We start from the raw sequence: 114,953 nt of genomic DNA on the forward strand, positions 1-114,953 counted from the left end.
GCCTTCAGGCGCTGGACAAGGTGACGGTCAACGACATCCTGGTGCCGCGCAACGATGTCGACGGGATCAACCTCGACGAGCCGATCGAAAAAATCATCGAGCAACTGATCGTCAGCCGTCACACCCGCCTGCCGGTGTTCCACAGTGATATCAACCAGGTCGAGGCGATCCTCAACACGCGTCAGATCAGCCACCTGCTGCCCAAGGCCGAGCTGACCCTGGCCAACCTGCTGGCGGCGTGCTACGAGCCATACTTCGTGCCCGAAAGCACACCGCTGCAACTGCAGCTGCTGAACTTTCACAAACAGCAGCGGCGCCTGGGCGTGGTGGTGGACGAATATGGCGAAGTGCAGGGCATCGTCACCCTGGAAGACATTCTTGAAGAGATCGTGGGCGAGTTCGAGGAAGAGCACAGCCTGGACAACCCGCACATTCACCCGCAGCCCGATGGGCGCTACGTGATCGAGGGCAACATTTCGATCCGCGAGCTCAACCGCAGCCTGGGCTGGCACCTGCCCAGCGACGGCCCGAAAACCCTGAACGGCCTGGTGACCGAGGCGCTGGAAAGCATCCCTGCCAGCGCGGTGTGCCTGAAAATGGGCCGTTATCGCATGGAAATCCTCGAAACCGAGGACAATTGCGCCAGCCGCATACTGGTCTGGACCGTTTCCCGCTAGCTATACTCGAGCCCGCCGGCGCTTGCCCGCGGCAGGTGCCGGAGCCTTCGCAGCACTCGACAGGGAAACGTTCATGACGACCAGCAGCACCTATAACAACAACGATGAAACCGCAGCGCCCCCAGTCAACTCGCCCGCCCGGGTAGCCACGGCCAGCTTTATCGGCACCGCCATCGAGTTCTACGACTTCTACGTATACGCCACGGCAGCGGCCCTGGTGATCGGCCCGGTGTTCTTCCCGCAGACCTCGGGCACCGCGCAGATGCTCTCGGCCTTCCTCACCTTCGGCATCGCGTTTCTGGCGCGCCCGCTGGGTTCGGCGCTGTTCGGCCATTTTGGCGACCGCATCGGCCGCAAGTCGACGCTGGTGGCCTCGCTGCTGCTGATGGGCATCTGCACCACGCTGATCGGCGTGCTGCCGGGTTACGACAGCATTGGCGCCTGGGCGCCGATCCTGCTGTGCCTGCTGCGCTTCGGCCAGGGCCTGGGGCTGGGCGGCGAATGGGGCGGTGCAGCGCTGCTGGCCACCGAGAACGCGCCCAAGGGCAAGCGGGCGTGGTTCGGCATGTTCCCGCAGCTGGGCCCTTCGATCGGCTTTCTGGCGGCCAACGGCCTGTTCCTGACCCTGGCCATGACCCTTTCCGACGAGCAGTTCCGCAGCTGGGGCTGGCGCATTCCGTTCCTGCTCAGCGCCGCGCTGGTGATCGTGGGGCTGTATGTGCGGCTCAAGCTCGAGGAGTCGCCGGTGTTCGCCAAGGCCGTGGCGCGCCACGAGCGGGTGAAGATGCCGGTGGTCGAGCTGTTCGCACAGTACTGGGCGCCGACCCTGCTGGGCGCGGCGGCGATGGTGGTGTGCTATGCGCTGTTCTACATCTCGACGGTGTTCTCGCTGAGCTACGGGGTATCGACCCTTGGCTACAGCCGCGAGACCTTTCTGGCACTGCTGTGCTTTGCGGTGGTGTTCATGGCCCTGGCCACGCCGCTGTCGGCCTGGCTGAGCGACCGGTACGGACGCAAGCCGGTGCTGATCGTGGGTGGGGTGCTGGCCATCCTGTCGGGGTTCACCATGGAGCCGCTGCTGACGTCGGGGTCGACCGCGGGCGTGGCGTTGTTTCTGGCCATCGAACTGTTTCTGATGGGGGTGACGTTCGCGCCGATGGGGGCGCTGCTGCCTGAGCTGTTCCCCACGCACGTGCGCTATACCGGGGCCTCGGCGGCGTACAACCTGGGCGGGATCGTCGGGGCCTCGGCGGCGCCGTTCTTTGCACAGAAGCTGGTGGCCATGGGCGGCCTGAGCTGGGTGGGCGGGTATGTGTCGGCGGCGGCAGTACTGAGCCTGATTGCAGTGCTGTGCCTGAAAGAGACCCGGCATACGGAGCTCTGAAGACGGGCTGCTGCGCAGCTATCGCGGGTCAGACCGCTCCCACAGGCATCATCACTGTCCCTGTGGGAGCGGGCCTGACCCGCGATGAAGTATCGAAGCCTTACAGCTCTACGTTGACTGCCTGCGAAGCCCGGGTCGCCTTGGCCCGCGCGGCTTCGATCGACTCGTCACGCGCCAGGCACACGCCCATGCGCCGCTGGCCATTCACCTCTGGCTTGCCGAACAGGCGCAGCGCGGTGTCCGGCTCGCTCAGCGCCGCGCCGAGGTTGGCGAAGGCGGTCTGCTGCGAAGTGCCTTCCACCAGAATCACTGCCGAAGCCGACGGCCCGAACTGGCGAATCAGCGGAATCGGCAGGCCCAGGATCGCCCGCGCATGCAGCGCGAACTGCGACAGGTCCTGGGAGATCAGGGTCACCAGGCCAGTGTCGTGCGGGCGCGGCGAGACTTCGCTGAACCACACCTGGTCGCCCTTGACGAACAGCTCCACGCCGAACATGCCGCGACCACCCAGGGCCTCGGTCACCGCACGCGCCACGCGCTCGGACTCGGCCAGCGCCTTGGGGCTCATCGCCTGCGGCTGCCACGACTCCTGATAATCGCCCTTCTCCTGGCGATGCCCGACCGGCGCGCAGAAGGTGGTGCCGCCCACATGGCGCACGGTGAGCAGGGTGATCTCGTACTCGAAGTCGATGAAGCCCTCGATGATGACCCGGCCCTTGCCGGCACGCCCGCCTTCCTGGGCATAGTCCCAGGCAGCCTGCACGTCATCGACGCCCTTGAGCAGGCTCTGGCCCTTGCCCGACGAGCTCATCACCGGCTTGACCACACACGGGAAGCCGAGGTCTTCGACGGCCTTGCGGTAGTCTTCGAAGGTGTCGGCAAAGTGGTAAGGCGAGGTTGGCAGGTCCAGCTCCTCGGCGGCCAGGCGGCGGATGCCCTCGCGGTTCATGGTCAGCTGCGCGGCGCGTGCGGTCGGCACCACGGTAAAGCCTTCGGCTTCCAGCTCCACCAGGGTGGCGGTGGCGATGGCTTCGATTTCCGGCACGATGTAGTGCGGCTGCTCGGCCTCGATCACTGCGCGCAGGGCGGCGCCATCGAGCATGTTGATCACGTGGCTGCGGTGCGCCACCTGCATGGCCGGGGCATCGGCGTAACGGTCCACGGCAATCACTTCAACGCCCAGGCGTTGCAGCTCGATCACCACTTCCTTGCCCAGTTCGCCACAGCCACACAGCAGTACTCGGGTCGCGGTCGGCGACAAGGGGGTTCCGATACGGGTCATCTCAGGTCCTCAGAGGGAAGGAATCCAGGGCCGCCCCAGCACGGTGCAACCCGGTGAAAAGAAGCGCCATTTTACATGGCGCAGGCGTTCTTGCGTGCGCGCCAGGCCATCGCCAGCCACACCACCGTCACCCCGGCGAACTTGGAGCCCAGCGCGGTACCGACCACGGCCGGGGTCAGTGCGCCGATCATGCCGAAGAAGATGAAGGTATCCAGCGGGATGCTCAGCGCCGAGCTGAGCCACAGGCGGTCATGCAACGGGCGCTTGGTGATGCTGAACACCAGCCAGTCGATCAGCTCCGATACCGCGAACGCGGTGGCGCTGGCCAGGGCGATGGCAGGCTCGGAGGTGATATAGGACAGCACCAGGGCGCCAAGCATGGCCAGCAGGGCGCCGTGGCCGAAGCGGGTCTGCACCATGTCGCGCAGGATGAACACCAGCCCGCCCCAGGCGGACCAGATGACGTCCAGGTGCGGGGCACTGGAGAACGCGTAGTTGATCAGCACCACGCTGGCGATATAAGCAATCAGAAAGAACATAGAAACACCGGTTGGCAAGCCGTACAGGGTACTTGAGTGCCCCCGCACGGCCAAGCCCGGGATCAGCCGGCGGCCTTGCCCACCGTCATCACCAGCCCCGCCGCCACGGCGCGCTCATGGCACAGCACCAGCACCTGGCGCCGTTCGTCGTTGGCCATGCGGCCCCAGCGCGTGATCTCGCTGGCGGTGCGCTGGCAGCCGGTGCAGATATCCTGCTCGTCCAGCGCGCAGATGTGCACGCAAGGCGAGGCCACCGGTCGTTCAGGGCTGCTCATCAGTCCTCCTGGGGTACAAGGTCACGGGCATAGCGCTGGGCGTTGTGCACATAGTGGGCAGCGCTGGCCTCGAGCAGTTGCTGCTGCGCCGGGGTCAGTTCGCGCACCACCTTGCCCGGCGAGCCGACCACCAGCGAACCATCGGGAATCTCGCGCCCCTCGGGCACCAGCGCATTGGCGCCGATGATGCAGTGCTTGCCGATGCGCGCACCATTGAGGATCACCGCACCGATGCCCACCAGGCTGTAGTCGCCGACCGTGCAGCCATGCAGCATGGCGTTGTGGCCGACCGTCACGCCCTTGCCCAGGGTCAGTGGCCAGCCCATGTCGGTGTGCATCACCGTACCGTCCTGCACGTTGCTGTTCTCGCCGATGTCGATCAGCTCGTTGTCGCCGCGCAGCACCGCGCCGAACCAGACGTTGGCCCCCGCCTGCAGGCGTACCTTGCCGATCAGCGTGGCGGTGGGCGCTACCCAGCTCTGTGGGTGGGTTTCGACGCGCAGGTCGCCCAGACGGTATTTCATGCGTGGTTCCTCACGGTGGGAAGGCGGCGGGTGGGCCCGCTCATCTTGTAGGGGTGCGCTCAGGCGGATGGTGCAGGCTGATGCGCGCATCGTAAAGCAGGTTGACCAGCTCGACGATCATGATCGCCGACAGGCCCCAGATCTTGTACTCGCCGAAACGGTAGCTGGGCACGTACCAGCTGCGGCCCTGGTAGTCGATGCGGTGGGTATGGTCGCGCGGGTCCTGGCGGAAGAACTCCAGCGGCACGCTGAACACCGCGGCAATCTCGGCATCGTTGGCGCGGTACTCGACATAGTCGGGAATCAGCCCGACAAACGGCGTGACCTTCAGCCCGTGCAACGAAACCAGCGGGCTCAGCGGGCCGATGACTTCGACCAGCCCGGGCGGCAGGCCGATTTCCTCCTCGGCCTCGCGCAGCGCGGTGAACACCAGGTCCGGGTCTTCGGGGTCTCGCCGCCCGCCGGGGAAGGCCACTTCGCCGCCATGGGTCGAGAGCCCCTTGGCGCGCAGGGTCAGCACCAGTTCGGGCGACTCGCTGCGGGTGATGGGCAATAACACGGCAGCCTCAGGGAACCGACGATCGGTCTCCAGGGTGCCCGGCGTGTGATTGCTCATTCGGCGAAGTAACTCGTCCAGCATGGTCTCTCTCGTTCTGTCGGGTCTCTGCATGATGCACCAAAGGCGCAGCCCGCCCAAGCCCCCGCGACAATCGCGCTTGCGGGCCTGCGCGCACTGGCGCGAAGATAGGCGCAGCCACCAGGAAGATAAGCATGAATTACTGCAGTGCGTGCGGCAAACCGGTCACTCATCGCATCCCCGACGGCGACAACCGCCTGCGTCATGTCTGCGATCATTGCCACACCATCCATTACCAGAACCCCAACATCGTCGCCGGCGTGCTGCCCAGCCATGGCAGCCAGGTGCTGCTGTGCCGACGCGCCATCGAGCCGCGACGTGGCTACTGGACCCTGCCGGCCGGCTTCATGGAAAACGGCGAGACCATGGAACACGCCGCACGCCGCGAGGCCGACGAGGAAGCCTGCGCGCGCCTGGGGCCGATGGCCCTGTACCAGCTGTTCGACCTGCCGCACATCAACCAGGTGCACGTGTTCTACCGCGCCGAGCTGGCCGACCTGGCATTTGCGGTGGGCGTCGAGAGCCTGGAAGTGCGCCTGTTCGAGGAAAGCGAGATCCCCTGGGACGAGCTGGCTTTCAGGACCGTGAGTCGTGCCCTAGAATGCTACTATCTCGACCGCCAGGGGCAGCATTACCCGGTACGCACCGAATGCCTGTCCCCGCGGGTCGAACCGCTCACTTGAACCCATACGTCGCCACTTTCAGGGATACCGTTTCATGCGCTGGTTGCTTGCCCTCTTCTGCCTCGGTGTGGCGTCGGTGTCCCAGGCGGCGTTTACCGAAACCATTGTGCGAAAACCGCTTGGCCAGGTGACGCCCTCGACCCCGGCGCCCACCCCCTCCGGCGCCCCGTTGATCGACAAGGTGCTGGTGATCAAGTCCGAACGCCGCCTGCAACTGATGAGCGGCGACACCTCGATGAAGAGCTACCGCATCTCGCTGGGCAAGCAGCCCACCGGTACCAAGCTGCGCGAGGGCGACAAGCGCACGCCCGAGGGGCTGTACTGGCTCGACTGGCGCAAGGTGTCCGACCGATACAACCTGGCCATCCACGTCTCCTACCCCAATGTCAGCGACTCGGCCCGTGCCCGCCGCGAAGGGGTGAAGCCGGGCAGCATGATCATGATCCACGGCACCCCGGACAGTGCGGACTACCCCGAGGCGCTGTTCCACACCCTGGACTGGACCGAAGGCTGCATCGCCATGACCAACCGCGACATGCGCGAAGTATGGAACCTGGTCAGCGACGGCACGCTGATCGAGATTCGGCCCTGACCGAGCGTGCCCCTTCCCCGGCTCCTACCTGCCGCCCCCACAAACCTGCAGTAGCCGGCCTTGCCGGCGAAAAAGCGCCCACTGGCGAATCACCAGTTGAAGGACCACCGCACCGCGTGCTCTCCGGCCTGCAGCCACTGCCCGCCGACCAGCACCGGATACAATGCCGCCCCCTGTTCCACCTGCCCTTGCAGCGTACCGCCTGCCACCCCCGCATCCAGCGCCAGGTGGTGCTGCCCCGCCGCCGCCAGTCGCGCCGATAGCCGCCAGCCTTCGTTGCACACCACGCGCACCTCGCCGCGCCCCAGGGCCAGCGTCCATGGCGCCACCAGGGCCAGCTGATCCGCCACCAGCGCACCCTGCCCGCTCACGCACCGCGCGCCACGCCCACTCAGTGCCAGTTGCCCCGACCACTCCCCCCCCAGGCGATACGCCGAAGCCACACGGCTGGCCGGCCCCTGCGGCATGACGCTCGCTTGCCAGTCCCACGGCCAGCCGCGCAATACCAGCCCCCAGCGCTGGCCCTGATACCCTGCCTGCACCTGCACCGCCCACGGGCGCACCTGCCAGCTCAACGGGCCAACGTCGCCGATCCGCCCGGCCTGCCCCTGCCACACGCTACCGGCCACGCCCTGCGCAGGCCACGGCGCAGCCTTGAACAACCAGCGCGCCGGCAACCCCGCCAGCAACGTCAGGCAGAACACCAACAGCATCCACCCCAACCTCCTGCGGCTCATCGCGCCAGCACCAGATCGAAACTCAGGCCCGACGGCGCCTGCTCCAGCCCCCATTGAAGCGGCTGAACGCCTTCACGCTGCAAGCTCAGCAACCACGCCTGAAGCCGCCGCTCGTCCTTGACCTGGCCGCGCACCTGCCACCCCGCGTCAACCGGCTGCACGTCGCTGAGCACGAGCTGCTGCGCCGCAGCCGACTGCTGCAATCGCTCCAGCGTCACCTCGGCGCCTGAGTGCATGGCCGTCGCCGAGGCGGCCAGTTCGCGCCACTGCGAAAGCTCGCGCCATTGGCCAAGGCCCTCGCGCACCACCAGGCTCAACAGCAAGAGGGCCACTGCGGTCCAGGCCAGCGGCATCAACCAGCGCCGTGCGGTGACGCTGCTCATGCTCCTGCCCCCAGGTCGAACACCAGTTGCACGGCATCTGCCGTGGCCGGCTGCACCGCCACCTGCGCCCCGGCACTGGCGGCCATGGCAGCCCACGGCGTGTCCGACGGTGCCTGCGCACCCTGCAACTGCAAGGTCCAGCATGTGCCATCAAAGCGCGCACGCTGCAGCCGCCAGCCAGGCTGCGCCGAAAGCCACTGCACCATGGCGCCCTGCAATGCCTCCAGCTGGCGCAGTCGCAGGTTGCGCTCATCCCGCGTCTGGCGCTCGCGCTTGAGCCACTGCGTAGCCTGGCGCGGGGTGCTCAGCGGCCCGGTCACGGCCACCACCTGCGCCTTGTACAGCGTGGCCTGGCGCCACTGCAGGCCGAGCCACAGGGCACACCACACCACACCCAGCACGGCGCAAGCCGTCGCCAAGCGCCGTTGCCCCTGTGCCAGGTGCGGTCGCGCGCGGGGCGTGCGGCGCAGCTCGAACAGGCCGGGCAGACGTTCCAGCGCCGCCAGCGACGCCGGCCACGCGCCCTCGAATGCCTGCACCTGCCTGTCGCACCACACCGACGGCGGGGTTGCCCCCAACGCCGTCGGCCAGGCCAGCCACGCCTGGCGCCGGTCGGCGCCGCAGCTCTTGAACAGGCTAAGGTCCGGGCTGCGTCGCCAGCACCAGGCATCGCCGGGGGCAAGCTCCGGCAGCAGCTGGAACTCCGCCCAGCAGCGCTCGACCTGCAGGCCCCAGCCCTGGCAAGCCTGCAACCAGCCCGCCAGTCGTTGCCGGTCAATCACCGCCAGCTCAAGCCATCCCGAACCTCGCGACACACAACCGACATGGATCGCCTCGGCTGGCTGCAACACGCGATCTTCAAGCAGCAATGGCCACTCTTCACGCTTGAGACCCGGCGGCGCCTGCAAATGGAAGTGCGCGCATTCACTGCCCGGCACCACCAGCGCCACGCGACCGGCACCTTCCGGCGGTTGCCCGTGCCCCGCGCGCAGCACCTCACCGGCCCGCACCTGCAGCCAGCTCCAGCCGGCCTCATCGGGGCGCACCAGCAACCACGACCCAGGCTGGCGCCGTCGCCAGTATCGAATGTCAATCATTGGCTCTCCGGCAGGGCAAACGTACACACATAGGGGGCTCCATCACGCTGGAACTCGAGCCGTACACCACGATCGGGCGCAGCGCGTTCGGCAGAGGGCCAGGCCAGCCAACGGCTGCCCTGGCGAAATTCGAAAACGGGGCTGGACACCCCGGCCAGGCTGTCGCGCAGCACCCAGTGCGGGCGCTCGACGGCATACAGGTCGGCAGAGGTCTCCAACAGCAGGCGTGCATCGCGCCGGTCATAGCGCAGGCGTTGGCGCTGCAAGCGCGAGCCGCCTTCGGCCGCCGGCCACGCCGCCAGCGCCACCCATTGCAGCTGCAACTCGGCAGGCTGCCAGTCCAGCCAGTTCAAGGCCAGGGGCAGGCGCTGCTCGTACAACTGGCGCAGCACCGTGGCGTCGAAGCGGCGCTCCAGCCCGAGGCAGAAGCTCAGCACCGGGCTCGCCTGCGGCGCTTGGTCGAGTCGCTCACGTACGCTCAGCCAGCCATTGACCAGCGCCGCCAGCAGCACGCCCAGTACAGCGGTCAGTGCCAGCGCCACCAGCAGTTCGAGCAGGGTCAGGCCCTGCTGCCTGCGCCTCACGGGCGCACCAGAAACAGGCGGTATTGACCCAGCGGCTCACGTTCATCGCGGTCGGCAAACAGGCGCAGTTCGCCACCGCGCAGGTTGCGCACGCCGGTGGAACCCAGTTGCAACCGCCAGTGGCAGGTGCCCGGCCCCTGACGCAGCTCGCCGCTACTCAGTGCCTGCGCCGGCCAGTACTGCTCCACCACAAAGCGCGCCTGCAGTTCCCGGGCACACAGGCTGCCCAGCCAATGCTGCTGCACGCCCTGCTGCACCACCAGGCGCTGGCGCAGTACCTGGCTGCTGATGATCGCCATGGTCGCGGCGATGCCCAGGGCCACGCTCACTTCGAGCAGAGTGAAACCACGCTGGCGGGCCTTCATGGCACGTTCACCACCTGCAGGCCGGCAGCATGACGCCAGTGCCAGCGCTGCCGGCCCTCGGCCCAGCGCCACTCCAGCCTCACCGGCCGGGCCAGCCCGGAGGGGGTGAACATCACCCGTGGCGTGCTGCCCGCAGGCCAGTCCGGGCGCAGCCCGGCCGGCCACTCGCCCAGCGCCACCGGCTCCACCTGCCACTGGTCGCCCTCGACCAGGCGCACGAACTCGGGCCGCTGCCCGTTCCAGCGCAGGCCGCGCACCTGCCCGCCATGCAGGGCCAGGTCGGCCTGCGCCCGCGACGCCGCGGCCAGGCGCTCCAGGGCCTGGTGCAAAGGCGCCTTGGCACCGTCGAGCGAGGCCACCGCCAGGGCGCTCATCAACCCGGCGATGGCGATCACCACCAGCAGTTCCAGCAGGGTGAAGCCACGCTGGGCCGGCATGCCTAGAGGTCCCAGTTACCGATGTCGGCATCGATCCCCTCGCCGCCCTCCACCCCGTCGGCACCCAGCGAATAGATGTCGATGCGCCCATGCTGCCCCGGCGCCCGGTACTGGTACGGTGTGGCCCACGGATCCTGCGGGAGCCTGCGAATATAGCCATCGGCCCGCCAGGCACGCGGCACCGGCTCGGTCTGCGGCTTGCTCACCAGGGCCGACAGCCCCTGCTCGGCGGTGGGGAAGCGCAGGTTGTCGAGGCGATACATGTCCAGCGCCTGCTCCAGGCTCGACAGGTCGGCCATCACCTTCTGCTTCATGGCCTTGTCCTGGCTGCCCAGCACACTGGGCGCCACCAGCGCGATCAACAGGCCGATGATGAAGATCACCACCATGATTTCCATCAGGGTGAAGCCGTGCTGGCGGGAACGTCGTGTCTGCATGGTAGTGCTCCTATTAAAGTGTGAGGCCCTGGTTGAGCTGCATGATCGGCAACAGCACCGCCAGCACGATGAACAGCACCACCGCGCCCATGACCAGGATCATCAGCGGCTCGAACAACGCCATCACGGTGTCGACCTGACGGGCAAAGCCGCGCTCCTGGTTGTCGGCCACGCGCTCGAGCATGTCGGGCAAGGTGCCGCTGGCCTCGCCGCTGGCGACCATGTTCAGCAGCATCGGCGGGAACTGCCCGCTGGCATCCAGCGCGCGGTGCAGGCTGACGCCGCCTTGCACATCGACCTGCACCCGCTCCAGCGCCAGGCGAATGCGTCGGTTTTCCAGGGTGGCGGTGGCCACCTGCAAGGCTTCGAGCAGCGGTACCCCGCTGCCGACCAGAATCGCCAGGCTGCGCGACAGCCGCGCGCTTTCCAGCACCCGCAGCAGCGCACCCACGCGCGGCAGGCGCAACAGCAGGTCGTCACGGCGCAGGCACCAGTGCGGCCGACGCAGCAGCCGCGCCGCGCCTGCCGCCCCCAGCACCGCGGCGCCCAGCAGCCACGGCCCGGCCAGCAACAGGGCTTCGCTGGCGCCGATCAGCAGGCGCGTGATCAACGGCAGGCTCTGCCCGGAATGGGCGAATTGTTCGGTCAGCCTGGGCACCACGAAGCTCATCAGGCCGACCACCACCGCCAGCGACACCCCCATCAGCACGCACGGGTAGATCAGCGCGGTACGCGCCTTGTGCTGCTGGCGCTGCACCTGCTCAAGGTGGTCGGCCAGGCGTTCCAGCACCTGGGCCAGGCGCCCTGAGCGTTCGCCGGCCTCGACCAGCGCGCAGTACAGCGTTGAAAACACCCCGCCCTGGCGTGCCAGGCTGCGGGCCAGGCCCAGCCCCTCTGCCAGCGCGCCGCGCACCCCCACCAGCAGATTGCGCAGGGCCGGCTCCACCAACTGCCGCTCAAGGGTGGCCAGGGCATCCACCAATGCAATGCCGGCCCCTGTCAGCGTGGCCAGTTGCCGGGTCAGTTCACACAGCTGTGCGCGGCTCACGCGCTGGCGCCGTGGCAACACCTGCGCGTTGCCCTGCACCTGCAACTGGCGCGCGAACAGCCCCTGCTCGCGCAGCAACTGGCGGGCATGGCGCTCGCTTTCGGCCTGCAGGCTGGCCTTGAGGGTGCGCCCGGCGAGGTCAACGGCCTGGTATCGGTAGGTCGGCATGGCTCAGCCCTGCACCGCGCGCAGCACTTCGGCCAGGCTCGTCTGGCCCTGGCGCAGGCACTCGCTGGCCATGCCGGCCAGGCTCTGGCGCCGGCCCTGCAGATGCGCCTGCATGGCCACCTCACTGGCCCCGTCATACAGCAGGCCGATCAGCCCGGCGTCCAGCTCGATGAACTCATACAGCCCCAGCCGGCCGCGATAGCCGCTGCCCTGACACTGCGCGCAGCCCACTGCGTGATAACTGTGCTCAAGCTCGACCAGCTCCGGCCACAACGCCCGCTCGGCCGCCTGCAATGGCTGCGCCACGGCGCAACTGCACAGGCGCCGCACCAGGCGCTGGGCCATGACCCCGCGCAGGCACGAGGCAATCAGAAAAGGCTCCACGCCCATGTCGCGCAGACGCGTCACCGCGCCCACCGCACTGTTGGTGTGCAGGGTCGAAAGCACCAGGTGGCCGGTGAGGCTGGCCTGCACCGCAATCTGCGCGGTTTCGCGGTCGCGGATTTCGCCAAGCATGATCACATCCGGGTCCTGGCGCAGAATCGCGCGCAAACCGCTGGCAAAGGTCAGCCCGGCACGCGGGTTGATGGCGGTCTGGCCGATGCCGGTGATGGCGTACTCCACCGGGTCCTCGACGGTGAGGATATTGCGGCTGCCGTCGTTCAGGCTGTTGAGGCTGGCGTACAGCGTGGTGGTCTTGCCCGAACCGGTCGGGCCGGTGCTCAGCACGATGCCGTTGGGTCGCCCCAGGCAGGCGCGCAGGCCCGCCTCGACGGCACCGGGCATGCCCAGGTTGCCCAGCGAGAGCAGGCTGGCCTGCTTGTCGAGCACGCGCATCACCACTCGCTCGCCGTGGATACCCGGCAGCGTCGAGACACGTACATCGACCTCGCGCCCACCCGAGCGCAGGGTGATGCGCCCGTCCTGGGGCTGGCGCTTCTCGGCGATGTCCAGGCGCGCCATGACCTTGATCCGCGACACCAGCATGGCCGACAGCGCACGTGGCGGGCGCAGCACCTCGCGCAGGTGGCCGTCGACCCGCAGGCGCACCACCAGGCTCTGCTCGAAGGTTTCCACATGGATGTCCGAGGCCTGCTGACGCAGCGCCTCGCCGAACAGCCCGTTGATCAGGCGGATCACCGGGGCTTCGTCATCGCTTTCGAGCAAGTCCTCGACCCGCGGCATCTCGCTGATCAGGCCGTCCAGGTCGACCTGTTCGCCAATGCCCTCGATCAGCGCCGCCGTGGCGTTCTCGCCGGCCTGGTACAACTGGCCCAGGCGCGTGTCGAACTCCCCCGCGTCGAAATGGCACACGGTCTGGGGCGCGCCATACACCCGCAGCAGCTCGTGCAACTGGTCGCTGTCGACATCCGGGCGCAGCCACAGGCTCCAGCCGTCGGCGCCAGGCGCCATGGCCAGCCCGCCCTGGCGCGCCAGGCGATAGGGCAGCAACGGCTTCACCAGGTGCCCTCGTCCAGGCGCTGGCGGCTGGCCGGGAACACCCGCAGCAACTCGCTGCCATCGGCCAGGCTGGGCAGGGCAAGCGGCGTGGTCTGTTGCAGGTTGCGGTATTTTTCGCTGCTGAGGCTGGTCAGGCTGGCCCCGTCACGCAGGATCCGCGGGCGGATGAACACCATCAGGTTCTGCTTCACGCCACGGCTGGCATCGGAGCGGAACAACCGGCCCAGACCGGGGATATCCCCCAGAAACGGCACCTTCTGATGGCTGGAGGTGACCTCGTCGCTGATCAGCCCGCCGAGAATGATCAGGCCGTTGTCCTCGACCATGACCTTGGTCTTGATCTCGCGCTTGTTGGTGATCACGTCGCTGGCCGCAGCGGTGTCGGCAATCGACGAGACCTCCTGCACGATGTCCAGGCGCACGGTGTTGTCACTGTTGATCTGCGGCTTGATGCGCAGTTTTACACCGACCTCCTTGCGCTCGATGGTCTGGTAGGGGTTGGTGTTGTCCTGGGTTACCGAGCCGGTCACGAAGGGCACTTCCTGGCCGACCAGGATCGACGCCTCGGCGTTGTCCAGGGTCAGCAGGGTCGGGGTCGACAGCAGGTTGAAGCCACTGTTGCTCTTGAGTGCATTGACCAGCATGGCGAAGTTGAAGCCGCCGCCGAAGTTGCCGATGCCGGCCGTCACGCCGTTCACGCCCGACAACAGTTTGCCCAGCGCCGCGTTGTCGCCGCTGGCCACGGCCCCGGCAATGCCGGTGATGCTGGCACCGCCGGTACCGAAGTTGACTGCGCCGGCACCGAATTTCTCGTCGGCGAACAGCCACTGCACGCCCAGCTCCTGGGCCCGCGAGTCGGACACTTCGGCGATGATCGCCTCGACCACCACCTGCGCACGGCGGATGTCCAGTTGCTCGACGATGGTGCGGTAGGCCGCCAGCTCGCTGTCGGGCCCGACCATGACCACGGCGTTGGTACCCTCCTCGTATTCCAGGCGAATGCCCGAAAGGTTGACCGGCACGGGCGCCTTGGCGTCCTTGTCAGCTTCGCCCGGCGCAGCGCCGGCATCCTGGCTGAGGCTGCGCAGCACCTTGACCACCTCGCCGGCATTGGCGTGACGCAGGTAGATCACCTGAGTGTTGGAGCTGCGCAATGCGTCGCCGGGGCGGTCCAGCTGCGCCAGCAAGGCACGCACGCGCTCGCGGCTGTCGGCACTGCCGCGCACCAGCAGGGCATTGCTGCGCGGGTCGGCGACCACCTGGGCACTGTCGGCGCCCTGCTCGCGGGCCAGCAGGCGGGTGATCAACTGGCTGGTATCGCTGGCGCTGGCATGGTGCAGCGGCATCACCTGCAGCGGCTCCTCGCTGACCTGATCGAGCTGGCGCAGCAGGCTGTCGATGCGCTCCAGGTTGCTGCGCCAGTCGGTCATCACCAGCAGGTTGGCGGCCGGGTACGGCGTGATCACCCCCACACGGGGGTCGATCAGCGGCTTGAGGATCGCCAGCATCTGTTCGCTGGCGGCGTTGCGCACGTTGAACACCCGGGTGGCGATGCCATCGCTGCCGGCCTGGGCCTTGCGCCCGCTCTCGACGGGCACCGGCTCCAGCCGCGCCGCCTGATCGGGCACGATCTTCACGCTGCCGTTGGGCAGGTCCACTGCAGCAAAGCCCTGGGCCCGCAGCTGGGCCAGGAAGATATCGTAGATCGCCTCGCTGTCGTGACGGTCCACCGTACGTACCGTGACCTTGCCTTTTACCCGCGGGTCGACGATGAACGTGGTCCCGGTGATGCGCGACACGCTGTCGATGAACTCGCCCAGGTCGGTGTCGACGAAATTCACCTCGTACAGCGGTGTACCGTCTTCGTCCGCTACCGCTTCGGGCTCGTCGAACGCCCAGGCCAGGTTGAGCCCCAGGGCCAGTACGCCAGCCACGCAGAATCTTGCGATCATCCCTTCATCCTTGGCGCTTGAAGCCGGTCACGGCGGGCCGTGGCGGCCAGGGCAAGCGCTCGCGCCGCCCCTGGTTGTCGAAAATCAGGCCATCGTCATCGATGTCCTGCAGCACGATGCCCGGTGCCAGGCGCTGGCCGCGAACGTAGGTACGCACCGCCTGCTCGTAGCGCAGCACTACCACTGTGGCGCTGGCGGGCACGGCCTTGAGGCCGCCCAGGTAATGCACGGGCAAGCGCGTGAGCGGCAGCGCGTCACTGGCCGGCGGCGCCTGCCAATGCCCGACCAGCAGGCCGGGCAGCTCAGCCGGTTGGGCCTCTGCGGCCGGCGCCGGCAGCGGCTCGCGGGCGGCCAGCAGCACGCACTGCGCAGCCAGCCAGCCGGCCAGGCTCAACAGCACGCCGTCGAGCACGCGGCCCGGGCTGATCAACTGGCCAGCCCGCGCGGGTGCCAGCCAGGGTGGCCCTGGACGTAACGCACCTGCGGCAGGGCCAGCGGCGGCAATTGCCAGCCCGGTGGCTGCTGCACCAGCCATGCTTCCACCCGCTGCCACAGTGGCTCGCCGGCGTCGCTGTCGAATTGCAGGCCGAAGGTGCGGCACTGGCCATCCTGTACGGCTACCCCGGAGACCCGTTTGCCGCCCGGGCTGTAGCTGACCTGCCAGGGCGCGCTAAACCAGCGCGGCAAATCCTGGCTGTTGTCGAGCAGCAGCGGCGTGCCGAACAGTTGCTCGGCAGCGTTTTCCAGCACCTGCTGTACCTGGCGTGCCGGCACCTGCACCACCGGGGCCGGGTAGCTGCCGGTGAGGCTGATCAGGTGTTCGCGGGTGATCGGCTGGCCGGCCGCCAGCGGGCTGTCGTAGCGCAGCCCCGGCAACAGCACCGGTGCCCCGCTGTCATCGGCCAGCGCCTGGTGCAGCAGGTTGTCCCAGCTGCCGCCACGGGTATCGCGTCGCCACAGGTTTTGCGGTGCCTGCGCCAGGGGTTGGTCGAGCCAGGCGGCATGCCCGGCGCGCTGTTGCTGCAACTGCGCGCGCAACGGCTCGACCCGCGCTCGGGCAGCCGGCGTGAGGCGGTGCTCGAAAGCGGGATGAAACTGCGCGGTGAACTGCCAGCGCCCGTCGCGATGCAGGCAGTTCACCGCGAACACGCCGCTGGCACGGTTGCCGGCCAGCAGCACCGGCACCTGCTTGCCGCTGGCCTGCAGTACCGAGACAGGCTGCGGCCACAGGTCCTGGCCACGGGCGCACAGCAGCAGGTCGGCATCGCTCAGACGCTCGGCCAGCCACAGCCCGGGGCCGGTGCCCACGTCCGCCAGGGCGATCACCAGGTCCGCCGCCTGGCGTGCCTGTTCGAAGGCCGGCAGCAGCGCCTGATACCACTGTTTGAGGGATGCGTTCTGGTCGCGGGCGTACGGGTCGGTAATGCCGACCACCGCCACCCGCACGCCGCCGCGGTGCAGCACAGTGAAGGCCGGCGTGCCCAGGGCCTGGGCGCGTTCGGGGGCCAGCCCCGCACCAAGCACGGCCTGACCGTACTGGCGATACAGGCCGGCGCACTGGCGCGGCCACAGCACCCGCTCATCGCTGCTCACGCGTACCTCGCTGCCCAGCATCCGGCTGCCCTGCACGCCACTGGCGCCCTGGGTCAGGTAGGCCAGGCCACTGCCGTTCCAGCCCTGGCCATTTTCCAGGGTCAGGCAGTTGCCCCGCCCCGCCGCCTCGCGCAGCTGTTCGAGCAGGGCACCCAACACCGCATACCCGCCGGTCTGTACGCCTTCGGCAAGGCTGGCGTCGAGCAGCGGGTTGAGCTCGGCACGCCCCTGGCGGGCATTGATACCGCTCATCCACGGTGCCTGGCCAAGGTGGCTCACCGGCCCCAGGCGCGTCGCCGGCACCACGGGCATGCCGGGCTGGCGCGCATCCAGGGTGTCGGCGAAATACAGCAGCTCCACCGTGCCGGCCTCTGCCGTCGACGGTGTGGCCAGGCTGGAACAGGCGGTCAGCAGCGGCGCCATTGCGCCAACGCCCATCCAGCCCAACACATCGCGTCTGTACATGCTCGCCATCTACTCCATCGCCCTCGGGCTGATCAACTGTCGCAGCGGATAGTGCGGCGAGGGGATTACAGTTTGATGGCAGTTATTCGACAGGGCGTACAAAACCCCATCCAAATCAAATGGTAAGGATTCATTTCCTTAAAGGTCTGTTCACAAAACTGCCAATCAATCATCACACTCGCTCTCTACAGTGCCGGTTTCCGTAGAAGCCACTTCACCCAACAAGGATATGAAGAGATGAGTCGAGACACCGGCGACAACCTGGACCGCAACACCAGTGGCAACCTGCCAATGGCGACTGTCCTGGATGCCTACCTGAGCCGCCGCAGCGTGGTGCGCGGCAGCCTCGGTGCCGCGATCGCGATGATTGCAGGGACAGGCCTGAGCGGCTGCTTCGACAGCGGCGGGGGCTCGAGCCACAAGCCGACCCCTCCGGTGGAACCCGAGAAACCGAAACTCAAGCTGGGCTTCAACTCCATCGCCGGTTCGCGCACCGACGCCTGCGTGGTCGCCGACGGCTACAGCGCCTACGTGCTGGCACCCTGGGGTACACCGCTGAACAGCGCGGGCAACCCGTGGAAAAGCGACGGCACCAACACTGCCGCCGACCAGGCCAACGCCATGGGCATGCACCATGACGGCATGCATTTCTTCCCCATCAACGGCAGCTCCGACGACGGCCTGCTGGCGATCAACTTCGAGTACATCGATGCCGACGCCCTGCACCCGGCCGGCCCGACCGTGGACGGCAGCGGCAAGCGCCCGGCCGAGGAAGTGCGCAAGGAAATCAACGCCCACGGTGCCGGCGTGGTGCGCCTGAGCAAGGTCAACGGACGCTGGCAAGTGGTCGACAACGACCCGCTCAACCGCCGCTTCACCACCGCCACGCTGATGGACCTGGCCGGCCCGCTGCGCGGCAGCGACCACGTCAAGACCGTGTTCTCCAACACCGGTACCCAAGCCCGCGGCACCAACAACAACTGTGGCAATGGCTTCACCCCGTGGGGCACCTACCTCACCTGCGAAGAGAACTGGCCAGGAATTTTCGTCAACACCAGCGGCGCCGTGCCGGACGATCAGCGCCGCATCGGGGTGAGCACCAGCAAGGGCAACTACGCCTGGGAAAGTGCTGCCGGCGATGCCAGCGAAGTGGACGGCGAGTTCACCCGGTTCATTCTTGACCCCACCGGCGCGACGGCCACCGACGACTACCGCAACGAAGCCAGCACCTACGGCTACATCGTCGAGATCGACCCCTATGACGCCAGCACCCGTGCGGTCAAGCGCACCGCCCTGGGGCGTTTCCGCCATGAAGGCTGCTGCCCGGCGCTGCCGGTAGCCGGCAAGCCGGTGGTGTTCTACATGGGCGACGACTCCAACAACGAGTACCTCTACAAGTTCGTCTCCACCGCCCTGTGGGACACCGCCGACGCCAACCCGAGCAACCGCCTGGCTACCGGTGCCAAGTACATGGACGACGGCAAACTGTACGTGGCGCGCTTCGACGCCGACGGCAGCGGCCACTGGCTGTTGCTGGACGTCGCCACCACCACCAAGGCCGGCACCACCCTGGGCGCGCTGTACACCGACCTGCCGGGCATCATCCTCAACACCCGTGGCGCCGCCGATGCCCTGGGCGCAACGCCTATGGACCGTCCGGAGTGGACCACGGTCAACCCGCTCAACGGCGACGTGTACCTGACCCTGACCAACAACAGCAAGCGCACCCCGGCCACTGTCGACAACGCCAACCCGCGCGGGCCGAACAAGCATGGCCACATCATCCGCTGGCACGACAGCGACGACCACCTGACCTTTACCTGGGACATCTTCGTGTTCGGCGCCAACGCCGCCGGCAGCGCCGACATCAACCGCTCGGGGCTGACCGAACTCAACCAGTTCGCCAGCCCCGACGGGATGAGCTTCGATAGCCGCGGCATCCTGTGGTTCCAGACCGACAACGGCGAATCGACCCTGACCGACTACACCAACGACCAGATGCTGGCGGTGATCCCCACCGACCTGGTCGATGCCAGCGGCAAGCAGGTGCCGATCAATGCCCAGAACCAGGTCGACCTGCGCCGCTTCTTCGTCGGCCCCAACGGCTGCGAGGTGACTGGCATCGCCTTCACGCCGGACAACAAGTCGATCTTCGTCAACATCCAGCACCCGGAGAACTGGCCGTCGACCGACGTCGCAACCTCCGTCACCCCCGCCGGCACCACCGTGCGCCCACGCGCCTCGACAGTGGTGATCCAGCGCAACGATGGCGGTGAAATCGGCGTCTAGACCCGACCGGCACCGCTGCCCTTACCAGGGCAGCGGTTCGCGCCGGGTTACCCGCACCTGCTGCACCGGCACCAGGGCATGCCACTGCACCACGCCACGGGCATGTACCTGGTACTGGCTGCGCAGCACGTGAGCGTCCTGCTCGATCTCCAGCTGCAACAGAAAGTCCCCGCTGTTGAGCAACAACCCCTCACTCAAGCGTTCGAAGGTCGCATCGTCCAGCGCACCGAGTGCCTGGCGCAAGGCGCCGGCATCCCGGTAGCCGGTGGCCGGGCGTGCAGTGACCACCCGGCTCAGCAGTGAGCGGCTCATCTTTCCCTCATACAGCGCCTCCAGCAACGGCAACTGTTCAAGGCTCAGCGCATTCGCATTGAGCCGCCAGTGCGTGGTTTCGGGCAACGCACACAGCTGCGGGTAACGGGCCTGGCGTTGCGGGTCGGGGCCCAGCAGCAGGTTCAACTCGCTCATGTCCAGCATCAGCTGGTTGGCCGCCAGGCGCGGCGGCGACTGGCGCAGGTAATGATCGTTCTCGGCGCCCTCGCGACGCGCCTGGTGATCGCTGTCGATCCAGTCGGCCAGGGCCTGGGCCAGCTGGGCGGCGGCCATGTCGCCGCCCAGCAGGTACTGCAGTTGGCGTTCGGCACGCTCGGCATCCTCGCCCACCAGGCTGTTGACGTTGAAACAGGTGTGCAGGTCGCGGATGCGCAGGGTCGCCGAACCGCCGTCGAACGCATACGGCAGCGCCTGGCCACGCAGCGCCTGCCAGAACAGCGGGCTGGCACGCCAACTGGGGTCTTGCAGGGCCTGCTCGGCAAAGGCCAGCCCGGCCCGCTCCAGCCCGCGCGCCTGCACGCGCTGCTGCACCAGGCGCACCGCATCGACCTGGGCGCGCCCCTCCTGTACCAGCCATGCCAGGCCACCGGCGATCATCGCCAGCACCACCAGCACCATCAGCAATGCCGCGCCCTGCTGTCGCTTGCCACCCATCGTCACGCTACCTCTGCCAAAGAGCGGCCAGTCAACACGGCGGATGTTTCAGGCGCATGGCAAAGGCGTTGCCCGTCACCTTTGCGTCATAAAGCGCAGGCAGGATAAACCCTTCTTTTTCATGACCTTGGAGTGCTTCACATGGGCGGTATCGGGATCTGGCAACTGGTTATCGTGTTGATGATCGTGTTCATGCTGTTCGGCACCAAGCGCCTCAAGGGCCTGGGCGCGGACGTGGGCGAGGCGATCCAGGGCTTTCGCAAATCCATGGGCAACGGCCCGCAGGCCGACACCCCGGACGCCCCTGCCCCGGTGCAGCAGGTACAGCAGGGGCAACCGGAACAACGCAGCTGATGTTCGAGATCGGCTTTACCGAGCTGCTGCTGGTGGGCGTGGTGGCGCTGCTGGTGCTGGGCCCCGAACGCCTGCCGGTGGCGATGCGCACCGTGGGGCGTGGCGTGGGCCAGGCCAGGCGTGCCATGGGGGCGCTGCGTGCACAGGTGGAGCGTGAGCTCGACACCCAGGCACTGACCCAGGAGCTGGATGCCGAGCCACTGCGGCGTCTGGAACAGGAACTGCGCCAGGGCGTGAACCTGCAGGCGCAGCCGACCCCGACTTCGACCAATGGACCCTGCCCATGACTGATACCCAAGCGGGCATGCCCCTGACTGCCCACCTGACCGAACTGCGGCGGCGCCTGGTGCGCTGCCTGCTGGCCGTCACGCTGGTGTTCCTGGGTTTGTTCCCGTTCGCCCAGACCCTCTATACCGCCGTATCCGAACCCTTGCGCCGTTACCTGCCCGAAGGCGCGAGCATGATCGCGACCAGCGTGACGTCGCCGTTCCTGGCGCCCTTCAAGCTGACCCTGATGGCTGCGCTGTTCGTCGCCATGCCGGTGCTGCTGCACCAGGTGTGGGGGTTCGTGGCACCGGGGATGTACCGCAAGGAACGGCGTATCGCCTTGCCATTGCTGGTATCGAGCATCGTGCTGTTCTATGCCGGCATGGCCTTCGCGTTCTTCGTGGTGTTTCCGATGATGTTCGGTTTTTTCGCCAGCGTGACCCCGGCCGGGGTGTCGATGATGACCGACATCAGCCTGTACCTGGACTTCATCCTGGCGCTGTTTCTGGCGTTCGGGCTGGCGTTCGAGATACCGGTGGCCACCTTCATCGTGGTGTGGGCGGGGGTGACGGATGTGGCGACACTGCGCAAGAGCCGGCCTTACGTGATCGTCGGATGCTTTGTGGTGGGCATGCTGCTGACCCCGCCGGACGTGTTTTCACAGACCTTGCTGGCGGTGCCGATGTGGATACTGTTTGAAGTGGGGTTGCTGGCGTGTGCGGGGGTGCAGCGCAAGCAGGAACAGACGATGGAGGTTGCCTGATCGGACCTCTTCACCGGCAAGGCCGGCGCCTACAGGGTGTTGCGTCGCACATGAACCCTGTAGGAGCCGGCCTTGCCGGCGAAGAGGCAGACCTGCCAATCAGAAATCAGCGAGCTGCCAGACCTCGTAGGCCGGGGTCTCGTAGGGGTGGCTCGCCTTCAGGGCCGCGACTACCGGCCCCACCAGCGCATCGTCCACCACCAGCTCGACCCGCCACTCCTCGACCTGCTCGACCACCCCGCTCTGCCCGATGAACGGCTGGCTGCCGCTCAACGGACGGAACTGGCCCTGGCCAAGCACCTGCCACGCACAGCTGTCGTAGGCGCCGATGCGTCCGCCACCGGCGGCGAACACTGCGGCCTTGACCTGCTCCACATGGCTGGGCGGCACGAAGAAGGCGAGTTTGAACACCCTCAGTTCACCCAGGCCCGCGCGTTGCGGAACATGCGCATCCAGGCGGCGTCTTCGTTCCAGTCATCCGGGCGCCACGAGTTCTGCACCGCACGGAATACCCGCTCAGGGTGCGGCATCATGATGGTGACGCGCCCGTCGCGGCTGGTCAGGCCGGTGATCCCGCGCGGCGAACCGTTCGGGTTGGCCGGGTAGGTCTCGGTGACCTTGCCGTGGTTGTCGACGAAACGCAGGGCCACGCAACCGGACAGGTCGGCTTCCAGCAATGCCTCTTCGCTGGCGAACTCGGCATGCCCTTCACCGTGCGCGATGGCGATCGGCATGCGCGAACCGGCCATGCCCTGCAGGAAGATCGAGTTGGACTCCTGCACCTGGACCATCGCCACGCGCGCCTCGAACTGCTCGGAGCGGTTGCGCACGAAGTGCGGCCAGAACTCGCTGCCCGGGATCAGCTCGTGCAGGTTGGACATCATCTGGCAACCGTTGCACACACCCAGGGTGAAGCTGTCGCTACGCTCGAAGAAGCCCTGGAAGGCGTCGCGGGCGCGGCTGTTGAACAGCGCCGACTTGGCCCAGCCTTCACCGGCACCCAGCACGTCACCGTAGGAGAAGCCGCCGCAGGCAACCATGCCCTTGAACTCGTTCAGGTCGACGCGACCGGCGAGGATATCGCTCATGTGCACGTCGATGGCGTTGAAGCCGGCACGGTCGAACGCCGCAGCCATTTCCACCTGGCCGTTGACGCCCTGCTCGCGCAGTACCGCCACCTGTGGGCGAATACCCTTCTTGATGTAAGGCGCCGCGATGTCGTGGTTGACGTCGAAGCCCAGCTTGACGCTCAGGCCCGGGTTGTCTTCCTCGAGCAGGCCGTCGAACTCCTGGTCGGCGCAGTCGGCGTTGTCGCGCAGGCGCTGGATCTGGTAGCTGGTCTCGGCCCACTGGCGCTGCAGCAGGCGGCGGTCGCCGGTGAACAGCACTTCGCCGTTCAGGCTGATGGCCACGTCGGCACAATTGACCGGCTTGCCGATCACCGCCACGCAGTCTTCGCCAAGGCCGGCGGCGCTGAACTGGGCCAGCACGTCCGGGGTGGCGTCCTGGCGCACCTGGATCACCGCACCCAGCTCTTCGTTGAAGAGGATGGCCGCGACTTTCTCGCGCTTGCCGGTCAGGGTGTCCAGTTCCAGGTTCAGCCCGCAATGGCCGGCGAAGGCCATTTCCAGCGCAGTGGCCAGCAGGCCGCCGTCGGAGCGGTCGTGGTAGGCCAGCAGGTGACCGTCGGCGTTCAGGCCCTGGATCACCGCGAAGAACGCCTTGAGGTCTTCGGCGTCGTCGACGTCCGGTGCCTGGCTGGCGAGTTTGCCGTGGGTCTGGGCCAGGATCGAGGCGCCCATGCGGTTCTGGCCGCGACCCAGGTCGATCAGGATCAGGTCGGTTTCGCCCTTGTCCATGCGCAGTTGCGGGGTCAGGGTCTTGCGGATGTCGGTAACCGGGGCAAAGCCGGTCACGATCAGCGACATCGGCGAGGTCACGGTCTTCTCGCGACCTTCATCTTCCCAGCGGGTCTTCATGGACATCGAGTCCTTGCCCACCGGAATGGTCAGGCCCAGCTCGGGGCACAGTTCCATGCCCACGGCCTTGACCGCGTCGTACAGGCGCGCGTCTTCACCGGGGTGGCCGGCAGCCGACATCCAGTTGGCCGACAGCTTGATGTCGGACAGCTTGCCGATGCGCGAGGCCGCCATGTTGGTCAGGGTCTCGCCGATCGCCATGCGCCCGGACGCCTGGGCGTCGAGCAGGGCCAGCGGGGTGCGCTCGCCCATGGCCATGGCTTCGCCGGTGTACACGTCGAAGCTGGTGGCGGTGACGGCCACGTCGGCCACCGGGACCTGCCATGGACCGACCATCTGGTCGCGGGCGACCAGGCCGGTGATGGTGCGGTCACCGATGGTGATCAGGAAGTTCTTGCTGGCCACGGCCGGGTGGCGCAGCACGCGCTGTACCGAGTCGGCGAGGTCCAGGGTGCTCGGGTCGAAATCGTCGCCCAGCTCGGCTTCGCGGCTGACCGAACGGTGCATGCGCGGGGCCTTGCCCAGCAGCACTTCCAGCGGCATGTCCACCGGGCTGTTGCCGAAGTGGCTGTCGGTGACGGTCAGTTGCGGTTCGGCAGTGGCTTCGCCGACCACTGCGAACGGGCAGCGCTCGCGTTCGCAGATGGCGGTGAAACGCTCCAGGTCCTTGGCGTCGACCGCCAGCACGTAGCGTTCCTGGGACTCGTTGCTCCAGATTTCCAGCGGCGCCATGCCCGGCTCGTCGTTGGGCACGTTGCGCAGCTCGAAACGACCGCCACGGCCGCCGTCGTTGACCAGCTCGGGGAAGGCGTTGGACAGGCCGCCCGCGCCGACGTCATGGATGAACGCGATGGGGTTGGCATCGCCCAGCTGCCAGCAGCGGTCGATGACCTCCTGGCAGCGGCGTTCCATTTCAGGGTTTTCGCGCTGTACCGAGGCGAAATCGAGGTCGGCAGAGCTGGCGCCGGTGGCCATCGACGAGGCAGCACCGCCGCCCAGGCCGATCAGCATGGCCGGGCCGCCGAGCACGATCAGCTTGGCGCCGACGGTGATCTCGCCCTTCTGCACATGGCCTTCGCGGATGTTGCCCATGCCGCCGGCGAGCATGATCGGCTTGTGGTAGCCGCGCACTTCTTCGCCATGGGGGGTGTTGATCGACTGCTCGAAGGTACGGAAGTAACCGGTCAGTGCCGGGCGCCCGAATTCATTGTTGAACGCCGCGCCGCCCAGCGGGCCTTCGATCATGATGTCCAGCGCGGTGACGATGCGCTCCGGCTTGCCGTAGGGCTTTTCCCAAGGCTGTTCGAAGCCCGGGATCTGCAGGTTGGACACGGTGAAGCCGGTCAGGCCGGCCTTGGGCTTGGCGCCGCGACCGGTGGCACCTTCGTCGCGGATCTCGCCGCCGGAACCGGTAGAGGCCCCCGGGAACGGCGCGATGGCGGTCGGGTGGTTGTGGGTCTCGACCTTCATCAGGATGTGCACCGGCTCCTGCACCGCGCCGTACTGGCGGGTTTCAGGGTTCGGGAAGAAGCGCCCGGCGGTGGAACCGACGATCACCGAGGCGTTGTCCTTGTAAGCGGACAGCACGCCTTCGCTGTGCATCTGGTACGTGTTCTTGATCATGCCGAACAGGCTTTTTTCCTGGCTCTGGCCGTCGATATCCCAACTGGCGTTGAAGATCTTGTGGCGGCAGTGCTCGGAGTTGGCCTGGGCGAACATCATCAGTTCGATGTCGTGCGGGTTGCGCTTGAGGCCCTGGAAGCTGGTGACCAGGTAGTCGATCTCGTCTTCGGCCAGGGCCAGGCCCAGCTCGACGTTGGCTTTTTCCAGCGCGGCGCGGCCACCGCCGAGGATGTCGACGGCGGTCAGCGGCTTGGGTTCGGCATGGCTGAACAGGCCGGCGGCCTCTTCGAGCCTGCCCAGCACGATCTGGGTCATGCGGTCGTGCAGCAGCTCGGCGACGGCGGCCACATCGGCCTCGCTCAGTTCACCGCCGACATAGAAGGCAGTACCGCGCTCCAGGCGCTTGACGTTCTCCAGGCCGCAGTTGTGGGCGATGTCGCTGGCCTTGCTCGACCAGGGCGAGATGGTGCCGAAACGCGGCATGACCAGGAACAGGCGACCGCTGGGCTCCTGTACCGGCACGCTCGGGCCGTACTTGAGCAGGCGCGCGAGCACATGCTGTTGGTCGGCACTCAGCTCGCCGTCAACCTCGGCGAAATGGGCGAATTCAGCGTACAAACCACTAACAGCGGGGACTTTCTGGCTCAGTTGCTCGAGTAATTTACCGTGGCGAAAGGCAGAAAGGGCAGGAGCGCCGCGCAGGATCAACATCGTCGGGACAGCCTCAGGAAGGGGGTGTGCTTAGAGGCCGTGCATTCTAGCCTAAACCGCCGCCGACGGCACCCGAAACGCTGCATCGGCGACAGGCCGAATGTCGGCAAGCCGACAAGAGTGCTTCACGAGATGACAAAAACCCGTCCCGACGCGGTTTTATCGGGCTGTGCTAGCAGACAAGCCGGATGTTGTCGAGATATGGCGCGGCAGGTCCTTTGCGTATACTGCACCCTATGTTTGCCCAGACTGCTTTGCGCCAGCGTTGTGCCAAATGGCTCATCGCAACCGGACTCTTCCTGATGCTCGGTGCCTGTGTTGAAAAACCCAGCACCCTGGAGCGTGTCAAGGAGGACGGCGTGCTGCGCGTGATCACCCGCAACAGCCCGGCCACCTACTTCCAGGACCGCAACGGCGAAACCGGCTTCGAGTACGAGCTGGTCCAGCGCTTTGCCGACGACCTGGGCGTGAAGCTGCAGATCGAGACCGCCGACAACCTCGACGACCTGTTCAACCAGCTCGGCCAGCCGAACGGCCCGGTGCTGGCGGCAGCGGGCCTGGTAAGCAGCGAGCAGCGCAAGCAGCAGGTACGTTTTTCCCACCCGTATCTCGAAGTCACCCCGCAGATCATCTACCGCAACGGCAAGCCCCGCCCCACCGACGCCGGCGACCTGGTCGGCAAGCGCATTCTGGTACTCAAGGGCAGCAGCCATGCCGAACAGCTGGCAGAGCTGAAAAAACAGTACCCGGCCCTGCAATATGAAGAGTCCGACCAGGTCGAGGTGGTCGACCTGCTGCGCATGGTCGACGAGGGCCAGATCGACCTGACCCTGGTCGACTCCAACGAAGTGGCGATGAACCAGGTGTACTTCCCCAACGTGCGGGTCGCCTTCGACCTGGGCGACGGGCGCGACCAGCGCTGGGCGGTGGCGGCCGGCGAAGACAACAGCCTGCTCAACGAAATCAACGAATTCATCGACAAGGTGCACAAGAACGGCACCCTGCAACGGCTCAAGGACCGCTACTACGGCCACGTGGACGTGCTCGGCTATGTCGGCGCCTACACCTTCGCCCAGCACCTGCAGCAGCGCCTGCCGCGCTACGAGAACCACTTCAAGACCTCGGCCAAGAAGGAACAGGTGGACTGGCGCCTGCTGGCGGCGATCGGTTACCAGGAGTCGATGTGGCAGGCCGAGGTCACCTCCAAGACCGGCGTGCGCGGGCTGATGATGCTGACTCAGCGCACCGCCCAGGCCATGGGCGTGTCCAACCGGCTCGACCCGCGCCAGAGCATCGAGGGCGGGGCCAAGTATTTCATGCATGTGAAGAAGGAGCTCGATGACGACATCGAGGAGCCGGACCGCACCTGGTTTGCCCTGGCCGCCTACAACGTGGGCAGCGGCCACCTGGACGATGCACGCAAGCTGGCCAAGCGCGAGGGGCTGAACCCGAACAAGTGGCTGGACGTGAAGAAGATGCTGCCGCGCCTGTCGCAGAAGCAGTGGTACAGCAAGACCCGCTACGGCTATGCCCGTGGCGGCGAGCCGGTGCATTTCGTGGCCAACATCCGGCGCTACTACGACATCCTGACCTGGGTGACCCAGCCGCAGCTGGAGGGCAGCCAGGTGGCCGAAGGCAACCTGCATGTGCCGGGGGTCAACAAGACCAAGCCGGCCGACGCTTCGCCGCCGCTCTAGTTTGCAGCGCCTGTATCGCGGGCCAAGCCCGCTCCCGCAACAACGGGGGAGCGGGCTTGACCCGCGATGGTCACACCACGGTTATCAGGCCTTGGCCCGCCGAGCCCTGAAGAACTCGGTCAGAATCGCCCCGCACTCCTCGGCCAGCACCCCGCCCTCGAACAGCACCCGGTGGTTCAGAAACCCCTGGGTAAAGAATTGCCCCTGGCTCTGCACGATCCCTGCCTTGGGCTCCAGGGCCCCGAACACCACGCGGTTGACCCGCGAATGCACGATCAGCCCGGCGCACATGCTGCACGGCTCCAGCGTCACATACAGCGTGCTGCCCGGCAGCCGGTAGTTGCTGGCCGCCTGCGCCGCCGCGCGAATGGCCACCATTTCGGCGTGCGCGCTGGGGTCGCTGCCGCTGATCGGGCAGTTGAAGCCCTGCCCGATCACCTCGCCGTGCTGCACCAGCACCGCGCCCACCGGCACCTCGCCCAATGCAGCCCCCTGCGCCGCCAGCTCCAGCGCCAGGCGCATGAAGTGCTGGTCGCGGCTGCGGTCGATGATCTGCGGCTGACGCATCACGCCACCTCGATGGCGGCCATCAGGCCGGTTTCCATGTGATCGATCACGTGGCAATGGAACATCCAGGTGCCGGGGTTATCCGCCACCAGCGCCACCTGCGCCCGCTCGTTCTTGCCCAGCAGGTAGGTGTCGGTGAAGTACTGCTCCGGGATCTTGTGGCGATTGGAGCTGAGCACCTTGAAACTCATGCCGTGCAGGTGGATCGGGTGCTGGTACTGGGTCATGTTCTTGAGCTCGAAGATGTAGCTCTTGCCCTTCTTCAAGGTGGCGATCGGCCGGTCGGAACAGGTCTTGTCGGTGATGTCCCAGGCCTGCCCGTTGATCTGCCACAGGCTTGGCGGCTTGCCGTTCTCGGTATTGACCGACACCGAGCCTACCCACTCGAAATTGAAGTTGATCTTCTCGGCGTTGGCCAGGTCCGGCTCGGCGATGGGGTTGGCCGGCAGCGCCGGTGGCCAGTCGCCCGGTGCCTCGCTGCTGGCCACCGAACGCAGGGTGCCCAGGCGCACCGAGCCGTCGCGCAGCGACAGCTCCTCACCGGCTGCCGGCATGCGGATGGCCAGGCAGATGCGCATGCCGGGGCCCAGCCAGTAGTCCTTGCCCAATGGGCGCGGGGTGATCGGGTTGCCATCCAGCGCATAGATACGCGCCTCGAAGTCGCCCTTGAGGTTGATGCGGTAGGTCAGGGTGTTGTCCAGGTTCAGCAGGCGCACCCGCACGATCTGCCCGGCGGGCATTTCCACCACCGCGTCGGGCTCCCCGTTGATGGTGATCAGGCGCCCTGCGGTGCCGCCACGGGCCGCTTCGCGCGGCACGCTGAACTCGACGAAGTTGCCCTGCTCGTCCACGTGCCAGTTCTTCAGGCTCAGCGTGCGCTCGTGCTTGAAACCGGTGGGCTCGCGCTCCTCCACGATCAGCGGGCCGACCAGGCCGCGGCCCAGCTCTTCGCTGCTGTTGACGTGGGGGTGGTACCAGAAGCTGCCGGCATCCGGCACGCGGAACTTGTAGTCGAAGTACTCGCCCGGCAGCACCGGCAGCTGCGACACGTAGGGCACGCCGTCCATTTCCAGCGGCAGGCGGATACCGTGCCAGTGGATGGTGGTGGCCACCGGCAGGTGGTTGATGAACCGCACCCGCAGCCACTGCCCCTGGCGCACCCGTAGCTCGGTGCCCGGCGCGGACGGGCCGAACGCCCAGGCCTGGGTGGTGTGCCCGGCCACCAGCTCGACGTCCAGCGGCGCGGCGATCAGTTCATAGTCATGCCCGGCCTGCTCGTCCTCGACCTTGCCCATCCAGTAACGTGCGGCGCCCCCGGCGCCCAGGCCAACCACCACCAGGCCAGTCAGCCCCTTGAGCATTTGTCGACGGGTAAAGGACATCGGAACAGGCACCTCGTATCGCGAAAACAGCCTGCCAGCCATGACCGGGCTGGCGGTAAGGGCGAATACGATACACCTGCATTTGCGAAACTTTAAGTGAAGAGTTGCCCCGGCAGCGGCACACGATGCCGCACCCACCCGCGCAGCACTATCTACCGCACCTGCCCGCTAGAGCCAGCCCATCCTGCCATGGCCCAGACCAAGGAAGGATCGCCATGCCCCAGCCCCCCAACCCACAACGCGCGCAGCTTCAGGACATTGCGCGCCAGCTCGTCGTCAACTGCCCGGACATGCGCCAGATGGCCCGTGAGGTGGCCGTCGACGCCCTGAAGAAGTTCGCCCGCAGCAGCCTCGATCCGGACACCGTGTACCTGCACCGTTTCAAGGCGGCCCAGTCCAACCCCAGAAGCTTCAGCGGCTGGGAGCACCGTGAGCTGCCCTACCAGTCGCTGACGTTGCCGCAACTGGTGATGCAGCGCTTCGACGCCAACGACCAGGACAACGCCGACCTGCTCGGCTACCGCACCGGCTTCTACCGCGAAGGCGCGCATGCCGGGGTGTTCGACGAACGCAACGAAGTCCCCATGGCACCGGCCGATGTGCTGCGCTACTTCTGGCAGATCGACTTCAGCTCGGTCTTCAAACAGAAGATGCAGGCGTTCTGGGCCGACAGTGCAGAGGCGTTTCGCAGCATGGCCAAGGCCAACTTCCTGAGCAAGGTGGTGGAAGCCTGCGAACACGCAGACCTGCCCGAACAGCGCAAACGCTACCGCCTGCTGGCCCGGGCACTGGCCGGCGTCACCGACTGGCCGCCCACCCTCGAACAACTGCAGCAAACGCATGTTCCCGACCAGGGGGTGCGCCTGCATGCCTTCGACATCGGCGGCTACGTCGCCAGCGACATGCTGCGTGCCGTGCTGCCCGATGGCTACCAGGTGCTGTACATGCCCGGCGAGGTCACGGCCCTGCACCTGTTTGCCAACCCTGCGCAGCTTTACTGGTGGGTGCTGCAGAACACCAATGCCGCAGATAACCGCGCGCGCCTGATGGCCCACTTCGCGTTGTCCAGCCATGCCGAAAACCCCGCCGTGGTCGGGCTCGAGCATCTGATCGACCTGCTGTTCTCCAACTGGGCCGGCAGCGCACACGATGCCATCAACCTGCTGAACAAGCCGGTCGACCAGGATGCATTCAGCTACCTGCGCGATGCGGCGCGACAGCGCATGAGCGACGACGCGCACTTCGCCCTGCGCTCCAACGCCGACCTGCGCAAACAGATGTGGGTGGCGGACCTGCACGCCTTTACCCGGTTCGCCGGGGCAATGGCCGCCTTCGACTGGCCGGTTGCACTGGCTGCCGTGGGCGCAGGGCTTGGCGAGACCGGCCTGTCCATCGACGAGGCGATCAACGGCCACACCACTGCCGAACGCCAGGCGGGCGTCATCGGCGCCGTACTGGCCTGCATCGACACGCTGTTCAACGCGACGCTGCTCGGCGAGGAGACCGGTGAAGTGATACGGGTCGACGGCGAGGTGCCCGCCGTCGCCGAGCCCTATGTGGAGGCCGAGGACGAACCCCTTGCCACTGCCGAGGATATTGACGCCCAGGTACCCGCCCCCCTGCGACCGACACCGGCTTCCCAGCGCCTGGCCACCTTCGAGACCAATGCCCTGCTCGACGGCGAGAAACCCGGGGTCGGCAAGATGCAGGGCATCTACTCGCTGGCCGACGGTTTCTATGTAGCGATCGGCGATTTCGCCTACCAGGTGCGGTACGTGGGCGAGCTCAAGAGCTGGGTGGTGATCGACCCGAACGCGCCCTTTTCGTTCTACCGCAACGTGCCCATCCGGCTCAATGCGCAACAGCAGTGGGAGCCCGTCGCACAGGGCCGCCTTCTGGGGGGTACACCGCGCTTTCGCCTGAAACTGTGGGGTCGCAGCGACTACGCGCCACCCCCTGCCGAACGTATCCCCACGCCCTACGAGTTGCTCCCACGCCAGCAGGCACAGCTGCGTTCGGTGGATGACGAACAGCTCAGTGGCATTACCTACCGGGCCAATCAGCCACACCTGGAACAAGCCTGCGACCTGTTTCGCACACTGCGCAGCAAGCTGCTGAACGACGCCAGGGAGTACCTGAGCACGGTGGAGCTGCCGCCACGCCCGCAACTGCCGCTGTTCGAAAGCAACCCGGCGCCCAAGCAGATCCTGCGTGGTTGCTACTCCCGCTGCGACGGCGTGGTGATCGGCGAATGCCACGCACACCTGGGCAGCAAACGCTTTCTGATCGACAACATGGCGCAACTGCGCAAGCAGAAGGTCAAGGTGCTGTACCTGGAGCATCTGCTGACGGACTTTCACCAGGCCGACCTCGATGCGTTCAACCGCACAGGCAACATGAGCCAGCACCTGCGCGACTATGTGGCCGAACTGGACCGAAGCCAGGCCACCGACAGCAGCGGACGCTATACCTTCCAGCAGGTGATGCTCACCGCACAGGCCAACCAGGTCCGCCTCCAGGCCATCGACTGCATGGCCAGCTATCGTCAGGCCTGGCTGGCCACCCCGCCGGGCCCGATCCGCCAACAGATGATGAACTTCTTTGCCCATCGGGTCATTGCAGCAGACCAGGCCCTGCACCCCAGCAGGTGGATCGCCTTCGTGGGCAACACCCACACCAATACGTTTGACGGCGTGCCAGGGCTTGCCGAGCTGCAGGGCGCCATCGGCCTGCGCATCGAAGACATCGAGTGCGGGCTGTCTGTGCGATTCGGCGTGGACCCCGGTATCCAACCCGACCAGCCGGCCAACCTGGCGGCGGTCAAATGCGACCTGCTGCTGCAGGTGCCCATTGCTCCCGCACACGGCGTGGCACGCACCCTGGAAGAAAAGCTGCGCGCTGTCGGCTCCTTCAGTTTCACCCAGGTGGAGGGGACCTTGCAGATGATCCACCGCAGCAAGGACCTGACGCTGCACTACACCCCCATCCAACGAGACGGCACGTTCTACTACATCGATCGGGCGAGCTGGCCACGCGTGGACAAGCGCCGCATGCCAAGCCTGGCGCAACTGTCGACCCTGGTGACATCCAACGGGCTGACCTTCGTGCCACTGTAACGGCGCCGCCCAGCTTTGCTTGCTGCCTGGACGGCCCGGGCTGGCTGGGCGGCCCGCACTACTTACTTACCGCACGCTGCTCGCCGCCCCCGGCCAAGCTGGCCCCTCGCCCCTGACACGGAAGTATCGCCATGCCCCTGACCGCCCAACAGACCCACGACCACGAACAGCTGCAGAACCTGGCCCGACAACTGGTCAAGCATTGCCCCGACATGCGCCAGATGGCCCGCGAAATCGCCAGCCATATCCTGAAGAAACACACCCGCAGCACGCTGGACCCGGACGCGGTGTACCTGCACCGGTTCAACACCGCGCATAGCAGCCCGCGCACCTTCAGCGGCTGGGAACACCTCGGCCCGCCCAGCGAATCGCTGACACTGCCGCAACTGGTGATGCAGCGTTTCGATGTCAACGACCAGGACAACGCCGACCTGCTCGGCTACCGCACCGGCTTCTACAGCCGCGGGCCGGGCACAGGCCTGTTCGATGAGCGCGATGAAGTGCCGATGGCCCCGCGCGAGGTACTCGACGAGCTGTGGAAGGTCGACTTCTGCAGCGCCTTCCACCAGGACCTGACCCGCTTCTGGGCCCGTCATTCGGACAACTTCCGCACCCTGGCCAAGGCCAACTTCCTGAGCAAGGTGCTCGAAACCTGCGCGCACCAGACCGACCCCGCCCGCCTGGCACGCTTGCGGCGGGTGGCCACTGCCCTGGCCGGTGACGCCAGCTGGCCGCCCTCGCTGAGCCAGTTGCAACAACAGGCCAGGCCGGTAGCGGGGGTGCGCCTGTGCACCTTCGACATCGGCGGCCATGTGGCCACCGATATCCTGCGGGTGGAACTCGACGACGGTTACCAGTTGCTCTACATCCCGGGCGAGGTCGACGCCCTGCACCTGTTCGCCAACCACAGCGAGCTGTACTGGTGGGTGCTGCACAACACCAATGCGGCGCAGAACCGCGCACGTTTCATGACCCACTTCGCCCTTGCGGACCGCGGCGAAAAAGCCAGCGCGGTGGGGCTCGAGCACCTGATCGACGTGCTGTTCAACAACTGGGGCGGCAACGGTCACGACGCACTCAACCAGTCGAACACGACCGTGCATGGCGATGGGTTCACCCACCTGCGCGATGCAGCGCGTCAGCGCATGATCGACGATGCGCACTTCTCGCTGCGCTCCAACGCCGACCTGCGCAAGCAACTGTGGATCGGCTACCTCAAGGCCTTCGGCACGTTCGCCAGTGCCATGGCCGCGGTCGACTGGCCGGTAGCGCTGGCTGCCGTGGGCGCCGGGCTGGCCGAAACCGGCCTGAACATCGATCAGGCGGTCAACGGGCACACCACTGCCCAACGCAAGGCCGGCGTGATCGGCGCCGTGCTGGCGGCCATCAACACGCTGTTCAATGCCACCCTGCTCGCAGGCCCGGCCGTCACCGGTGAAATCGCCGAGATCGAACCCAGCCTGGACGCGGGCACGCAGACTGCACCCGTCGAGCCCGAACACACGCCAATGGCCACCCCGGCGGAACTCGCCGAGTGGGCACCTGCGCCGCTGATACCGGCCGAGCGCTCGCAACTGCTGGCCCCGTTCGAAACCAACGTGCTGCTGGACGGGCACGCCACCGGCAGCGGCAAATTCCAGGGTATCTACACCCTGGACGATGGCTTCTATGCCCAGATAGACGGGTTCCCCTATCACGTGCGCTACATCGGCGAGCTGCGTTCATGGGCGGTGGTCGACCCGCAAAACCCCTACTCGTTCTACCGCAACGTGCCCATTGGCCTGAACGACGAAGGCGTATGGCAACCGCTGGAGCAGGGTCTGAAAGGCGGGGCGCCACGCTTTCGCCTCAAGCTCTGGGGCCAGGCCCAGGTACCCGCGCCCGGCCCGGAACGCGTGCCCACCCCCTATGAAGTCGACAAGGCGCTGCAGCCCGAATTGCTCAAGGCCTCCAACGGTGGCGAGGAGTCGAACCTGAGCGGGCGCACGTTCTCCCCCAACAACCCCGCCCGCGAACAGGCCTACGCGCAATTTCGCACCTTGCGCGACCTGCTGGTCGACGACGCCGAAGCGTTTTTCAGCACCGCAAGCCTGCCGCAGCGGCCACCGCTGCCAACATTGGCTGCCGATGCCAGCGCCAGGCAGATCATTCGCAGCGTGTACGAAAACAGCGAGGGCCTGGTGGTCGGCGAAGCCCATTCACAACTGGGCAGCAAGCAGTTTCTGATCGAGAACATGGCCCTGCTCAAGCAGCAGAAGGTGCGGGTGCTGTACATGGAGCACCTGATGACCGACTTCCAGCAGGCCGACCTGGACCTGTTCAACCAGACAGGGCAGATGCCCCAGGCACTCAAGACCTACGTGACCGATCTGGACCGCGGCTGGCACACCGACCCCGCCCAGCGCTACACCTTCATGCAGGTGCTCAGGAGCGCGCAGAAACAGGGCATCCGGATACAGGCCATCGATTGCATGGCCAGTTACCGCCAGGCATGGATGGGCCCCCGACCACCCGCGATTCGCCAGAAGATGATGAACTTCTTCGCCCACCGCGTGATCGCTGCCGACCAGGCTGCCCATGGCGCCGGCAAATGGGTTGCACTGATGGGCAACACCCACGCCAACACCTTCGAGAGCGTGCCCGGGGTCAGCGAACTGCAAGGTGTGATCGGTGTGCGCGTCGAGGACATCGAAATCGGCAGCAGCGCAAGCGTGGGCCGCGACCCGGGGCTTTACGCAGTGGACGACGGTATCCGCGAAACCCGCGTGCAGGGCGACCTGCGCCTGCAGGTACCGATTGCCCAGCCGCCCTCGGCCTCGGGCACGCTGGAAAGCCGGCTGGCCAAACCGGGGGCGTTCGGCTTCAAGGACATCGACGGCAAGATGACCCTGGTGCACCGCAGCAAGGACCTGGCGCTGCACTACACGCCCATCGCAAGGGACGGTGAGTTCATCTATATCGAACGCGCCAGCTGGCCATGGCTGGACAAGCGACGCCTGCCGGACCTGTCGGAAATGGCCTTCCAGCTGTCCCGGTACGGCTTGAAGTACGTGCCGCTGTGACGCCAGGCAGGCGGCGATGAAAAAGGGCAAGGCCACCTGGCCTTGCCCTTGCTTTCGCCTCGCGGCAACCGGGCCGCTAGGCCTGGTGCGTCAACTAGTGCTTGAACATCACATGGCGCACGGTGGTGTAGTCCTCCAGGCCATACATCGACATGTCCTTGCCATAGCCGGAGAGCTTGGCGCCGCCGTGGGGCATTTCGCTGACCAGCATGAAGTGCGTGTTGACCCAGGTGCAGCCGTATTGCAGGCGTGCGGCCAAACGGTGGGCGCGGCCCACGTCGCGGGTCCACACCGAGGAGGCCAGGCCGTAGTCCGAATCGTTGGCCCACGCCAGGGCCTGGGCCTCGTCGTCGAAGGCGGTGACCGTGACTACCGGGCCGAAGATCTCATGGCGCACCACCTCGTCGTCCTGCCGGGCGCCGGCAAGTACGGTCGGCTCAAAGAAGAACCCTGGCCCGGCGACACGCTGGCCACCGGTCACCACCTCGATGTGCGACTGCTCGCGGGCGCGCTGCACAAAGCCTTCCACGCGCTCCAGATGCTGCTGGGTGATCAGCGGCCCGAGCTCGGTGTCAGGGTCGTCCTGCAGGCCGTAGCGGATGCTGGCCACCGCCTCGCCGAGCTTCTTCACGAACGCCGCGTACACGCCCTTCTGCACATACAGGCGGCAGGCGGCGGTGCAGTCCTGGCCGGCATTGTAGAAGCCGAAGCTGCGCACGCCTTCGACCACGGCATCGATATCGGCATCATCGAACACGATCACCGGGGCCTTGCCGCCCAGCTCCATGTGCATGCGTTTCACGCTGTCGGCGGTGCCGGCGATGATGCGGCTGCCCGTGGCCACCGAGCCGGTCAACGACACCATGCGCACCTTGGGGTGCCCGGTCAGGGGCTTGCCGACACTCGGGCCGCGGCCGAAGACCACGTTCACCACGCCTGCCGGGAAAATCTCCGCCATCAGTTGCGCCAGCTTGAGGGTGGTCAGCGGCGTCTGCTCGGACGGCTTGAGCACCACGGTATTGCCTGCGGCCAGGGCCGGCCCGAGCTTCCAGGCGGCCATCATCAGCGGGTAGTTCCACGGTGCGATGGAGGCCACCACGCCCACCGGGTCGCGGCGGATCATCGAGGTGTGCCCTTCCAGGTACTCGCCGGCGGCACTGCCTTGCAGGCAGCGGCTGGCACCGGCAAAGAAGCGGAACACGTCGGCCACGCCCGGCAGCTCGTCGTTGAGCGCCGCCGCGTAGGGCTTGCCGCAGTTGTCCGCTTCCAGGCGCGCCAGCTCCGGGGCGTGGGCGTCGATCGCATCGGCCAGTTTGAGCAGCAGCAGCGAACGGTCCTTGGGGGTGGTCTGCGACCAGCTGTCGAACGCCGCATCCGCAGCGCACACCGCGGCATCGACCTGGGCCAGGCTGGCCTCGGGGATCTCCACCAGCGTGGCCCCCAGGGACGGGTTGAGCACCGCCAGGGTTTCGCCTTCACCGGCGATGAGTTGTCCATTGATCAGCAGGCAGGTTTGCATGGGTTCTCCTGTGCGGCGAGGTTGGCCGCCGCCATAAAAAAGTCGCAAGCGCCCCGTGCCCGCAGCCGGGCTGCGCACAGGGGGAGCATTACAGGGGGGGCAGGCGCCGGGCGCCCGCAGGTTCAGAGTGCGGCTTCAGGCACTGCCGTGCTGAACAGCCGGGTGCGCCAGGCCAGGTACACCAGCCCCAGCAGCACCCAGCAACAGCCGAGAATCAGCGCGTCGGCATCCAGGCTGATCAACATCCAGCCCGAGGTGAAGGCGCCGGCCAGGGGGAAGATCACCCCGCGGACCACGCCGGCCTTGTCGCCGATGCTGCGGTCGAAGGTCAGTTTCAGTGCGCACAGGTTGACCGAGGTGAAGGCCAGGAAGGCGCCGAAGTTGACCAGCGAAGTAGCCGTGGCGATGGTCAGGCCGAACCCGACGAAACCGAAGGCCCCGCACAGGGCGATGTTGAATACCGGGGTCCTGTAGCGCGGGTGCAGCACGCCGAACAGCTTCTGCGGCAGCTGGTTGTCGCGGCCCAGGGCATACAGCAGACGCCCCACGCTGGCCTGGAACGACAGGCCGGCGGCGAAGTGGGCAATGATGATGCCGGTGAGTACCACGCCGAAGAACAGGTCGCCACCGATGGTCTTGGCGATTTCGAAGGCCGCGCCGTCGATGTTCTCGAACAGGCCCGCCGGGTGCGCCAGGTACATGAAGTACGAGGAGCCCACGTACAGGCTGCCGCCGATCAGGGCCACCAGCAGGATGGCACGCGGGATGGTGCGCTCGGGCTCGACGGTTTCTTCGCTCAGGGTCGACAGCGCGTCGAAGCCCAGGAACGAATAGGCGGCGATCGCGGCCCCGGCCATGGTGGCCGAGAACGGCACGTCGGCATTGAAGAACGGCTTGACCGAGAGCAGACCGCCCGGGCCGTTGATGGCCGACACGTAGTGCCAGCACAGCGCGATGAACACCGCGATGATGGTCAGCTGGATCAGCATCAGGATGATGTTGAAGCGGTTGGCGACCTGGATGCCCAGGATGTTGAGCAAGGTGGTGGAAACGATGAAGCCGGTGATCCAGCACCACTGCGGTACATCCGGGAACGCCAGGCTCAGGTAGCTGGCCCCCAGCAGCCAGATCAGCATCGGGATGAAGAAGTAGTCCAGCAGCGCGGCCCAGCCGACCATGAAGCCGATGCCAGGGTTGAACACCTTGCGGGTGTAGGTGTAGGCGGAACCGGCCGCCGGGAAGATCCGCACCAGGCGCCCGTAGCTCAGGGCGGTGAAGATCACGCCGATGGAGGCTACCACATAGGACAGCGCCACGGTGTTCTGGCTGGCCTGGGCGATCACGCCATAGGTGCCGAACACGATCAGCGGGGCGATGAAGGCCAGGCCGAACAACAGCACGGACACCGGCCCGAGGGTCCGGCGCAGGTGCGCGGAGGAAGTCGATGCGCTCATGGTTAGGGCCTCAGGCTGCGTAGGTGTAGGCGGCGCGGATCACGTCGAGGTAGCTCTCGACTGACATCTCCTTGGCGTTGCTCGCATCGGAAATGTTGCTCTTGGACTTCTCTGCGATGGCCAGGAAGTCCTCCTCGCGCACCCCGGCCACATCGGCGAAACGCGGAATACCCAGCTCGCGGTTCATGCGGAACAACTGCTCCACGCCCGCTTCGGCGGCAGCGCTGGCGCCAAGATTGGGGTCGATGCCCAGGGCATAGGCGACATCGGCATGGCGGCGCAGGTCGGCGTCGCGGTTATGGCTGAAAACGAACGGCAGGAAGATCGCGTTGCCCACCCCGTGCGGGGTGTCGTACATGCCGCCGATGGCTTCGGAGATGCAGTGCACGCTGGCGATGTCGGCATTGCCGAAGGCCATGCCGGCAATCAGGCTGGCGATCAGCATCTGTTCGCGGGCCTCGCGGTTGTCCGGCTCCTGCACGGCGGGCTTGAGGTACTGCGCGATCAGGCGAATGGCATGCAGGGCCAGGCCGTCGCTGATCGGGTTGGCCGGCTTGCCGGTGTAGGCCTCGATAGCGTGGGTCAGCGCGTCCATGCCGGTGGCGGCGGCGATGTGCGGCGGCAGCGTGGCGGTGATGTCCGAGTCGAGCAGCGCCAGAACCGGGCCGATGCGGTAGTCCAGGATGCTCATCTTGAACTGGCGGCGGGTGTCGGTGATCACCGAGAAGAACGTGACCTCGCTGCCGGTGCCTGCGGTGGTCGGGATCGCCACGATAGGCAGCACCGGGCCCTTGAGGGTGAAGGCACCTTCGTAGTCCTCGACCTTGCCGTCGTGGGTCAGCAGTACGCTGATCGCCTTGGCCGCGTCCATCGCACTGCCGCCACCCACTGCCAGCACGCCGTCGATGCCCTTGCCGCGATACAGCTCGGCGGCGCGGTTGACGTCTTCGCTGCGCGGGTTGGGCTTGACGTCGACGATCTCGTCATAACGCACGCCGGCCTTGTCCAGGCTGGTATAGATGCTGTCGAGCAGGCCGGCGTTCTTCACGCCCGGGTCGGTGACCAGCAGCACGTGGCGCAGGCCCAGGTCGGTCAGGTGCTCGCCGGTACGCTGGCGCAGGCCAGGTTCCATGACGATCTTGGTGGGTAACAGAAACTGGAATTGCATCGGTAGGTTCCTCTCGCACTGGGGCGCACTTGCAATGTTGTAGTTATGGCAGACGAGTCAGAGGGGCCGCCTGGGCGGTGGGTGTCTGGTTATTGTTGTGGCGGTTGCCGATCGCCGAAGCCGATGGACCGCTTGTCCAGGCGCTGCACGGTGGGCACAGGCCGGTATGGGGCCAGACACTAAGACACGGGTAGCGGATCGACAATTACTAAAAACTCAAGGGAGCATTCGATTAAATCGAATGCTCCCCGTGCACCGGGGGTAGCGGCCTATAGGTGCTGCCCGTGGCGCGCCATGATGTGCCGCACCACGCTGTAGTCCTGCAGCGAGTCGCTGGACAGGTCCTTGCCGTAGCCCGAGCGCTTGAGCCCGCCGTGGGGCATTTCGCTGACCAGCATGAAATGGCTGTTGATCCAGGTGCAGCCGTACTGCAGGCGCGCCGCCACCTGCATGGCCTTGTCCAGGTTCTGGGTCCACACCGACGAGGCCAGGCCGTATTCGGAGTCGTTGGCCCAGTCCACGGCCTGGGCCAGCTCGTCGAAACGGGTCACGGTGACCACCGGGCCGAACACCTCGCGCTGGACGATCTCGTCGGTTTGCCGGCAGCCTGCCAGCAGCGTCGGCTGGTAGTAGAACCCGGGCCCGGCATGCATCGCCGCACCCGTGACGCACTCCACGTGCGGCTGGCTGAGGGCGCGCTCGACGAAGCTGGACACCCGGTCGCGCTGGCGCGTGCTGATCAGCGGGCCGATCTCGTTGTCGGCATCGTGCGTGCCGGCATAGCGAATGCTGCTGACCGCAGCCCCGAGTTCGGCCACCAGCCGGTCGTGGATGCCGGCCTGGGCGTAGACCCGGCACGCCGAGGTACAGTCCTGCCCGGCGTTGTAGTAGCCATAGGCACGCACGCCCTCGACCACCGCCTGCAGGTCGGCATCGTCGCAGACGATCACCGGGGCCTTGCCGCCCAGTTCCAGGTGGGTGCGCTTGAGGGTTTTGGCCGCTGTGGAGAGGATCTTCTGCCCGGTGACGATATCGCCGGTCAGCGAGACCATGCGGACCTTGGGGTGGCCGACCAGGTGAGCGCCGACGTTCTCGCCACCGCCGCAGATGATGTTGATCACCCCGCGCGGCAGGATCCGCGCCAGCGCCGGCGCCAGGGCCAGGATCGACAGCGGGGTGTGCTCGGACGGCTTGAACACCAGGGTGTTGCCTGCGGCCAGGGCCGGCGCGATCTTCCAGGCGGCCATCATGATCGGGTAGTTCCACGGCGCGATCGATGCCACCACCCCGATCGGGTCGCGGCGCACCATGCTGGTGTAGCCGGGTACGTATTCGCCACTGAGCTGACCGGTCTGGCAGCGCACCGCGCCGGCGAAGAAGCGGAACACATCGACGGTGGCGCTCAGATCATCCTTGCGCGCCAGGTGCAGCGGCTTGCCGCAGTTCAGCGCTTCGAGCCGGGCGAAGGCGTCGGCGTGCTGCTCGATGGTACTGGCGATCTCCAGCAGCAGGTTGGAGCGCTGCTGCGGCGTGGTGCGGGCCCAACCGGCGAACGCGCGGTGGGCGGCCAGGATCGCGGCCTCGGTCTGCTCGGCGCTGGCTTCGGCGATAGGGGTCAGCACCTGGCCGGTGGCCGGGTTGAGGATCGGCTCGACGACGCCCTCGCCTGCGACTAGTTCGCCATCGATCAGGAGTGCGGTGGACAACGGGGTCTGCGCGACTGGCATGTGCAGGGTTCCTTCTTGTGGTGTGGCCATGCGGCTAAAGGGATGACTTGCGCCCGCCGTGGGGCTGCTCGCGGGCGACCGTCAGAAACGGGTCGACCAGCGCCGGGCGCGCCGTGCCGCGGCGCCAGGCCAGGCCCACGTCGAGGGTCTGGGTCAGGTCGGCAATCGGGCGGGCCTCGATGATGTCGCCTTCCAGCGACCACGGGCGGTAGGTCATGTCAGGCTGTATCGACACCCCCAGGCCCGCTGCCACCAGGCTGCGCACCGCCTCGGTCGAGGCCGTGCGCAGGGTGATGCGCGGCTGCAGCCCGGCCTGCGCCCACTGGCGCTGGGCGGTGTGGTCCATCTCGTCGACGTTCAGCTGGATCAGCGACTCCCGGGCCACGTCGCCCAGGTTGATGCTGTCGTTTTCGAGCAACGGGTGCTGGGCCGGTAGCCACAGCCGGTAGGGCGAGTGGGTCAGCACCTCCGATTGCAGGGCGTGACGGTCTTCGAGGTTGGAGAGTATCAGCACGCCCACATCGATTTCGCCGCTGACCAGCAGGTGCTCGATGTACGGTCGCTCGTCTTCCATCACGCGGATTTCGACGTTGGGGTAGGCACGCTGGAAGCGCGTGAGCAGGTCGGCCAGGTAGTAACCCGCCACCAGGCTGGTCACACCCACCACCAGCTGGCCGGCGACCTGGTCGGTGCTCTGCTGCAGGCTGCGCTTGGCGTTGTCCACCGTGGCCAGGATCAGGTGCGCCTGGCGCAGGAACTGATGGCCCTGGTGGGTCAGGTGCATGCCCTTGGCGTGGCGATTGAACAGGCTCACGCCGATTTCCTGTTCCAGCTGCTGGATGGCCAGGGTCAGGGTGGACTGGGAGATGTACACCGCCTGGGCCGCAGCCGAGATCGAACCGGTCTCGGCCACGGCAATGAAGTGGCGGATCTGACGCAGAGTCATCATGGGCATTACCCGGTACGTTGTTTTTATAGATGCAGGCGAGTGTATATCTTTTTTATCGATGGCTTGGTGAAAAACGCCGCGCCTGCGGTTCAACGTGAAACCGCGTGGGCGGCCCCGGGTGGTTACAAAAAGGTGCGTACTTGTGGGGATCTGGCGCCCGCCCTAGATTGCCCGCCTCAATCAATGGAGTCCCGAGCCATGCGCACCCTGATCATTCTCGCCCACCCCAACCTGGAAAAATCCGTGGTCAACCAGGCCTGGTTGAAAGCCCTTGAAGCCAGCGACATGAACGTCACCCTGCACCGCCTGTACGAGGTGTATCCCCAGGGCGGCGCGCTGGACGTGGAAGCCGAGCAGGCATTGGTTCGCGCCCATGACAGCATCGTGTGGCAGTTCCCGTTCTACTGGTTCAGCACCCCGCCGCTGCTCAAGCAATGGCAGGACGAAGTGCTCACCCACGACTTTGCCTACGGCCACGGCGAAGGGCAGCGCCAGCTGGCGGGCAAACGTGTTGGCATGGCGATTTCTGCCGGCATCAGGCAAGACGATTACAGGGCCGGCGGGCGTTACAGCTACAGCCTGGACGAACTGCTGCGCCCGCTGGAAGTCACCCTCCGCTACATCGAAGCACTGCCGGTACGCCCGTGGGTGTTCTATGGTGCCGAGTACGCCATCGACCCGGCGGAGCTGGAGGCCAACGCCGAAGGTTACCTGGATTACCTGCGCCAATTTGCCCAGGCAGCCTGAGTTCAGCCTTCGGCGGGCGCCGGCGGTGTCTCGGTGGCCAGCGCATTACCTGAATGCAGGGCACCCCACTGGCACATCGCATCGATGATCGGCTGCAAGGTGCGGCCGTGCTCGGTCACCCGATACAGCACCTTGGGCACCTTGCCAGGGAAGGCTTCGCGCTCGACCAGCAGATCGCCCTGCAACTCCTTGAGTTGCTCGGTGAGCACCTTCGACGACAAGGGGCGCATCAGGCGCAGCAGCTCGCCTGTGCGCTTGGGGCCTTCCATCAGGTGGCACAGGATGGAGCACTTCCAGCGCCCGCCGATGGCCTCGATGGTAGCGTCGATGGGAAAGTTGAACACGCGGTTGACCATGACCGGTTCTCCTGGCTGGGGCGCAAAGGCGTGCAGGATAGCAAGCGCGCCTGCGGCCGGGGCAACTTGAGGCTACTCGACGCCTGGATACACCGCCAACGGATCACAGCGCTGCGACGCCCGCCTTGGCGACCTGCGCATCCTGCTGCGCCTTGACCCCGGACACCCCCACTGCACCGACCACCTGGCCGTCGACGATGATCGGCACACCGCCTTCGAGCGGCGTGATCAACGGGGCACCAACAAACGCCGTGCGCCCACCGTTGACCATGTCTTCGTAGCCTTTGGTCTCGCGCCGCCCCAGCGCCGCGCTCCGGGCCTTTTCCGATGCGATGTAGGCACCGATCGGAGCGCACCCGTCAAGGCGCGCAAGCGCGAGCGGATGGCCACCGTCATCGACGACCGCGATGGCGACCTCCCAATCGTTCTGTTGAGCCTGCACGCAGGCGGCGTCCAGGATCCGGCGAACATCTGTGTGGCTCAGTACGGCTTTGTGCTGCATGTCTGGATTCTCGTCTGGTCATGTTGAGGCCGCCACGCACCTGATGCGCGATGCCCGAAAATGCTTGAGCTACGCCCGCGATCAGGAATGGGATACCCGGCGCAGGAAGTCCTTCATGCGCTCGTTGGTCGGGTTGCTCAGGATCTGCGCCGATGGCCCTTCGGCGACGATCGAGCCGCCTTCAAGGAACAGCGTGCGGGTCGACACGGCGCGTGCGAAGCCCATCTCGTGGGTCACCACCACCATGGTCATGCCTTCCTGGGCCAGGCTCTTCATGACGGCCAGGACCTCACCGACCAGCTCGGGGTCGAGCGCCGAGGTGGGCTCATCGAACAGCATGGCCCTGGGTTCCATGGCAAGTGCCCTGGCAATCGCCACGCGCTGCTGCTGGCCGCCGGAAAGCTGCGGCGGATAGGCGTTGTACTTCGCGGCCAGGCCGACACGGTCGAGCAGTTCCTTGCCACGCTTGCGGGCCTTGTCGACGGGTTCACCCTTTACGTACACCGGGCCCTCGATCACGTTTTCCAGGACGGTGCGATGGGGGAAAAGGTTGAACCGCTGAAACACCATACCCACCGAGCGACAGATCTGGCGGATGTTCCCGGAGCTGGCGTCGACCGTGACGCCGTCAATGCTGATCACGCCGCCGTCGTAGCGCTCCAGGCCATTGATGCAACGCAGCACCGTGGACTTGCCCGAGCCCGAAGGGCCGATCAGGCAAACCACTTCGCCCTGGCGGATCTCTGCACTGATGCCATGGAGCACCTGGTGCGGACCAAACGACTTGGTGATGTTGTCGATGCGGATCATCGGGCACTCCTTTTGTATTTGCGTTCGAGCCAGCCGGCCAACCCCATCAGAGGCAGGCTCAGGCACAGGTACATCAGGGCAACCAGGGTGAAGATGTTGGCGTTGTTGAACGATGCTGCCGCGATCAGCTTGCCCTGCATCGACAGCTCGACCACGGTGATGATCGAGGCCTGGGAGGAGTCCTTGAGCAGCATGATCATGTTGTTGCTGTATGGCGGCAGCGCGATCTTCAACGCCTGGGGCAGGATCACCCGGCGCATGGTCATTGCGCGGCTCATGCCGATGGAGTGCGCCGCCTCGTTCTGACCGGGGTCGATGGCCTGGATACCCGAGCGAAACACCTCGGCCATGTAGGCGGAATAGGCAAGCCCGAGCCCCATGGCACCGGCCTGGAACGCACTCATGTCCACGCCCATTTCCGGCAACACGAAGTACAGGTAGAACAGAATGACGATGATCGGGATGCCGCGAATGGCATTGGTCAGGTAGCGCGAGCCTTCGGCCAGCCAGCGCACGCTGCTGACCCGCAACAGCGCCCAGAACAACCCCAGCAAGGTACTGATGAGCAGCGCGCACAGGGTGATGCCGATCGTTGTCCAGGCACCTTCCATCAGTATCGGAAAGTACTCGACTGCCTGGCTGAAAAAACCTTCGAACATAGGATTGCATCCTCACATGCGGGCACCGTCGGGCGGTGGCCGTGATCACGAATCAGAGTTTCTTGACGTTCCATTTGGTGAGGATCGCGTCGAGCGTACCGTCAGCCTTGAGCTTGGCTACACCGCCATTGATTCGGGCGAGCAGCTCGCTGTTGCCTTTGCGCACCGCCACGCCGATCGCGATACGGATCTGCTTCTGGTAGTCATCGGCAACGCGCAGCTTGCTGGAGCCGGACTGCTGCACGGTGTAGAGCATCACCGGGCCATCGCCTACGGCAACATCGATACGCCCCAGGGCCACCTCGCGAATCATGTCGGACATGCTGTCGTACATCCGCAGCTCCTTGATGCCCTGCTGGGCTTTCATCGGTTCCACCGACACGGTGCCAGTCTGCACGCCGACCTTCTTGCCGGCGAAGTCGGCGCTGCTGTGGTACGCCGTCGTGTCCTGGCTGTTGGCAATCACCTCCTCGCTGTAGGCGAACAGTTCGTCGGAGAAGTCGACCACCTGGGCGCGCTGGGCATTCATGGCGAAAGCAGAGCTGATCATGTCTATCTTGTCCGTCTGCAACGACGGCACCAGGCCACCGAAGGGGATCGGACGCAGCTCGGGCGTGAAACCAAGCTCCTTGCCCAGCGCCTGGGTGATATCGATCATCACGCCCCGAAGCGTGTTGGTCCTGGTGTCCAGGAAGTTGAAGGGCACCGCAGTGGGTGTGGCGCCGACGCGCAGTGTGTCCTGGGCCTGGGCAGTGCCCAGCAGGACGGGAAGAGTCAGTGCCGCACAGGTGGTCAGTTTGATCAATCGGGTGAGCATGGGACGTCTCCTGTTGTTCGCAGAGTGAAGGTCACACAGCTGCGGTAACGATGATTTCCACGAGCATGTCGGGGGCACCCAGCAGGGCCTGGCAAGTGGCGCGGGTGGGCGCGCAGCCATGCGGTACCCACGCATCCCAGGCCTCGTTCATGCCCTGGAAGTCGGTGGCGATGTCCTTGAGCCAGATCTGCGCAGTGAGCAGTCGGGTGCTGTCACTGCCGACAGAAGCGAGCAACGCGTCGATGCGCTTGAGAATCTCGGTCGTCTGGGCCTTGATATCGCCACTTCGCTCGGCGGCGACAACCCCGGCAAAGTAGGCGGTGCCCGCATGCACGACAATGCGGCTCATGCGGGCGTTGGTCTGGTGGCGCGTGATGGCGTTGTTCATGGTCATCTCCTGGGGTGTGAGTAGGTCAGAAACGGCTGATCGAAAAGGGCAACAAGTCGCGTTGGGCATCGACAGACCCTGACATGGCCAGAGCCAGCAAGCGTCCCGTGCCCGCCGATCCGGTCAACCCGAGGTGGCCGTGGCCGAACGCGCACCACAGGCCCGTGTGCCCGGGAAGTTCGCCAATCACCGGAAGCGAATCGGGGAGACACGGACGGTGGCCCATCCACTCGGTGGCAGCACGAATGTCCAGGCCTGGAAGCCCTGCCTTGGCGTGAGCGGCGAGCAACTGCGCGCGAGGGCTGCTTGGCGCTCGCTGCAGGCCGCCGAACTCGACGGTGCCGGCAACCCGCAGCCCTTGCTGCATGGGCGTCATGAACACCTTGCGGTCTGCGAGAACCACGATGCGCTGAAGCTCCACGCCGCCGTGGGGAAAACGCAGGTGGTAGCCGCGTTGTGTTTCCAGCGGAACCTTCACCCCCAGCGGGCGCAGCAGTTGAGCAGACCAGGCGCCTGCAGCGACAACCACCTGCACCGCACAGTAGTCCCCGGACTGGGCGCCAACGCGCCAGCCGCTGGTATCCCGTGCCAGGCGTTGCACTCGATCGCGGATGAACCTCACGCCGCGCGTCTTCAGATGCTCTGCAATGACTGTGGCGTAGCGCTGCGGCTCTCGGACCCACAGCTGATCGGGCAGGTAGTAGCCGGTTTGATAGATCGGCCCGAGCGCAGGCTCCAGCGCTCGGATCTCTTCGCCCGTGACATGCCGGGCGTCGAGCCCATGCTGTTTTTTCAGGGCCCAGCCGGCGTTGTCTTTCTCCAGGCTGGCCTGATCGGGGTAAAGGTGCAGTTGACCCGTTTCCGCGATCAGTTCACGGCAGCCAGCCTTGGCGGCGATGGCCTTGTGCTGGGTTGTCGCATCCCCCAGCAATGCATGCAGGGCCTGGGCAATCTGCGCAACCCTGGCCGGTCGCGAGGCGGCAACAAAGCGCACCATCCACGGCGCCACCGTGAGCAGGTAACTGGCGGGAAGGTACAACGGCCCCGTGGGGTCGAGCAGCATGCGCGGCGCCTGCTTCAACACGCCGGGCATGGCCAGGGGGGCCACGGCACCGGAGGCAATCGAGCCGGCGTTGCCGGACGAGCACTCCGCCCCCGGAGCACCGGGATCGATGACGGTTACCGAAACGCCCGTCGCAAGCAGATGGTAGGCGGTACACAGGCCGACTATTCCGGCGCCGATGACGATCGCTTCGGGTTTGCGAGCTTGAGTAGTGGGCATCTTGTACAGGGCTCTTGATGGATGAGTCCCCGAGAGGATGCAGAGCCTGTACCGAATCTGATATCAATGTATCGCACAGCAATACGAGCAAACTCGAGTGTGATATTTCACAACGGTATGAGCGGTTAGACTTGCTTCGTCAGGCAGCCCCCTCGGCGGGCCATTTTTCACCGTTACGCCCCAATTCAGTGCTCGGCACGCCACTGCTGCACCACGTTGGTCTGGAGAGTTTCATGGAGCCAAACGAGTCCCCCCTGTTTGTCCAGGCCCTGGCCACCGGCCTCGGCGTCCTCGATGCATTCACGGCCGAACGGCCGACGATGAACCTGAAAGAAATTTCAGAAGCTGCGGGTGTTACCAAAAGTGCGGCTCAGCGCTTCACTCATACCCTGGTCACATTGGGCCTGTTACGAAAGGACGCAGCGTCCAAGCGCTACTCGCTGTCGCCTCGCACCCTGGATACCGGCTACCGCTACCTACAGGCGCACGTGCTGCTGGAGCGAGCCAACCCTTACCTGCTGGACCTGAACCGCCAGACCGGCGAGACGGTCAACCTGGCCGAACGCGATGGGCACGAGATGGTGTACATCGGGCGATTCCCCAGCCCGCATCGCGCCGTTGTGCACATGCCCGTCGGTAGGCGACTGCCGATCTTCTGCTCGTCGGCAGGCCGCGCCTTTCTCTCGGCGCTGCCCGATGAGCAGATCAGGCACATTCTCACCGGTGTGGATCGGCCCAGATTCACACCGCACACGATTACCGACGTCGAAACGCTAACGAGCATCATCGCCAAGGTTCGGGAGACTGGCTTCGCCTACAGCATCGAGGAGTTCTACCTCAGCGACCTGGCCTTTGCCGTGCCGGTGTACAACATTCGTGGCGAGGCGGTGGCGGCGGTGAACCTGTCGGTGTCGACGGCCTACTGGAGCTTCGAGCGAGCGGTTGCGGAGCTTGTGCCGAAGCTGATCCACACCGCCAGGATGATCTCCACGACGCCGCCTACCTTCCGTGCGATGGAGCCGTTCCAGATCGGCTATGGCAAGGTGCGGGATGTTCCTTATGACAAGCCGTGAATGAAGCGCATGGTGCAGATGCCGCCAGCCAGAAAGCCAAAAGCCCGCTATTAGGCGGGCTTTTGGCTTTCTGGCTGGCGCGTGCCGGTCAGTTCAGGGCGTGCATCATTCCCACTCGATCGTCGCAGGCGGCTTGCTCGATACGTCGTAGGTGACGCGCGAGATGCCTTCGATCTCGTTGATGATGCGGCCGCTGACGGTTTCCAGCAGTTCGTATGGCAGGTGCGCCCAACGCGCGGTCATGAAGTCGATGGTCTCGACCGCACGCAGCGCCACCACCCAGGCGTAACGACGGCCGTCACCGACCACGCCCACCGATTTCACCGGCTGGAATACCACGAAGGCCTGGCTGACCTTGTGGTACCAGTCGGCCTTGCGCAGCTCTTCGATGAAGATGTGGTCGGCACGACGCAGCAGGTCGGCGTACTCCTTCTTCACTTCACCCAGGATGCGCACACCCAGGCCCGGGCCCGGGAACGGGTGACGGTAGACCATGTCGTACGGCAGGCCCAGCTCCAGGCCCAGACGACGGACTTCGTCCTTGAACAGTTCGCGTAGCGGCTCGACCAGCTTGAGGTTCATTTCCTCCGGCAGGCCACCGACGTTGTGGTGCGACTTGATCACGTGGGCCTTGCCGCTCTTGGCACCGGCCGACTCGATCACGTCGGGGTAGATGGTGCCCTGGGCCAGGTACTTGATGTTGTGCAGCTTGTTCGACTCGGCATCGAACACGTCGATGAAGGTACGACCAATGATCTTGCGCTTCTTCTCGGGGTCCGCTTCGCCGTCCAGGTTGTTCAGGAACTGGTCCTCGGCGTTGGCACGGATCACCTTGACGCCCATGTTCTCGGCGAACATGGCCATCACCTGCTCGCCTTCGTGCAGGCGCAGCAGGCCGTTGTCGACGAACACGCAGGTCAGCTGGTCACCGATGGCCTTGTGCAGCAGCGCCGCAACCACCGAGGAGTCCACGCCGCCGGACAGGCCCAGCAGCACGTTGTCGGTGCCGACCTGGGCGCGCACCTGGGCGATTGCGTCTTCGGCGATCTTCGACGGGGTCCACAGTGCTTCGCAGCCGCAGATGTCGAGGATGAAGCGCGACAGGATGCGGCCGCCCTGCTTGGTGTGGGTCACTTCCGGGTGGAACTGCACGCCGTAGTAGCCGCGATCATCGTTGAACATGCCGGCGATCGGGCAGCTTGGGGTGCTGGCCAGGATGTGGAAATCTTCCGGGATGCGGGTGACCTTGTCACCGTGGCTCATCCACACGTCCAGGCCGAATACGCCGTCAGCGTCGACGTGGTCTTCGATGCCGTCGAGCAGGCGGCTCTTGCCGACCACATCGACACGGGCGTAGCCGAACTCGCGCAGCTCGGAACCTTCAACCTTGCCGCCCAGTTGCTCGGCCATGGTCTGCATGCCGTAGCAGATACCGAATACCGGTACGCCCAGGTCCCATACGGCCTGTGGCGCGCGCGGGCTGTCGGCTTCGTGCACCGACTCGGGGCCGCCGGCGAGGATGATCCCGCGGGGGGCGAATTCGCGAATCGCCTCGTCGTCCATGTCGAACGGGTGCAGTTCGCAGTACACGCCGATTTCGCGCACGCGGCGGGCGATCAGCTGGGTGTACTGGGAACCGAAGTCGAGGATCAGGATACGGTGAGCGTGAATGTCGAGGGCCATGACTCAATCTCGTCAGTGGTAATCGGAAACGACGCGGGGCTGTCGTGAACAGCCCCGCTTACAGGTATTGCCAGGAGCATCAACCTACGCGGTAGTTTGGCGCTTCCTTGGTGATCTGCACGTCATGCACGTGGGATTCGGCCATGCCGGCACCGGTGATGCGCACGAACTCGGGCTTGGTACGCATTTCTTCGATGTTGGCGCTGCCGGTGTAACCCATCGAGGAACGCAGGCCGCCCATCAGCTGGTGGATGATCGCGGTCAGGGTGCCCTTGTATGGCACGCGACCTTCGATACCTTCCGGTACCAGCTTCTCGGCACCGGCCGAGGAGTCCTGGAAGTAGCGGTCCGAGGAACCCTGGGCCTGGGACATCGCACCCAGCGAGCCCATGCCGCGGTAGGCCTTGTAGGAACGACCCTGGAACAGCTCGATCTCGCCCGGGGCCTCTTCGGTACCGGCGAACATCGAACCCATCATCACGGCGCTGGCGCCGGCGACGATGGCCTTGGACAGGTCACCGGAGAAGCGGATGCCACCGTCGGCGATCAGCGGTACGCCGGTGCCTTCCAGCGCGGCAGCCACATTGGCGATGGCGCTGATCTGCGGCACGCCGACGCCAGCGACGATACGGGTGGTGCAGATCGAGCCAGGGCCGATACCGACCTTGACCGCGTCGGCGCCGGCTTCGGCCAGGGCCTTGGCGGCTGCGCCGGTGGCGATGTTGCCGCCGATCACCTGCACGTCGGGGAAGTTCTGCTTGACCCAGCGCACGCGGTCGATAACGCCCTTGGAGTGGCCGTGGGCGGTGTCGACCACCACCACGTCGACGCCGGCAGCAACCAGTGCGGTCACGCGGTCGCCGGTGTCCTTGCCGGTACCCACTGCAGCACCGACGCGCAGGCGACCCTGGTCGTCCTTGCTGGCCAGCGGGTAGGCCTTGGCTTTCTCGATGTCGTTGACGGTCATCATGCCCTTGAGGGCGAACTTGTCGTCGACGATCAGAACGCGCTCGATGCGGTGCTTGTGCAGCAGCTCGCGGGCCTCGTTCTTGTCGGCGCCTTCGCTGACCGTGACCAGACGCTCTTTGGGCGTCATCACTTCACGCACGGTGGCGTCGAGGCGGTTTTCGAAGCGCACGTCACGGGAGGTGACGATGCCGACCAGGTCGCCGTTGTGCAGCACCGGCACGCCGGAGATGTTGTGCAGGCGGGTCAGTTCGAACAGGTCGCGTACGGTGGCGTCGGCCTCGATGGTGATCGGGTCCTTGACCACGCCGGCCTCGAACTTCTTGACCTTGCGCACTTCGGCAGCCTGCTGCTCGATGGTCATGTTCTTGTGGATGATGCCGATGCCGCCTTCCTGGGCCATGGCAATGGCCAGACGGGCTTCGGTCACGGTGTCCATGGCGGCGGAAACCAGTGGAATGTTCAGCTCGATGCCACGGGTCAAACGGGTCTTGAGACTGACTTCGTTAGGTAGCACCTCGGAGTAACCGGGTACTAGGAGAATGTCGTCGAAGGTCAGGGCTTCTTGGCTGATACGCAGCATCGCGGGGGCTCCCGGGCGGGAAAATGGAAGCGCGCCATTATACTCATGCGCGCCGTGTGACTCAATGTAAAGATGGGCCTTCGGTCAGTTGTCTTGCAGCTTTACCTGCACCACTGCCACCGGCTGGTCGAGCCAGTCGGCAAAGGCATCGATGAAAGACGGCTTGAAACCGGCCTCGCCCCAGTTGTTGAAGATGAACCCCAGGTTGGAAAAGGCACAGGGCTGCAGGTAAAGGAAGCCGTTGATGTCGTCTTCATGGCCGCAGCGCGGGCAGGTGAAGTTGTCGCTGATGCCGGGCATCCACTCTTCCAGGCTGGCGAACAGTTCCACCCCCACTTCCCGGCGGCACTCGGCGCAGCCGGCTTCTTCGAGAAAGCCTTCGGTGGGCGTATAGATGCAGCGCTTGTAGATGACTTCCAGGCCATTGACGGGCTGGCCGTACGGCAGCAACTGCGGCCGCTCGACCACCTTGCGCGCACCCTCGGCGATGGCATAGCCCATGCGGTTGCCGGTGCGCCCGCAGGTGCTGAGCTGTTCCTCGATCACCTTTTCGCGTACCAGCCAGCGCAGGATCGCGCGGGCGCGCGGCTCGTGCACCGGCACGGTGGAGATCTTGGGGACGATGATGCACTGGAATGTCATGAAGGCGGCCGAACAGGTTAAAGGTGCCAGTTTACCTCACTCAGGTAGCGCGCGATCAGCGCGATGCCGCTGGCCAGCACCAGCCAGGTGACCAGCCGCACGAAGGTTTCGCGGGACATCTTCAGGGTCAGCCGGCGCCCCACCCACAGGCCGGCGAACATCATCGGCAGCAGGCACAGGGCAAGCAGCAGCAACGGCAGGTCGGCGTATACCCCGGCAATCAGGAACAGGCTCAGGCGCACCACGGTGCTGCAACTGATCAGCGCGCTCTGGGTCGCGCGCACCTGCTCCTTGGCGTCGAGCCGGGCATTGAGGTAGATGGCATAGAGGAAGCCGCCGCTGCCGAACAGCGCACCGAACAGGCCGCCGGTGATACCCATCGGCACCGACCAGCCGGCATTCAGGCGCGCCGGCTTGACCTTCACCGCCAGGCTGTAGAGCGCATAGGCGCTGATGAACAGGCCCATCAGCAACAGCAGCAGGTCGGACTTGAGGTTGAGCAGGAACACCACGCCCAGGGTGCAGCCGATGGCCATGCACGGCAGCAGGCGCAGCAGTTCGCCTCGCACCACGGCCTTGCGCGCCGGCAGCCAGTTGCCGAAGGCAGCGACGAAGTCCAGCAGCACCAGCAACGGGATGATGCGCGACAGCGGCATGAAGTTGATCAGGACCGGCCCGGCGACCAGCGCGGTGCCGAAGCCGGCGATGCCGAACACGATGTAGGCGACGCCGATGCCAAGCAGTATCGGCAGCCATTGGAGCGCAGTGAAAGGGAGCGAGTCGAGCAGTGTGGAGAGCATGGTGTATGCCTGAGTCGTGAGTGAGGCAGCGTTCAGACGAACTTTAGCCATTGGCCAGCCATGCCGACTAATATGCAATTGCGCCATCAGCCATCTCGAAAAGGCATCCCTCATGATCTCCACCCGACAATTACGCTACTTCGTCGAGATTGCCGAGTCCGGCAGTTTCAGTGCTGCCGCCGAGCGCCTGTTCGTCGCGCAGTCGGCGCTGAGCCGGCAGATAAAGGAGCTGGAGAGTCAGCTGGCCACCCCGCTGTTCGAACGCACCGCCCGCCAGCCGCGCCTGACCGCAGCGGGCCTGGCGTTTCTGCCGCGGGCCCGCAACCTGCTGGGCGAGCTGGAGAAGGCCTGCCGCCTGGCCACCGAAATCGGTCAGGGCCTGCGCGGCAGCCTGCGCCTGAGCCATTCGAGCACGGTGCCGCTGACCGGCGCGTTGCTGGATCGGCTCACGGGCTACCTGCAGCACAACCCCGGCGTGTCGATGGACATCGCGCAGCTGTCTTCCGAGGCGCAACTGGAGGAACTGGCCGAAGGTCGCCTGGAGTTCGGCCTGCTGCGCCTGCCGGTGCTGCGCCAGCACGAAGGGCTGTGCGTGCAGCCGCTGTTCGACGAGCCGCTGCTGCTGGCGGTGGCCGCAGACCACCCGCTGGCCGATGAGCCCAGCGTGTACCTGGCGCAGTTACGCGACGAGGCGTTCATTTCCATCCCGCACCGCCAGCGCGGTGGCTTGAGCTACCTGTCGGCCGAGCTGTGCATGCGTGAAGGGTTCTTCCCTCGGGCTGCGCGGGTGGTGTCGCGCAAGACCACGCAGTTGCAGTTGATCCAGGCCGGGTTCGGGGTAGCCTTGCTGCCACGGTGCATGCGCGATATCGCGCCGGCGGCGCTGCGCTTCGTGCCGCTGGCCGACGCGGGGTGCGTGAGTACGGTGGCGCTGGCCTATCGACGCGATGCCGGGCCGTTGGTGCATCAGTTTGTGGAGCACATGCAGGGCTGAGCCGGCAAGCAGCGCCGCCACCTGCCGGGACTGCAAAGACCGCACGATTCCCTTTATGATGCCCCGCATGATCAAAGACCCTTTCGAAAGACTCGGCCTGGACCGCGAGGTCCTTACCGTCAGCCAGCTCAACGGCCGCGCCCGCGTGCTGCTCGAGGACGTGTTCAGCAACATCTGGGTCGAGGGCGAAATCTCCAACCTCGCCCGGCCCGCCTCCGGCCACGTCTACTTCACCCTCAAGGACAGCGGCGCCCAGGTGCGCTGTGCACTGTTTCGCAACAACGCCGCCCGCGTGCGCCAGGCATTGCGCGACGGCCTGGCGGTCAAGGTGCGTGGCAAGGTCTCGCTGTTCGAGGGGCGCGGCGACTATCAGCTGATCCTCGACACCGTCGAACCGGCCGGTGACGGCGCCCTGCGCCTGGCCTTCGACGCGCTCAAGGAAAAGCTCGGCAACGAGGGCCTGTTCAGCAGTGAACGCAAGCGCGCCCTGCCTGCCCACCCGCAGCGTATCGGCATCGTCAGCTCGCCCACCGGCGCGGTGATCCGCGACATCATCAGCGTGTTCCGCCGCCGCGCCCCGCAGGTGGAGCTGACCCTGATACCCACCGCCGTGCAGGGCCGCGAAGCCATCAACCAGATCGTGCGGGCCCTGCAACGCGCCGATGCGCAAGGCTTCGACGCGCTGATCCTGGCCCGTGGCGGCGGCTCGCTGGAAGACCTCTGGTGCTTCAACGAAGAAGCCGTGGCCCGTGCCATCGCCGCCTGCGTCACGCCCATGGTCAGCGCCGTGGGGCATGAAACCGACGTGTCGATCAGCGACTTCGTCGCCGACGTGCGCGCCCCCACCCCTTCGGCCGCCGCCGAACTGCTGGCCCCCGACAGCAGCGACCTGGGCCGACGCCTGGAAAGCCTGCAACGCCGCCTGCTGCTGCGCATCCAGAACCGCCTGGCCCATGACCGGCTGCGCCTGGACAGCCTGGCGCGGCGTCTGCGCCACCCCGGCGAACGCCTGCGCCAGCAGGCCCAGCGCCTCGACGACCTGGACATGCGCCTGCGCCGCGCCTTCGAGCAGCGCCTGAACCAGCGCCGCGAACGCCTGGCACGCCTGGATACCCGCTTGGCCGCGCAGCACCCCGGGCGTGCCCTGGCGCTGCTCAAGCAACGCCTGGACAACCTCGCCGAGCGCCTGCCGCGAGCCATGCGCCAGACCCTCGCCACCCGCCGCCAGCACCTGCAGGTGCAGGTGCAGACACTGCAGGTGGTCAGCCCGCTGGCCACCCTCAGCCGTGGCTACAGCATTCTGCTCGACGAGCGCGGCCAGGCCATCCGCAGCGCCGCGCAGACCCGCAACGGCCAGCGCCTGACCGCCCGCCTGGGCGAAGGCGAGCTGCAGGTGCGGGTCGAAGACAACCACCTGACCCCGGTCACGCTCTCTCTACTGGACTGACTCATGCCCCGACTGTTTGCCCCGCTGCTCGTCCTCTGCCTGGCCTTCGCCGGCACCGCCCAGGCCAGCTACATCACCCGCCAGTTGAACAAGCCGGTGCCCGGCGGCGTCGCGGTGGTCGACCTCGGCCCCGCCGCCCAGGCCCCTCAGGCACGCTTCGACGGCAAGCCGGTGCTGGTGGTACGCGAGCAGGACACCTGGCTGGCCATTGTCGGCCTGCCGCTGACCCAGAAGCCCGGCACCGCCAGCCTGACCCAGGGCGAGCGCACCCTGAGCTTCACGGTCGCCAGCAAGAAGTACCCCGAGCAGCGCATCACCCTGAAGAACCAGCGCCAGGTCAACCCCAACCCGGCCGACCTCAAGCGCATCGACGCCGAGCTGGCAGAGCAGATCAAGGCCTACCGCAGCTTCAGCCCCAACCTGCCGAGCAACCTGCTCCTCGACAAGCCGGTCAACGGCCCGCTGTCGAGCAAGTTCGGCGTGCGCCGCTTCTTCAACGGCGAGGAACGCAACCCGCATGCCGGCCTGGACTTCGCCGTGCCCGCCGGCACCCCGATCAAGACCCCGGCCAACGGCAAGGTGATCCTGATCGGCAACTACTTCTTCAACGGCAACACCGTGTTCGTCGACCACGGCCAGGGCTTCATCAGCATGTTCTGCCATATGTCGAAGATCGACGTGAAACCCGGCCAGCAACTGAGCCGTGGCGCCATCGTCGGACGGGTGGGCTCCACCGGCCGCGCCACCGGGCCGCACATGCACTGGAACGTCAGCCTGAACGACGCACGGGTCGATCCGGCGATCTTCATCGGGGCCTTCCAGCCCTGATCAGCGTCTTGCGCCAATCAAAAAGACCGCGCAACTGGCGCGGTCTTTTTGATTGGTCTGCGCTATAAAATCACGACAATATTCAGTTTTTAAGCATTCCTCTCAATTTTTTTGCAGTGCTTGCCATCGTTCACCCCACTGGTTAGGGTTGAACCCATGAAAACCACGCACACCCTCATCCTGCTTCGCCAACATCGCAGCCTTTGCCTGGTCAGTGCCCGACTACCAAGCTGAATCGCGTCGCCTCGCCCATTCATCACTTGTACGTTCGGCGGGCCCCTTTCAAGGCCGCACAATAAGGATTGCTTTCATGACCATGCTCAAAGACCCTTCGAAAAAATACCGTGCCTTCGCTCAGGTAAACCTGCCTGACCGCACCTGGCCCTCGAAGACCATCACGGCCGCGCCGATCTGGTGCAGCTCGGACCTTCGCGACGGCAACCAGTCGCTGATCGAGCCGATGGATGCGGTCAAGAAGCTGCGCTTCTGGAAGACCCTGGTCAGCGTGGGCGTGAAAGAAATCGAGGCCTCCTTCCCATCGGCCTCGCAAACCGACTTCGACTTCGTGCGCACCCTGATCGAAGACGGCCACATCCCGGACGACACCACCATCCAGGTGCTGACCCAGGCCCGTGAAGACCTGATCGCACGTACCTTCGAATCGCTGCGCGGGGCCAAGAAGGCCATCGTGCACCTGTACAACGCCACCTGCCCGGCATTCCGCCGCATTGTCTTCAACCAGGACAAGCAGGGCGTCAAGGACATCGCGGTGAACGCGGCCAAGCTGTTCGTCAAGTACGCCGCCCAGCAGCCGGAAACCCACTGGACGTTCCAGTACTCGCCAGAGACCTTCAGCGCTACCGAACTGGAGTTCGCCAAGGAAGTCTGCGACGCGGTGATCGAGGTGTGGAACCCGACCCCCGAACACAAGGTGATCCTCAACCTGCCAGCCACCGTGGAAGTTTCCACCCCGAACATCTATGCCGACCAGATCGAGTGGTTCGGGCGCAACGTGTCGCGCCGTGACAGCGTGATCATCAGCCTGCACACCCACAACGACCGTGGCACCGGCGTGGCTGCCACCGAGCTGGGCCTGATGGCCGGCGCCGACCGTGTCGAAGGCTGCCTGTTCGGCAACGGCGAGCGTACCGGCAACGTCGACCTGGTGACCCTGGCCCTGAACCTCTACACCCAGGGCGTGGACCCGGAGCTGGACTTTTCCGACATCGACGGCGTGCGCAAGGTGGTCGAAGAGTGCAACCAGATCCCGGTGCACCCGCGTCACCCGTATGTGGGCGACCTGGTGCACACCGCGTTCTCCGGCTCGCACCAGGATGCGATCCGCAAGGGCTTCACCCAGCAGAAAGAAGACACCCTGTGGGAAGTACCGTACCTGCCGATCGACCCGGCCGACATCGGCCGCAGCTACGAGGCGGTGATCCGCGTCAACAGCCAGTCGGGCAAGGGTGGCATCACCTACCTGCTCGAACAGGAATACGGCATCAGCCTGCCGCGTCGCATGCAGATCGAGTTCAGCCAGGTGGTACAGGGCGAGACCGACCGCCTGGGCCTGGAAATGACCGCCCAGCAGATCTACAAGCTGTTGCAGAGCGAGTACCTGCAAGCCAACGCCCCGTATGCGCTGGTCAGCCATCGCCTGCAGGAAGAGAACGGCCACAGCGCCGTGGAAGTGGAAGTGGCCGGTGAAGGCGAAACCACCCTGCACTGGCGTGGCAAGGGCAACGGCGCCCTCGAGGCCCTGGTGGCCGGCCTGCCGGTAGCCGTGGAAATCATGGACTACAACGAGCACGCCATCGGTGCCGGCACCCACGCCAAGGCGGCGGCCTACATCGAACTGCGCGTGGCTGGCGGTCGTCCGGTGCACGGTGTGGGTATCGATGAAAACATCACCACCGCCAGCTTCAAGGCGCTGTTCAGCGCACTGAACCGCTCGCTGAGCCAGCAGGCTGCTAAGGCGGCGTAAACGCCAACTGACCCGCTGCTGCTTGCAATGCCCGCCTCTGATACGGAGGCGGGCATTTTTTTTGGTTGTGCGAAAGCCTGCGGGGCGCTGGCGTGCTCGGTATACTGCCGGCCTCATTATTTTTGCCACACCTGTAAGGACACTCAATGAGCCACTACCTGGAACGGGCACTCACCAGCCTGCGCACCATCGGCATCAACTTCATCCAGCCCGTTCAGGATGCCCCGGTTCTGGTACTGCTGGACCGCGTGGCCCACTACGACACCACCAAGGTCACCTCCATCGCCACCGTGCTGCAGCAGGCCACCAGCTTCAACAGCATGGTGCGCGAGCAGATCGAAGGCATGGACATCTCCACGCGCTTCATGGACATCACGCAGAGCTTCACCTCCATCCGCGAGGACGCCGCCGCCATGGCCGGCTGGATGGATGACGGGCGCCTGGACGCGATGGAAAAGATCAAGCTGACCTGGATGAACGTGCGTCGCGGCTCCATCCCCAGCCGCTTTGCCGATATCCGCGAAAACTACCTGAAGGTGTGCAAGTCGGCCAACGACCAGATCGCCCGCGAGAGCGTGATCCTGGAGTCGTACATGGACTTTCGCATGGCCATGAAAGCCGCCGAGGTGGAAGCCCAGCAGGTGCTGGCCATCGCTGGCGAGGCCCTGCAGCAGCGCACCCTGGCCCTGAACGAGGCCAACGCCCGGGTCGCCGACGCCGAAAGCGCCGAGCCCGCCGCACGCGCCGCGCTGGAACTGGGCCGCGATGAAGCCGTGCGCGCCCTGCAGGACGAAGACAAGCGCTACCAGATCATCAAGGACATCGCCGATGACCTGAAGGTCGGCTACAACACCGCCGAAATGGTCTTTGCACGCATCAATCAGGTGCACGTGATCAAGGAGCGTCAATACCAGCGCATGGTGTCGTTCTTTTCCACCAACGAAGTGGTGCTCACCGGGCTTGCCGTGTCGTTCACCGCCAACAGCGGCCTGGCCGAAGCCACCCACACCCTCAATGCCACCACCGACGGCATCAGCCAGGGCCTGGAGTCGCTGGGCAGCACCGGCAACCAGCAGCTCGAAGCCGCGGTCAAGGCCAGCTATGGCTCGACCATCAAGGTCGACTCGGTGCGCGCCCTGGCTGACGCCACGCTGTCGTTCCAGACCGACATGAAGCAGATGGCCGACACCTACCGCGCAGAGTCGAGCAACGCCGCCCGGGATATCGCCGAAGCCGTCGAAGAGGCCAAGCGCAAGTTCGCCGCCCTGCTGACCAAGGCCGCCTGATGAGCAATGTTCCTCTGTCCGAACAGCTGGGCGCGATGGCGGTGGTCGACCAGCTGCGCCATCAGCAGATGCAGGTGCAGGAGCACCTGAACCTGCCGCAGCGCCGCGCTGAAGTCGCCGAGCGTATCCGCACCTACTACCAGGCCCAGGGCATCGCCTATGACGATGCGCTGATCGAACAGGGTGTGCGGGCGTTCTTCGCCCGGCGCCTGGCCTTCGAGGCGCCCGAACAGACTGCACTGCAGCGCCTGACCACGCGCCTGCTGCTCAACCGCAGGAAGCTCATGCGCATCCTGCAACTGATCGTCGTCGCGCTGCTGGCCGTACAGTGCACCCGGGTGGTGAACGACACCGCCAAGACCTCCAAGGTGCAGGACAACGTCCGTACGGCCGAGTATCGCAGCAGCGATCTGAGCGCCGACCTTGCGCAGCACCAGTCGCGCCTCGATGCGCTGCAGCAAGCCGTCGCGCAACAGCCCGAGCCCGCGGCCACGCGCATGCTGGGGCCGCTTGCCGAGCGGCTGACGCAGGTTCAGACACTGCTGACGCACCGACCGTGGCCGCAACTGATCGACAGCGACAACCGCGACAGCGTGCAGCAGGACCTCGATACCTACGAACGCAACACCCAGTCGGCGCGCGCGCAACTGAGGCAGGCCGACAAGGGCCTGAACGACGTCCAGGCCATTATCGATGCCCGCAGCCGCCTGCAGGCCGTACTGCACAACCCGGCGTTCACCGCAGGCGCCAAGCGTTTCGGGGTGATGGCGCAGCAGGCCCGGGTGGCCGACCAGGCCATCGGCAACGCCGACACCCAGGGCATCGAGGTGGTCGACCGTGAAGTCGGTGAGCTCGAAAGCCAGCTCGATCGCATTCAGCAAGTCCAGCCGCTGATCCGGCGCCTGGACGAAATCGAGCAGCAGTTGCCCGCCCTGCGCCTGCCGCCGAACGACCTGCGGGTGGTGCGTGCCCAGGCCGCCCAGGTCGACAAGGCCATCGACGCCCTGCAGGCACGTCAGGCCAGCGACCACCTGTCGACGCTTGACAGCCTGCTGGTGTTCGCCCGTCAGGCACTGGAGCTGCGGGTGGTGGACCGCTACGGCGTCAAGTCGGGGGTCGAGCGCTGCTATGACCAGGCGCTGTGCAACCAGGGCGGTGACTCCCTGCAGGGCAAGAGCTGGTACCTGGTGGTCGAGGCCGTGGACGCCGCCGGCAACCCGATCAGCGTGCCGGTCACCAGTTCGGAAACCGGCGAATCGCGCTGGGCGTCCTACTTTGGTGTGCGGGTCAGCCAGGCCGAGTACCTCAAGGTCAAGGAAGACAAACTCAGCGACGGCCACATCGACGACCTCGCCATGGGCAGCAAGCCTGCCAACATGCTGAGCCTGAAATTCAACCAACGTGTCGCCAAACCCGACATGATCCTGGACTGGTGATGACATGAGACCCAGCAAGCTCATCGGTATCGTCGCCGACAATGCACGCAGTTTCGAGCACGTGCTGCGCGACGCAGAACAACAACTGGCCAGTGCCACCGAGCGCCAGATGGCGCTCGAACAGGACATCCTGACCCGCCTGCGCAGCATCGCGACCCTGCAGCTGGAGCACGCCCCGTCGCTGCAGGACGAGGTGGTTCAGGCCCTGCACGAACGCCAGCTGGCCCAGGGGCAGTTGCGCCAGCAACTGCTGGAGGTCGAGCAGCAGATCGCCCAGTCGCTGGAGGCGACCGCGCAGGTACAGGAGCGCCTCGACGACCTCGACCGCCAGGCCCGCGACCAACTGGCCCAGGACCCGAACTACACGGCGCAGATGCACCAGCTGGAACAGGCCATCGCCGCCAACCTCGAAACCGTCACCGGGTATGCCGACATTCGCCAGGAGTGTGCCGACAAGCTGCCGATGTTCGGCCGCAACCCGATCTACCACTTCCTGCGTGATCGCGATTTCGGTACCGAACAGTATCGGTTGGGCCGCATCAGCCGCTGGCTCGATGGCTGGCTGGCCAGGCAGGTCGACTACAGCGGCAACCGCAGCAACGAGCTGAACCTGCTCAACATGCAGCAGCGCAACGAGGCACTGCAGCTCGAACGCGACGCGCACATTGCCGCGCTGGAGCAAAGCACCGGCCAGCAACTGGCCGACGCCCAGCAGCAGGCAGGCATGGAGCCGCTGCGCGAAGCGCACAAGGCGTTGTACAAGCAGACCGTGGCCAGCAAGCAGCAGGCCAACGACATTCACGCGCAACTGACCGCATTCACCCACAACCAGGACCCGCACTACCTGCGTGCCCGCCAGTGGCTCACCGACCAGTTGCAGGCCAAGAGCATCGAGCAACTGCTCGAGCAGGTGAAGAAGACCCCCGATACCGCAGACGACCAGATCGCCTTGCAGCTGCAGCGGCTGTACCCGCAGGTCGACGGCGTGGAACGGGCACTGGCCGAGGCGCGCCAGACCCATGGCCTGGCCCAGCAGTCCTATGACCGGGCCAAGGAGCTGGAGCGCGCGCTGCGCACCGACTTCTTCCGTGACGACGGCTATCAGTACAAGGCAACGCTGGGCATCGAACGTCTGCTGTCGGACTACATGACCCGCGATGTCACCCTGGGCTATCTGGTCGGGACCATCCGCGAACACCGCGAACTGGTGCCGCGCGTCGCCGTCGAGCGCAGCTCGTACAGCAGTAGCAGCTCGGGGTCGAGCTGGAGCAGCTCCAGTTCCAGCAGTTCGAGCAGCAGCTCCAGCAGCAGTGGCGGCTTCTCCAGCTCCGACAGCAGCGGGGGCGGCGGCTTCAGGACCTCGGACAGCTTCTGATGGCATGCCCGCTGGCCTGCCGACGCAGGCCAGCGCGGCGCATCACCCGCGCGGGTAGCGCTCGTTCACGCTGAAATCGAAGCGCCAGCAGCCCGCGTTTTTCCGGGAACTGTAGTGCTCGAACAACACCTTTTTCTGCAGTTCGTCCCAGCCGAGCGGGTCCACCGAGGCCTCCTCCAGCACCGTGACCAGCGTGTCGGTGGCAACCGACGACAGGTAGATCAGGTCTTCGCGCATCACCTGCGCGTCGGCATCGAGAATCGGCAGCACCTTGTTGTGCTCGAAGTAGTAATCGATCTCCGACGCGCCCATCACACAGTGCGCATACAGGATGTGCACCTGATAGGCATAGAACACCCCGGGGCCGACCAGCTTGCGGGTGTGCTTCTGGGTGGTGGAGTCGTTCCAGCTTTGCGCAGCCTGGAACGATACCCGGACCTCTGAACTCACCCCCACGCCCTTGAATTCCAGCTGCACGCCACCAGACACTTCGGTGGTACGGCTGAAGCTTCGGGTAAAGCCATGGGTGACCTCGAAGGTGCGTTCATCCTCGCCGTTGCTCGGTACCTGGACGGTGCCGACATGCTCCACGTAAGCGGCAACCGGCACCGAATACATGTCCCACCAGCGCTTGCCGTCGAACATCTGGCCGAACTCGGTGGCATCCTTTATCCAGCAGGCCTGGCGTACCTTGTCACCGCCAAAGAGGTACTTGTCGATGTGGTAGCTCCCGCGCTGTGCGGGGGAGTCGGCGCCAAACACGTTGTCTTCACTCATGACGGTTCCCTCAGTACTTGTAGTGAATCTTCTGGCTTGCGGAAAAATCGAACGACCAGGCGCCGGCATTGCATTCAACCTCGTAACCTTCGGTCAGCACCTTGCGCTGCAGGGCATCCCAGGCAATCGGAGGGGTGGCCGCAGCATCGGCCACCGCCACATACACGGCCGTGCTGATGGCCGACAGGAAGTACAGGTCGGTACGCCCCTGCGTGGCCAGCGTCTTGCTGGTGCGAAACGCCTTGCTCAGCTGTCCTGCCGAGGTCGCGCAATGGGCATACACCAGGTTCATCTGGTAGATGGCGAACACCCCGCTGCCGGGCAGCAGCAGCGTCAGGCGGTTGTCGTTCGGCGCCCCCCAGGCGATGTCGTCGACAAAGCCGGTGTGCAGGCTGGAGAGGATATTGACCCGCTCGATGGCCGACGACACCGAATAGGGCGCGTCCACTTCACGGATGAACTGCTTGCTGTGGCCCTGGGCAAAGGTGATGGCATGGCGCTGGTTGCTCAGGCCGTTGAGCCGCAGGGTATCCACCGCTGACAGGTAGGCGAACACCGGTCGGGTGTAGGTGGCCCAGGCACTGGAGCCAATGCGGATATCGCCGTAGACGGTCTTGCCGTTGACCCAGCAGCCGGGTGCCAGGCGCTTGCCGCCGATCAGGTGGCGCTCGAGCGAATAGGACCCGGTCTTGACCGCGTAGCCGCTGAGTCGCGGGTTTGTAGCGTGTTCGATTTCGTCGTCCAAGGTATGCACTCCCTGCAGAAAACCCATGAGTTTTCGATACTAGGGAGGCCGCGACAGGCTCGGCAGCGGGACGTGCTTCCTGGATGGGCAGCGGCCTTGCCGGTCAATGGCGCCGGCAAAAAAAAAGGTGCGCCGACCAAGCGCACCTCAAAGCCGTACAGCACACAACGAATTCTCTAGTCCAGCAACGCCAGCGCCTGGGCACTGCACGCCTGCACGCGTGCCCACTCGCCGTTCTTGATCCAGCTGCTGTCGAGCATCCAGGTTCCGCCCACGCACATCACATTGGCCAGGGCCATGTACTGCTTGACGTTGCCCGGGTTGACCCCGCCGGTGGGGCAGAAACGCACCTCGCCGAACGGCCCGCCGAATGCCTTGATCGCCGCCGCCCCGCCGCTGATCTCGGCCGGGAACAGCTTGAAGCGCCGATAGCCCAGCGCGTAGCCCATCATGATCTCCGAGGCGCTGCTGATGCCCGGCAACAGTGGCAACGGGCTCTCGACCCCCGCCTCCAGGATGTCCTGGGTGCACCCCGGCGTGACCACGAACTGCGCACCGGCCTGTTCCACCGCCGCCAGCATGCTGCGGTCGAGCACCGTACCGGCTCCGACGCACAGCTCCGGGCGCTGTTCGCGCAGCAGGCGGATGGCGGTCAGGCCGTGTTCGGAACGCAGCGTCACCTCGAGCGTCTTCAGCCCCCCGGCCGCCAGCGCATCGGCCAGCGGCAGGATGTCCTGCTCGCGGGCGATGGTGATCACCGGCAGAATGCGCGCCTGGCCGCAGATGCGGTCGATCAGGGCAATCTTGTCGGCCATGGAAATGCCCGGCTGTGAAGGTTCAAGGGTTGTCATAACGGCGTGTCCTTGGTTCATGGGCACCAGTAGATTTCCAGGGGGTCTTGAAGAAAGGCGCGAATCGGCATCTGCGCCGGGTCGTCACCGCCCAGCGCGGCGCGCAGGGTAGCGAGTTTGCCCGGCCCTTGCACCGACAACAGTGTCGCACCTGCACCGGCCAGCACACGCCGGGTCAGGGTCAGGCGCTGATGCGGCACGCTCGGCGCCAGCATCGGCAGTACCCGGCGCTGGCTCTGGGCCTGCAGGCCCTCGGCCAGGTTGGGGCTGCCCGGAAACAGCGAGGCGGTGTGACCGTCATCGCCCATGCCCAGCACCAGCACATCGATCGGCGGCAGCTGGGCAAGCGCCTGGTCCGCCTGCTCGGCAGCGGCTTCGAGGCTCGCGGCGGGACGGTACAGGCCGACGAACCGCGCCTTGGCCGCCTCGCCCTGCAACAGGTGCTGCGCCACCAGGCCGGCATTGCTGTCGGCATGTTCCACCGGTACCCAGCGCTCGTCCGCCAGGCTGACCACCACCCTGGACCAGTCCAGCGGCTGCCTGGCCAGGCGCTGGAAGAACGCCACCGGGCTGCGCCCGCCCGACACCACCAGGGTGGCCTGGCCGTTTTCGTCCATCGCCGTGCGCAACCGCTGCGCCACATCCACAGCCAGGCCCTCGGCCAGGCGCGCCGCATCGGCAAACTCATGTGCCGTCACGCTCGCCGGCAGTTGCAGTTCAGATATCGCCATACCATGCCCTCCCATCGCGGGTAATCAGTGCTATCGAGCTCATCGGCCCCCAGGTGCCCGCCGCATACGGCTTGGGCGCATCACCGGCGTGTTTCCAGCCGGCGATCAACTGGTCGCACCATTTCCACGCATATTCGATTTCATCCTTGCGTACAAACAGGTTCTGGTTGCCGCGCATCACTTCCAGCAGCAGGCGCTCGTAGGCATCCGGAATGCGTGCGCTGTGCCAGGTATCGGAAAAATTCAGCTGCAACGGGCCGCTGCGCAGTTGCATGCCCTTGTCCAGGCCCTGCTCCTTGGTCATTACCCGCAACGAAATGCCTTCGTCCGGCTGCAGGCGGATGATCAGCTTGTTGCCGATCTGCAAACGTTGTTCCGCCGCGAAGATGTAGTGCTGCGGCTCCTTGAAATGGATGACGATCTGCGACAGTTTCTGCGGCATGCGCTTGCCGGTGCGCAGGTAGAACGGCACCCCGGCCCAGCGCCAGTTGCGGATATCGGCCCGCAGCGCGACGAAGGTTTCGGTGTCGCTCTGGGTATTGGAGTTGTCTTCCTCGAGGTAGCCGGGCACGGCCCGCCCCTCGCTGTAGCCCGCTATGTACTGGCCACGCACCACCTGGGTGCTCAGGCCCTCGCCGCTGATCGGTGCCAGTGCCTTGAGCACCTTGACCTTCTCGTCGCGAATGCTGTCGGCCGAGAGGTCGCTGGGCGGGTCCATGGCGATCAGGCACAGCAACTGCAGCAGGTGGTTCTGGATCATGTCGCGCAGTTGCCCGGCCTTGTCGAAGTAGCCCCAGCGGCCCTCGATGCCGACCTTCTCGGCCACGGTGATTTCCACGTGGGAGATGGAGTTCTGGTTCCACTGGGTTTCGAACAGGCTGTTGGCAAAGCGCAGGGCAATGAGGTTCTGCACCGTCTCCTTGCCCAGGTAATGGTCGATACGATACACGCGGTTTTCGGGGAAGTACTGCGCCACCGCGTCATTGACCCTGCGCGACGACTCCAGGTCATGGCCGATGGGCTTCTCCAGCACCACGCGGGTGCGCTCGCTCAGGCCGACCTTGTCGAGGTTCTCGCAGATGCCGCCGTACACCGCCGCGGCGGTGGCGAAATAGGCGATCAGGGGCGCGTCGGGTTGTACCTGTTCGAGCAGCGCCGGGTAGTCCTGAGCCTGAAGAAAATCCACATGCAGGTAGCTCAGGCGCGCCATGAAGCGCTGCAGGGCCAGGGCCTCGATATCGCTGCCCACGTGCTTGTGCAGGTGCGCCTCGATCGTCGCCAGGTGCTCCTGCGGGCTGCCGGCTTCGCGGGCCAGTGCCAGCACGCGGGTCTGCTCATTCAGCAGGCCCGCGCGATCGAGCTGGTAAAGCGCCGGGAACAGCTTGCGCAACGCCAGGTCGCCCAGGGCGCCGAACAGGGCAAAGGTGCAGGGTTCAACGGTGATCGAAGCCATGATGTTGGTTCTTTTATCAAGTTGACGTAGAAATACCGGTTTCAATCGCAGTTTTCAAGGACTAATGTAGTAAAACTAACAACATATTGCCGTGTATACAGAATCAAGTGGTGCGCCAACCGTGCCATCAGTACGATAGGCCACCGCGTAAAAAGCCGTCTGCCCGTGGCAGCCGGCGGCCTCCCCGACCCAAGGACATACCCCCATGGACCGCGTGCGAAACCTCCTGGAGCAGATCCAGGGCCGCCTCGACGAGCTGAACAAGGCTGAGCGCAAAGTCGCCGAAGTCATCCTGGCCAACCCGCAGCAAGCCACGCGCTTCAGCATCGCGGCTCTGGCCCAGGCAGCCAAGGTCAGCGAACCCACCGTCAACCGCTTCTGCCGTTCGTTCGGCGTCAGCGGCTACCCCGAGCTCAAGCTGCAACTGGCGCAGAGCCTGGCCAGCGGCGCCGCCTATGTCAGCCGTGCGGTAGAAGCCGACGACGACCCTGCATCCTATACCCAGAAGATCTTCGGCAGCGCCATCGCCTCGCTCGACAGTGCCTGCCAGCAGCTCGACCCGCAACTGGTCAGCCGCGCCGTCGACATGCTGATCCAGGCGCGCCAGATCCACTTCTTCGGCCTGGGCGCCTCGGCCCCGGTGGCACTGGACGCACAGCACAAGTTCTTCCGCTTCAACCTCGCCGTGTCGGCGCATGCCGACGTGCTGATGCAGCGCATGCTGGCCTCGGTGGCCCATACCGGCGAGCTGTTCGTGATCATCTCCTACACCGGGCGCACCCGCGAACTGGTCGAAGTGGCGCGCCTGGCGCGGGAAAACGGCGCCTCGGTGCTCGGCCTCACCGCTGCCGACTCGCCACTGGCCAAGGCCAGCAGCCTGAGCCTGAACATCCCGCTGCCCGAAGACACCGACATCTACATGCCGATGACCTCGCGCATCATCCAGCTGACCGTGCTCGACGTGCTGGCCACCGGCATGACCCTGCGCCGTGGCGTGGACTTCCAGCCGCACCTGCGCAAGATCAAGGAAAGCCTCAACGCCAGCCGCTACCCGATCGACGACGAACTCAATTGAGCGAATGCGCCTGCAACTGCAGGTGCGCCCGCTCCCCCGGCGCCAGGCTGAGGCTGTCGCTGCTGCCACTGGCGGCCTCGACGCAGATGAAGCCCTGGGTCTCGCTGCCGCTCACGCCCATCAGCGGCCGGCTGCCCGGATGCCACACCACGGTGTCGTCGCTGTCGCCGGTATCGATGCACAGCTGACGCTGCCAGGCCGGGTCGTTGACCTGCAGGGTCGCAGCATTCTGGAACACCCGCTGACAGCCGCCCTGCACTTTCAAGGCGCCCTTCTGCTGGCATGCCTGACGCCTCAGATGATCGTACCCCCTCGCATTCTCGAGCCCAGATAGCGCTATCTCGGAAACGTCACTAATACGCCAGTAGGCCAGCAGAGCATGACTCAACTGGCACGGCAGGCTGTCCTGGTGCTCGGTGCTCAGTTGCAACTGCATGCGCTGGCCCAGGTTGGCCACCAGGTCGACCTGCCAGTCGCACAGTTGCAGGCGCCACGTGAGGGTCACACCCTCGTCGCTTTCGCTGCTGTCGATCAGTTTCCAGTCGAGCAGGCGCGCCCAGCCGTGGGCCGGCCACATGTCTTCACTGGGGTGACGGCCGTACCAGGGCCAACACACCGGCACACCGCCACGAATGGCGCCGACCTGCGGCCACTGCGCCGCGCACCACAGCCACGGGCGTTCGCCACGGGGCTGGAAGTGCAGCAGTTGCGCGCCCTGGCGACTGAACACCGCCTGGCACTGGGGGTGATCGATGATCAGCACGTCGCGCTGCTGGTAACGCTCCCACTCGAAGGTCGGTCGCGGCCGCTGCGAGGTGAAGAAGCGTTGAAGCGGGTGCTCGGACATGTTTCGGGACTCTTGTTGTTAGGGGGGCCTGTTCGCCGGCAACGCCGGCTGCTACAGCAGTCGACCTTGCCGGCGAAACGCCGAATTGGCGTAAATTTACAACATATCCCCTCAGAACGACGACTGAATCTTCAGCCCGGCGACGACCGCGTTGTCCACCTCGCTCACCCCGCCCGGGTGACGGATGTACTGAAGGTTGGGGCGCACGGTCAGCCAGTTGGTCACGTGCACGCCGTAGTACAGCTCGGCGTTGTACTCGGTGCGCTGGATCGGCACGAAGCCCATGTCGTTGTAGTCATCGATACCGCTGACCCCATTGAGCTGCTGCGCACGCTTCTTCACGTCATCGTTGACATGAATGCGCGCCACGCCGAAGCCGATGTCGTCCTTGGGCCGCGAATCGAAGGCGCCCTTGTACACCATGCCCACCTGCTGGTAGTTGTCGACCACGTTGGTGGCCTTGTCGTGCACGGTAAAGTTGGCGAACAGGCTCAGGCCGCGATTGGCATCGCCGTTGTGCGCAGTAACCTGCTGCTGCGCCACCACCCACCAGCCATGCTTGCTCGAATGCGACTTGGGGTCTGCGCCAGTCAGGCCCTGAGGTTGGCCATTGACGTCCTCGTAGATGTCATCGGCCTTGGCAGTGCTGTAGTAGTAACCCAGGCGGTACTCGCCGGGCAGGCCGTTGACCCTGGGGGCCCACACCAGCTCCACCGGCAGGATCATGCCCTTGGTGCCGCTGCCGCTGAGCTTGAAGCCATTGCCCGTCTCAAGGTTCGAAGGGTTCTGTTCGAACACCCCGACCTGGGCGAAGAACTCCGGCGTGAGGTTGTACTTGGCGCGCAACGCCCACTGGCTGACCGGCCAGTTGTACCAGATGCTGCCCACCCAGTTGCCCACCTGCGAGCCGCAGAAGGCCAGGTTCTGGAAATCGCAGGGGAAGCTGTTGAACTCCTCGCCCGGGCCGAAGCGCCCCGCCTTGAGGTCGAGCTTGCCGTCGAAGTAGGTCTGCTTGACCCACATCTGGGTCAGGCGCCAGGTCTGCCCGCGGCCCCACACCTCCTGCACCGAGCTGAACTGCCCGGCCCGAGGGTCGCTGATGCGGTCGTTGGACAGGTTGCGCCCGCTGCGCTCGGTGATCGCCAGCTTGAACTCGGCGTCGTGCCAACCCAGGATCTTCTCCAGGTCCATCTTCACGCCCAGGGCGAACTGGTCGCTGTAGCGCGCCGTCTTGTCGTTGTTGTAGCCACCCTTCAGGTTGCCGGCAACCTCGCCCACGTAATCCAGCGAAAAATCGTAGCCCTTGTCCAGCAACTCGGTGCGTGTGCCGCCCCAGTCGCCACTCATCCACTTCGACTCCGGGTCGAAGGCGCCGGCAGCGTGCGCCCCGCAACTGACCCCGAAGGCCGCCAGCAGGGTCATGCAGCCCCGCGGCAAAACACGTTTGAAATGATCCATCCCCTGTGTCCTCGTCTTATTGTTTTCGATGGTGTCCATGCTTTACAACGAATTCAGCGGCCCCTGAATTGGGCAATGTTGTCGGTGCCGACCGTATCGAGCGGTGCACGCCCGCGCCCCAGCCGTTCGCCCGTTTCTGCATCGAACAGCAGCACCCGCGCAGGATCGAACTGCAAGCTCAGGCTTTCGCCGACCTGCGGCGCGAACTCCGGTGCCAGTCGGCAGCACACCTTGGTCTGGTTGAGGGTCACGAACACCAGGGTGTCCGGCCCGGTCGGCTCGGTGACCTGCACCTGGGCGCGAATGCTCGGCAGGCCATTGCCTTCGACCCCCGCCAGGCTGATCTGCTCCGGGCGAATGCCCAGGATCACCTCGCGCGCCTCCAGCCCCGCCTCGCCGGTGCCCAGCGGCAGTTCGCAGCGCCCCTGGCCGCTGTCGAGCAGGGCCAGCAGGCGACCCTCCTGGCGTTGCAGGCGCAAGGGTATGAAGTTCATCGGCGGCGAGCCGATGAAACTCGCCACGAACAGGTTGGCCGGGTCGTTGTAGATCTGCTGCGGGGTGCCGAACTGCTGGATCAGCCCATCCTTCATCACCGCCACCTTGTCGCCCAGGGTCATGGCCTCGATCTGGTCGTGGGTCACGTACACCGTGGTGGTCTTCAGGCGCTGGTGCATCAGCTTGATCTCGGTGCGCATCTCCACCCGCAGCTTGGCGTCGAGGTTGGACAGCGGTTCGTCGAACAGGTAGATCCTGGGCCGGCGTGCCAGCGCCCGGCCCATGGCCACGCGCTGCTGCTGCCCACCGGACAGCTGGCCGGGCTTGCGCCCCAGCAGGTGCTCGATCTGCAGTAGCTTGGCCACCCGCGCCACCTCCTCGTCGATGGCCGCCGGGGTCATCTTGCGAATCTTCAGGCCGAAGGCGATGTTGTCGCGCACGTTCATGGTCGGGTACAGCGCATACGACTGGAACACCATGGCGATGTCGCGATCCTTGGGGCTCATGCCACTGATGTCGGCGTCGTCCACCAGAATCGCCCCGCCGCTGATCTGCTCCAGCCCCGCGATGCAGTTCATGAGGGTGGATTTGCCGCAGCCCGAGGGGCCCACCAGGATCAGGAACTCGCCCGAGCCGATCTTCAGTTCGATGTTCTTCAGCGTGTCCGGCAGGCCGCTGCCGTAGGTCTTGTTGACGTTGCGCAATTCAAGCGTTGCCATGTTCTACCCCTTGACCGCGCCGGCGGTGAGCCCACGCAGGAAATACTTGCCAGCCAGCACATAGACCAACAGGGTCGGTAACCCGGCGATCATCGCCGCCGCCATGTCGACGTTGTATTCCTTGGCCCCGGTGCTGGTGTTGACCAGGTTGTTGAGGGCCACGGTGATCGGTTGCGCGTCGCCACTGGCGAACACCACGCCGAACAGAAAGTCGTTCCAGATCTGGGTGAACTGCCAGATCAGGCACACCATGATGATCGGGATCGACATGGGCAGCAGGATGCGCCCGAAGATGGTGAAGAACCCCGCGCCATCCAGCCGCGCCGCCTGCACCAGGGCCTGGGGCACGCTGGTGTAGTAGTTGCGGAAAAACAGCGTGGTGAAGGCCAGGCCGTACACGATGTGCACCAGCACCAGGCCGGTGGTGGTACTGGCCAGGCCCAGCTTGCCGAGGGTGAACGAGGCCGGCAGCAGCACCGTCTGGAACGGCAGGAAGCAGCCGAACAGCAGCAGCCCGAAGAACAGCTGAGAGCCACGGAAGCGCCACATCGACAGCACGTAGCCGTTGAGCGCCCCCACCAGGGTGGAGATCAGCACCGCCGGCACGGTGATCTTCACCGAGTTCCAGAAATACCCGCCCACCGCGTCCCAGGCCTTGACCCAGCCGATGCCGGTGATCACCTCGGGCCAGCTCAGCAGGTTGCCGGTGCGGATGTCGTCGGGGCTCTTGAAGCTGGTCAGCAGCATCACGATCAGCGGCACCAGGTACACCAGGCAGGCCGCGATCAGGGTGGCGTAGACCGCCAGGCGGCTCAGGCTCGGTCGACGAGCAGCGAGTGAACTACTCATGGCGCTTGCTCCTGAGTTCCGAGTACAGGTACGGCACCAGGATCGCCAGGATCGCCCCCAGCATCAGGATCGCGCTGGCCGAGCCCATGCCCATCTGGCCGCGGCTGAAGGTGAACGAATACATGAACATCGCCGGCAGGTCCGAAGCGTAGCCCGGGCCACCGGCGGTCATTGCCGCCACCAGGTCGAAGCTCTTGATCGCGATGTGCGCCAGGATCATCAATGCACTGAAGAACACCGGGCGCAGGCTGGGCAGCACGATGCGCAGGTAGATGGTCGGCAGGCTCGCGCCATCGACCTGGGCGGCGCGGATGATCGACGGGTCGACCCCGCGCAGCCCGGCCAGAAACAGCGCCATGACGAACCCCGAGGCCTGCCACACGGCAGCAATCACCAGGCAGTACACCACGCGATCGGGGTCGACCAGCCAGTCCAGGCGAAAGCCTTCCCAGCCCCAGTCGCGCAGCATCTTGTCCAGGCCAAGGCCGGGGTTGAGCAGCCATTTCCAGGCGGTGCCGGTGACGATCATCGACAGCGCCATGGGGTACAGGTAGACGGTGCGGATAAAGCCTTCGCGGCGGATACGCTGGTCGAGCAGCACCGCCAGCAGCACGCCGACCACCAGGCTGATGCCGATGAACATGCCGCCGAACAGCAGCAGGTTCTTGCTGGCGACCCACCAGCGGTCGTTGTCCATCAGGCGGGCGTACTGGGCCAGGCCCACCCACTTGTAGCTGGGCATGAAGCTTGAATTGGTGAACGACAGGACGAAGGTCCACAGGATATAGCCGTAGAAGCCCACCAGCACGATCAGCATGCTCGGCGCCAGTACCAGTCGGGGCAGCCAGCGTTGCAATGCATCGAGGGGTGAGGCCTTGTTGAGGACGGCGATAGTGCTCATCGGAAGGTTCTCGGTTGGAAAGGCGGCGCGTTGCGCCGCATCGCGGGTCAAGCCCGCTCCCACAAAGTCATCGCAGTACCTGTGGGAGCGGGCTTGACCCGCGATGAGGCCCGAAAGATTCAGCGGATCATTTAGCCGACTTGATCGCCGAATCCAGCTGCTTGACCGCCTTGGCCGGGTCGGCCTTCGGGTCGTTGAGGAAGTTGGTCACCACATCGAAGATGGCGCCCTGCACCGCCAGGCTGGTGGCCATGTTGTGCGCCATGCTCGGTTGCAGGCCATCGCCCTGCTCGGCCGCCTTGAAGTCCGCGGCGGACTTTTGCGTGCAGGCATCGAACGGGCCCATGTCCATGTCCTGGCGTACCGGCAGCGACCCCTTGTTCTGGTTGAACACGGTCTGGAACGCCGGCTCCAGCGCCACCTTGGCCAGGTCGTTCTGGGCCTTGATGTCGTTCTCGTCCTTGAGCCTGAACATCACCAGCGAGTCGATGTTGTAGGCGAAGCTGCCCTGGGTACCGGGGAACGCCACGCACTCGTAGTCCTTGCCGGCGATCTTGCCCGCAGCGGTCCATTCGCTCTTGGCCCAGTCGCCCATGATCTGCATGCCGGCCTTGCCGTTGATGACCTCGGCGGCCGCAACGTTCCAGTCACGCCCGGCACGGTTGGGGTCCATGTAGGTGCCCAGGCGCTGCAAGGTGCTGAACGCCTTGATCATCTGCGCACCGGTCAGGGTCTTTTCATCCAGTTCGACAAAGGCGGCGTGGTAGCCCTTGGGCCCGAGAATGCTCAGCACCACGTCCTCGAACACGGTACTGTCCTGCCACGGCTGGCCGCCGTGGGCCAGGGGCACGAAGCCGGCAGCCTTGAGCTTGTCGGCGGCGGCGAACAGTTCGTCCAGGGTGGTCGGCACCTTGGCCCCGGCCTTGGCGAACACCTGCGGGTTGATCCACAGCCAGTTGACCCGATGGATGTTCACCGGCACGGCCACGTAATGACCGTCGTACTTCATGATGTCGGCAACCTTTCTGGGCAGCAGCGCGTCCCAGTCGTTGGCCTTGGCCACATCGTCCAGGTTGGTCAGCAGGCCCAGCGCGCCCCAGTCCTGGATGTCCGGGCCCTTGACCTGGGCAGCGGCTGGCGGGTTGCCGGCCACCGCGCGGCTCTTGAGCACGGTCATGGCGGCCGCGCCGCCGCCCCCGGCCACGGCGTTGTCCTTCCACACAAAGCCGTCCTGTTCGATCTGCTTGCGCAGCGTGTCCACGGCCGCCTTCTCGCCACCGGACGTCCACCAGTGGGTCACCTCGACCGTGCCGGGTTCGGCAGCCAGGGCGCTCAATGGCAACAGGGAAGCAAGGGAAACAACGGCGGCGAGGCGATTGATCGCATTCATCAAGGGAAACCTTTCTTGTTGTTATGCCGGTGCAAGTCATGCTGCTTGCGCGTGAATCGAAGTCTAGCCACCCCGTGGGGCGGCAGAAGTAACGAAGGGATGCGCGAATGTCACCGACCTGTGACATTCACCCGCTGGCCCGCACTGCGCGGCAGGCTAAGGGTGACCCGCAGGCCGCCTTCGCGCAGGTTGCGCAGGCTCACCTCGCCGCCGTGGCTGTGGGCGATGTTGCGCGCAATGCCCAGCCCCAGCCCGTAGCCCTGCTGCTGGCCGGCCAGGCGCACATGTGGCTCGAACACCTGTTCCTGGCGCTGCTCCGGCACGCCGGGGCCCTCGTCGTCCACCTGCAGCACGAAGCCGGTAGCACTGTCGATGATGCGCAGGTGCGCACGCTCGCCGTACTTGAGCGCGTTGTCGATCAGGTTGCCGATGCAGCGCTTGAGCGCCAGCGGCTTGCCCGGATACGCCGCCAGCGCCCTGCCCTGCACGGTGACGCGCGCACTGGCCAGGTAGGGTTCCACCAGGCAGTCGAGCACCTGGTTGAGGTCGATGGGTTCGATGTTCTCGTGGATGTCGGTGTCCTTCACGCACTGCAGGGCGCCCTTGACCAGCAGCTCCAGCTCGTCCAGGTCACGGCCGAACTTGTGTTGCAGCTGTTCATCCTCCAGCAGCTCGACGCGCAGGCGCAGGCGCGTGATCGGCGTGCGCAGGTCGTGGGAGATCGCGCTGAACAGTTGGCTGCGCTCGGTCAGGTAGCGGCTGATGCGTTCGCGCATGGCATTGAAGGCGCGCCCCACCTCCACCACTTCGCTGCCGCCGCCCTCCACCTCCGGCGGCGCGTCGGCGCCCAGCGACAGCTCCCTCGCCGCGCGTGCCAGGCGCTTGAGCGGACGGGTCTGCCAATGCACCAGCAGGCCGATGAACAGCAGCAGAAAGAAACTGGTCAGTGCGATGAACCCCACCTGCTGGCGCGGCAGGCCCTCGGCCTCGAGGCTGGTGTAGGGCTCGGGCAGCAGCGAGGCGATGTACAGCCATTCGCCCTCGCCCAGGCGAATCTGGGTCACCAGCACCAGCGGGTTGACCGGCTCCAGGGTCAGCGAGTAGTGCGCCCAGGAGCGCGGCAGTTCATCGAGCTTGAGCCCGCTGTTGAACAGACGCAGTTGCTCGGGGCCGACGAACTCCACCGAGATTTCCATCTGCTCGCCCAGGCGCTCGTGCAGTACCTGCTCGAACGCCTCGATCACCGCCTGCTTGCGCGGGGTCACCGGCAGCACCTGCATGTCCAGCGGCCGGTCGTTGAGCGACACCACGAAGCGCGTGCCCCCCATGCTGCGCAGCTGGTCCAGCACCAGCGGCCGGTAGGCCAGCGGCAGCGAACGAAAGTAACTGACGCTGGCGGTCATCGAATGCGCCAGGCTGCGCGCGCTGGCCAGCAGCCCTTCGAGCTGGCTGGCGCGCAACTGCGACACCCAGATCACGCTGGACAACCCCTGGGCCGCCGTCACCACCAGCAGGGTCAGCAGCAGCATGCGCCCCAGCAGTGAGCGTGGCAGCGGCAGGCGCCAGCGCCGCTCAGTGCGCGGGCGCAACACTGGCCGCCAGCAGGTAGCCGCTGCCGCGTACGGTGCGGATCAGTCGCGGAGGTTTTTCGGTATCGCGCAGACGCTGGCGCAGGCGGCTGACCGCCATGTCGACGATACGGTCCAGGGGCATCGGCTCGCGACCACGGGTGGCATTGCCGATGGTGTCGCGGTCGAGGATCTGTTGCGGGTGGTCGAGGAACAGCTTGAGCAGGGCGAAATCGGCGCCAGACAGGATCACCTCTTCGCCGTCGCGGTGGAACAGGCGGTGGCTGACCGTATCTAGGCGCCACTCGTCGAAGGTCAGCACGTCACCGCCGGGGCGTTCATGCATGAAGCCGGCGCGGCGCAGCAGGGCCTTGATGCGGGCTTGCAGCTCGCGGGGGCTGAAGGGTTTGCCCAGGTAATCGTCGGCGCCCAGTTCCAGGCCGATGACGCGATCGGTTTCGTCGGAACTGGCGGTGAGCATGATGATCGGCACCCGCGCCTGACGCGGATGCTGTCGCACCCAGCGGCACAGGCTGAAACCGTCTTCGTCGGGCAGCATCACATCGAGGATCACCAGGTCGGCGCCGTGTGTGTCCAGGGCCTGGCGAAAACCCTGGCCATCGGCCTGGGCCTGCACCTGGAAGCCGCATTTGCTCAGGTAGGCCTGCAGCAGTTCACGGATGTCCTGGTCGTCATCGACCAGCAGAATCGACTTGGTCACGGTTGTTGTCCTTGTCAGTGCATTCCTTGGCGGCCCCATCGCGGGTCAAGCCCGCTCCCACAGGTACGGCATCGAACCTGGTGGGAGCGGGCTTGACCCGCGACAGGGCCCGGCCAGTCACTCCAACTCAGGCGTGCTGGGCCAGTGCCTGCTGCAACGCCACTCCCGCCCCTTCCAACCCGGAATACTCCGCCGTCACCAGCCACACCGGCACCCCTTCAAGGTAGGCGCTCATGCAGCCCTTGTCGGCAAAACTCGCGGCAAAGCCGCTGCGCAGGAACAACTCGGCAAAGCGCGGAATCACCCCGCCCACGATGAACACCCCGCCACGCCCGCCCAGGGTCAGCACATTGTTGCCGGCCACCCGCCCCAGAAAACGGCAGAACTGCTCGATCACCTCCAGCGCCACCGGGTCGTCGTGCAACGCCGCGTCGGTGATCTGGGCCGGCGTGCCCAGCGTGGGGGCATGCCCGTCCAGTGCACAGATGGCGTGGTACAGGCGCAGCAGCCCGCCGCCACTGAGCACGGTTTCGGCGCTGACGTGGCCGGTGTCCAGCGCGATCGCCTGGCGAATCGCCGCCTCGCGCGCACTGCCCACCGGCAGGTCGACATGCCCGCCCTCACCCGGCAGCGCCAGCCAGCGCTGCTCGCCCAGGCCAAGCAAGGTCCCGACACCCAGGCCGGTACCCGGCCCGATCACCACCGCCGGACGGGTGGTGTCCGGGGTGCCGGCGCACACATTGCGCACTTCATCCGGCTGCAGGCGGGTCATGCCCAGCGCCATGGCGGTGAAGTCGTTGATCAGCAGCAGGTGCTCGACCTGCAGGTTGGCGCAAAATGCCTTGCGGCTCAGGCGCCAATGGCTGTTGGTGAAACGAAATTCATCGCCGCTGACCGGCCCGGCCACCGCCAGGCACACCGCCGCCACCTCGCCCTTGGCCAGGCCCTGCGCGGCCAGGTACACGCCGATGGCCTGCTCGGGGCTGGTGTAGTCAGCCGTGGGGAACACCTGCACCGCGTGCAGCGCGTTGTCGCGCCACAACGCGAAGCGGGCATTGGTGCCGCCTATGTCACCGACCAGTGCGACCTTCATTTGAAGTTCTCCAGGGCCGAGGTGAAGGCGCTGGCGCCCTGCTCGGCCGAGCTCAGCGCCACGCGCAGGAAGCCGAACAGCTCGCGCCCGCAGCCCAGGTCATTGCCCAGCGGCGCTGCCGGCAGCTCGCGAGCGGCCAGTTCGGCCGGCTCGACGCGCACCTGCAAGGTGCCGGCCACGCCGTCCACGCGCACGATGTCGCCATCGCGCACCCGCGCCAGCGGGCCGCCATCGAACGCTTCCGGGCACACATGAATGGCCGCCGGAATCTTGCCCGAAGCCCCCGACATGCGCCCGTCGGTCACCAACGCGACCTTGAAGCCGCGGTCCTGCAGCACACCCAGGAACGGGGTCATCTTGTGCAGTTCGGGCATGCCGTTGCAGCGCGGGCCCTGGAAGCGCACCACGGCGACGAAATCGCGCTCCAGCTCGCCGGCCTTGAACGCATCGGCAAGTTCCTGCTGATCGTGGAACACCCGCGCCGGGGCTTCGACCACCTGGTGCTCGGCCGCCACCGCAGACACCTTCATCACCCCACGGCCAAGGTTGCCTTGCATCACCCGCAGGCCGCCCTCGGCGGAGAACGGGTTGGCCACCGGACGCAGGATGCTTTCGTCAAGGCTGGCCTCGGGGCCTTCGCGCCACACCAGCCTGCCGTTGTCCAGGAACGGCTCCTGGGTATAACGGCGCAGGCCGGGGCCGGCCACGGTGTTCACGTCCTCGTGCAGCAACCCGGCATCGAGCAGCTCGCGGATCAGGAAGGCCATGCCGCCCGCCGCCTGGAAGTGGTTGATGTCGGCCTTGCCGTTGGGGTACACGTGCGACAGCGTTGGCACCACCTCGGACAGGTCGGCCATGTCCTGCCAGGTCAGCTGGATGCCGGCCGCCTGGGCAATCGCCGGCATGTGCAGAGTATGGTTGGTGGAGCCGCCGGTGGCGTGCAGCGCGACGATGGAGTTGACCAGCGACTTCTCGTCGACGATCTCGCCCAGCGGCATGAAGTTGCCACTGGCCCTGGTCAGGCGCGTGACCTGCTGCGCGGCCTCGACGGTGAGCGCATCGCGCAGCGGCGTGTACGGGTTGACGAACGAGGCACCGGGCAGGTGCAGGCCCATCACTTCCATCAGCAACTGGTTGGTATTGGCCGTGCCGTAGAAGGTGCAGGTGCCGGGGCTGTGGTAGGACTTCATTTCCGACTCCAGCAGCTCTTCGCGACTGGCCTTGCCCTCGGCGTAGCGCTGGCGCACGTCGGCCTTTTCCTTGTTGGAGATACCCGAGGGCATCGGCCCGCCCGGCACGAACAGCTGGGGCAGATGGCCAAAGCGCAGCGCCCCCATCAACAGGCCCGGCACGATCTTGTCGCAGATACCCAGCAGCAGCGCCGCGTCGAACATGTTGTGCGACAGCGCAATCGCGGTAGACATGGCGATCACTTCACGGCTGGCGATGCCCAGCTCCATGCCCGGTTCACCCTGGGTGACGCCGTCGCACATGGCCGGCACCCCGCCGGCAAACTGGCCCACCGAGCCGATTTCGCGCAGCGCCTGCTTGATCTGCTGGGGGAAGTGCTCGTAGGGCTGGTGCGCCGAGAGCATGTCGTTGTAGGCCGAGACGATGGCGACGTTGGCCGCGTTCATCATGCGCAGGCTGTGCTTGTCGTCGCTGCCGCAGCCGGCCACGCCATGGGCGAAGTTGGCGCATTGCAGCTTGGCGCGCATCGGGCCGTCGCTGGCCGCCCCGCGAATCAACTGAAGGTAGCGCTCGCGGGTAGGACGGCTACGGGCGATCAGCCGTTCGGTGACCTCAAGAATGCGCGGATGCATGTACTGGACTCCAGGCTAAGGGGCAGCAACCTCTGCGGCGGTTTCCCTTACAAACGATTGCGACCTAGGCTCAAGGCAGGGGCGCGAATGTCGGTGGGTAACGGCTTGGCCGGTCACTCGTTGTAGATTGAACAAAATACTGCCAGCAAAAAGGCTTGTTTTCTATTTTTTTACGAATAATCTTGTAATTCCAACAACAAAATCAGATTCAGGCTCTTTCCGGGGCTCAGACAGTCTGCCAGAGGTAGCTCCATGACATTACGTATCGCAATCAATGGTTTTGGCCGCATCGGCCGCAACATTCTTCGCGCACTGTATACCCAAGGCTACCGTCAGGACCTGCAGGTCGTCGCCATCAACGACCTGGGCGACAGCTCGATCAATGCGCACCTGCTCAAGTACGACAGCGTGCACGGGGCATTCGATGCACAGGTTCACAGCGATGGCGAGAGCATCACGGTCAACGGCGACCGAATTGCCGTCAGCGCGATTCGCAACCCCGCCGAGCTGCCGTGGCAGGCGCTGGGTGTGGACGTGGTGTTCGAATGCACGGGCCTGTTCACCGAGCGCACCCGGGCCGCGGCCCATCTTACTGCCGGGGCACGCAAAGTCATCATCTCGGCCCCCGGCAAGGGCGTGGACGCAACGGTGGTGTACGGGGTCAACCACGACATCCTGCGCCCCTCGCACCAGATCATCTCCAGTGCTTCGTGCACCACCAACTGCCTGGCGCCGGTGGCGCAGGTACTGCACCGCGAACTGGGCATCGAACAGGGCCTGATGACCACCATCCATGCCTACACCAACGACCAGAGCCTGACCGACGTGTACCACAGCGACCCGTACCGGGCGCGGGCGGCCACCCAGTCGATGATCCCGAGCAAGACCGGCGCAGCCGAGGCCGTGGGCCTGGTGTTGCCGGAACTGGCCGGCAAGCTGACCGGCATGGCGGTGCGGGTGCCGGTGATCAACGTGTCGCTGGTGGACCTGACCCTGAACGTGACGCGCGAGGCCAGCGTGGAAGAGGTCAATGCGCTGATGAAAGAGGCCAGCCAGCACTCGAAGATCCTCGGTTACAACACCCTGCCGCTGGTGTCGTGCGACTTCAACCACAACCCGCTTTCGTCGATCTTCGACGCCAATCACACCAAGGTTGCCGGCAAGATGCTCAAGGTGATGGCCTGGTACGACAACGAATGGGGCTTTTCCAACCGCATGCTGGACAACTGCCTGGCGCTATGGGAGGCGCGATAGTCTCAAGCCGCAAGCTTCAGGCGGCAGGCAAGCAGGGGGTAAGCCTGCTTTTCCTCCTGCCGCCTGGCGCTAAAAGCTTGCCGCTGCTTTTCCCCCTTGACCAACAGCATTGATGATAAGCATTATCATTCGCTGAAATCCCGGTCAGGTATCGCTGTGAGTCAGTCCCACTTCAACGCCGTCTTCCTCGCCCAGCGGGTCACTCTGCTACGCACCCTGCAGCGCATGGTCGACAACCCCAGCACCGCCGAAGACCTGCTTCAGGAAACCTACCTGCGCGTCACCCGCGCCCTGGGCGAACGCCCCATCGAGCACCTCGAACCCTTCGTGTTCCAGACCGCCCGCAACCTCGCCCTGGACCACCTGCGCGCCCGCCGCGTGCAAGCCCGCACCCTGCTCGACGATGTGCCCGAGGCGGTGCTGCACAACGTGGCCGCCAGCCACGGCAGCGCCGAGGACGCCACCCACGCGGAGCAGTTGCTGCGCCGCCTGAGCACCTCGCTGGGCGAGCTCAGCGCCCGCCAGCAGCGCATCTTCATCCTCAGCCGATTGCACGGCGCCAGCTATCTGGAAATCGCCGAACAACTGAAGGTGTCCGCCAGCACGGTTCAGAAGGAACTGAAACTGATCATGGCCATCTGTGTAGGCGTAGCCGATCGTCTCAATCGCGATTGAGCCTGCTTGCCTCACATGCCGATACACTTGATCATTACCTGATACACAAGCATGCCAAGGACCCTCCGTGACCGACAGTGCCCCTGACCGCCCTGCGCCGCCAGACCCGGCTGCCTGCGACAGCGCCATGGACCAGGCGCTGGACTGGCTGATACGCCTGCAATGCGCCACGCCCGAAGACACCCGGGCCTTCGAGGCCTGGCTCGAGGCCGACCCGGCCAATGCCCCGGCCTACGTGCAGGCCGAAGCCCTGTGGCACGGCGACAGCGTGCGCGCCGCCGCGCTGCAGCTGCAGCAACGCCAGCGTCCCTCACGCCTGGCCCGCCTGCGCCCGCACTGGAAGCCGCTGGCCACCGCCGCGGTGCTGCTGGTGGGTGTGTTCACGGTCGGCAACCTGCCCATGCGCCTGCAGGCCGATCACCTGACCGTGGTCGGCGAGCGCCAGCGCCTGGAACTGCAGGACGGCTCCAAGGTACTGCTCAATACCAATTCGGCGTTCTCCAGCAACATCAACGACCGCCAGCGCATCGCCCGGCTGTACCAGGGCGAAGCCTACTTCCAGGTCCCCGGCGGGCAGCAGCCCTTCGAGCTGCGCGCCGGGCCGTTGCGCGCCAGCGTGCGCGACACCGATTTCGCCGTGCGCTACCTCGACGGCCAGGCACAGGTGCGGGTGCAGCGCGGCGACGTCGACCTGCTGGGCAACAGCGACCAGCGCATCCGCCTGTCGGCCGGCGACAGCATCAGCCTCGGCCCCAACGGTTTCAGCCAGCGCGAGCGCCTGGACGGGCAAAAGGACCTGGCCTGGATCGAGGGCCGGCTGGTGTTCGAGAACTGCCCCCTGAGCCAGGTGCTGGCCGAGTTGGGGCGCTACTACCCGGGCTGGATCATCAACACCAGCGAGCGCCTGCAGAACGTCGCCGTCACCGGCAACTACCGCCTCGACCAACCCCTCGAAGCGGTGCGCTCGCTGGCCCACATCACCTCCGCACGCCTGCAGGAGTACCCGGCGCTGGTGATTCTGAACTGAATCGGAATCTTTTTTTACGCGATGCCCCGTGGTCACACGTCTCGTTATAGCCAATGCAACTGATTCTTATTTTTGAATCGGCCGCACCTATAACATTCGCGCGACAGGGAGCGCTTTCGATGTCCAGAGGTTTCACTCGCCGGTCTACCGTCTCCACCCGCACAGCGGGCCTGCAACGTTGCACGCTGTCGCTGCTGACCCTGGCCATGCTGGCCGGCGGCGTCTGCAGCCTGCCGGCGCTGGCCGCCGAGCCCGCCCAGGCAGCCAACCCGCGCATGGGTGACTACCGCTTCGCCATTGCCCAGCAGCCGCTGGTGTCGGCGCTCAACGCGTTTACCGCCGTCACCGGCTGGCAGGTGGGGTTGTCCGCCGAGCTGGCCGAAGGTGTCGCCTCGCCAGGCGTGCGCGGCTCGATGCCGCCCGAGCAGGCCCTGCGCCAGATGCTCGCCGGCACCCAGCTGAACTACCGCAAGCTCAGTGCCGGCAATGTGGTGATCGAGCGCGCCGCCTCCAACGCCATCACCCTGCAGCAGGTGACCGTCAGCGCCACCCGTACCGCGCAGGACGTGAACCAGGTGCCAAGCACGGTGAGCGTGCAGACCCGCGAGCAGCTGGACCGCAGCAACGTCAACACCATCAAGGACCTGGTGCGCTACGAGCCAGGTGTCTCGGTCAGCGGCGTCGGCCAGCGCAGCGGCCTCAACGGCTACAACATCCGCGGCATCGATGGCGAGCGCGTACTGACCCAGATCGATGGCGTGTCGATCCCCGACAGCTACTTCTACGGCCCCTACGCCCAGACCCAGCGCAACTACGTCGACCCCGAGATCGTCAAGCGCGTGGAGATCCTGCGCGGCCCGGCCTCGGTGCTGTACGGCAGCAACGCCATCGGCGGCGCGGTCAGCTACTTCACCCTCGACCCGGACGACATCATCAAGCCGGGCAAGGACGTGGGTGCACGCCTCAAGGCCGGCTACAGCTCGGCCGACGAGAGCTGGCTGACCTCGGCCACCGTGGCCGGGCGCGAGGGCGATTTCGACGGCCTGCTGCACCTGAGCCAGCGCAACGGCCACGAGACCGAGTCCTACGGCAGCCACAGCGGCGATGGCCTGGCGCGCACCGAGGCCAACCCGCAGGATGCGCGCACCACAAACGTGCTGGCCAAGCTGGGCTGGAACTACGCCGACGACGCGCGGCTGGGCCTGACCTACGAGCGCTACAAGGATGATCGCGATACCAACCAACTGAGCGCAGTGGGTGGGCCGTTCATTCCCGGCTTTGGTGCCTCCAACTCCTACCGCGTACGTACCGGCAACGACACCGTCACCCGCGAGCGATTTGCCATCAACCACGAATTTGCCCTGGGCAGCCTACTGGCCGACAACATGAAGTGGAGCCTGAACTACCAGATCGGCAAGACCGACCAGCGCACCGAAGAGGTGTATGCGGCCAGAGGGCGCGAGGTGTTCCGTGATCGCCAGACCCTCTACCAGGACCGTCAGTGGGTACTCGACGCCCAGCTCGACAAAGCCTTCAGCCTTGGCGATACCGAACACCTGCTGACCTACGGCACCACGCTCAAGCAGCAGAAGGTCACCGGTTCGCGCAGCGGCACGGCAACCTGTCTGAATGTGGGCGGTACCTGCCGCGCCGTTGGCGATGCCAGCCCTGGGGACGCCCAGGTCAAGGTCAGCGACTTCCCGGACCCGACCATCAACACATACAGCCTGTTCGCCCAGGACGAGATCCGCTGGAACGACTGGACTTTCCTGCCGGGTGCACGCTATGACTACACCCGCCTCAAGCCCGACATGACCGACGAGTACCTCGGTGCACTGGGCAGCGCCAACAGCGTCAATGACGCCGAGAAGAAATGGCACCGCGTCTCGCCCAAGCTGGGTGTGACCTACGCCTTCAACGACAACTACACCTGGTACGGGCAATACGCTGAAGGCTTCCGCACGCCGACGGCCAAGTCGCTGTATGGTCGCTTCGTGAACCTGGCAGGCGGGTATACCGTGGAGCCGAACCCGAACCTGGAGCCGGAAAAGAGCAAAAGCTACGAAACCGGCCTGCGCGGCAACTTCGATGCGGGGCACTTCGATGTGGCGGTGTTCTATAACAAGTACCGCGACTTCATCAACGAAGACGCCGTGCAGTCGTCCGACCTGGGCAACACCTTCGCCGCCAACAACATCAAGCACGCGACCATCAAGGGCGTCGAGTTCAAGGGCCGCCTGAGCCTGGCGCCTTTTGGCGCGCCAGAGGGCCTGTATGCTCAGACCTCCCTGGCCTATGCCAATGGCCGCAACGACGACACCGGCCAACCGCTCAACAGCGTCAACCCGCTGACCGGGGTGTTCGGCCTGGGCTACGAACAACGCGACTACGGCACCCTGCTCAGTTGGACCGTGGTCAAGCGCAAGAACCGCGTCGATGACACCAACTTCTTCGCCCCCGACGGCAGCAGCGGCCGCTTCCGCACCCCGGGCTACGGCACGCTGGATCTGAGCGGGTTCTACAAGGTTACAGACGACATCACCATCAATGCCGGGGTGTACAACCTTGCCGACAAGAAGTACTGGCAATGGGATGACGTGCGCAGCTACGCCACCGTGGGCAAGGATGGCCTGGGTGAAGCGGCGGTTACCCAGCCGGCCAATCTGGACCGCCTGACCGCACCGGGGCGCAACTTCGCCATCAACCTGGTGTGGGATATCTAGACGCTACGCCGGCAAGGCCGGCTCCCACAGGGAGCTGGCCTGCCGGCGAATGGCGCGCAACCTTTTTTACTATTTCCACGCCCCTCATTCGTCTAGTTACTAACGTCTAGTCACCCGCTCACCATTTCCCAAGGATGCCCCATGACCGCAACCGCCGAACGCCCTGCCCTGCGCTCGCAGCGCCTCAACCAGCTCACCCATGCGCCGCACAGCGAGCTCGATGCGCTGGTCAAGTCCCATGCCCCCTTCGACACCCGCGAAAGCTTCGCCCGTTTCGTGGTCGCCCAGTACCTGTTCCAGTCCGAACTCCAGGCGCTGTACAACGACCCGCAACTGATCGCCATCGTGCCCGACCTGGCCGAGCGCTGCCGCGCCGAACAGGCCCGCCTCGACCTCGCCGACCTCGACACCGCAGTACCGGCCGCCTTCCCCGGCGCCGTGCATAACCCAAGCCTGGGCGCCGCCATGGGCTGGATATTCGTCTCCGAAGGCTCCAAACTCGGCGCCGCGTTCCTGATCAAGCGCGCCGTCGGCCTGGGCCTGTCGGACAGCTTCGGTGCCCGTCACCTGGGCGAGCCGGCCGGTGGTCGCGCCGAGGGCTGGAAGCAGTTCACCCGCATCCTCGATGGCCTGGAGCTCAGCGCCGAAGAAGAAGCGGCCGCTGAACAAGGCGCCGTGGCTGCGTTCGAACGTTTTACCGAGTTGCTCAAACACGCCTACGCCACCGCGCCCAAGGCCGAGCTGGCCTGATGCGTGCCGGGCCGGCCAGCCGCGCTGGCAGCCGGCCCTCACCTGTGCAGTCAATGGACCCCATGACCCGCCCATCCACCTCCAAGCTGTCCCGCGTGCTGTTCGGCCTGCTTGCCTATGTAAGCCTGGGCATCGGCCTGGTGGCCATCGTGATCCCCGGCCTGCCGACCACCGAGTTCATCCTGCTCGCGGCCTGGGCTGCCACGCGCAGCTCGCCGCGCCTGAGCGCCTGGTTGGAAAACCACCGGTTGTTCGGGCCGATCCTGCACAACTGGCGCAACGGCAAGGTGATTCAGCGCCGGGCCAAGGTCAGCGCCACGCTCAGCATGCTGCTGTGCGCCGGCCTGATGCTGGTGTTCATCGGCCTGCGCTGGCCGGTAGGGCTCGCCATCGGCGGCATGGCCCTGGGCAACCTGTGGATCTGGTCGCGCCCCGAGCGCGTGCCTGCCGCCCCGCATTTGACCAATCAGCCCTGATGGTCTGCAATGGCCCACCAACGGGAGGGCCAACCATGAGTCATGTTCTCAACAGCATCGTCAGCGCCCTGGGGTTAGCCCAGGATGCGCTTGAGCACCTGCACCTGCACACTGCAGGAGCCCTGCCATCGACCTTCGAAGTCACCGAACTGGCCAGTGCCAGCATTGCCGCCACGGGCCTGGCCATCGCCGACCTGCTCGCCGGCCAGACCGGCACGCGCCCCGGGGTGCAGGTGGACCGACGTCTGAGCTCCCTGTGGTTCGCCACCAGCATTCGCCCCCAGGGCTGGAGCCTGCCGCCGCTGTGGGACGCCGTGGCAGGCGATTACCCGACCCGCGATGGCTGGATCCGCCTGCACACCAATGCCGCGCATCACCGCGCCGCTGCCGAACGGGTGCTGGGAGCGGTACACGACCGCGATCAGATGGCCCGGCGGGTTGTCGAGTGGGAGGCAGAGGCGCTGGAAACTGCCGTGGTGGCTGCGGGCGGATGTGCCGCGCAGATGCGCAGCTGGCAGCAATGGTCGGCGCACCCGCAGGGCATGGCGGTCAATGCCGAGCCGCTGATCGATCGCAAGGCTGGGCCGGCTGGCGAACTCAAGGGCTGGACCGGCACCGCGGCGCAGCCGCTCAAGGGGGTACGCGTGCTGGACCTGACGCGCATTCTTGCCGGGCCCGTTGCCAGCCGCCTGCTGGCGGGGTTCGGTGCCGACGTGTTGCGCATCGATCCGCCGGGCTGGGAGGAGCCCTCGGTGGTGGCCGAGGTGACCTTGGGCAAGCGCTGCGCGCGCCTGGACCTGCATGCTGCAGAGGACCGCGCGGTGTTCGAAGGCCTGCTGGCAGGTGCCGATATCCTCCTGCACGGCTACCGCGCCGACGCGCTGGAGCGCCTCGGCTATGGCGCCGAACAACGGCGCAGGCTCAACCCCGGGCTGATCGATGTCAGCCTCAATGCCTATGGCTGGAGCGGCCCGTGGCAGCATCGTCGCGGCTTCGACAGCCTGGTGCAGATGAGCAGCGGGATCGCTCGCGAGGGCATGCGCTGGCGTCAGGGCGAGCGGCCGGTGCCGTTGCCGGTGCAGGCCCTGGACCATGCCACCGGCTACCTGATGGCGGCTGCCGCGATCCGTGCACTGGATGAGCGGCTGCGCAGCGGCTGTGGCGGCTCGGCGCGTCTGTCGCTGGCGCGCACGGCCAAGCTGCTGGTGGACCAGGGCACGGTGATCGAGGACTTGCCGTTGGCCGGCGAAACCGAGGCAGACCTGGCCCCGGCCGTGGAGCAGACGCCGTGGGGGCCGGCCAGGCGCCTGCAGGCGCCGTTGCAGGTGCAAGGCGCGCCGCTGGTATGGGCGCGGGGGGCTTGCGAGCTGGGGTCGGCCGAGCCTCGCTGGTGACCGCCAGAGGCTCTTCGCCGGCAAGGCCGGCTCCTACAGAAGGTCGCACCAACCTGTAGGAGCCGGCCTTGCCGGCGAACACCTCGACACCGCTCTAAAGCGTCAACCACCCCGCATACAACGCATACGCCGCCACCCCCGCCCCCACCAGCACCGCCGCGAAAATCAGCTTCTCCCACCCGGTGAACAGCGGCTGCCCCTGCTCGTGCTTGGCGCGGTAGAACAGGATCACCCCCGGCGCGTACAGCAGCGCCGACAGCAGCAGGTACTTCAGCCCCCCGGCGTAAAGCAGCCAGATCGCATACACCAGCGCCACCCCGGCCACCAGCAGGTCCTTGCGCCGCGCCCCGGGGTGGCGCTCATAGGTTTCCCCGCGCAGTGCCAGCAGAAACGCATAGGCCGCCGACCACAGGTACGGCACCAGGATCATCGACGACGCCAGGTAGATCAGGCTGGTGTAGGTGCCCGCAGAGAACAGCGTGATCAGCAGGAACAGCTGGATCATGCAGTTGGTCATCCACAGCGCATTGACCGGCACATGGTTGGCATTCTCACGGGTCAGAAACCGCGGCATGGTCTTGTCGCGGGCGGTGGCGAACAGGATCTCGGCACACAGCAACGCCCACGACAGCAGCGCCCCCAGCAGCGACACCGCCAGCCCCAGGCTGATCAGCAGCCCGCCCCAGGGCCCGACGATATGCTCCATCACCGAGGCCAGTGACGGGTTCTGCAAGCCGGCAAGCTCCGGCTGGGTCATCACCCCCAGCGACAGCACGTTGACCAGCACCAGCAGCGCCAGCACCCCGAGAAAGCCGATCACCGTGGCCTTGCCCACGTCCGAACGCCTTTCGGCACGGGCCGAATACACGCTGGCGCCCTCGATGCCGATGAACACGAACACGGTCACCAGCATCATGTTGCGCACCTGGTCCAGCACCCCGCCGAACTTGGGGTTGCTCAGCCCCCAGATGTCGCGGGTGAAGATATCGGCACGAAACGCCACCGCCGCGATCACGATGAACATCACCAGCGGCACCACCTTGGCCACGGTGGTCACCAGGTTGATGAACGCCGCCTCCTTGATGCCGCGCAGTACCAGAAAGTGCACCGCCCACAGCAATAGCGAAGCGCAGGCGATGGCGATCGGCGTGTTGCCCTCCCCGAACACCGGAAAGTAGAAGCCCAGGGTGCTGAACAGCAGCACGAAGTAGCCCACGTTGCCCAGCCAGGCGCTGATCCAGTAGCCCCAGGCCGACGAAAAGCCCATGTACTCGCCAAACCCGGCCTTGGCATAGGCATATACACCCGAATCGAGCTCGGGCTTGCGGTTGGCCAGGGTCTGGAACACGAACGCCAGCGCCAGCATGCCCACGGCGGTGATGCCCCAGCCGATCAGCACGGCGCCGACGTCGGCCCGCGCGGCCATGTTCTGCGGCAGCGAGAAGATACCGCCACCGATCATCGAGCCCACCACCAGCGCGACGAGCGCACCCAAGCGCAGTTTCTGTCCTGGTTCGGACATGCAGTTCCCCTTTTCGTCCCGCGTTGTCATGGTGCTGTTACACACTAGGCCTAAATATAAGCACAGCCCTGACGTTTATAGTGGATTGTCTTCAAAACTATAACCTTCATAACTAGTACGTCTATGCCGAGGCGAACTAAACAGTGAGTTTTGCGTACCCCATCTACTTCATCAAGCAAACAAGATCTTTTCTCGTCAAAAATTTGCTAAACCCGTAAAAGCGACTAGCTTCAAATCTCGCAGCCATTCAGAGCGAATGCTCTAGAAAAAGGCTGGAGGTGCCATTGCACAAGGCTTGCGGGGTGTGGGCGAGGCGCCGGCTGCAGCGCTTCAAGTCCTTCAACAACAATGGAATGTATCAATGAACTGACCTGAATCAGCTCTCGTCACGCTTGCTGGATTTATTCTGGCATCTCTCTTCTCCTGGAATGGAGTTATCCAATGTCAGACACTCCCGGAAAACTACGACTGGGTGCGTTAGTCGCACTTGTAGTGGGTTCCATGATCGGCGGCGGTATCTTCTCGCTGCCGCAGAACATGGCCGCCAGCGCCGATGTCGGCGCCGTGCTGATCGGCTGGGGCATCACCGCCATCGGCATGCTGACCCTGGCCTTCGTGTTCCAGACCCTGGCCAATCGCAAACCTGACCTGGACGGCGGCGTATACGCCTACGCCAAGGCCGGCTTTGGCGACTACATGGGCTTTTCGTCCGCCTGGGGCTACTGGATCAGTGCCTGGCTGGGCAACGTGGGCTACTTCGTACTGCTGTTCAGCACCCTGGGCTACTTCTTCCCGATCTTCGGCGAAGGCAACACCCCGGCGGCGATCATCGGTGCCTCGATCCTGCTGTGGGCAGTGCACTTTCTGGTGCTGCGCGGCATCAAGGAAGCAGCGTTCATCAACCTGGTCACCACCGTGGCCAAGGTCGTGCCACTGGCGCTGTTCATCCTGATTGCCCTGTTCGCGTTCAAGCTGGACATCTTCACCGCCGACATCTGGGGCACGATGAACCCGGACCTGGGCAGCGTGATGAACCAGGTGCGCAACATGATGCTGGTCACCGTGTGGGTGTTCATCGGCATCGAGGGCGCCAGCATCTTCTCGGCCCGCGCCGAAAAACGCTCCGACGTGGGCAAGGCCACCGTGATCGGCTTCATCACCGTGCTGCTGTTCCTGGTACTGGTGAACGTGCTGTCGCTGGGCATCATGACCCAACCGGAACTGGCCAAGCTGCAGAACCCGTCGATGGCCGCCGTGCTCGAGCACGTGGTCGGTCACTGGGGCGCGGTGCTGATCAGCGTCGGCCTGATCGTCTCGCTGCTGGGGGCCCTGCTCTCGTGGGTACTGCTGTGCGCCGAGATCATGTTCGCCGCAGCCAAGGACCACACCATGCCGGAGTTCCTGCGCCGCGAGAACGCCAACCACGTGCCGGCCAACGCCCTGTGGCTGACCAACGCCATGGTGCAGATCTTCCTGGTCATCACGCTGTTCTCGGCCAGTACCTACCTGTCGCTGATCTACCTCGCCACCTCGATGATCCTGGTGCCCTACCTGTGGTCGGCGGCCTATGCGTTCCTGCTGGCACTGCGCAGCGAAACCTATGAACAGGCGCTGGCCGAACGCAAGAAAGACCTGATCATCGGCGGTATCGCACTGCTCTATGCCATCTGGCTGCTGTACGCCGGTGGCGTCAAGTACCTGCTGCTCTCGGCCCTGCTGTATGCCCCTGGCGTGGTGCTGTTCGCCAAGGCCAAGCGCGAGGTGGGCCAACCGATCTTTACCAACGTGGAGAAGCTGATCTTCGCCGCCGTAGTCATTGGCGCCCTGGTGGCGGCCTATGGCCTGTACGACGGCTTCCTGACTCTGTAACCCCCCGTATTCGCAACTTGGAGGAAATGAACCATGTCCACGGAAAAAGCTAAGTACGGCGTACATTCCGAAGCCGGCAAACTGCGCAAAGTGATGGTTTGCTCCCCAGGCCTGGCTCACCAGCGCCTGACGCCGAACAACTGCGACGAACTGCTGTTCGACGACGTACTCTGGGTCGCCCAGGCCAAGCGCGACCACTTCGACTTCGTGACCAAGATGCGCGAGCGCGGCATCGAAGTGCTGGAAATGCACAACCTGCTGACCGACATCGTCGCCATGCCCGAAGCACTGGACTGGATTCTGGAGCGCAAGGTCACCGCCGACTCGGTGGGCCTGGGCCTGATCAACGAAGTGAAATCCTGGCTGCGCAGCCTGGAGCCGCGACACATCGCCGAGTACCTGATCGGCGGCGTCTCGGCCGATGACCTGCCCGACAGCTTCGGTGGCAAGACCATCCAGATGTTCCGCGACTTCCTGGGCCACTCCAGCTTCATCCTGCCGCCGCTGCCCAACACCCAGTTCACCCGCGACACCACCTGCTGGATCTACGGCGGCGTGACGCTGAACCCGATGTACTGGCCGGCGCGTCGCCAGGAGACCCTGCTGACCACCGCCATCTACAAGTTCCACCCGCAGTTCACCAATGCCGATTTCGAGATCTGGTACGGCGACCCGGACAAGGACCACGGCAACTCCACCCTCGAAGGCGGCGACGTGATGCCTATCGGCAACGGCGTGGTACTGATCGGCATGGGCGAACGCACGTCGCGTCAGGCCATCGGCCAACTGGCGCTGAACCTGTTCAAGAACAAGGCCGTGGAACGCGTGATCGTGGCCGGGCTGCCGAAGTCCCGCGCTGCGATGCACCTGGACACCGTGTTCAGCTTCTGCGACCGCGACCTGGTCACGATCTTCCCCGAAGTGGTGAACCAGATCGTCGCCTTCACCCTGCAACCCGACGAAAGCAAGCAGGGCGGCATCGACATCCGCCGCGAAGAAGCCAGCTTCCTCGATGTGGTGGCCAAGGCCCTCAAGCTGCCCAAGCTGCGCGTGGTTGAAACCGGTGGCAACAGCTTCGCCGCCGAACGCGAGCAGTGGGACGACGGCAACAACGTGGTGGCCGTGGAGCCGGGCGTGGTCATCGGCTACGACCGCAACACCTACACCAACACCCTGCTGCGCAAGGCCGGTGTCGAGGTCATCACCATCAGTGCCGGCGAACTGGGCCGCGGACGTGGGGGCGGCCACTGCATGACCTGCCCGATCGTGCGCGACCCAATCGACTACTAAAACGACCATCGTCCGGCCGCGCCCACAAGGCGCCGGCCGGGCCGATCAGCCCTTTGCGTTCTAAAAGAACAGGAGCAACATCATGGCGTTCAACATCCACAACCGCAGCCTGCTGAGCCTGGAACACCACACCCCGCGCGAGCTGCGCTACCTGCTGGACCTGTCCCGTGACCTCAAGCGTGCCAAATACACCGGCACCGAGCAGCAGCACCTCAAGGGCAACAACATTGCGCTGATTTTCGAGAAGACCTCGACCCGCACCCGTTGCGCCTTCGAAGTGGCCGCCTATGACCAGGGCGCCAACGTCACCTACATCGACCCCAACTCCTCGCAGATCGGCCACAAGGAGAGCATGAAGGACACCGCCCGCGTGCTCGGGCGCATGTACGATGCCATCGAGTACCGTGGCTTCAAGCAGGAAGTGGTCGAGGAACTGGCCAAGTTCGCCGGCGTACCGGTGTTCAACGGCCTCACCGACGAATACCACCCCACCCAGATGATTGCCGACGTGCTGACCATGCGCGAGCATGCCGACAAGCCGATCCACGACATCAGCTACGCCTACCTGGGCGATGCGCGCAACAACATGGGCAACTCGCTGCTGCTGGTCGGCTCCAAGCTGGGCATGGACGTGCGTATCTGTGCGCCCAAGGCCCTGTGGCCGCATGACGACCTGGTGGCACGCTGCAAACAGTACGCAGAGGAAAGCGGTGCCCGCATCACCCTCACCGAAGACCCGAAAGCTGCGGTCAAGGGCGTGGACTTCATCCACACCGACGTGTGGGTATCGATGGGCGAGCCGGTCGAAGCCTGGGGCGAACGCATCAAGCAACTGCTGCCATACCAGGTCAACGCCGAGCTGATGAAGGCCACCGGCAACCCACGCACCAAGTTCATGCACTGCCTGCCGGCGTTCCACAACTCCGACACCAAGGTCGGCAAGCAGATCGCCGAGCAGTACCCGCACCTGGCCAACGGCATCGAAGTGACCGATGACGTGTTCGAGTCGCCGGCCTGCATCGCCTTCGAGCAGGCGGAAAACCGCATGCACACGATCAAGGCGATCCTGGTGTCGACCCTGGCCGACCTGTAACCCCGCCGGGAGCCGGCGCTGCCGGCTCCTGCACCCTAGAAAGGACATCATCATGCGTATCGTTGTTGCATTGGGCGGCAACGCCCTGCTGCGCCGCGGCGAGCCCCTTACCGCCGACAATCAGCGCGCCAACATCCGTATCGCCGCCGAACAGATCGCCAAGATCCACCCCGGCAACGAACTGGTCATCGCCCACGGCAACGGCCCGCAGGTCGGCCTGCTGTCGCTGCAGGCGCAATCCTACAAACCCGACGAAGCCTACCCGCTGGACGTGCTCGGTGCCGAAACCGAAGGCATGATCGGCTACATCATCGAACAGGAGCTGGGCAACCTGCTGGACTTCGAGGTGCCCTTCGCCACCCTGCTGACCCAGGTGGAAGTGGACGCCAACGACCCTGCCTTCAAGGACCCGACCAAGTTCATCGGCCCGGTCTACGGCAAGGAAGAAGCCGAGCGCCTGGCCAAGGAAAAAGGCTGGGTGGTCAAGGCCGACGGCGACAAGTTCCGCCGCGTGGTGGCCAGCCCCAAACCCAAGCGCATCTTCGAGATCCGCCCGATCAAGTGGCTGCTGGAAAAGAGCAGTATCGTGATCTGTGCCGGGGGTGGCGGCATCCCCACCATGTATGGTGAGAACGGCAAGCTGCAGGGCATCGAGGCGGTGATCGACAAGGACCTGTGCTCGTCGCTGCTGGCCGAACAGCTGGACGCCGACCTGCTGGTGATTGCCACGGACGTGAACGCGGCGTATGTCGACTTCAACAAGCCGACCCAGAAAGCCATCGCTCAGGCCCACCCGGACGAACTGGAGCGCCTGGGCTTTGCCGCAGGCTCCATGGGGCCGAAGGTGCAGGCCGCTTGCGACTTTGCCCGGCACACCGGCAAAGTAGCGGTTATCGGCTCGCTGGCCGATATCGAAGACATCGTCAAGGGCACTGCCGGCACTCGGGTGAGTACGTCCAAGCCGGGTATCGACTACCGTTGATGCAGTTGGGCGGATCTGCAGGTCCGCCCGTTTCAACCTTCCAGAGGAGCCGCCATGGCCATATTCGAACCCGGTCATCTGCACATCGAGCGCCATGCGCTGAACAAGGCCGATTACAGCTACAACCTGTGCATCGACTACAAGGTTGAGCAGGATCCCAAGGAAGGCAAAGGCATGAGTTTTCGCATGCATGGCACCATCGAGGACAAGCCGATGGACGAAACCTTCTTCATGCCCAAGGACCAGGCCTTCGACTTCGCGCGGCAGGCCTCGATCATCGCGCAGAAGTACGGCATGCCCAAAACCGCCAGCATCAGCTCGCTGCACAAGATCTACGACATGATGTTCGAGGATGTGCGCGCACAGCTCGATGTGAAATCGGGCGACCCGGTCAAGCCCGAGCACCTGGGCTAGCCCACCACGACCTCATCGCGGGTCAAGCCCGCTCCCACAAAAATCACCTGCGCCTGTGGGAGCGGGCTTGACCCGCGATTCGACCGCGCAGCGGTCGCAGGGCATACTTGCCATCCCGGCAAGCCAGAACATCCCCCATGCGTATCCACGTCAGCTTCATCGACCGCGTCGGCATCACCCAGGAAGTGCTGGCCCTGCTCGGTGCCCGCCACCTCAACCTGGACGCCGTGGAGATGGTGCCGCCCAACGTCTACATCGACGCCCCGACCCTGAGCCCCGACGTGCTCGAAGAGCTGCATGACGCGCTGTTCAACGTGCACGGCGTGCAAAGCGTGAAAGTGGTCGACATCCTCCCCGGCCAGCGCCGCCACCTGCAGCTCGATGCCCTGCTCGCCGCCATGAGCGACCCGGTCCTGGCCCTGGACAGCGCCGGCCATGTGCTGCTGGCCAACCCCGCATTGATCGCCCTGTGCGGCCAGGACCCGGAGGGCCGCTCGGTGGGTGAGCTGTTCGGCGACCCGCAACTGCTCGATGCGCTGATCGAACAGGGTTTCCACCTGCCCCTGCGCGAAGTCACCCTCAACGGCCAGACCCTGCTGCTCGACGCCACCCCGATCACCAACGCCGGCGCCCTGCTGACGCTGTACCAGGCCAACCGCATCGGCGAACGCCTGTCGGCCCTGCACCACGACCATGCCGAAGGCTTCGACGCGCTGCTCGGCGACTCGCCACCCATCCGTACCCTCAAGGCCCGCGCCCTGCGTGTGGCGGCGCTGGATGCGCCGCTGCTGATCCACGGCGAGACCGGCACCGGCAAGGAACTTGTAGCCCGTGCCTGCCACGCCATCAGCAGCCGCCACAACGCACCCTTCCTGGCACTGAACTGTGCGGCGCTGCCGGAGAACCTGGCCGAGAGCGAGCTGTTCGGCTACGCCCCCGGTGCCTTCACCGGCGCGCAACGCGGCGGCAAGCCGGGGCTGATGGAGCTGGCCAACCAGGGCACGGTGTTTCTCGATGAAATCGGCGAGATGTCGCCTTACCTTCAGGCCAAGCTGCTGCGGTTTCTGAGCGATGGCAGCTTTCGCCGCGTGGGCGGTGATCGCGAGGTCAAGGTCAACGTGCGCATCCTCAGCGCCACCCACCGCGACCTGGAAAAGATGGTTGCCGAAGGCAGTTTTCGCGAAGACCTGTTCTACCGCCTGAACGTGCTCAACCTGGAAGTGCCGCCGCTGCGCGAGCGTGGCCAGGACATCCTGATGCTGGCCCGTGCCTTCATGCGCCAGGCCTGCACGCAGATCCAGCGTCCGCTGTGCCGGCTGGCGCCGGGCACCTACCCGGCGTTGCTGGGCAACCGCTGGCCGGGCAACGTGCGCCAGTTGCAGAACGTGATCTTTCGCGCTGCGGCCATCTGCGAGAGCAGCCTGGTGGATATTGGTGACCTGGACATTGCCGGCACCTCGGTGGCGCGCCAAAGCGATGGTGAAGTGGCCAGCCTGGAGCAGGCCGTGGAGAACTTCGAGCGTGGCCTGCTGGAAAAGCTCTACGCCACCTACCCCTCCACCCGCCAGTTGGCCAGTCGCTTGCAGACTTCGCACACGGCTATTGCGCATCGGCTGCGCAAGTATGGCATTCCCGGAAAGGAAACCCTTCCGTAGCGAATTCGATACACCGTATCGATTTCGCTACATCGCCCGTTTGCCACTGTAATGCAAGGTTTTGATCCCTCTGCGCTTTTTCAATACTCGAAAGGTGTAGCGATTTCGCTACGACCTGCATAACGAGCACCGCTGACAAATACATAACCAATTGATTTGTAAGCATTTTTTATAAATGGCCACGAACTTGCTAAGGAGATGTCAGTTCCGGGCTGGCCTGATGGTGAGCCCTACCGCACCCCTGAGGAGTTCCCATGAGCGAGTTGCGTTTTACCGAAGATCACGAATGGCTGCGCGCCGAAGCCGACGGCAGCGTCACGGTCGGGATCACCGCCTTTGCCCAGAACGCATTGGGTGACGTGGTCTATGTGCAACTGCCGGAACTGCAAACCTACGAAGCCGGGGCCGAAGCCTCCACCGTCGAATCGGTCAAAGCCGCCAGCGGCGTGTACATGCCGCTGACCGGTGAAGTGGTGGCAGTCAACGAACAGCTGCAGGACAGCCCCGAGCTGGTCAACGAAGACCCGCTGGGCGAAGGCTGGTTCTTCCGCTTCATCCCGGCCGATGCCGGCGCCGTCGCGCAACTGCTCGACCAGGACGCCTACGACCGTCTGATCAAAGCCAACGCCGACGCCTGAGGAAATCACCATGACCATCAACCTCGGCACCGCCAATCAGTTCATCGCCCGTCATATCGGCCCGCGCGACACCGACGAGCAGGCCATGCTCGCCACCCTGGGCTTCGACTCGCTGGAGGCCATGAGCGCCGCCGTGATCCCCGACAGCATCAAGGGCACCAGCGTGCTCGAGCTCGGTGACGGGCAGAGCGAAGCCGATGCCCTGGCTTCGCTCAAGGCCATCGCCGGCAAGAACCAGCTGTTCAAGAGCTTCATCGGCCAGGGCTACTACAACACCCACACCCCGGCACCGATCCTGCGCAACCTGCTGGAAAACCCGGCCTGGTACACCGCCTATACCCCCTATCAGCCCGAGATTTCCCAGGGCCGCCTGGAAGCGCTGCTGAACTTCCAGACCCTGATCAGCGACCTCACCGGCTTGCCGATCGCCAACGCCTCCCTGCTCGACGAAGCCACCGCCGCCGCCGAAGCCATGACCTTCTGCAAGCGCCTGAGCAAGAACAAGGGCAGCCACGCCTTCTTCGCCTCGGTGCATTGCCACCCGCAGACCCTCGACGTGCTGCGCACCCGTGCCGAGCCGCTGGGCATCGAGGTGGTGGTGGGCGACGAGCGCGAGCTGGGCGACGTGAGCGCCTTCTTCGGCGCCCTGCTGCAGTACCCGGCCAGCAACGGCGAGGTGTTCGACTACCGCGAACTGGTGGAGCGCCTGCACGCCGCCAACGCGCTGGTGGCGGTAGCCGCCGACCTGCTGGCGCTGACCCTGCTGAGCCCGCCGGGTGAGTTCGGCGCCGACGTGGCCATCGGCAGCGCCCAGCGCTTCGGCGTGCCGCTGGGCTTCGGCGGCCCGCATGCGGCGTACTTCTCCACCCGCGATGCGTTCAAGCGCGACATGCCCGGTCGCCTGGTCGGCGTGTCCATCGACCGCTTCGGCAAGACCGCCCTGCGCCTGGCCATGCAGACCCGCGAGCAGCACATCCGCCGCGAGAAGGCCACCAGCAACATCTGCACCGCCCAGGTACTGCTGGCCAACATCGCCAGCATGTACGCCGTGTACCACGGCCCGCAGGGCCTCAAGCAGATCGCCCAGCGCACCCACCAGCTGACCGCGATCCTGGCCAGCGGCCTCAAGGCACTGGGCGTGAGCGTGCAGAACGCCGCGTTCTTCGACACCCTGACCCTGGCCACCGGCGGCGCGACTGCCTCGCTGCATGAACAGGCGCGCGCCCGCCAGCTCAACCTGCGCCAGATCGATGCCGAGCACCTGGGCCTGTCGCTGGACGAAACCAGCACCCAGGCCGATGTCGAGGCCCTGTGGCAGCTGTTCGCCAATGGCCAGGCCGTACCGGACTTCGCCGCGCTGGCCGCTGCCACGCCAGCACGACTGCCGGCCGCCCTGCTGCGCCAGTCGGCCATCCTCGAACACCCGGTGTTCAACCGCTACCACAGCGAAACCGAACTGATGCGCTACCTGCGCAAGCTGGCCGACAAGGACCTGGCGCTGGACCGCACCATGATCCCGCTGGGCTCGTGCACCATGAAGCTCAACGCCGCCAGCGAAATGATCCCGGTGACCTGGGCCGAGTTCGGCAACCTGCACCCCTTTGCCCCCGCCGAGCAGAGCCAGGGCTACCAGCAACTGACCGACGAGCTGGAGGCCATGCTGTGCGCCGCCACTGGCTATGACGCCGTGTCGCTGCAGCCCAACGCCGGTTCGCAGGGCGAGTACGCCGGCCTGCTGGCGATCCGCGCCTACCACCAGAGCCGGGGCGATGCCCGCCGCGATATCTGCCTGATTCCCTCGTCGGCCCACGGCACCAACCCGGCCACCGCACACATGGCCGGCATGCGCGTGGTGGTCACTGCGTGCGATGCCCGTGGCAACGTCGACATCGACGACCTGCGCGCCAAGGCCATCGAGCACCGCGACCAGTTGGCCGCGCTGATGATCACCTACCCGTCCACCCACGGTGTGTTCGAGGAGGCCATCGGCGAGATCTGCGCGATCATCCACGACAACGGCGGCCAGGTGTACATCGACGGCGCCAACATGAACGCGATGGTCGGCCTGTGCGCCCCGGGCAAGTTCGGCGGCGACGTGTCCCACCTGAACCTGCACAAGACCTTCTGCATCCCCCACGGCGGTGGCGGCCCGGGCGTCGGCCCGATCGGTGTCAAGGCGCACCTGGCGCCGTTCCTGCCGGGCCATGCGCACCTGCACAACCCCCAGGGCGCGGTATGCGCGGCGCCGTTCGGCAGTGCCAGCATCCTGCCGATCACCTGGATGTACATCCGCATGATGGGCGGCGCCGGGCTCAAGCGTGCGTCGCAGATGGCGATCCTGAATGCCAACTACATCGCCCGCCGCCTGGAAGAGCACTATCCTGTGTTGTACACCGGCGGCAATGGCCTGGTGGCGCACGAGTGCATCCTGGACCTGCGCCCGCTCAAGGACAGCAGCGGCGTCAGCGTCGACGACGTGGCCAAGCGCCTGATCGACTTCGGCTTCCATGCCCCGACCATGTCGTTCCCGGTGGCCGGCACGTTGATGATCGAGCCGACCGAGAGCGAGGCCAAGGAGGAACTGGACCGCTTCTGCAACGCCATGATCTGTATTCGCGAAGAGATTCGCGCAGTGGAGAACGGCAGCCTGGACAAGGACGACAACCCGCTGAAGAACGCCCCGCACACCGCGGCCGAACTGGCCGGCGAATGGCCCCACGGCTATAGCCGCCAGCAGGCGGTGTACCCGCTGCCATCGCTGGTGGAGGCCAAGTACTGGCCACCCGTGGGGCGTGTCGACAACGTGTTCGGCGACCGCAACCTGATCTGCGCCTGCCCGTCGATCGAAAGCTATCAGGACGCCTGAGGGCCTCTTCGCCGGCAAGGCCGGCTCCTGCAGAGCCCGCGCGCATCTGTAGGGGCCGGCCTTGCCGGCGAAGCTTTTCAACCTGCACGAGGGTACGACCATGTCACTCAGCGTCTTCGACCTGTTCAAGATCGGCATCGGCCCCTCCAGCTCCCATACCGTCGGGCCGATGCGCGCAGCCGCGCGTTTTGCCGAGGGCCTGCGCCGCGACGACCTGCTGGCCAGTACCGCCAGCGTCAAGGTCGAGCTGTACGGCTCGCTCGGCGCCACCGGCAAGGGCCACGGCAGCGACAAGGCGGTGCTGCTGGGGCTTGAGGGCGAACACCCCGACAGCGTCGACACCGACACCATCGCAGCGCGCCTGCAGGCGATCCGCAGCAGCGGGCAGCTCTACCTGCTGGGCGAGCACGCCATCGAGTTCAACGAAAAACAGCACCTGGCGATGATCCGCAAGCCGCTGGCCTTTCACCCCAACGGCATGATCTTTCGTGCCTTCGACGCCGCCGGCCTGCAGGTACGCAGCCGCGAGTACTACTCGGTGGGCGGTGGTTTCGTGGTCGACGAAGGCGCCGCCGGGGCCGACCGTATCGTCGAGGACAGCACCACACTGCCCTACCCGTTCAAGACGGCCCGGGAACTGCTTGACCACTGCACCACGCATCACCTGAGCATCAGCCAGGTGATGCTGGCCAACGAATCGGCCTGGCGCCCCGAGGCCGAGACCCGCAGCGGCCTGCTGCACATCTGGCAAGTGATGCAGGACTGCGTGGCTGCCGGCTGTCGCAACGAGGGCATTCTGCCCGGCGGGCTCAAGGTCAAGCGCCGCGCGGCGGCCCTGCACCGCCAGCTGTGCGCCAACCCCGAGGCGAGCCTGCGCGATGCGCTGTCGGTACTCGACTGGGTCAACCTCTATGCCCTGGCGGTCAACGAAGAGAATGCCTCCGGCGGTCGCGTGGTCACCGCCCCCACCAATGGCGCTGCCGGCATCGTGCCGGCGGTGCTGCACTACTACATGCGCTTCATCGGGGGTGCCAGCGAAGACGGCGTGGTGCGCTTTCTGCTCACCGCCGCTGCCATCGGCATCCTGTACAAGGAAAACGCCTCGATCTCGGGGGCCGAAGTGGGCTGCCAGGGTGAGGTCGGGGTGGCCTGTTCGATGGCAGCCGGGGCCCTGTGCGAGGTGCTGGGCGGCAGCGTGCAACAGGTCGAGAACGCCGCCGAAATCGGCATGGAACACAACCTGGGCCTGACCTGCGACCCGATTGGCGGGCTGGTCCAGGTGCCCTGCATCGAACGCAATGCCATGGGCTCGGTCAAGGCGATCAACGCGGTGCGCATGGCCTTGCGCGGCGACGGGCAGCACTTCGTCTCGCTCGACAAGGTGATCCGCACCATGCGCCAGACCGGCGCCGACATGAAAAGCAAATACAAGGAGACCGCCCGCGGCGGTCTGGCCGTCAACATCATCGAGTGCTGACAACCTCAAGCCTCTAGAAGGAGTCATCAATGTCCACCGACACACTGCTGCAAACACCGCTTCATGCCCTGCATCTGGAACTGGGCGCGCGCATGGTGCCGTTCGCCGGCTACGACATGCCCGTGCAGTACCCGCTGGGGGTGCTCAAGGAGCACCTGCACACCCGCGAACAGGCCGGCCTGTTCGACGTGTCGCACATGGGCCAGATCCGCCTGGTGGGCGCCGATGCCGCCAAGGCCCTGGAAACCCTGGTGCCGGTCGACATCATCGATTTGCCGGTGGGCATGCAGCGCTACGCGATGTTCACCAACGAACAGGGCGGCATCCTCGACGACCTGATGGTGGCCAACCTGGGCAACGACGAACTGTTCCTGGTGGTCAACGCCGCCTGCAAGGACCAGGACCTGGCCCACCTGCGCCAGCACATCGGCACGCTGTGCCAGGTGCAGCCGCTGTTCGAAGAGCGCGCCCTGCTGGCCCTGCAGGGCCCGGCGGCGGTCAAGGTGCTGCAGCGCCTGGCCCCCGAGGTGGCGGACATGACCTTCATGCAGTTCAAGCCCGTGGTGTTGCTGGGCGTGGACTGCTACGTGAGCCGTTCGGGCTACACCGGCGAAGACGGCTTCGAGATCAGTGTGCCCAGCGCCAGCGCCGAGGCCCTGGCCCGTCACCTGCTGGCCGAGCCGGAAGTGGCCGCCATCGGCCTGGGCGCGCGCGACTCGCTGCGCCTGGAAGCCGGCCTGTGCCTGTACGGGCATGACATGAATGCCGACACCACGCCGATCGAGGCAAGCCTGCTGTGGGCCATCTCCAAGGTACGCCGCGCCGATGGCTCGCGGGCGGGAGGCTTCCCCGGCGCTGCTGCGATCTTCGCCCAGCAGCACAGCGGCGTGGCGCGCAAGCGCGTCGGCCTGCTGCCGCAGGAGCGTACCCCGGTGCGCGAAGGGGCCGAGATCGTCGATGAGGCCGGCACGGTGGTCGGCAGCATCTGCAGCGGAGGCTTCGGGCCCACGCTGGGCGCGCCAGTGGCGATGGGATATGTGGACCAGGCCCATGCAGCGCTCGATACACCGCTGTGGGCCATCGTGCGCGGCAAACGGGTGGCGATGAAAGTCAGCAAGATGCCGTTCGTTGCCCAGCGCTACTATCGCGGCTGAAACAGCGCAATTGAAACAAGGTGTCATGGCGCGTTCGGGATATTCGTTTTCGAACGCGTTTTACAACTTTCGAACACGCCCGACAGCGGCCCGCAAACAGCCCCGGAAATTTCCCGCCAGGCCCCGTGGTGCGGCGCTCTGCGGGACTTGTTTTTGCAATCGAAATGAGTGTAGATTCACTGCACTGTGTTTGCATGGGTCGCTATGGTTCGTGACCTGGGCAGTAGCGCCGAGTTTTGCTACAACCCGTTCGACGTCTCTTACTTTCCTGCAACCCAGCCCAGTACTCTTTCAATGAAAGAAACTGTTACTAATTCTAAGTTTCAAAGGAAATAAGACAATGTCCCAACGTCAGAGCGGTACCGTCAAGTGGTTTAACGACGAGAAAGGTTTTGGTTTCATCACTCCAGAGAGCGGTCCGGATCTGTTCGTACACTTCCGCGCTATTCAGGGCAACGGCTTCAAGAGCCTGAAAGAAGGCCAGAAAGTGACCTTCGTTGCTGTGCAGGGCCAAAAAGGCATGCAAGCCGACGAAGTTCAAGCCGAAGCCTGATCTTCATCAACGAAAGAGCCCCTGCTGGCAACAGCAGGGGCTTTTTTGTGCGCGCAATTCCGTAGAATGGGCGCTTTGTCACCCGGAGCCTGAGCGCATGCCCAAGCAACTTCTTCAACCACAGGGCGAGTTCCCCGTGGTCGGCCTGGGCCGTCGCCTGGCCGCGATGTTCTATGACTTCCTGTTGTGCACCGCCCTGCTGATGGTGACCACGCTGGTGTACAAGATGGTGCAGATGGCGATCATCGGCGAGACGCGCATGCGCGCCCTGACCGAGGCGGGGGCGCTGGATGGCGATCCATTGCTGTCGACCGTTCTGCTGTTCATGCTGTTCGGCTTCTTCGCCAAGTTCTGGACCCACGGCGGCCAGACACTTGGCATGCAGGTATGGGGCATCCGCGTGCAGAATGCCGACGGCAGTGCCATCAGCCTGTGGCAGGCACTGCTGCGCTTTGTGGTGTCGATTGCGTCGTGGCTGTGCCTGGGCCTGGGGTTTCTGTGGTCGCTGGTGGACAAGAAAAAACGCGCCTGGCATGACATGTACTCGGAAACCCAGCTGGTGCGGATTCCCAAGCGCAAGAAGTAGAACCGCAGCGCGCCGTTCGCCGGCACAGGCAACCAATGAAAAAGCCGACCCTGAGGTCGGCTTTTTGTTGGCCAGGGTAATCGCTACCCCGCCCTGCGTAGCAACCACACCCCCGCCAGCGCACAGATTGCCGCCGGGATCACCACCGCCAGCAGCGGCGGGAAGCCGAACACCTGGCTCGAAGGGCCCAGCAGGTCCTGGGCGATGCGGAACACGAAGCCCACCAGCACCCCGGTGAACACCCGCTGGCCCAGCGTCACCGAACGCAGCGGGCCGAAGATGAACGACACCGCCATCAGTACCAGCGCCGCCGTGACCACCGGTTGCAGCACCTTGGTCCAGAACGCCAGCCAGTAGCGCGCGTTGTTCAGGCCCTGGTCGGAGAGGTAATGAATGTAGTCCCACAGCCCGCTGATCGACAGCGACTCGGGCGCCAGTACCACGGTGCTGAGCAGCTCGGGGGTCAGCGCGACGTCCCAGCGCTCCTCGGCATTGTGGATGACTTCGGTGTGGTCCCCACGGAAGTGCGTGGTGGTCACGTCGGTCAGTTCCCAGTGGCCCTGGGTGTATTGCGCCCTGCGCGCAAAGCTGGAGGTCTGCATGTGACGCTCGTTGTCGAAGCGATAACGCGTCACGCCCAGCAACAGCCCATTGGGCTGCACGGTGTTGATGTGCACGAACTCTTCGCCCTGGCGGTGCCACAGGCCGCGCTTGGAGCTTTGCGCCTCACCGCCACCCTGCGCCAGCGAACGGTCGGCCTGGGCCTTGTTCTCGGTCACGGGTGCCAGGTACTCGCCCATCAGCACGCCGATCAGCATCAGTACCAGCATCGGCTTCATGACCGCCCACACGATGCGCCCGATGGACACGCCGGCAGCGCGCATGATGGTCAGTTCGCTGCTGCTGGCCAGGCTGCCCAGGCCGATCAGGCAGCCGATCAGCGCGGCCATCGGCAGCATGTCGTACAGGCGCCGTGGCGCGGTCAGCAGCACGTAGTTGCCCGCGTCCCACAAGGTGTAGGTATCGCTGATGTCGCCCATCTCGTCGATGAAGGCGAACAGCGACGCCAGGCCGAGGATGATCCCCAGCACGGCGAGGATGGCCATGAACACGCTCTGGCCGATGTAGCGATCGAGTTTAGCCACGGGCCACCTCCGCACGACGGCTGGCGCGCTTGAGGCGCAGCGGTTCCCAGAACATCAGGCCCAGGCCGATCAGCAGGAACAGCCCATGCACCGGCCACAGGCCCAGGCCGATCGGCAACTTGCCTTTCTCCAGGGCGCCGCGGGCGGCAATCAGAATCGTCAGGTAAGCCATATACAGAAGGATCGCCGGCAGCAGCTTGAGGAAACGGCCCTGGCGCGGGTTGACCCGCGACAGCGGCACCGCCATCAGGGTCACGATGAACACCAGCAGCGGCAGCGACAGGCGCCACTGCAGTTCGGCACGCTCGCGCAGCCCGGTACTGCCGATCAGTTCGGACGTCGGGATGGCCTCGCGCTCGGTGACTTCCTGGCTGACCTCCGGCTTGGGCAGCAGCACACCGTAGGTGTCGTACTTGATGGCGCGGTAATCGGCCTGGCCCGGGTTGCCGTCGTAGCGGTAGCCGTTTTCAAGGATCAGGTAGCGGTTGCCGTCGGCCTGCACTTCCTGACGGCCCTTTTCGGCCACCAGCACGGAGATGCCACGGTCCTTGCTCTTGTCCTGGGACAGGCGCTTCTCGGAAATGAACACGCCAGCCAGCTTTGAACGGTCATCCGACAGCTGCTCGGTGTAGGTGACCCGCGAACCGTCGCGCAGGTTCTGGAAGCGGCCCGGCACCAGGGTGTCGAACTCGGTCAGCGCATCCTGCTGGTTGATGATCTGCGATACCTGGGTCACGCCCTGGGGCGCCAGGCTCAGGCTCAGCCAGGCTACCAGCACCGCGATCAGTGCAGCCGGCATCAGGGTCATGCCCAGCAGGCGCTGCTGGCTCATGCCGGTTGCCGAGAGCACGGTCATCTCGCTTTCCAGGTATAGCCGGCCGTAGGCCAGCAGGATGCCCAGAAACAGGCCCAGCGGCAGGATCAGTTGCAGAAAGCCCGGCAGGCGGTAGCCCATGATCAGGAACAGTACGCCCGGATCGAGCATGCCCTGGGCCGCCTGGGCCAGGTATTTGATGAAGCGCCCGCTCATGATGATGACCAGCAGCACAGCGCTGACGGCACTCAAGGTCACCAGGACCTCGCGGGACAGATAACGGAAGACGATCAAACCAGACACTCCTGGGTTGTCAGGCTCGGACAGCCGAACAAGGGAAAACGTTGCAACCAAGATAGTCGCCCGCCCGCCAAAGGCGAACCCGGACAAAAGTGCGCGCATTATCCTGTGAATGGCCGTGCCTGTCACTTGGCGCCGTGCAAAGCTTCATCTCGGGGTTGTCAGCGCGCCCGCCGCAGGCTCAAACTGGGCGCTTTCTGACTGGCCCGCCACGGCGCGCCAGGCCGCTTCGAGCGCCTGCACCGCCAGCGCGCACTGACAGTTCATTCGGGGACCCTGACATGGAATTGGTTGTAAAAAGCGTAGCCGCAGCATCCTTGAAAACCGCCACCCTGGTACTGAGCGTGGGTGAAGGCCGCACACTGGGCGCTACCGCCAAGGCCGTGGACGACGCCAGCAACGGCGCCCTGAGCGCAGTGCTCAAGCGCGGCGACCTGGCCGGCAAGGTCGGCCAGACCCTGCTGCTGCAAGGCCTGGCCGGGGTCAAGGCCGAGCGCGTGTTGCTGGTGGGGACCGGCAAGGACGCCCTTGCCGACCGCGCCTGGCGCAAGCTGGCGGGCAGCGTGCTCAACGTGCTCAAGGGCCTGGCTGGCAGCGATGCGGTGCTGGCACTGGACGACGTTGCCGTGACCGGCCGCGATGCCAACTACGGCAAGGTACGCCTGCTGGCCGAGAGCCTGCTCGATGGTCAATATGTATTCGATCATTACAAGAGCAAGAAGGCCGAGCCGATCGCCCTGAAGAAGATCACCCTGCTCAGCGACAAGGCCGGCCTGGCCGAGGTGGAGCGCGCCGTCAAGCACGCCACCGCGATCGCCAACGGCATGGGCTTCACCCGCGACCTGGGCAACCTGCCGCCGAACATCTGCCACCCAAGCTATCTGGCCGAACAGGCCAAGGCGCTGGGCAAGGAGTTCAAGGGCCTCAAGGTCGAGGTGCTGGACGAGAAGAAGATCAAGGACCTGGGCATGGGCGCGTTCTACGCCGTGGGCCAGGGCAGCGATCAGCCGCCACGCCTGATCGTGCTCAGCTACCAGGGCGCCGCCAAGAAGAGCGAGAAGCCTTACGTACTGGTGGGCAAGGGCATCACCTTCGACACCGGGGGCATCAGCCTCAAGCCCGGTGCCGGCATGGATGAAATGAAGTACGACATGGGCGGTGCAGCCAGCGTGTTCGGCACCCTGCGTGCCGTGCTCGAACTCAAGCTGCCGATCAACCTGGTGTGTGTACTGGCCTGTGCCGAGAACATGCCCAGCGGTGGCGCCAGCCGTCCGGGCGACATCGTCACCACCATGAGCGGGCAGACCGTCGAAATCCTCAACACCGACGCCGAAGGCCGCCTGGTGCTGTGCGACGCACTGACCTACGTGGAGCGCTTCAAGCCGCAGGCAGTGATCGACATCGCCACCCTGACCGGCGCCTGCATCGTCGCCCTGGGCAGCCATACCTCGGGCCTGATGGGCAACGACGACGAACTGATCGGCCAACTGCTGGACGCCGGCAAGCGTGCCGACGACCGCGCCTGGCAACTGCCGCTGTTCGACGAATACCAGGAGCAGCTCGACAGCCCGTTCGCCGACATCGCCAACATCGGCGGCCCGAAGGCGGGCAGCATTACCGCCGGCTGCTTCCTGTCGCGCTTTGCCAAGGCCTACCACTGGGCCCACCTGGACATCGCCGGCACGGCCTGGACCAGTGGCGGCAAGGACAAGGGCGCCACTGGCCGCCCGGTACCGCTGCTGACCCAATACCTGCTCGACCGCGCCAACGCCTGAGGCGCCGTCCACCGGCCGCGCTGCAAGGCGTAGCCGGTGGGCCACCCCACCATGAGCAAAGTCGACTTCTATATCCTGCCCAGCCCCGCGCCTGCCGCGCGGCTGGATTTCGCCTGCAAGCTGTGCGAAAAGGCCTGGCGCCTTGGGCACCGCGTGTACCTCAACTGCAGCGATGCGGCCCAGCGCGACGAGCTGGATGCGCGGCTGTGGGCGTTCAAGGGCGAGGCCTTCGTGCCCCACAGCGCGCTCGAGGACGACCCGCACGGCGCGGTGGCGCTGGGGGTCGGTGACGACCCGGGCGATCATCAGGACCTGCTGGTCAATCTCGACCTGAAGGTACCCGGTTTTGCCGCACGCTTTGCCCGCATTGCCGAGATCGTGGTGGAGGAGCCGGCCATTCGTGCGGCGGCGCGGGAGAGTTTCCGTTTCTACCGTGAACAGGGCTATGCTCTGCAAGACCACCGTTTACAGCGACTCTGATGATGGACAAACCTGCCCCCATGCCAAAACCTGCGCATTTGCTGGACGATCTGGAGTCGATTCGCCAGTTGCTGGGTGACGATGCCCTGGAACCGCCACTGCTGACCGAGACCGTCGAGGAGCAGATACCGTTGCTGCTCGAGCCGGCCGAACCGGCAGCGCGGGCCCCGGTGGCTGCCGAGCCGGCTGCCGAGCCCGACCCGCAGGCGCGCCGCCAGGACACCCTGCTGCACCTGGACAGCGAACTGCGCGCGGCGGCGCAGTTGATCATGCAGGATGTGATCAAGGACTTTACCCCGCATATCGAGAACGAGATCAAGCGGCGCCTGGATGCCCGCCTGGAGCGGTTGTTGAACTCACGCTCGTAATCAAAAACGGGGGGGCGAGCCTTTGGCTCGCTTCGCCGGCAAGGCCGGCTCCTACGCGAAGAATTCCCCACAGTTTTTTGCCCCACTCCCGCACCTCACGCTACGCCCCGGCCCTTATCCCCGCTATACTTCTCGGCTTTCCTGAATAAATGCCATAGGGTCCCGCCGCGCATGGATAAGACCTACCAGCCGCACGCCATTGAAACTTCCTGGTACAACACCTGGGAGTCAGAGAATTATTTCGCCCCGCAAGGCGCGGGCGATTCGTACACCATCATGATCCCGCCGCCGAACGTGACCGGCAGCCTGCACATGGGTCACGGCTTCAACAACGCGATCATGGACGCCCTGATCCGTTTTCGCCGCATGCAGGGTCGCAACACCCTGTGGCAACCAGGCACCGACCACGCCGGCATCGCCACGCAGATGCTGGTGGAGCGTCAACTGGAGGCCAAGGGCCAGAACCGTCACGACCTGGGCCGCGACAAATTCCTCGAGAAAGTCTGGGAATGGAAGGATCAGTCCGGTGGCAACATCAGCCGCCAGATCCGCCGCCTGGGCTCGTCGGTAGACTGGAGCCGCGAGCGCTTCACCATGGACGACGGCCTGTCCGAAGCGGTCAAGGAAGCCTTCGTGCGCCTGCATGAAGACGGCCTGATCTACCGCGGCAAGCGCCTGGTCAACTGGGACACCAAGCTGCACACGGCGATCTCCGACCTCGAAGTGGAAAGCCACGACGAGAAAGGCCATCTGTGGAACCTGCGCTACCCGCTGGCCGACGGTGCCACCACGGCCGACGGCAAGGACCACCTGGTGGTCGCCACCACCCGTCCGGAAACCCTGCTCGGCGACGCCGCCGTGGCCGTCAACCCGAACGACGAGCGCTACCAGGCGCTGATCGGCAAGTTCGTCAAGCTGCCGCTGGTCGGTCGCCTGATCCCGATCATCGCCGATGACTACTGCGACCCCGAATTCGGCACCGGCTGCGTGAAGATCACCCCGGCCCACGACTTCAACGACTACGAAGTCGGCAAGCGCCACAACCTGCCGCTGCTCAACATCTTCGACAAGAACGCCGCGGTGCTGCCGGCAGCCCAGGTGTTCAACCTCGACGGCAGCCTGAACGAAAGCCTGGACGCCAGCCTGCCTGCCGCCTACGCCGGCCTCGACCGCTTCGTGGCGCGCAAGCAGATCGTTGCCGACCTGGATGCCGCAGGCCTACTGGTCAGCGTCGACGACCACGCCTTGAAAGTGCCCAAGGGCGACCGCTCCGGCACCATCATCGAGCCATGGCTGACCGACCAGTGGTACGTGTCGACCAAGCCGCTGGCCGAGCCTGCGATCGCCGCTGTCGAAGACGGCCGCATCCAGTTCGTGCCCAAGCAGTACGAGAACATGTACTTCTCCTGGATGCGCGACATCCAGGACTGGTGCATCAGCCGCCAGCTGTGGTGGGGCCACCGCATTCCGGCCTGGTACGACGTGTCGGGCAAGGTCTATGTGGGGCGCAGCGAAGAAGAAGTGCGCGCCAAGCACCAGCTGGGCGACGACGTGGTCCTGAACCAGGACAACGACGTGCTCGACACCTGGTTCAGCTCGGGCCTGTGGACCTTCTCCACCCTGGGCTGGCCGCAGCAGACCGAATTCCTCAAGACCTTCCACTCCACCGACGTGCTGGTGACCGGTTTCGACATCATCTTCTTCTGGGTTGCCCGGATGATCATGTTGACCATGCATCTGGTGAAGAACGAGGACGGTACCCCGCAAGTGCCGTTCAAGACCGTGTACGTGCATGGTCTGGTTCGTGATGGCCAGGGCCAGAAGATGTCCAAGTCCAAGGGCAACGTGCTCGACCCGCTGGACATCGTCGACGGCATCACCCTGGACGCGCTGCTGGAGAAACGCACCAGCGGCCTGATGCAGCCCAAGCTGGCCGACAAGATCGCCAAGCAGACCAAGGCCGAGTTCCCCGAAGGCATCGCCAGCTACGGCACCGATGCCCTGCGCTTCACCTTCTGCTCGCTGGCGTCCACCGGTCGCGACATCAAGTTCGACATGGGCCGCGTCGAAGGCTATCGCAACTTCTGCAACAAGATCTGGAACGCCGCGCGCTACGTGCTGGACAAGGGCGAGGACTGCGGCCAGAACGGCGAGGCCTACGAGCTGTCGCTGGCCGACCGCTGGATCATCTCGCAGCTGCAGCGCACCGAAGCCGAAGTGACCCGCCAGCTGGACCAGTTCCGCTTCGACCTGGCCGCCCAGGCGCTGTACGAGTTCATCTGGAACCAGTACTGCGACTGGTACCTGGAGCTGTCCAAGCCGGTACTGTGGGACGAGAACGCACCGGTCGAACGCCAGCGCGGCACCCGCCGCACCCTGGTCCGCGTGCTGGAAGTGGCGCTGCGCCTGGCGCACCCGTTCATGCCGTTCATCACCGAGGAAATCTGGCAGCGCCTGGCGCCGCTGGCCGGTATCGAAGGCAAGACCATCATGCTGCAGCCGTGGCCGGTGGCCAACGAAAGCCGCATCGATGAAGCGGCCGAAGGCGATATCGAGTGGCTCAAGGAACTGATGCTGGGCGTGCGCAACATCCGTGGCGAAATGAACATCGGCCCGGGCAAGCCATTGCAGCTGTTCCTCAAGAACGCCAGTGCCGAAGACGTGCGCCGGCTGCAGGAAAACGAGGCACTGCTCAAGAAGCTGGCCAAGATCGAATCCTTCACCGTGCTGGGCGAGCAGGACGAGGCGCCGCTGAGCGCCACCGCCCTGGTCGGTGACCTGCAGGTGCTGGTGCCGATGGCCGGGCTGATCGACAAGGATGCCGAGCTGGCGCGTCTGAACAAGGAAATCCAGCGCCTGCAAGGCGAAGTGCAGCGGGTGGGCGGCAAGCTGTCCAACCCGGCGTTCGTCGACAAGGCGCCGCCTGCGGTGATCGACAAGGAGCGCGCCAAGCTGGCCGAGGCCGAACAGGCCCTGGCCAACTTCACCGAGCAGCATGCGCGGATTGCCGCCTTGTAATACTCACTGACTGTAGGAGCCGGCCTTGCCGGCGAAGCAGGCGACACTGCCCTGCTACCTGCACTGGCAAGGCTGCGCCTTGCATCGCCGGCAAGGCCGGCTCCTACAGGGGGCCCGTCTTGCCGGCGTTTTTTATGGGACTTTCATGACCACACCCAACAAACCCACCCTGCACCCGCGCAACCGCCACCAGGGTCGCTACGACTTCCCGCAACTGATCAAGAGCAGCCCCGAGCTGGGCCGCTTCATGATCACCAACCCCCACGGCAAGCCGAGCATCGATTTCGCCGACCCCGAGGCAGTGCGCGGGTTCAACCGCGCCCTGCTCAAGGCCCAGTACGGCATCCAGCACTGGGACATCCCGGCCGACTACCTGTGCCCGCCCATACCCGGCCGCGCCGACTACCTGCATGGTCTGGCCGACCTGCTGGCCACCGACAACGGTGGCGAGATTCCGCGGGGTGCGATGATCCAGGCACTGGATGTGGGGGTCGGGGCCAACTGCATCTATCCGCTGCTGGGTCACGTCGACTACCGCTGGCGCTTCCTGGGCTCGGACATCGACCCGGTGGCCCTGGGCGCCGCCAAGGCCATCGTGCAGGCCAACGGGCTGGGCAAGGTCATCAGCCTGCGCCAGCAGGGCAATGCGCGGCAGATCCTCGCCGGCCTGCTCAAGAGCGACGAACGCTTCGACGTTACCCTGTGCAACCCGCCTTTCCACGCCTCGCGTGACGAAGCCACCCGTGGCAGCCAGCGCAAATGGCGGGCGCTGGGCAAGGCCGACCCCAAGCGCAAGCTGCCGGTACTGAACTTTGGCGGGCAGAACAACGAGCTGTGGTGCGAAGGCGGTGAAATCCGCTTTGTCAGCCAGCTGGTGAATGAAAGCGTGGCCCTGGGCCAGCAGGTGCTGTGGTTCAGCAGCCTGGTGTCGAAGGCATCGAACCTGCCGGGTATCGAGGCGGCCCTGAACAAGGCCGGCGCAGTAGAGCACCGCGTGCTGGAGATGGGCCAGGGGCAGAAGCAGAGCCGCCTGGTGGCCTGGACCTTCCAGACACCTCAGGCGCGCGCTGCGTGGCGCCAGCTGCGCTGGACGAAACCCGCCCCCTAGGGGCATGCGCAGCACCCACAAAAAAACCGCGCCTGGCTCGCACCGGACGCGGTTTTCAGAAGCTGTTTACAATTACTTGTTTACAGCGTCGGTCAGCACTTTGGCTGGAACGAACTTGACGACTTTCTTGGCAGCGATTTCGATGGCGGCGCCAGTCGAAGGGTTACGACCGGTACGGGCAGGACGCTCGGTGATCTTCAGCTTGCCGATACCCGGCAGGGTGATTTCGCTGCCATTTTCCAGTTGATCAGCAACGATCTGGCCCAGTTGCTCCAGAGCGTTACGCGCGGTGGTTTTCGGCGCGTCGATAGCTTCGGCGATATCGGCGATCAGTTGGTCTTTGGTCAATGCCATGGTGGTGTTCCTTCCCTATCAAATTCAGTTGGTTTGCAGAGTGCAGCGTCAGCCATCGGCCCAGACCCGCGAGTCTTCGGCGGTCCGGGGTATATCCATTGCCAA

Annotated in this window: 102 protein-coding genes (1 of these 102 running past the window's edge); 45 read left to right on the plus strand and 57 right to left on the minus strand. The window is 65.5% G+C overall.

Going from position 1 to position 114,953, the window contains the following annotated elements; all coding sequences use genetic code 11:
• Together NP552_RS05755 and NP552_RS05760 are read left to right on the plus strand one after the other, a co-directional pair.
• Positions 1-677, plus strand: partial view of a transporter associated domain-containing protein gene (locus tag NP552_RS05755; protein ID WP_054915033.1) — the 3' portion only. It extends 523 nt beyond the left edge of the window; only the last 677 of its 1,200 coding nucleotides appear in the window; the start codon falls outside the window, past its left edge; it ends in the stop codon at positions 675-677.
• 73 nt (positions 678-750) lie between these two features.
• Positions 751-2,061: an MFS transporter gene (locus tag NP552_RS05760; protein WP_043863180.1), complete on the plus strand. Its 1,311-nt coding sequence runs from the start codon at positions 751-753 to the stop codon at positions 2,059-2,061.
• 100 nt (positions 2,062-2,161) lie between these two features.
• Here the strand turns inward: NP552_RS05760 and purT are convergent, their stop codons facing one another.
• The 5 genes from purT to NP552_RS05785 all read right to left on the minus strand — a co-directional run bounded on the left by purT (position 2,162) and on the right by NP552_RS05785 (position 5,321).
• The gene (purT, locus tag NP552_RS05765) at positions 2,162-3,343 is read right to left on the minus strand and encodes a formate-dependent phosphoribosylglycinamide formyltransferase (protein WP_054915034.1); all 1,182 of its coding nucleotides are present in this window, start codon (positions 3,341-3,343) and stop codon (positions 2,162-2,164) included.
• A 71-nt stretch (positions 3,344-3,414) separates the two neighbouring features.
• A complete protein-coding gene (locus NP552_RS05770; RefSeq protein ID WP_043863178.1) occupies positions 3,415-3,882 on the minus strand; it encodes a VUT family protein in 468 nt (155 codons plus the stop codon).
• Positions 3,883-3,944: 62 nt separating this feature from the next.
• Positions 3,945-4,157, minus strand: coding sequence for a DUF1289 domain-containing protein (locus tag NP552_RS05775; RefSeq protein WP_043863177.1), 213 nt, complete (start codon positions 4,155-4,157; stop codon positions 3,945-3,947).
• Complete coding sequence (locus tag NP552_RS05780; RefSeq protein WP_054915036.1) at positions 4,157-4,681, minus strand: gamma carbonic anhydrase family protein; 525 nt, start codon at positions 4,679-4,681, stop codon at positions 4,157-4,159. The genes NP552_RS05775 and NP552_RS05780 overlap by 1 nt, the downstream gene beginning before the upstream one ends.
• A 40-nt stretch (positions 4,682-4,721) precedes the next feature.
• Positions 4,722-5,321, minus strand: a complete 600-nt coding sequence (locus NP552_RS05785; RefSeq protein WP_054915037.1) for a CoA pyrophosphatase — start codon at positions 5,319-5,321, stop codon at positions 4,722-4,724.
• A 131-nt stretch (positions 5,322-5,452) separates the two neighbouring features.
• Here NP552_RS05785 and NP552_RS05790 point away from each other — a divergent pair, with 131 nt between their 5' ends.
• Positions 5,453-6,001 carry an NUDIX hydrolase gene (locus NP552_RS05790; protein WP_043863174.1) on the plus strand — a complete coding sequence of 183 codons (549 nt, stop codon included), beginning with the start codon at positions 5,453-5,455 and terminating at the stop codon, positions 5,999-6,001.
• Between the two features lie 34 nt (positions 6,002-6,035).
• Positions 6,036-6,593 carry a L,D-transpeptidase family protein gene (locus NP552_RS05795; protein WP_274096545.1) on the plus strand — a complete coding sequence of 186 codons (558 nt, stop codon included), beginning with the start codon at positions 6,036-6,038 and terminating at the stop codon, positions 6,591-6,593.
• A gap of 89 nt (positions 6,594-6,682) precedes the next feature.
• On the opposite strand, the gene NP552_RS05800 is transcribed toward NP552_RS05795, so the two are convergent.
• The 12 genes from NP552_RS05800 to NP552_RS05855 are packed head-to-tail and all read right to left on the minus strand — an operon-like array spanning position 6,683 to position 17,329.
• On the minus strand, positions 6,683-7,306 hold the full coding sequence (locus NP552_RS05800) for a general secretion pathway protein GspN (protein WP_157811421.1): 624 nt from the start codon (positions 7,304-7,306) through the stop codon (positions 6,683-6,685).
• 20 nt (positions 7,307-7,326) lie between these two features.
• Entirely contained in the window at positions 7,327-7,713 is a 387-nt protein-coding gene (gspM, locus tag NP552_RS05805; protein ID WP_054915041.1) for a type II secretion system protein GspM, read from the minus strand.
• Positions 7,710-8,810: a type II secretion system protein GspL gene (locus tag NP552_RS05810; RefSeq protein WP_274096546.1), complete on the minus strand. Its 1,101-nt coding sequence runs from the start codon at positions 8,808-8,810 to the stop codon at positions 7,710-7,712. Before NP552_RS05810 ends, gspM begins: the two co-directional genes overlap by 4 nt.
• On the minus strand, positions 8,807-9,394 hold the full coding sequence (locus tag NP552_RS05815) for a prepilin-type N-terminal cleavage/methylation domain-containing protein (RefSeq protein ID WP_043860624.1): 588 nt from the start codon (positions 9,392-9,394) through the stop codon (positions 8,807-8,809). The genes NP552_RS05810 and NP552_RS05815 overlap by 4 nt, the downstream gene beginning before the upstream one ends.
• The gene (locus NP552_RS05820; protein ID WP_054915043.1) at positions 9,391-9,759 is read right to left on the minus strand and encodes a type II secretion system protein; all 369 of its coding nucleotides are present in this window, start codon (positions 9,757-9,759) and stop codon (positions 9,391-9,393) included. The genes NP552_RS05815 and NP552_RS05820 overlap by 4 nt, the downstream gene beginning before the upstream one ends.
• Positions 9,756-10,196: a type II secretion system minor pseudopilin GspH gene (gspH, locus tag NP552_RS05825; protein WP_058541462.1), complete on the minus strand. Its 441-nt coding sequence runs from the start codon at positions 10,194-10,196 to the stop codon at positions 9,756-9,758. The genes NP552_RS05820 and gspH overlap by 4 nt, the downstream gene beginning before the upstream one ends.
• A gap of 2 nt (positions 10,197-10,198) precedes the next feature.
• The gene (gene gspG / locus NP552_RS05830; RefSeq protein ID WP_100633059.1) at positions 10,199-10,633 is read right to left on the minus strand and encodes a type II secretion system major pseudopilin GspG; all 435 of its coding nucleotides are present in this window, start codon (positions 10,631-10,633) and stop codon (positions 10,199-10,201) included.
• Between the two features lie 13 nt (positions 10,634-10,646).
• Positions 10,647-11,849, minus strand: coding sequence for a type II secretion system inner membrane protein GspF (gene gspF, locus NP552_RS05835; protein ID WP_058541460.1), 1,203 nt, complete (start codon positions 11,847-11,849; stop codon positions 10,647-10,649).
• A 3-nt stretch (positions 11,850-11,852) separates the two neighbouring features.
• Complete coding sequence (locus tag NP552_RS05840; protein ID WP_078480108.1) at positions 11,853-13,301, minus strand: GspE/PulE family protein; 1,449 nt, start codon at positions 13,299-13,301, stop codon at positions 11,853-11,855.
• 5 nt (positions 13,302-13,306) lie between these two features.
• A complete protein-coding gene (gspD, locus tag NP552_RS05845) occupies positions 13,307-15,262 on the minus strand; it encodes a type II secretion system secretin GspD (protein ID WP_274096547.1) in 1,956 nt (651 codons plus the stop codon).
• Between the two features lie 4 nt (positions 15,263-15,266).
• Positions 15,267-15,689: a pilus assembly protein PilZ gene (locus NP552_RS05850; RefSeq protein ID WP_102063792.1), complete on the minus strand. Its 423-nt coding sequence runs from the start codon at positions 15,687-15,689 to the stop codon at positions 15,267-15,269.
• Complete coding sequence (locus NP552_RS05855; protein WP_058541456.1) at positions 15,689-17,329, minus strand: hypothetical protein; 1,641 nt, start codon at positions 17,327-17,329, stop codon at positions 15,689-15,691. The genes NP552_RS05850 and NP552_RS05855 overlap by 1 nt, the downstream gene beginning before the upstream one ends.
• A gap of 228 nt (positions 17,330-17,557) precedes the next feature.
• Between NP552_RS05855 and NP552_RS05860 the strand changes: the two genes are divergently transcribed.
• Positions 17,558-19,609, plus strand: coding sequence for a PhoX family protein (locus NP552_RS05860; protein ID WP_043860633.1), 2,052 nt, complete (start codon positions 17,558-17,560; stop codon positions 19,607-19,609).
• 21 nt (positions 19,610-19,630) lie between these two features.
• Here the strand turns inward: NP552_RS05860 and gspK are convergent, their stop codons facing one another.
• Positions 19,631-20,596: a type II secretion system minor pseudopilin GspK gene (gspK, locus tag NP552_RS05865; protein ID WP_088514569.1), complete on the minus strand. Its 966-nt coding sequence runs from the start codon at positions 20,594-20,596 to the stop codon at positions 19,631-19,633.
• A 141-nt stretch (positions 20,597-20,737) separates the two neighbouring features.
• On the opposite strand from gspK, the gene tatA reads away from it, so the two are divergent.
• Genes tatA through tatC form a run of 3 tightly spaced genes read left to right on the plus strand, consistent with a single transcriptional unit; the run spans position 20,738 to position 21,980 of the window.
• Positions 20,738-20,950 (plus strand): twin-arginine translocase TatA/TatE family subunit, encoded by a 213-nt coding sequence (tatA, locus tag NP552_RS05870; RefSeq protein ID WP_043860635.1) that lies wholly within the window; start codon positions 20,738-20,740, stop codon positions 20,948-20,950.
• Positions 20,950-21,237: a Sec-independent protein translocase protein TatB gene (gene tatB, locus NP552_RS05875; protein ID WP_078480098.1), complete on the plus strand. Its 288-nt coding sequence runs from the start codon at positions 20,950-20,952 to the stop codon at positions 21,235-21,237. Before tatA ends, tatB begins: the two co-directional genes overlap by 1 nt.
• Positions 21,234-21,980 (plus strand): twin-arginine translocase subunit TatC, encoded by a 747-nt coding sequence (gene tatC, locus NP552_RS05880; protein WP_054915052.1) that lies wholly within the window; start codon positions 21,234-21,236, stop codon positions 21,978-21,980. Before tatB ends, tatC begins: the two co-directional genes overlap by 4 nt.
• Before the next feature lie 99 nt (positions 21,981-22,079).
• Here the strand turns inward: tatC and NP552_RS05885 are convergent, their stop codons facing one another.
• Positions 22,080-22,391 carry a Nif3-like dinuclear metal center hexameric protein gene (locus NP552_RS05885; protein WP_054915053.1) on the minus strand — a complete coding sequence of 104 codons (312 nt, stop codon included), beginning with the start codon at positions 22,389-22,391 and terminating at the stop codon, positions 22,080-22,082.
• 2 nt (positions 22,392-22,393) lie between these two features.
• Positions 22,394-26,293, minus strand: a complete 3,900-nt coding sequence (gene purL / locus NP552_RS05890) for a phosphoribosylformylglycinamidine synthase (protein ID WP_043860639.1) — start codon at positions 26,291-26,293, stop codon at positions 22,394-22,396.
• A 236-nt stretch (positions 26,294-26,529) separates the two neighbouring features.
• Between purL and mltF the strand changes: the two genes are divergently transcribed.
• The gene (gene mltF, locus NP552_RS05895; RefSeq protein WP_043860640.1) at positions 26,530-27,990 is read left to right on the plus strand and encodes a membrane-bound lytic murein transglycosylase MltF; all 1,461 of its coding nucleotides are present in this window, start codon (positions 26,530-26,532) and stop codon (positions 27,988-27,990) included.
• A gap of 84 nt (positions 27,991-28,074) precedes the next feature.
• Here the strand turns inward: mltF and tadA are convergent, their stop codons facing one another.
• Together tadA and NP552_RS05905 are read right to left on the minus strand one after the other, a co-directional pair.
• Positions 28,075-28,557 (minus strand): tRNA adenosine(34) deaminase TadA, encoded by a 483-nt coding sequence (gene tadA, locus NP552_RS05900; protein WP_054915054.1) that lies wholly within the window; start codon positions 28,555-28,557, stop codon positions 28,075-28,077.
• Positions 28,557-29,939 (minus strand): multicopper oxidase family protein, encoded by a 1,383-nt coding sequence (locus NP552_RS05905; RefSeq protein WP_274096548.1) that lies wholly within the window; start codon positions 29,937-29,939, stop codon positions 28,557-28,559. The genes tadA and NP552_RS05905 overlap by 1 nt, the downstream gene beginning before the upstream one ends.
• Before the next feature lie 215 nt (positions 29,940-30,154).
• Between NP552_RS05905 and NP552_RS05910 the strand changes: the two genes are divergently transcribed.
• Both NP552_RS05910 and NP552_RS05915 read left to right on the plus strand, forming a co-directional pair.
• Positions 30,155-33,055: a membrane-targeted effector domain-containing toxin gene (locus tag NP552_RS05910; protein WP_274096549.1), complete on the plus strand. Its 2,901-nt coding sequence runs from the start codon at positions 30,155-30,157 to the stop codon at positions 33,053-33,055.
• Between the two features lie 131 nt (positions 33,056-33,186).
• Positions 33,187-36,117, plus strand: a complete 2,931-nt coding sequence (locus NP552_RS05915; protein ID WP_274096550.1) for a membrane-targeted effector domain-containing toxin — start codon at positions 33,187-33,189, stop codon at positions 36,115-36,117.
• Positions 36,118-36,211: 94 nt separating this feature from the next.
• On the opposite strand, the gene NP552_RS05920 is transcribed toward NP552_RS05915, so the two are convergent.
• The 5 genes from NP552_RS05920 to NP552_RS05940 all read right to left on the minus strand — a co-directional run bounded on the left by NP552_RS05920 (position 36,212) and on the right by NP552_RS05940 (position 42,934).
• Positions 36,212-37,636, minus strand: coding sequence for a gamma-aminobutyraldehyde dehydrogenase (locus NP552_RS05920; protein ID WP_054915058.1), 1,425 nt, complete (start codon positions 37,634-37,636; stop codon positions 36,212-36,214).
• 122 nt (positions 37,637-37,758) lie between these two features.
• The gene (locus tag NP552_RS05925) at positions 37,759-39,090 is read right to left on the minus strand and encodes an APC family permease (RefSeq protein WP_043860646.1); all 1,332 of its coding nucleotides are present in this window, start codon (positions 39,088-39,090) and stop codon (positions 37,759-37,761) included.
• 10 nt (positions 39,091-39,100) lie between these two features.
• Entirely contained in the window at positions 39,101-40,258 is a 1,158-nt protein-coding gene (locus NP552_RS05930; RefSeq protein ID WP_043860647.1) for an iron-containing alcohol dehydrogenase, read from the minus strand.
• Between the two features lie 269 nt (positions 40,259-40,527).
• Positions 40,528-41,985, minus strand: a complete 1,458-nt coding sequence (locus NP552_RS05935) for a gamma-aminobutyraldehyde dehydrogenase (RefSeq protein ID WP_104571850.1) — start codon at positions 41,983-41,985, stop codon at positions 40,528-40,530.
• 34 nt (positions 41,986-42,019) lie between these two features.
• Positions 42,020-42,934 (minus strand): LysR family transcriptional regulator, encoded by a 915-nt coding sequence (locus NP552_RS05940; protein WP_043860656.1) that lies wholly within the window; start codon positions 42,932-42,934, stop codon positions 42,020-42,022.
• A 198-nt stretch (positions 42,935-43,132) separates the two neighbouring features.
• Between NP552_RS05940 and NP552_RS05945 the strand changes: the two genes are divergently transcribed.
• On the plus strand, positions 43,133-43,681 hold the full coding sequence (locus NP552_RS05945; RefSeq protein WP_043860649.1) for an NAD(P)H-dependent oxidoreductase: 549 nt from the start codon (positions 43,133-43,135) through the stop codon (positions 43,679-43,681).
• A 2-nt stretch (positions 43,682-43,683) separates the two neighbouring features.
• Here NP552_RS05945 and NP552_RS05950 read toward each other — a convergent pair whose 3' ends face one another.
• The 7 genes from NP552_RS05950 to NP552_RS05980 form a co-directional block, all read right to left on the minus strand.
• On the minus strand, positions 43,684-44,037 hold the full coding sequence (locus NP552_RS05950) for a winged helix-turn-helix transcriptional regulator (RefSeq protein ID WP_043860650.1): 354 nt from the start codon (positions 44,035-44,037) through the stop codon (positions 43,684-43,686).
• A 103-nt stretch (positions 44,038-44,140) separates the two neighbouring features.
• A complete protein-coding gene (locus NP552_RS05955) occupies positions 44,141-44,539 on the minus strand; it encodes a heme-binding protein (RefSeq protein WP_116052997.1) in 399 nt (132 codons plus the stop codon).
• A gap of 81 nt (positions 44,540-44,620) precedes the next feature.
• Positions 44,621-45,349: an amino acid ABC transporter ATP-binding protein gene (locus NP552_RS05960; protein WP_054915062.1), complete on the minus strand. Its 729-nt coding sequence runs from the start codon at positions 45,347-45,349 to the stop codon at positions 44,621-44,623.
• Positions 45,346-46,008, minus strand: coding sequence for an amino acid ABC transporter permease (locus tag NP552_RS05965; RefSeq protein ID WP_054915063.1), 663 nt, complete (start codon positions 46,006-46,008; stop codon positions 45,346-45,348). Before NP552_RS05965 ends, NP552_RS05960 begins: the two co-directional genes overlap by 4 nt.
• Before the next feature lie 52 nt (positions 46,009-46,060).
• Positions 46,061-46,825 carry an ABC transporter substrate-binding protein gene (locus NP552_RS05970; protein WP_054915064.1) on the minus strand — a complete coding sequence of 255 codons (765 nt, stop codon included), beginning with the start codon at positions 46,823-46,825 and terminating at the stop codon, positions 46,061-46,063.
• Positions 46,826-46,856: 31 nt separating this feature from the next.
• On the minus strand, positions 46,857-47,213 hold the full coding sequence (locus NP552_RS05975; RefSeq protein ID WP_054915065.1) for a RidA family protein: 357 nt from the start codon (positions 47,211-47,213) through the stop codon (positions 46,857-46,859).
• Positions 47,214-47,238: 25 nt separating this feature from the next.
• The gene (locus NP552_RS05980) at positions 47,239-48,495 is read right to left on the minus strand and encodes an NAD(P)/FAD-dependent oxidoreductase (RefSeq protein WP_229589563.1); all 1,257 of its coding nucleotides are present in this window, start codon (positions 48,493-48,495) and stop codon (positions 47,239-47,241) included.
• 233 nt (positions 48,496-48,728) lie between these two features.
• Here NP552_RS05980 and NP552_RS05985 point away from each other — a divergent pair, with 233 nt between their 5' ends.
• Positions 48,729-49,568 (plus strand): IclR family transcriptional regulator, encoded by an 840-nt coding sequence (locus NP552_RS05985; protein ID WP_054915067.1) that lies wholly within the window; start codon positions 48,729-48,731, stop codon positions 49,566-49,568.
• Between the two features lie 105 nt (positions 49,569-49,673).
• Here NP552_RS05985 and guaA read toward each other — a convergent pair whose 3' ends face one another.
• The 4 genes from guaA to NP552_RS06005 all read right to left on the minus strand — a co-directional run bounded on the left by guaA (position 49,674) and on the right by NP552_RS06005 (position 54,242).
• On the minus strand, positions 49,674-51,251 hold the full coding sequence (gene guaA / locus NP552_RS05990; RefSeq protein ID WP_229589558.1) for a glutamine-hydrolyzing GMP synthase: 1,578 nt from the start codon (positions 51,249-51,251) through the stop codon (positions 49,674-49,676).
• A 79-nt stretch (positions 51,252-51,330) separates the two neighbouring features.
• Entirely contained in the window at positions 51,331-52,800 is a 1,470-nt protein-coding gene (gene guaB, locus NP552_RS05995; protein WP_043860652.1) for an IMP dehydrogenase, read from the minus strand.
• Between the two features lie 84 nt (positions 52,801-52,884).
• Positions 52,885-53,442, minus strand: coding sequence for a sugar ABC transporter ATPase (locus NP552_RS06000; RefSeq protein ID WP_229589557.1), 558 nt, complete (start codon positions 53,440-53,442; stop codon positions 52,885-52,887).
• Between the two features lie 17 nt (positions 53,443-53,459).
• Positions 53,460-54,242, minus strand: a complete 783-nt coding sequence (locus NP552_RS06005) for a sulfite exporter TauE/SafE family protein (protein WP_370408961.1) — start codon at positions 54,240-54,242, stop codon at positions 53,460-53,462.
• A gap of 112 nt (positions 54,243-54,354) precedes the next feature.
• Between NP552_RS06005 and NP552_RS06010 the strand changes: the two genes are divergently transcribed.
• The 7 genes from NP552_RS06010 (at position 54,355) to NP552_RS06040 (ending at position 63,592) form a co-directional block, all read left to right on the plus strand.
• Positions 54,355-55,236: a LysR family transcriptional regulator gene (locus tag NP552_RS06010; RefSeq protein WP_058541449.1), complete on the plus strand. Its 882-nt coding sequence runs from the start codon at positions 54,355-54,357 to the stop codon at positions 55,234-55,236.
• Between the two features lie 67 nt (positions 55,237-55,303).
• Positions 55,304-56,683, plus strand: coding sequence for an exodeoxyribonuclease VII large subunit (xseA, locus tag NP552_RS06015; RefSeq protein WP_274096551.1), 1,380 nt, complete (start codon positions 55,304-55,306; stop codon positions 56,681-56,683).
• A gap of 3 nt (positions 56,684-56,686) precedes the next feature.
• Positions 56,687-57,511: a M23 family metallopeptidase gene (locus NP552_RS06020; RefSeq protein WP_229589556.1), complete on the plus strand. Its 825-nt coding sequence runs from the start codon at positions 56,687-56,689 to the stop codon at positions 57,509-57,511.
• A 310-nt stretch (positions 57,512-57,821) separates the two neighbouring features.
• The gene (gene leuA / locus NP552_RS06025; RefSeq protein ID WP_043860402.1) at positions 57,822-59,495 is read left to right on the plus strand and encodes a 2-isopropylmalate synthase; all 1,674 of its coding nucleotides are present in this window, start codon (positions 57,822-57,824) and stop codon (positions 59,493-59,495) included.
• Between the two features lie 146 nt (positions 59,496-59,641).
• A complete protein-coding gene (locus NP552_RS06030) occupies positions 59,642-60,781 on the plus strand; it encodes a hypothetical protein (RefSeq protein WP_043860401.1) in 1,140 nt (379 codons plus the stop codon).
• Positions 60,781-62,217, plus strand: coding sequence for a DUF6384 family protein (locus tag NP552_RS06035; RefSeq protein ID WP_274096552.1), 1,437 nt, complete (start codon positions 60,781-60,783; stop codon positions 62,215-62,217). The genes NP552_RS06030 and NP552_RS06035 overlap by 1 nt, the downstream gene beginning before the upstream one ends.
• Before the next feature lie 4 nt (positions 62,218-62,221).
• Entirely contained in the window at positions 62,222-63,592 is a 1,371-nt protein-coding gene (locus tag NP552_RS06040) for a hypothetical protein (RefSeq protein WP_185061908.1), read from the plus strand.
• Positions 63,593-63,634: 42 nt separating this feature from the next.
• On the opposite strand, the gene NP552_RS06045 is transcribed toward NP552_RS06040, so the two are convergent.
• The 5 genes from NP552_RS06045 to zwf all read right to left on the minus strand — a co-directional run bounded on the left by NP552_RS06045 (position 63,635) and on the right by zwf (position 68,149).
• The gene (locus tag NP552_RS06045) at positions 63,635-64,369 is read right to left on the minus strand and encodes a monalysin family beta-barrel pore-forming toxin (protein WP_253086872.1); all 735 of its coding nucleotides are present in this window, start codon (positions 64,367-64,369) and stop codon (positions 63,635-63,637) included.
• A gap of 10 nt (positions 64,370-64,379) precedes the next feature.
• Positions 64,380-65,114: a monalysin family beta-barrel pore-forming toxin gene (locus tag NP552_RS06050; protein ID WP_157811420.1), complete on the minus strand. Its 735-nt coding sequence runs from the start codon at positions 65,112-65,114 to the stop codon at positions 64,380-64,382.
• Positions 65,115-65,290: 176 nt separating this feature from the next.
• Positions 65,291-65,965 (minus strand): bifunctional 4-hydroxy-2-oxoglutarate aldolase/2-dehydro-3-deoxy-phosphogluconate aldolase, encoded by a 675-nt coding sequence (locus NP552_RS06055; protein WP_043860397.1) that lies wholly within the window; start codon positions 65,963-65,965, stop codon positions 65,291-65,293.
• Between the two features lie 17 nt (positions 65,966-65,982).
• A complete protein-coding gene (gene pgl / locus NP552_RS06060; RefSeq protein ID WP_054915075.1) occupies positions 65,983-66,696 on the minus strand; it encodes a 6-phosphogluconolactonase in 714 nt (237 codons plus the stop codon).
• On the minus strand, positions 66,683-68,149 hold the full coding sequence (gene zwf, locus NP552_RS06065; RefSeq protein ID WP_043860395.1) for a glucose-6-phosphate dehydrogenase: 1,467 nt from the start codon (positions 68,147-68,149) through the stop codon (positions 66,683-66,685). Before zwf ends, pgl begins: the two co-directional genes overlap by 14 nt.
• 214 nt (positions 68,150-68,363) lie before the next feature.
• On the opposite strand from zwf, the gene hexR reads away from it, so the two are divergent.
• The gene (gene hexR / locus NP552_RS06070; protein ID WP_173925072.1) at positions 68,364-69,224 is read left to right on the plus strand and encodes a DNA-binding transcriptional regulator HexR; all 861 of its coding nucleotides are present in this window, start codon (positions 68,364-68,366) and stop codon (positions 69,222-69,224) included.
• Here the strand turns inward: hexR and NP552_RS06075 are convergent.
• From NP552_RS06075 to edd, 10 genes are all read right to left on the minus strand, one after another.
• Complete coding sequence (locus tag NP552_RS06075) at positions 69,217-70,071, minus strand: D-hexose-6-phosphate mutarotase (protein WP_043860393.1); 855 nt, start codon at positions 70,069-70,071, stop codon at positions 69,217-69,219. The two genes, hexR and NP552_RS06075, sit on opposite strands and share 8 nt — an antisense overlap.
• Positions 70,072-70,182: 111 nt before the next feature.
• Positions 70,183-71,493: a carbohydrate porin gene (locus tag NP552_RS06080; RefSeq protein ID WP_370409066.1), complete on the minus strand. Its 1,311-nt coding sequence runs from the start codon at positions 71,491-71,493 to the stop codon at positions 70,183-70,185.
• 89 nt (positions 71,494-71,582) lie between these two features.
• On the minus strand, positions 71,583-72,743 hold the full coding sequence (locus NP552_RS06085; protein WP_210015350.1) for an ABC transporter ATP-binding protein: 1,161 nt from the start codon (positions 72,741-72,743) through the stop codon (positions 71,583-71,585).
• A gap of 3 nt (positions 72,744-72,746) precedes the next feature.
• Positions 72,747-73,592 carry a carbohydrate ABC transporter permease gene (locus tag NP552_RS06090; protein ID WP_043860390.1) on the minus strand — a complete coding sequence of 282 codons (846 nt, stop codon included), beginning with the start codon at positions 73,590-73,592 and terminating at the stop codon, positions 72,747-72,749.
• Positions 73,585-74,493, minus strand: coding sequence for a carbohydrate ABC transporter permease (locus NP552_RS06095; protein ID WP_043860389.1), 909 nt, complete (start codon positions 74,491-74,493; stop codon positions 73,585-73,587). Before NP552_RS06095 ends, NP552_RS06090 begins: the two co-directional genes overlap by 8 nt.
• 127 nt (positions 74,494-74,620) lie before the next feature.
• On the minus strand, positions 74,621-75,883 hold the full coding sequence (locus NP552_RS06100) for an ABC transporter substrate-binding protein (RefSeq protein ID WP_043860388.1): 1,263 nt from the start codon (positions 75,881-75,883) through the stop codon (positions 74,621-74,623).
• A 110-nt stretch (positions 75,884-75,993) separates the two neighbouring features.
• The gene (locus NP552_RS06105; RefSeq protein WP_443201030.1) at positions 75,994-77,436 is read right to left on the minus strand and encodes an ATP-binding protein; all 1,443 of its coding nucleotides are present in this window, start codon (positions 77,434-77,436) and stop codon (positions 75,994-75,996) included.
• A 19-nt stretch (positions 77,437-77,455) separates the two neighbouring features.
• The gene (locus NP552_RS06110; RefSeq protein ID WP_054915080.1) at positions 77,456-78,211 is read right to left on the minus strand and encodes a response regulator; all 756 of its coding nucleotides are present in this window, start codon (positions 78,209-78,211) and stop codon (positions 77,456-77,458) included.
• Between the two features lie 88 nt (positions 78,212-78,299).
• Positions 78,300-79,265, minus strand: coding sequence for a glucokinase (locus NP552_RS06115; RefSeq protein WP_088514582.1), 966 nt, complete (start codon positions 79,263-79,265; stop codon positions 78,300-78,302).
• Positions 79,262-81,088: a phosphogluconate dehydratase gene (edd, locus tag NP552_RS06120; RefSeq protein WP_043860384.1), complete on the minus strand. Its 1,827-nt coding sequence runs from the start codon at positions 81,086-81,088 to the stop codon at positions 79,262-79,264. The genes NP552_RS06115 and edd overlap by 4 nt, the downstream gene beginning before the upstream one ends.
• Before the next feature lie 252 nt (positions 81,089-81,340).
• Here edd and gap point away from each other — a divergent pair, with 252 nt between their 5' ends.
• The 7 genes from gap (at position 81,341) to NP552_RS06155 (ending at position 89,387) form a co-directional block, all read left to right on the plus strand.
• On the plus strand, positions 81,341-82,342 hold the full coding sequence (gap, locus tag NP552_RS06125; protein ID WP_043860383.1) for a type I glyceraldehyde-3-phosphate dehydrogenase: 1,002 nt from the start codon (positions 81,341-81,343) through the stop codon (positions 82,340-82,342).
• A gap of 156 nt (positions 82,343-82,498) precedes the next feature.
• Positions 82,499-83,017, plus strand: a complete 519-nt coding sequence (locus NP552_RS06130; RefSeq protein ID WP_043860382.1) for an RNA polymerase sigma factor — start codon at positions 82,499-82,501, stop codon at positions 83,015-83,017.
• A gap of 67 nt (positions 83,018-83,084) precedes the next feature.
• A complete protein-coding gene (locus NP552_RS06135; protein ID WP_054915084.1) occupies positions 83,085-84,044 on the plus strand; it encodes a FecR family protein in 960 nt (319 codons plus the stop codon).
• 119 nt (positions 84,045-84,163) lie between these two features.
• Positions 84,164-86,767: a TonB-dependent receptor gene (locus tag NP552_RS06140; RefSeq protein WP_058541437.1), complete on the plus strand. Its 2,604-nt coding sequence runs from the start codon at positions 84,164-84,166 to the stop codon at positions 86,765-86,767.
• A gap of 141 nt (positions 86,768-86,908) precedes the next feature.
• A complete protein-coding gene (locus NP552_RS06145) occupies positions 86,909-87,517 on the plus strand; it encodes a biliverdin-producing heme oxygenase (protein ID WP_043860379.1) in 609 nt (202 codons plus the stop codon).
• A 62-nt stretch (positions 87,518-87,579) separates the two neighbouring features.
• Complete coding sequence (locus NP552_RS06150) at positions 87,580-87,993, plus strand: YbaN family protein (protein ID WP_043860378.1); 414 nt, start codon at positions 87,580-87,582, stop codon at positions 87,991-87,993.
• Positions 87,994-88,028: 35 nt separating this feature from the next.
• On the plus strand, positions 88,029-89,387 hold the full coding sequence (locus tag NP552_RS06155) for a CoA transferase (protein ID WP_043860377.1): 1,359 nt from the start codon (positions 88,029-88,031) through the stop codon (positions 89,385-89,387).
• A gap of 94 nt (positions 89,388-89,481) precedes the next feature.
• Here the strand turns inward: NP552_RS06155 and arcD (NP552_RS06160) are convergent, their stop codons facing one another.
• Positions 89,482-90,909: an arginine-ornithine antiporter gene (gene arcD / locus NP552_RS06160; protein ID WP_054915087.1), complete on the minus strand. Its 1,428-nt coding sequence runs from the start codon at positions 90,907-90,909 to the stop codon at positions 89,482-89,484.
• A 441-nt stretch (positions 90,910-91,350) separates the two neighbouring features.
• Between arcD (NP552_RS06160) and arcD (NP552_RS06165) the strand changes: the two genes are divergently transcribed.
• The 12 genes from arcD (NP552_RS06165) to NP552_RS06220 all read left to right on the plus strand — a co-directional run bounded on the left by arcD (NP552_RS06165) (position 91,351) and on the right by NP552_RS06220 (position 105,486).
• Complete coding sequence (gene arcD / locus NP552_RS06165; protein ID WP_054915088.1) at positions 91,351-92,778, plus strand: arginine-ornithine antiporter; 1,428 nt, start codon at positions 91,351-91,353, stop codon at positions 92,776-92,778.
• Between the two features lie 33 nt (positions 92,779-92,811).
• Positions 92,812-94,068, plus strand: coding sequence for an arginine deiminase (gene arcA / locus NP552_RS06170; protein ID WP_043862423.1), 1,257 nt, complete (start codon positions 92,812-92,814; stop codon positions 94,066-94,068).
• 82 nt (positions 94,069-94,150) lie between these two features.
• Entirely contained in the window at positions 94,151-95,161 is a 1,011-nt protein-coding gene (locus NP552_RS06175) for an ornithine carbamoyltransferase (RefSeq protein ID WP_043862424.1), read from the plus strand.
• Between the two features lie 52 nt (positions 95,162-95,213).
• Positions 95,214-96,143 (plus strand): carbamate kinase, encoded by a 930-nt coding sequence (arcC, locus tag NP552_RS06180; RefSeq protein ID WP_043862425.1) that lies wholly within the window; start codon positions 95,214-95,216, stop codon positions 96,141-96,143.
• Positions 96,144-96,197: 54 nt separating this feature from the next.
• Entirely contained in the window at positions 96,198-96,557 is a 360-nt protein-coding gene (locus tag NP552_RS06185) for a DUF5064 family protein (RefSeq protein WP_043862426.1), read from the plus strand.
• Between the two features lie 137 nt (positions 96,558-96,694).
• Complete coding sequence (locus tag NP552_RS06190) at positions 96,695-98,212, plus strand: sigma-54-dependent transcriptional regulator (RefSeq protein ID WP_043862427.1); 1,518 nt, start codon at positions 96,695-96,697, stop codon at positions 98,210-98,212.
• Between the two features lie 254 nt (positions 98,213-98,466).
• On the plus strand, positions 98,467-98,850 hold the full coding sequence (gcvH, locus tag NP552_RS06195) for a glycine cleavage system protein GcvH (protein WP_043862428.1): 384 nt from the start codon (positions 98,467-98,469) through the stop codon (positions 98,848-98,850).
• 10 nt (positions 98,851-98,860) lie between these two features.
• Positions 98,861-101,716, plus strand: coding sequence for an aminomethyl-transferring glycine dehydrogenase (gene gcvP, locus NP552_RS06200; protein ID WP_274096553.1), 2,856 nt, complete (start codon positions 98,861-98,863; stop codon positions 101,714-101,716).
• Between the two features lie 100 nt (positions 101,717-101,816).
• Entirely contained in the window at positions 101,817-103,193 is a 1,377-nt protein-coding gene (locus NP552_RS06205; RefSeq protein WP_043862430.1) for an L-serine ammonia-lyase, read from the plus strand.
• A gap of 29 nt (positions 103,194-103,222) precedes the next feature.
• Positions 103,223-104,347: a glycine cleavage system aminomethyltransferase GcvT gene (gcvT, locus tag NP552_RS06210; protein ID WP_058541434.1), complete on the plus strand. Its 1,125-nt coding sequence runs from the start codon at positions 103,223-103,225 to the stop codon at positions 104,345-104,347.
• A gap of 340 nt (positions 104,348-104,687) precedes the next feature.
• Complete coding sequence (locus tag NP552_RS06215) at positions 104,688-104,900, plus strand: cold-shock protein (protein WP_003175786.1); 213 nt, start codon at positions 104,688-104,690, stop codon at positions 104,898-104,900.
• Between the two features lie 97 nt (positions 104,901-104,997).
• Complete coding sequence (locus NP552_RS06220; protein ID WP_043862432.1) at positions 104,998-105,486, plus strand: RDD family protein; 489 nt, start codon at positions 104,998-105,000, stop codon at positions 105,484-105,486.
• Positions 105,487-105,569: 83 nt separating this feature from the next.
• On the opposite strand, the gene lptG is transcribed toward NP552_RS06220, so the two are convergent.
• Together lptG and lptF are read right to left on the minus strand one after the other, a co-directional pair.
• The gene (gene lptG / locus NP552_RS06225) at positions 105,570-106,631 is read right to left on the minus strand and encodes an LPS export ABC transporter permease LptG (RefSeq protein WP_043862433.1); all 1,062 of its coding nucleotides are present in this window, start codon (positions 106,629-106,631) and stop codon (positions 105,570-105,572) included.
• Positions 106,624-107,739: an LPS export ABC transporter permease LptF gene (lptF, locus tag NP552_RS06230; protein WP_043862434.1), complete on the minus strand. Its 1,116-nt coding sequence runs from the start codon at positions 107,737-107,739 to the stop codon at positions 106,624-106,626. Before lptF ends, lptG begins: the two co-directional genes overlap by 8 nt.
• A 287-nt stretch (positions 107,740-108,026) precedes the next feature.
• On the opposite strand from lptF, the gene NP552_RS06235 reads away from it, so the two are divergent.
• The 5 genes from NP552_RS06235 (at position 108,027) to rlmF (ending at position 114,494) form a co-directional block, all read left to right on the plus strand.
• Positions 108,027-109,520, plus strand: a complete 1,494-nt coding sequence (locus tag NP552_RS06235) for a leucyl aminopeptidase (protein ID WP_054916377.1) — start codon at positions 108,027-108,029, stop codon at positions 109,518-109,520.
• Positions 109,521-109,571: 51 nt separating this feature from the next.
• Positions 109,572-110,000, plus strand: a complete 429-nt coding sequence (locus NP552_RS06240) for a DNA polymerase III subunit chi (protein ID WP_043862523.1) — start codon at positions 109,572-109,574, stop codon at positions 109,998-110,000.
• Between the two features lie 2 nt (positions 110,001-110,002).
• The gene (locus NP552_RS06245; protein WP_043862436.1) at positions 110,003-110,368 is read left to right on the plus strand and encodes a hypothetical protein; all 366 of its coding nucleotides are present in this window, start codon (positions 110,003-110,005) and stop codon (positions 110,366-110,368) included.
• A gap of 171 nt (positions 110,369-110,539) precedes the next feature.
• Positions 110,540-113,386, plus strand: coding sequence for a valine--tRNA ligase (locus NP552_RS06250; protein ID WP_043862437.1), 2,847 nt, complete (start codon positions 110,540-110,542; stop codon positions 113,384-113,386).
• Between the two features lie 145 nt (positions 113,387-113,531).
• Entirely contained in the window at positions 113,532-114,494 is a 963-nt protein-coding gene (rlmF, locus tag NP552_RS06255) for a 23S rRNA (adenine(1618)-N(6))-methyltransferase RlmF (RefSeq protein WP_058541433.1), read from the plus strand.
• A 72-nt stretch (positions 114,495-114,566) separates the two neighbouring features.
• Here the strand turns inward: rlmF and NP552_RS06260 are convergent, their stop codons facing one another.
• On the minus strand, positions 114,567-114,848 hold the full coding sequence (locus NP552_RS06260; RefSeq protein ID WP_009398256.1) for an HU family DNA-binding protein: 282 nt from the start codon (positions 114,846-114,848) through the stop codon (positions 114,567-114,569).
• Between the last annotated feature and the right edge of the window lie 105 nt (positions 114,849-114,953).

Source organism: Pseudomonas sp. 8209, from assembly GCF_028682105.1.
In the GTDB taxonomy this organism is placed as follows: Bacteria; Pseudomonadota; Gammaproteobacteria; order Pseudomonadales; family Pseudomonadaceae; genus Aquipseudomonas; species Aquipseudomonas palmensis.

What these genes read in the sequence shown, in the direction of transcription:
- NP552_RS06155 (WP_043860377.1), top strand. Translation starts at nt 88,029, where the DNA reads ATGAGTCATGTTCTCAACAGCATCGTCAGCGCCCTGGGGTTAGCCCAG.
- NP552_RS06190 (WP_043862427.1), top strand. Translation starts at nt 96,695, where the DNA reads ATGCGTATCCACGTCAGCTTCATCGACCGCGTCGGCATCACCCAGGAA.
- pgl (WP_054915075.1), bottom strand. Translation starts at nt 66,696, where the DNA reads ATGGCGATATCTGAACTGCAACTGCCGGCGAGCGTGACGGCACATGAG.
- NP552_RS06095 (WP_043860389.1), bottom strand. Translation starts at nt 74,493, where the DNA reads ATGAGCACTATCGCCGTCCTCAACAAGGCCTCACCCCTCGATGCATTG.
- NP552_RS06055 (WP_043860397.1), bottom strand. Translation starts at nt 65,965, where the DNA reads ATGACAACCCTTGAACCTTCACAGCCGGGCATTTCCATGGCCGACAAG.
- NP552_RS06005 (WP_370408961.1), bottom strand. Translation starts at nt 54,242, where the DNA reads ATGCTCTCCACACTGCTCGACTCGCTCCCTTTCACTGCGCTCCAATGG.
- NP552_RS05855 (WP_058541456.1), bottom strand. Translation starts at nt 17,329, where the DNA reads ATGGCGAGCATGTACAGACGCGATGTGTTGGGCTGGATGGGCGTTGGC.
- NP552_RS06020 (WP_229589556.1), top strand. Translation starts at nt 56,687, where the DNA reads ATGCCCCGACTGTTTGCCCCGCTGCTCGTCCTCTGCCTGGCCTTCGCC.
- NP552_RS06110 (WP_054915080.1), bottom strand. Translation starts at nt 78,211, where the DNA reads ATGGGGCCGCCAAGGAATGCACTGACAAGGACAACAACCGTGACCAAG.
- gcvT (WP_058541434.1), top strand. Translation starts at nt 103,223, where the DNA reads ATGTCCACCGACACACTGCTGCAAACACCGCTTCATGCCCTGCATCTG.
- NP552_RS06045 (WP_253086872.1), bottom strand. Translation starts at nt 64,369, where the DNA reads ATGAGTGAAGACAACGTGTTTGGCGCCGACTCCCCCGCACAGCGCGGG.
- NP552_RS05905 (WP_274096548.1), bottom strand. Translation starts at nt 29,939, where the DNA reads ATGTCCTTTACCCGTCGACAAATGCTCAAGGGGCTGACTGGCCTGGTG.
- NP552_RS05820 (WP_054915043.1), bottom strand. Translation starts at nt 9,759, where the DNA reads ATGAAGGCCCGCCAGCGTGGTTTCACTCTGCTCGAAGTGAGCGTGGCC.
- NP552_RS05910 (WP_274096549.1), top strand. Translation starts at nt 30,155, where the DNA reads ATGCCCCAGCCCCCCAACCCACAACGCGCGCAGCTTCAGGACATTGCG.
- arcD (WP_054915087.1), bottom strand. Translation starts at nt 90,909, where the DNA reads ATGTCCGAACCAGGACAGAAACTGCGCTTGGGTGCGCTCGTCGCGCTG.
- NP552_RS06000 (WP_229589557.1), bottom strand. Translation starts at nt 53,442, where the DNA reads ATGACATTCCAGTGCATCATCGTCCCCAAGATCTCCACCGTGCCGGTG.
- NP552_RS06140 (WP_058541437.1), top strand. Translation starts at nt 84,164, where the DNA reads ATGTCCAGAGGTTTCACTCGCCGGTCTACCGTCTCCACCCGCACAGCG.
- NP552_RS05775 (WP_043863177.1), bottom strand. Translation starts at nt 4,157, where the DNA reads ATGAGCAGCCCTGAACGACCGGTGGCCTCGCCTTGCGTGCACATCTGC.
- NP552_RS05980 (WP_229589563.1), bottom strand. Translation starts at nt 48,495, where the DNA reads ATGCCCACTACTCAAGCTCGCAAACCCGAAGCGATCGTCATCGGCGCC.
- NP552_RS06090 (WP_043860390.1), bottom strand. Translation starts at nt 73,592, where the DNA reads ATGAGTAGTTCACTCGCTGCTCGTCGACCGAGCCTGAGCCGCCTGGCG.
- NP552_RS05965 (WP_054915063.1), bottom strand. Translation starts at nt 46,008, where the DNA reads ATGTTCGAAGGTTTTTTCAGCCAGGCAGTCGAGTACTTTCCGATACTG.
- NP552_RS06010 (WP_058541449.1), top strand. Translation starts at nt 54,355, where the DNA reads ATGATCTCCACCCGACAATTACGCTACTTCGTCGAGATTGCCGAGTCC.
- NP552_RS06085 (WP_210015350.1), bottom strand. Translation starts at nt 72,743, where the DNA reads ATGGCAACGCTTGAATTGCGCAACGTCAACAAGACCTACGGCAGCGGC.
- NP552_RS05930 (WP_043860647.1), bottom strand. Translation starts at nt 40,258, where the DNA reads ATGCAATTCCAGTTTCTGTTACCCACCAAGATCGTCATGGAACCTGGC.
- NP552_RS06250 (WP_043862437.1), top strand. Translation starts at nt 110,540, where the DNA reads ATGGATAAGACCTACCAGCCGCACGCCATTGAAACTTCCTGGTACAAC.
- NP552_RS05970 (WP_054915064.1), bottom strand. Translation starts at nt 46,825, where the DNA reads ATGCTCACCCGATTGATCAAACTGACCACCTGTGCGGCACTGACTCTT.
- guaA (WP_229589558.1), bottom strand. Translation starts at nt 51,251, where the DNA reads ATGGCCCTCGACATTCACGCTCACCGTATCCTGATCCTCGACTTCGGT.
- gspM (WP_054915041.1), bottom strand. Translation starts at nt 7,713, where the DNA reads ATGAGCAGCGTCACCGCACGGCGCTGGTTGATGCCGCTGGCCTGGACC.
- NP552_RS05925 (WP_043860646.1), bottom strand. Translation starts at nt 39,090, where the DNA reads ATGAGCGCATCGACTTCCTCCGCGCACCTGCGCCGGACCCTCGGGCCG.
- guaB (WP_043860652.1), bottom strand. Translation starts at nt 52,800, where the DNA reads ATGCTGCGTATCAGCCAAGAAGCCCTGACCTTCGACGACATTCTCCTA.
- xseA (WP_274096551.1), top strand. Translation starts at nt 55,304, where the DNA reads ATGATCAAAGACCCTTTCGAAAGACTCGGCCTGGACCGCGAGGTCCTT.
- NP552_RS06100 (WP_043860388.1), bottom strand. Translation starts at nt 75,883, where the DNA reads ATGAATGCGATCAATCGCCTCGCCGCCGTTGTTTCCCTTGCTTCCCTG.
- NP552_RS06185 (WP_043862426.1), top strand. Translation starts at nt 96,198, where the DNA reads ATGGCCATATTCGAACCCGGTCATCTGCACATCGAGCGCCATGCGCTG.
- tatC (WP_054915052.1), top strand. Translation starts at nt 21,234, where the DNA reads ATGACTGATACCCAAGCGGGCATGCCCCTGACTGCCCACCTGACCGAA.
- NP552_RS06205 (WP_043862430.1), top strand. Translation starts at nt 101,817, where the DNA reads ATGTCACTCAGCGTCTTCGACCTGTTCAAGATCGGCATCGGCCCCTCC.
- arcD (WP_054915088.1), top strand. Translation starts at nt 91,351, where the DNA reads ATGTCAGACACTCCCGGAAAACTACGACTGGGTGCGTTAGTCGCACTT.
- NP552_RS05935 (WP_104571850.1), bottom strand. Translation starts at nt 41,985, where the DNA reads ATGCCAGTCGCGCAGACCCCGTTGTCCACCGCACTCCTGATCGATGGC.
- NP552_RS06235 (WP_054916377.1), top strand. Translation starts at nt 108,027, where the DNA reads ATGGAATTGGTTGTAAAAAGCGTAGCCGCAGCATCCTTGAAAACCGCC.
- tadA (WP_054915054.1), bottom strand. Translation starts at nt 28,557, where the DNA reads ATGCGTCAGCCGCAGATCATCGACCGCAGCCGCGACCAGCACTTCATG.
- NP552_RS06035 (WP_274096552.1), top strand. Translation starts at nt 60,781, where the DNA reads ATGAGCAATGTTCCTCTGTCCGAACAGCTGGGCGCGATGGCGGTGGTC.
- NP552_RS05955 (WP_116052997.1), bottom strand. Translation starts at nt 44,539, where the DNA reads ATGCAGCACAAAGCCGTACTGAGCCACACAGATGTTCGCCGGATCCTG.
- leuA (WP_043860402.1), top strand. Translation starts at nt 57,822, where the DNA reads ATGACCATGCTCAAAGACCCTTCGAAAAAATACCGTGCCTTCGCTCAG.
- NP552_RS06215 (WP_003175786.1), top strand. Translation starts at nt 104,688, where the DNA reads ATGTCCCAACGTCAGAGCGGTACCGTCAAGTGGTTTAACGACGAGAAA.
- NP552_RS05985 (WP_054915067.1), top strand. Translation starts at nt 48,729, where the DNA reads ATGGAGCCAAACGAGTCCCCCCTGTTTGTCCAGGCCCTGGCCACCGGC.
- NP552_RS06115 (WP_088514582.1), bottom strand. Translation starts at nt 79,265, where the DNA reads ATGAAGGTCGCACTGGTCGGTGACATAGGCGGCACCAATGCCCGCTTC.
- gap (WP_043860383.1), top strand. Translation starts at nt 81,341, where the DNA reads ATGACATTACGTATCGCAATCAATGGTTTTGGCCGCATCGGCCGCAAC.
- gcvP (WP_274096553.1), top strand. Translation starts at nt 98,861, where the DNA reads ATGACCATCAACCTCGGCACCGCCAATCAGTTCATCGCCCGTCATATC.
- NP552_RS06245 (WP_043862436.1), top strand. Translation starts at nt 110,003, where the DNA reads ATGGACAAACCTGCCCCCATGCCAAAACCTGCGCATTTGCTGGACGAT.
- gcvH (WP_043862428.1), top strand. Translation starts at nt 98,467, where the DNA reads ATGAGCGAGTTGCGTTTTACCGAAGATCACGAATGGCTGCGCGCCGAA.
- purL (WP_043860639.1), bottom strand. Translation starts at nt 26,293, where the DNA reads ATGTTGATCCTGCGCGGCGCTCCTGCCCTTTCTGCCTTTCGCCACGGT.
- purT (WP_054915034.1), bottom strand. Translation starts at nt 3,343, where the DNA reads ATGACCCGTATCGGAACCCCCTTGTCGCCGACCGCGACCCGAGTACTG.
- NP552_RS05950 (WP_043860650.1), bottom strand. Translation starts at nt 44,037, where the DNA reads ATGGTCAACCGCGTGTTCAACTTTCCCATCGACGCTACCATCGAGGCC.
- NP552_RS05800 (WP_157811421.1), bottom strand. Translation starts at nt 7,306, where the DNA reads ATGCTGTTGGTGTTCTGCCTGACGTTGCTGGCGGGGTTGCCGGCGCGC.
- NP552_RS06220 (WP_043862432.1), top strand. Translation starts at nt 104,998, where the DNA reads ATGCCCAAGCAACTTCTTCAACCACAGGGCGAGTTCCCCGTGGTCGGC.
- NP552_RS05770 (WP_043863178.1), bottom strand. Translation starts at nt 3,882, where the DNA reads ATGTTCTTTCTGATTGCTTATATCGCCAGCGTGGTGCTGATCAACTAC.
- arcA (WP_043862423.1), top strand. Translation starts at nt 92,812, where the DNA reads ATGTCCACGGAAAAAGCTAAGTACGGCGTACATTCCGAAGCCGGCAAA.
- NP552_RS05915 (WP_274096550.1), top strand. Translation starts at nt 33,187, where the DNA reads ATGCCCCTGACCGCCCAACAGACCCACGACCACGAACAGCTGCAGAAC.
- NP552_RS06150 (WP_043860378.1), top strand. Translation starts at nt 87,580, where the DNA reads ATGACCCGCCCATCCACCTCCAAGCTGTCCCGCGTGCTGTTCGGCCTG.
- NP552_RS06240 (WP_043862523.1), top strand. Translation starts at nt 109,572, where the DNA reads ATGAGCAAAGTCGACTTCTATATCCTGCCCAGCCCCGCGCCTGCCGCG.
- NP552_RS05940 (WP_043860656.1), bottom strand. Translation starts at nt 42,934, where the DNA reads ATGATGACTCTGCGTCAGATCCGCCACTTCATTGCCGTGGCCGAGACC.
- NP552_RS05920 (WP_054915058.1), bottom strand. Translation starts at nt 37,636, where the DNA reads ATGCAAACCTGCCTGCTGATCAATGGACAACTCATCGCCGGTGAAGGC.
- tatA (WP_043860635.1), top strand. Translation starts at nt 20,738, where the DNA reads ATGGGCGGTATCGGGATCTGGCAACTGGTTATCGTGTTGATGATCGTG.
- NP552_RS05795 (WP_274096545.1), top strand. Translation starts at nt 6,036, where the DNA reads ATGCGCTGGTTGCTTGCCCTCTTCTGCCTCGGTGTGGCGTCGGTGTCC.
- NP552_RS05810 (WP_274096546.1), bottom strand. Translation starts at nt 8,810, where the DNA reads ATGATTGACATTCGATACTGGCGACGGCGCCAGCCTGGGTCGTGGTTG.
- NP552_RS06030 (WP_043860401.1), top strand. Translation starts at nt 59,642, where the DNA reads ATGAGCCACTACCTGGAACGGGCACTCACCAGCCTGCGCACCATCGGC.
- NP552_RS05785 (WP_054915037.1), bottom strand. Translation starts at nt 5,321, where the DNA reads ATGCTGGACGAGTTACTTCGCCGAATGAGCAATCACACGCCGGGCACC.
- NP552_RS05790 (WP_043863174.1), top strand. Translation starts at nt 5,453, where the DNA reads ATGAATTACTGCAGTGCGTGCGGCAAACCGGTCACTCATCGCATCCCC.
- NP552_RS06175 (WP_043862424.1), top strand. Translation starts at nt 94,151, where the DNA reads ATGGCGTTCAACATCCACAACCGCAGCCTGCTGAGCCTGGAACACCAC.
- gspH (WP_058541462.1), bottom strand. Translation starts at nt 10,196, where the DNA reads ATGCCGGCCCAGCGTGGCTTCACCCTGCTGGAACTGCTGGTGGTGATC.
- gspG (WP_100633059.1), bottom strand. Translation starts at nt 10,633, where the DNA reads ATGCAGACACGACGTTCCCGCCAGCACGGCTTCACCCTGATGGAAATC.
- zwf (WP_043860395.1), bottom strand. Translation starts at nt 68,149, where the DNA reads ATGGCTTCGATCACCGTTGAACCCTGCACCTTTGCCCTGTTCGGCGCC.
- edd (WP_043860384.1), bottom strand. Translation starts at nt 81,088, where the DNA reads ATGCATCCGCGCATTCTTGAGGTCACCGAACGGCTGATCGCCCGTAGC.
- NP552_RS06145 (WP_043860379.1), top strand. Translation starts at nt 86,909, where the DNA reads ATGACCGCAACCGCCGAACGCCCTGCCCTGCGCTCGCAGCGCCTCAAC.
- NP552_RS06040 (WP_185061908.1), top strand. Translation starts at nt 62,222, where the DNA reads ATGAGACCCAGCAAGCTCATCGGTATCGTCGCCGACAATGCACGCAGT.
- gspK (WP_088514569.1), bottom strand. Translation starts at nt 20,596, where the DNA reads ATGGGTGGCAAGCGACAGCAGGGCGCGGCATTGCTGATGGTGCTGGTG.
- NP552_RS06075 (WP_043860393.1), bottom strand. Translation starts at nt 70,071, where the DNA reads ATGTCCGAGCACCCGCTTCAACGCTTCTTCACCTCGCAGCGGCCGCGA.
- NP552_RS05975 (WP_054915065.1), bottom strand. Translation starts at nt 47,213, where the DNA reads ATGAACAACGCCATCACGCGCCACCAGACCAACGCCCGCATGAGCCGC.
- NP552_RS06260 (WP_009398256.1), bottom strand. Translation starts at nt 114,848, where the DNA reads ATGGCATTGACCAAAGACCAACTGATCGCCGATATCGCCGAAGCTATC.
- NP552_RS05780 (WP_054915036.1), bottom strand. Translation starts at nt 4,681, where the DNA reads ATGAAATACCGTCTGGGCGACCTGCGCGTCGAAACCCACCCACAGAGC.
- NP552_RS05860 (WP_043860633.1), top strand. Translation starts at nt 17,558, where the DNA reads ATGAGTCGAGACACCGGCGACAACCTGGACCGCAACACCAGTGGCAAC.
- tatB (WP_078480098.1), top strand. Translation starts at nt 20,950, where the DNA reads ATGTTCGAGATCGGCTTTACCGAGCTGCTGCTGGTGGGCGTGGTGGCG.
- NP552_RS05760 (WP_043863180.1), top strand. Translation starts at nt 751, where the DNA reads ATGACGACCAGCAGCACCTATAACAACAACGATGAAACCGCAGCGCCC.
- arcC (WP_043862425.1), top strand. Translation starts at nt 95,214, where the DNA reads ATGCGTATCGTTGTTGCATTGGGCGGCAACGCCCTGCTGCGCCGCGGC.
- NP552_RS05960 (WP_054915062.1), bottom strand. Translation starts at nt 45,349, where the DNA reads ATGATCCGCATCGACAACATCACCAAGTCGTTTGGTCCGCACCAGGTG.
- NP552_RS06080 (WP_370409066.1), bottom strand. Translation starts at nt 71,493, where the DNA reads ATGACCCTGCTGGCGGCCTTCGGGGTCAGTTGCGGGGCGCACGCTGCC.
- NP552_RS05945 (WP_043860649.1), top strand. Translation starts at nt 43,133, where the DNA reads ATGCGCACCCTGATCATTCTCGCCCACCCCAACCTGGAAAAATCCGTG.
- mltF (WP_043860640.1), top strand. Translation starts at nt 26,530, where the DNA reads ATGTTTGCCCAGACTGCTTTGCGCCAGCGTTGTGCCAAATGGCTCATC.
- gspD (WP_274096547.1), bottom strand. Translation starts at nt 15,262, where the DNA reads ATGATCGCAAGATTCTGCGTGGCTGGCGTACTGGCCCTGGGGCTCAAC.
- rlmF (WP_058541433.1), top strand. Translation starts at nt 113,532, where the DNA reads ATGACCACACCCAACAAACCCACCCTGCACCCGCGCAACCGCCACCAG.
- gspF (WP_058541460.1), bottom strand. Translation starts at nt 11,849, where the DNA reads ATGCCGACCTACCGATACCAGGCCGTTGACCTCGCCGGGCGCACCCTC.